The sequence below is a fragment of the Paraburkholderia fungorum genome (assembly GCF_046026025.1).
GTDB classification, from domain to species: Bacteria; Pseudomonadota; Gammaproteobacteria; order Burkholderiales; family Burkholderiaceae; genus Paraburkholderia; species Paraburkholderia fungorum_E.
This window is the reverse complement of sequence record NZ_JAQQFL010000008.1, coordinates 1-115343: the sequence shown is the minus strand read 5'-3', so window position 1 is coordinate 115343 and position 115343 is coordinate 1. Positions and strand designations below refer to the sequence as shown.

The window sequence follows — 115343 nt, the reverse complement described above, 5'->3', positions numbered from 1 at the left end:
TTGGCGAGCAGCGCCGCGCCCACCTTGTCCGACTTCTCGCGCGCGGCGATCACCAGCAGCGGGAAGCCCTGATTGTCGACGCTGTTCGGGTCCATGCCCTTGGCGAGCAGCTTGTTGACCCCGTCGATGTCGTCGAATTTAACCGACTTGATGAGCGAGTCGATCGGCGCTGCCTGAACCGGCGCGGCGACCAGCGAAGTCAGTGCAGCGCAGGCGAACGTGGCGGCCAGCGCGAGGCGCGACGCGCTTCGGCGTGCGGAACCGAGGGCGGTTTGCAGCGCTGAAGTCTCTTGAAGCGCCACCGTCGAAGTCGAATAATTTGTCATGTTTTGCTTTAGGAAACGTCCCTATCCTATTGATATATATTAGCTTTACAAATCAGGCGTCTGCCGGCGCGGGAATCTTGAAAAGCCTGAAGAAGTTTTGTGTCGTCGCGGCGGCCAGCGCCGTGTCCGGCATGTCGCGCTGTTGCGCGATGAAGCGTCCGACATAACTTACGTACGCAGGTTCATTAGGCTTGCCGCGATACGGCACCGGAGCGAGGTACGGCGAGTCGGTTTCGATCAGCAAACGATCGAGCGGCACGCGGCGCGCGACATCCTGCACCTCGGTTGCGCTCTTGAACGTGACGATGCCCGACAGCGAAATGTAGAAATTCTGCGCCAGCGCCTGCTCCGCAACCGTCCACGGTTCGGTGAAGCAATGCATCACGCCGCCCGGCTCGCTCGCGCGCTCCTCGGCCATGATGCGCAACGTGTCTTCCGACGACGAACGCGTGTGGATGATCAGCGGCTTCTTCGTGGCGTGTGCCGCACGGATATGGGTGCGGAAACGCTCGCGCTGCCATTCCATATCGGCGATGGTACGGCCTTCGAGGCGGTAGTAGTCGAGGCCGGTCTCGCCGATCGCGACCACCTTCGGATGCCCGGCCAGCTCCACGAGTTCGGCGAGACTCGGCTCGCGCATGTCCTCGTGATCCGGGTGCACCCCGACCGAGGCAAACACGTTCTCGTACTCGCTGGCGATCGCCAGCACGGACGGCAGCGTCTCCAGGTCGACCGATACGCATAGCGCATGCGTGACCGAATGGCTGCGCATGTTCTCGAGCACCTGCGGCAGGCGATCAGCGAGTCCTTCGAAGTTGATATGGCAATGCGAGTCGACAAACATGATGATGTCCTGCTGATAAATAGCGTGAGGTGAATCTGGCCGTGAATCTGGCCGTCAATCTGGCTGCAAATCAGACCGCAGCGGCCGTGCCGAGCCGCTTGCCGAGAATCACCAGATCGCGCTCCACGCCGTCCAGCACCGCGACGCGCGGCAGCGATCCCCACGTGTCGAAGCCGAAGCTGCGGAACAGGCGCAGGCTCGCGTCATTGTGGCCGAAGATAAACCCCAGCACGGTATCGATGCCGAGCGCCGGCGCCGCCGTCAGCGAAGCCGCCAGCAGTTGCTTGCCGAGCCCCTTGCCGCGCGCGCTTTCGTCCAGATAGATGCTGACTTCGGCGGTGCGCAGATAGGCCGGGCGGCCATAGAAGTCAGAGAAGCTCAGCCAGGCGATCACGCGGCCGGGCTGCTGCGCATCCTCCACCACCCACAGCGGGCGTTTTTGCGGACCATGCGCATGAAACCACGTCAACCGGCTTTCGACGCTCACCGGCTCGAGATCGGCGGTGACTTGCCGCGACGGCACGGTCGAGTTGTAGATGGCGACGATCGCAGGCAGATCGTCGAGCGTGGCATCGCGGTAAGAAAGGCTCATGGTGCTTTGAACGTGAGAGGGAAGACGAATCAGCGGACGGGCACACGGGTGAACACGACGCGGCAAATTGCGCCCGCTCCCGGCAAACCGTCCGGCATCAAAAGAGTTACGCGAACAGCTCGCGATAGCCAATAAACAGTTCTTCAAACACTAACCGCGCGTTCAGCGGGTGATTCTCGACGGCGCGCTGGCGTGTCACGGTGCGCATGAAGCGCGCAAACGCGCTGGCGTCGGCTTGCGCCGAACAGCGCAACAACGCCGCCGACGCCTGCGGAAAGTAACGCGGCGCGCCGGCTGTGCGCTGCGCCAGCAAATCGTACATCCAGCGTTGCAGCCAGCCGAGCACGAGCGGCACCGGCAGTTTCTGCAGTGCCTCACCGCAAGCAAAGGCGTCGCAATCGGCACCGGCAGCCAGTTGCTTCAGGGTCCAGTCGCGCAGCGTGCGGTTCTCGTCGCTCGCCAGTGCAAGAGCCGTGAGCGGCGCACCGCCGGCCTCGGCGAGCAGCGCGGGCGCTTCGGCGACGCCTTGCGCGGCGAGCCACCTGGTGGCGAGCTCCGGCGCGGGCATCGTCATGGGCCACTGGCGGCAGCGGCTGATAATGGTGGGCAGCAGGCGGTCGATGCGCGCCGACACCATCAGGAACACCACACCCGCCGGCGGTTCTTCGAGCGTTTTCAGGAGTGCGTTGGCCGCGGCGATGTTCAACCCCTCTGCCGGATACAGCACGACCACGCGCGCGCCGCCACGGTGCGAACCGACGCTGACGAAATCGAGCAAGCCGCGAATCTGCTCGATCTTGATCTCCTTGCTAGGCGCGCGGGTCTTCTTGCTTTCTTCGCCTTCGGCCTTCTCGGGTTTTTCGTCCGCGGCGCTGGCGAGACCGGCTTCGGCGGCCAGCGCTTCAGGCACGACGATCCGGTAGTCCGGATGATTGCCTTGCGTGAACCAGTTGCATGCCACACACGCGCCGCACGGCTCACCGTTGGCCTGCTGGGCCTCACAGAGGAGCCCCTGCGCGAGGTGCTGCGCGAAGCGCAGCTTGCCGATCCCTGCCTGCCCATGCAGCAGCAAGGCGTGCGGCCAGTGTCCACGCAACTGCTGCAGGCGATTCCAGTCATCGGCTTGCCACGGATAAATCATCGTTTCTCTTTTAAATCAATCAGTTGACGTCACATTCCGAGACACCAGGCGAACTTTGTCAACGTTATAAATAGAAATTATATTCTTTTAAAATCAAAGAATTGCGATCAATTCCTCGAGTTGTTTCTGAATTCGAACGATGCTCTGCGAAGAATCAATGATAGCGAACCGGTACGGCGCTTCTTCCGCGCGACGCAGATATTCGGTACGGGTGCGGTTGAAAAATGCCTCCGACTCGCTTTCGAACCGATCCGGGTCGCGGGCGGCGCTGCGCCGTTCGTTGGCGATTTCGGGCGCGAGGTCGAACAGCACCGTCAGGTCCGGCTGAAAACCGCCCTGCACCCAGCGTTCGAGCGTTTCCAGCTTGTCGCGCGGCAGGCCACGGCCGCCGCCCTGGTAGGCGAAGGTCGCGTCGGTGAAACGGTCGGACAACACCCAGTCGCCGCGCGCCAGCGCCGGTTCGATCACTTCGGCCAGGTGCTGGCGGCGCAGCGCGAACATCAGCAACGCCTCGGTTTCGAGATCCATCTTCTGATGCAGCACGATCTCGCGAATCTGTTCGCCGAGCGCGGTGCCGCCCGGCTCGCGCGTCATCACGACTGAGCGGCCGGTGCTCGCGACTTTCTCTTCGAGGCGTTCGCGAAACCAGCTCAGATGCGTGGTCTTACCGGCACCGTCGATGCCTTCAAACGTTATGAATTTACCCCTCGCCATCATTGCCCTCGAATGTATTTGTCCACGGCCTTGTTGTGATCGCCGAGGGTGTCAGAAAAGATACTGCTGCCGTCGCCGCGCGATACGAAGTACAGCGCGGTGGATTGCGCCGGGTTCATCGCCGCCTGCAGCGATGCGACACCGGGCAGCGCGATGGGCGTTGGCGGGAGCCCCATCCGGGTGTAGGTATTGTAGGGAGTGTCGGTCTGCAAGTCCTTCTTGCGGATGCGGCCGGCGTAGCTCTCGCCCATGCCGTAGATCACGGTCGGGTCGGTCTGGAGCGGCATGCCCACGCGCAGACGGTTCGCGAACACGGCCGCCACCATCGGCCGGTCCGACGGCTTGCCGGTTTCCTTTTCGATGATCGACGCCATCGTCAACGCATCATACGGGGTCTTGTACGGCAGGTTCGGCGCACGCGCGGCCCACGCTTCGTCGAGCCGCAGCCGCATCAGCCGGTATGCGCGGCGATAAACGTCGAGATCGCTGGTGTTCTTGTCGAACAGATAGGTGTCCGGGAAAAACAGGCCTTCGCCATTGCCGATCGACGCTTCCGGCGCGTTGATCGCGTTCATCAGATCGGTGTCGCTCATGCCGGCGGTGTCGTGCTTGAGCGCCGGATTGGCGTCCAGCTCGGCACGCATGCGCTTGAAAGTCCACCCTTCGATGATGGTCGCCACGTATTCGTTGACGTCGCCGCGCGCAATTTTTTGCAGCACTTCGTAAGGCGTGATGCCCGTCTTGAACTCGTAGTTGCCGGATTTCAGATCGCTTTGCAGCCCGAGCAGCCGCGTCATGATCACGAACAGTTCAGGCTCGACCGGCACGCCGCCGCGAACGAGCTGCAGCGTGACGCTGCGCAAGCTGCTGTGCGGTTTGACAGTGACGTCGAGTTGCGCGGGGGTCAAATCGAGTGGACTGGTGGCCCAGTGATATCCGCCTGCGATTGCGGCTGCGGCCAGCACAATGACGATTGAGCCGGCGACGAAACATTTCTTCAAGAGGGTCATGCGGAACGGGGCTGGGTTGGACCTCATATAATACTTGTTTGCCTTAGCTAAAGTCAGAATTGACTGTTCCCGGAATCCATGAACACACCGCTCGCTACCGCTTCAGGCACGCCTTCAGTTGTTTCCGCAGTCGCGCCCGCCGGCACCCCTGCCACGGCGCAGGCCTTAGCGCCTGCCGGACTTCCCACACTGCCGCGCCCCGCCGCTGACGAATTCGACGCTGTCGTCCATCGAGGCGCCTACATGCCGCTCACGCAGTTCGGCGTGATCGACGCGACCGGCGACGACGCGGCGAGCTTCCTGCATGGCCAGCTCACCAACGACACCCAGCATCTCGACGCCGCCAATGCACGCCTCGCGGGCTATTGCTCGGCCAAGGGCCGGTTGCTGGCGTCGTTGCTGACGTGGCGCACGGGCGAGACGATCCGCCTGCTGGTGTCGAAAGACCTGCAGGCCGCCGTGCAGAAGCGGCTGTCCATGTTCGTCCTGCGCGCCAAGGCAAAGCTCACGGACGCGAGCGGCGAGCTGGCGGTGGTAGGCCTCGCGGGCGACGTACGCAAAGCGCTGTCGGGCGTGTTCGACGCGCTGCCCGACGGCGTGCATGTGCAGGTAGACAGCACGGCGGGTTCGCTGATTCGCGTTCCGGACGCGCTTCACCGGCTGCGCTATCTGTGGGTCGGTCCGAAGGCTGAGATCGAAGCGCACCTGCCCTCGCTCGACGAAAAGCTCACACGCGTGTCGCCGGCAGTATGGGATTGGCTCGACATTCGTGCGGGCGAACCGCGCATCACACAAGCGGTGGTCGAGCAGTTCGTCCCGCAGATGGTCAATTTCGACGTGCTCGGCGCGGTCAATTTCCGCAAAGGCTGCTATCCGGGTCAGGAAGTGGTGGCGCGCAGCCAGTATCGCGGCACGATCAAGCGGCGCACCTCGCTCGCGAACGTGGCAGGCGAACTGGAAACCGTCAAAGCCGGTGCCGAACTGTTCCACTCGGACGATCCGGGCCAGCCCTGCGGAATGGTGGTGAATGTGGCGTCGGCGCCAGAGGGCGGCGTCGATATGCTGGTCGAGATCAAGCTGACGGCGCTGGAAGGCGGCACCGTGCACCTCGGCGCGGCGGACGGACCCGCGCTGAAGTTTCTGGCATTGCCGTATGGGTTGCCGACCGAGGTTTAAGCGCCCGAACCCTGGCGGCGCAATCCGGCGCCGCTTCTTCATCGCGACTGTTCCTCCACCGCCCTCACCGGGAGACGCCCCCCGATGTGCCTGATCGTTTTCGACTGGCGACCCGATGCGCTCGACGGGCCGCTCTTCACGCTCGCGGCGAATCGCGACGAATTCTTCCGCCGCACCGCCGAGCCGATCAGTTGGTGGCACGACGCGCCGACCGTGCTGGCCGGCCGTGATCTGGTGGGCGGCGGCACGTGGCTCGGCATGTCGCGCGATGGCCGCTTTGCCGCGCTGACCAACTACCGCGCGCCGCACGAAATGCGCGCCGATGCGCCGACCCGCGGCACGCTTGTCAGCGACTGGCTCACCGGCTCCGCGCAAGGTGCCGACAAGGGCCGGCATGAAACGCCGCTCGACTATCTGCAACACGTCGCGCGAACCGGCGAGATCTACAACGGCTTCAATCTGCTCGTCGGCGACTGGACGCGCCGCGAGCTCGGCTGGTACTGCAACCGGTCGAACACGGCGCCCACGCTGCTGGCTCCCGGCACGCACGGCATCTCGAACGCGGTGCTCGATACCGCGTGGCCGAAGCTGGTGAAGAAACGCGCCGAGTTGGCCGCCATGCTCACCCGCGATGCGATGCCGCCGCTCGAACGCATGATCGATCTGATGCTCGATCCACGCCTCGCGCGCGATGACGAATTGCCGTCCACCGGCATTCCGCTCGAACGGGAACGGGCGTTGTCGGCAGCGTTTATTGAAACGCCGGAGTACGGCACGCGCGGCACGACCGCGGTGCGCGTGGTCGTGCATGGCGAGGTCATCGGCGTAGCGGCCGCTGAGCGCAGTGACGACAACGGCTCGCACCGGATCGTGCGCCCCGGCAGCTTCGAGCGAAGCTTTGCGTTCAACGTTGAACGCGAGCCTGGCTGAGGCGCTCCTACTGTGACAGCGGCGACTACTCGACGCCGTCGACGCCGAACGCCGCCCGCAATGCCGCGGCGGCATCCGCATGCGCCTGCGCAACGTCGGGGACGTAGCCGCCCATCTTAAAGAACTCGTGAATCATGCCTGGATAGCGTTTCAGGGCGACCTGATTGCCCGCTGCGCGCAGTTTTTCCGCATACGCATCGCCCTCGTCGCTTAACGGATCGTATTCGGCGGTTGCGATCCACGCCGGCGCGAGGCCACTGAAATCGGGCGCGCCGCGCGTGCCGTCGAGCGGCGCGAAACGCCAGTCGTCGCGGTCGCTCTTATCGCGCACGTATTGATCGAAGAACCACTGAATCGTCTCGCCCGACAGCAGGAAGCCGTCGGCGAGGCGCACGTGCGAATCGGTTTGCTGATAGCCGGTCGCGCCCGGATAAATCAACAATTGCAGCGCGAGTTCGATGCCCGCATCGCGTGCCAGCACCGCACACACCGTGGCCAGCGTGCCGCCCGCGCTATCGCCGCCCACGGCCAGCCGTTCTGCGTCGATGCCGTATTCCGCCGCATGCGCGTGCAGCCAGCTCAATGCATCGAATGCGTCTTCAACGGCGGTGGGAAATTTGTACTCCGGCGCGAGCCGGTAATCGACCGACAGCACCGTACAACGGCCATCGCGCGCCAACATCCGGCACATCGCATCGTGCGTGTCGACACTGCCGACCGTGAAGCCGCCGCCGTGGAAATACACCAGCGCCGGCGCAGGCTCGGCCCAACTCGGCTCGACAGGCTGATAAAGACGCGCGCGAATCGTCGCACCGTCGCGCGTCGGCACGCGCAAATCTTCGACCGCGAACATGGGCGCACTTGCGATCTCCAGAATCGGTGCGCTTTTCTCGTAGGACGCGCGCGCCTGTTGCGGGCTCAACGCGTGAAGCTGCGGGCGTTTCGCGCGCGCGATCATGTCGAGCACCTGCTCGATCTTCGGATTCAACGGCATCGGGTTTCGGGTGGCGCGTGGGCGCCGGGCATCAAGAAGGCGTTAAAGGATAAGACCGGGAAAGGACCTGGGGACGCGGGACACGGGACACGGGACGCGGGACAAACAACAAAAACGCGGCAAGCGCGCCGCGTAATCCCTGCCGCCGCTAGCTCGCGTTCTTCACTTCGGGCTTCAACGACATCGGATCAGTGGGGTTGCGCAACTGCTCGATATCCTCGTGACGCAGCTTCACCGTCGCCAGGATGCCCGGATGCGTGATGATGTAAAAACGCCGCGCGGCGATCGCCTCGAAGGTGATCTCGGCGACGTCGGCCGCGCTCAGCTTGCCCGATTGCACCGCGCGTTGCAGTTGCTTGCCGGCGGCGATCTGCGAGCGGGTCGGCCCACCTCCGTTGCGCAGTTCCGCGGGCCGCGCGCGTTCCGCGTCGGCGATGCCGGTCGGCACGAAGGCCGGACACAACAACGAACAACCGACCAAGCCGCCACCCGCCGCCTGTTCCGGCTTGCCGGCCTGGGCGAGTTGCAGGTCGTGATAGAGCGTCTCGGTGAGCGACACGACGGCGTGCTTCGAGGCGTTGTAGACGCCCATCGCGGGCGGCGAGAGCAAGCCCGCCACCGACGCCGTGTTGACGATATGTCCGGGTTCGTTCTGCCGCAGCATGATCGGCGTGAAAGCACGCACGCCGTGCGCGACCCCCATCACGTTGACGTTGAACACCCATGCCCAGTCGTTCGCCGAGCTCTCCCAAAGGAAGCCGCCCGAGCCCACGCCCGCGTTGTTGAACAGAAGATGCACCTTGCCGAAGGCCTCGAGTGCCGCTTGTGCGAGTGCTTCGACCTGAGCGGCGTCGGAGACATCGGTCGGCACCCCAATGGCCTCGGCACCGCCGGCGCGCAATGCGTCGACGGTTTGCGCAAGGGCTGCAGGATTCACGTCGGCGAGCACGAGCTTCATACCGAGCGACGCCCCCTTCTCCGCGAACGCCCGGCCGAAACCGCTTGCCGCACCCGTGATCACCGCCGCCTTGCCGGCGAATTCAAACATCTTTTCTCTCCTGCGTTTATCGGCCCGGGATTATCCGCCGGGAAGCGTCAGCCGACACATTTATCGGCTGAGCCTCATCGGCATCTAGCGTCTGCCCATGCGCGGTTCGACAGCCGCCACGCTCAGATCAGTTTGACGAGTTGCTTGCCGAAGTTCTTGCCCTTCAGGAGACCAATGAACGCCTCGGGCGCCGCATCGAGCCCTTGCGCAATGGTCTCGCGATATTGCAGCTTTTTCTGCGCGACCAGCGTGCCGAGTTGCTTGAGCGCTTCGGGCCATACTTCCATGTGCTCGCTGACGATGAAGCCCTGCACCAGCAGCCGCTGCGTGAGCATCAGCGACGGGTGCTTGAGCGGCAACGGCTGGCCGTCGTAACCCGCGATAAAACCACACAACGCGATGCGGCCGAACGCGTTCATGCGCGCCAGCGTCACGTCGAGCACTTCGCCGCCGACGTTCTCAAAGTAGCCATCGACGCCGTCCGGCGTCACGGCTTTGAGTTCCTGATACAGGTTGCCGGCCTTGTAGTCGACGCAGGCGTCGAAGCCGAGCGTCTCGACCACGTAGCGGCATTTATCCGCCCCGCCGGCGATGCCCACCGCCCGCGCGCCGGCCAGCTTCGCCAGTTGCCCGACCACGCTGCCCACCGCGCCGCTTGCCGCGCTGACCACCACGGTGTCGCCCGCTTTCGGCGCGATGATCCTGTTCAGGCCGTACCAGGCCGTGACGCCCGGCATGCCGACCGGACCGAGATACGCCGACAGCGGCACGTGCGTATCGTCGACTTTCTGCACACCCGCGCCGTTCGAGGTGCCGTACTCCTGCCAGCCGAACATCGCGACGACCTTATCGCCGATTGCGAATTTCGGATTCTTCGACTCCACCACTTCGCCCACCGTGCCGCCGATCATCACTTCGTTCAGCGGTTGCGGGGCCGCATACGACTTGCTGTCGTTCATGCGGCCCCGCATGTACGGATCGAGCGACAAAAAATGATTGCGCACGCGGAATTCGCCGTCGGCCAGCGGCGCAAGCGGGGTTTCGACGAGCTTGAAATTATCGGGCGTAACAGCGCCTTGTGGACGCGAAGCCAGCACGAGTTGACGGTTGATCTGGGGCATGACGATCGTCTCCATGGGTTACCGATGTGATCGGCGAGTGATTCGAACCAACGGCGTGCATAACAGCGAGAAACAGCGCGCGCGGCACTCGACGCGCGCGCGGTCCTTCCGGCGATTAGCCGTCGCTTGGACCGGGTTTCGCCGAGGGATCGCTGCGCAGACGCTGTTGCGTCACGTCGCGACCCACGGCGAGACGCCGCATGTATTTGAAAGTACCGAGTGCTTTGGCGACGAAGTGGCCTTCGCTGTCGCGGATTTCGCCTTCGCAATAGGCCATGGTGGTCGAGCGGTGCAGCACACGGCCCGTGGCGCGCAATTCGCCGCGGCCCGGTTGCATGAAGTTGACCTTCATCTCGACCGTGACCACGCCGATGCCGTCGCCGGCCAGGCTGCGCGCGGCCATCGCGAGCGCGACGTCGGCGAGCGTCATGGTCACGCCGCCATGCGCGACATCCCACGTATTCATGTGATCGTGCCGCAGCGGCAACACGATTTCGCTGACGCCGTCGGCAACCGATACGAGTTGCGCGCCGAGCCGGTCGACAAACGGGCTTTCGGGCAGCGACGCGGCGCCCGATTTAGATGAAGGTGATTCGGTCATTGCTGATTTCAGATTCCGTGGTCGGCATTTCCACGCGATGCGCGCACCGCGCCGCGCGTGAAAGTCCGCAGGCTTCGGGCTGCCCGGACGTGCGCTCGACGGCGCACGCGCGCAGCAGGAAATGATACCCGCTATGGTGTTCGCGCATGCGCCGCCATCCGTGCCGCCAGACGCCCCAAGCTGCGCACCGCCTCGTCGGCCTGATCGAGATCCGTGCTCGGACAACTGAGGCGAATGAAATGATCGAAGCGCCCTGCGTTCGAAAACACCGTGCCCGGCATCACGCGGATGCCTTCGTCCAGCGCCGCATCGAAAAAAGCGGAGGACGATACGGCGCGCGGCAACTCGATCCAGAAAAACATGCCGCCGCCCGGTGGCGTGAAACGTGTCCCCTCAGGAAACGATGCGGCGACCGCCGCGGCCATTCGCTCACGCTGAATCCGCAGACGGTCGCGCAAACGCCGCAGATGCCGCTCATACGCACTCGTTTCCAGAAATTCGGCAAGCACGACTTGCGATAGCTGCTCGTTATGGCGCGACTGCGCGAACTTGAGCATGCCGACGCGCCGATGCCAGCGGCCGCCGTTGATCCAGCCGACCCGCATGCCGGGCGCGAGCGTCTTGTTGAACGACGTGCAATGAATCACCGTGCCGTCCGTGTCCCAGGTCTTCAACGATCTGGGCGGCTGGGCGGCGTCGACCAGCTCGCGATAGGGATCGTCCTCGATCAACGGAATGCCGGCTCGCGCGCACAGTTCGACAAGCCGCGCCTTGTGCGTATCGGGCATGACGCTGCCGAGCGGATTCTGCAGATTCGGCACGACCACCACCGCCTTGACGTCGGGATGCGTTTGCAGCGCGAACGCGAGCGCGTCGATGGCCACGCCGGTGGTTGGGCTGGCCGGAATTTCGAGTGCTCGCAGGCCGAGGCTTTCGAGCATCTGCAGCAAGCCGAAGAAGCACGGCGATTCCACCGCGACCGTGTCGCCCGGTTGCGTGACGGCGCGCAACGCCAGGCTCACCGACTCGATGCCGCCGTGAGTCATGATCACATCGTCCGCGCCAATCTGGATACCGACGTCGAGCGCACGGCGCGCAATGATCGCGCGCAACTCGGGATCGCCCTGATCGTGGCCGGCCGAGGTCAATAAAGTCGGCCGGCGGCGCAACGCGCGCAGCGCGGCCTTTTGCAAGGCGTCGGTGGGGTAAAGATCGGACGAGGCAGTCGAGCCGCCGAGGTTCAACGCGTCGGGATAGCGCTGGAATTTCGACACGATCGCCGAAATCGCCGTATGGATGCCGACGAACTGCGCGGCACCTGGGGCAGCCGCGAGGTCGGGTTCGGTTGCGCCCGGCAACGCCGCCGTTTGCCGGGCGCGCACGAAGTAACCCGCACGTGGCCGGGCGTCGATCAGCGCGTCGCGCTCCAGCGTCCGATAGCTCTCGGTGGCCGTCGCGAGGCTCACGCCGTGCCGCTGCATGAATGCGCGCATCGATGGCATGCGGTCGCCGGGACGCAGCACGCCGTTGTCGATTGCGCGACGGTATTGGTCGGCCAACTGGCGGTACAAGGGCCGGCCGTCCGGCGGTTGTGGCTCTAACGGTGATGAAATCACCGTTGAAACGTCGGGCGTGGAGATAGCAGAGTTCATGAACCGATGGTGCGGACAGTTCGTGCATGGCGACAGATACACATCGGCCCGATTCCAACCGATACAGCGCACTGAAACCCCATCTTGTACCGGTTCACATAGTCCATTGTTGCGCCTGTTTTCACGTGGACGAACTCAATAAGCTGTGTGGCATGGAAACGGTTTAAAGGAATCGGTCATGCCCATCGCACCACCTCGCACCGGTTTGCCCCGCAACGCCGCCACCGCCTCGCGGGTGGCGGCCGGTCAGATGGCCGTGCACGATCTGCGCGCACAAACCTCGATCGTGGCCGTCGAAGGCGATCTTCAACTCGACTACCGCGATCACTCCCTGGCGTGGCTCGGAGACACCGTCCCGGTCACGTCGGTGACGCTGCGCGAAGGCGAGCGCTACGTCACGCCACAGCGCGGCGTCGTATCGATCAGCGCCACGCATACGCGATCTGCCGTCTTTGTCGTACAGCCATGCCAGGCCGAAAACGCGTGGCTCAGTCGCATCATTCGAACCGTGCACGATCTGACACGCCTCGTCAAAACACGGCTGAGGCGGGCAATCTGACGCGCCTCAGCCGGCACAGACCGGTAGCCGGGAAAGATTCCGTGCGGCGTGCGTGGCAAGCTGGCCGGTGGCCTCACCGGCACGACACGCTTCGTCGATCAGGGCACTTCAAACCTGCCGGCGCCCCGGCATGGCTTTGCCCTGATGCGGCTCGCTCGCCCCGCTCTCGCGTCCGGTCAAACTACTTCGAACAAGCCCGCCGCACCCTGGCCGCCGCCGATACACATCGTCACGACGACCAGCTTCGCGCCGCGCCGCTTGCCTTCGATCAGCGCATGGCCGGTCAAACGCGCGCCCGAGACGCCATACGGATGACCCACCGCGATCGCGCCGCCGTTCACGTTGAGGCGGTCTTGCGGAATGCCGAGCTTGTCGGCGCAATACAGCACCTGTACCGCGAACGCTTCGTTCAGCTCCCACAGGTCGATGTCCTCAACCTTCAGACCGGCCTGCCTGAGCAGCTTCGGCACGGCGAACACCGGCCCGATGCCCATCTCGTCCGGCTCGCAACCGGCCACCGCGAAGCCGCGGAAAATGCCGAGCGGTTGCAGACCTTCGCGCTCCGCAACCTTCGCGTTCATCACGACGCACGCCGACGCGCCGTCCGAGAACTGGCTCGCATTGCCCGCGGTGATCACGCCGCCGGGCATCGCGGTACGAATCTTCGACACGCCTTCGAGCGTCGTGTCGGCACGAATGCCTTCGTCGGCGCTGACCGTGACTTCTTTCGTGTAAAGGCGACCCGTCGCTTTATCGGCGACGCCGGCCAGCACCGTCATCGGCACGATCTCGTCCTTGAACTTGCCGGCTTCGAGCGCGGCCGCGGCACGCTGTTGCGAGCGTACGCCATATTCGTCCTGACGTTCCTTCGAGATCGAGTAGCGCTTCGCGACGTTCTCGGCGGTCTGCAACATCGACCAGTAGATTTCCGGCTTGTTCTTGCTGAGCCAGCCTTCGGCCATCATGTGGCGGTTCATCTCGTTCTGCACGCACGAGATCGACTCCACGCCACCCGCGACGAACACCTCGCCCTCACCGGCAATCACGCGTTGCGCGGCCAGTGCGATTGTCTGCAAACCGGACGAGCAGAACCGGTTCACCGTCATGCCCGGCACGCTGACCGGCAAACCGGCGCGCAATGCGATCTGACGCGCGATGTTGCCGCCGGTCGCGCCTTCCGGATTCGCGCAGCCCATGATCACGTCTTCGATACGCGCCGGGTCCAGCTTTGCGCGCTCGACAGCGGCTTGCGTCGCATGTCCACCGAGCGTCGCGCCGTGCGTCATGTTGAAACCACCGCGCCATGATTTGGCGAGGCCCGTACGGGCGGTCGATACGATTACGGCATCAGTCATGTATATCTCCTATGTCGACCCGAGTTAGCGCTTTAGCGCTTACTCGGGTCCCATGCAAGGCGGTCGACCCGAGTTGGCGCTTTAGCGCTTACTTGGGTCCCATGCAAGGCGGTCGGCCAGAGTTGGCGCTTTAGCTGTCGGCCAAAGTTAGCGCTTTAGCGCTCACTTTGATCCCATGCAAAGCGCTTACTCGGGTCCCATGCGATTTATCGCCTTCCAGATGTTGATAGTGGGCGCGCCGGCGGATCGCTCAGCCGCCCCACTTCACGCATTTCACTCATTACCCCGAGCAGCGGCGCTTCAGCCGTTGAATCCACGACCCTTCGCCGCGAGCTCCGCGATGCTCGGCGCCAGTTGCCAGGCGTCGCCATTCGGCCGCGACGCATAGCGGCGAATCGCGCGCTCGACGTTGTAGAGGCCGACGGTATCCGCGTACAGCATCGGACCGCCGCGATAGAGCGGGAAGCCGTAGCCGGTCAGATAAACCATGTCGATATCCGACGCCTTCGACGCAATGCCTTCCTCGAGAATCTTCGCGCCTTCGTTGACGAGCGCGAACACGAGACGCTCGACGATCTCTTCGTCGCTGATCTTGCGGCGCTCGGCGTTGGCTTCCTTCGAGAAGGTTGTGATCATCTCGTCGACCACTTTCGACGGATACGCAGTGCGGTCACCCGCCTTGTAGTCGTACCAGCCGCCACCGGTCTTCTGCCCGAAGCGCCCGGTCTCACAGAGACGATCGGCGATCTTCGAGTAGTGCATATCAGGATGTTCCTGATAGCGGCGCTTGCGGATCGCCCAGCCGATGTCATTACCGGCCAGGTCGCTCATGCGGAACGGGCCCATCGCGAAGCCGAACTTCTCGATGGCCTTGTCCACCTGAGCAGGCAACGCACCTTCTTCGAGCATGAAGAGCGCCTGGCGGATGTACTGCTCGATCATCCGGTTGCCGATGAAGCCGTCGCATACGCCCGAGACCACAGCGGTTTTCCTGATCTTCTTCGCGAGTTTCATGACGGTGGCAAGCACGTCTTTCGCCGTATCCTTGCCGCGCACCACTTCGAGCAGCTTCATCACGTTAGCCGGGCTGAAGAAGTGCATGCCGACCACGTCTTGCGGGCGCTTCGTGAACGCCGCAATCTTGTCGACGTCCAACGTCGACGTGTTCGACGCGAGGATCGCGCCGGGCTTCGCCACCTCGTCCAGACGCTTGAACACCTGCTCCTTGACGCCGAGTTCTTCGAACACCGCTTCGACGATCAGGTCGGCGTTTTTCAGGTCGTCATAGGAGAGCGTCGGCGTGATCAACGCCATGCGCTGTTCCAGTGCTTCGGGCTTGAGCTTGCCTTTCTTGACGGTAGCTTCGTAGTTCTTGCGGATCGTGGCGAGGCCGCGATCGAGCGCTTCCTGCTTCGTTTCCAGCAGCGTGACCGGAATGCCCGCGTTGATGAAGTTCATGGCGATGCCGCCGCCCATCGTGCCGGCGCCGATCACGGCTACCTGCCTGATGTCACGAGCAACTGTGTCCGACGGCACATCGGGAATCTTGCTCGCGGCGCGTTCGCCGAAGAACGCATGACGCAGCGCGTGGCTTTCCGGCGTCTGCACGAGCGCGATAAAGCATTCGCGTTCGAACGCGAGGCCCTTATCGAAGCCGTTCTGCACGCCCGCTTCCACAGCGTCGATACATTTCAGCGGAGCCGGGAAGTTCCTGGCCATCGCCGCGACCGTATTGCGCGTGAACTGGATGAAACCGGCGGCGTTCGGATGCTCGATCTTGCGGTCGCGCACCTTCGGATGCGGACCCGTTTTAGCGCCGACCTTGCGGGCAAATGCAAGCGCCGCTTCGACCAGATCGCCTTCCACGACCTCGTCGAACAGACCCGAATCTGCCAGCTTCTCCGACATCACTGGCGCGCCGGAGACGATCATGTTGAGCGCGGCTTCGAGGCCGATTGCGCGTGGCAGACGCTGCGTGCCGCCCGCGCCCGGCAGGATGCCGAGCTTCACTTCCGGCAGCGCGATCTGCGCGCCAGGTGCGGCGATGCGGTAATGCGCGCCGAGCGCCAACTCGAGCCCGCCGCCCATGGCGACGCTATGAATCGCGGCGATCACCGGCTTGGCGCTCCCCTCGACGACCTTGATGACGGTGTGGAGGGTCGGTTCCTGGGTCGCTTTCGGCGTGTTGAATTCGGTAATGTCGGCACCGCCCGAGAAGGCTTTGCCGGCGCCCGTCAGCACGATTGCCTTGATGGCCGGATCGTTCTGCGCGCGTTCGATCCCTTCGACGATGCCCGCTCGCGTCGAGAGGCCGAGGCCGTTTACGGGGGGATTGTTCAGCGTGATGACGGCCACGCCGTCATGAGTTGTGTAGTCCACTGCCATCTGCCTGCCTCCATGCGATGAGGCGGCGCATGACGCGCCGCCCGTCCGGTTTTTCGAGTCGGCTCACAGTCCGACGCGATGTCCGACTTTAGCTCCGATTTCCCCGGGGTCAGCAGGCAGAATACACAAAAAAGCACGCTCGTTCAATTCTCGTTTGTTTTATTTCTAGGCGGGGTTTCCCCTGGCATCCGGAGTCAGGGGCAATCCTTTTCGTCTTCGAGCGCGGATGGCAGGACGTGGTCGCGGAAAATGTCGCGCAGCTTGAGTTTTTGCAGCTTGCCGGTAGCCGTGTGGGGCAACTCGTCGACGAAAACCACGTCGTCGGGAATCCACCATTTGGCCACCTTGCCGTCGTAGAACGCGAGCAGTTCATCGCGCGTCACGTCGAAACCCGGTCGCTTGACGACGACCAGCAGCGGCCGCTCCGTCCATTTCGGATGCGCGCAGGCGATGCACGCCGCTTCGGCCACCGCCGGATGCGCGATCGCGACGTTCTCGATGTCGATCGAACTGATCCACTCGCCGCCCGACTTGATCACGTCTTTCGAGCGATCCGTGATGTGCAGGAAACTGTCGCGGTCGATGGTGGCGACGTCGCCGGTTGGGAACCAGCCGTCCACCAGCGGCGATTCGTCCTTGCGGAAATACCGGTCGATCACCCACGGACCGCGCACGTGCAGATCGCCGAACGCCACGCCGTCCCACGGCAGATCGCGCCCGTCTTCGCCGACGATCTTCATGTCGACGCCATACAGCACGTGCCCCTGCTTTTCGAGCAGTTTGCGTTGCTCCGCCAACGGACGCTGACTCTGTTCCCACGTCAGTTTCGACAAGGTGCCGAGCGGCGACATTTCCGTCATGCCCCATGCATGAATCACCTGCACGCCGTACTCGTCCTCGAAGGCTCGCAGCATGGCAGGCGGGCACGCGGAACCGCCGATCACCGTGCGATCGAGCGATGAGAAGCGCACTTTCGCCTCGCGCAGGTGGTTAAGCAAGCCGAGCCACACGGTCGGCACGCCGGCCGAATACGTGACACGTTCACTTTCCATTAATTCGTACAGCGACTTGCCGTCGAGATCCTTGCCGGGAAAGACCAGCTTCGCGCCGGTCAGCGGCGCGGAGTGCGGAATGCCCCACGCATTCACATGAAACATGGGTACGACCGGCAGCACGGAGTCGCGTGCGGAGAGGCTCATTGCATCGGGCAGCGCGGCGCCGAATGCGTGCAGCACCGTCGAGCGATGCGAATACAGCGCGCCTTTCGGATTGCCGGTGGTGCCCGACGTATAGCAGAGGTAAGACGCCTGACGCTCGTCGATGGCCGGCCAGTCGTAACGGCCGTCCTGCGCTTCCAACAGGGTTTCGTAGCTCAGCACCGGCGTTTGCATTTTTGGCAGATGCGCTTCGTCCGCCAGGGCGATCCAGCCGCGCACTTTGGGGCACTGCGGCGCAAGCGCATCGACGAGCGGAGCGAACGTAGTGTCGAACAGGACGTAGGCGTCGTCGGCGTGGTTGACGATGTAGGCGATCTGATCCGGAAAGAGCCGTGGATTGATCGTGTGGCACACGGCGCCGAAGCCCGTCGTGCCGTAATACGCTTCCAGATGCCGGTAGCCGTTCCAGGCCAGCGTGGCCACCCGCTCGCCGGGCTCGACGCCTAGCGCGATCAGCGCCTGCGCCAGCTGCTTCGCGCGCTTTTCGCAGTCGCGGTAGGTATAGCGATGCACGTCGCCTTCGATGCGTCGCGACACGATCTCGGTGTCGCCGAAATGCCGCGCGGCATGCGCGAGCAACGAGGACACGGTGAGCGGCACGTCCATCATCTGGCCAAGCAGCGGCGTCGTCATAAAGAGAAGTCTCCTCGCCTTGTTTGCATCATTGGGTTGCTGTTGGGTTGCCGTTCCGGGCCGCGCGGCGCGCGCCGGCTGGAGACGCCCGGCACGCAGGCGCATGTCTGACCAGACCGCCGGCTAATGGCCGGCCAGCAGCTCCGCGGGCGCGGACTTACAATATCGGCTAATCCAGAGGCGCTCAACATGTCGTTTTCCCCAAGCATTGCAGGGTTATTCGGGCCGTTATCGGCTCTTTCCGACGCACTTACCGCCTCGCCCGAAAGCGCGTTTGCGCGGCTGGGCAGCGCGTTTCTGACCCGGCTGCCCGCGGCGCCGCTCAGTGCGCCGTACGTGGTTGGGTTCTCCGAAGAAACCGCCGGGTTGCTCGGTTTAGAGCCGGAACTCCAGAATGATCCTGGCTTCGTTGAACTGTTCTCGGGCAACGCCACGCGCGAATGGCCCTCAGAAGCGCTGCCGTATGCGTCGGTGTATTCGGGGCATCAGTTCGGCGTGTGGGCCGGCCAGCTCGGCGACGGCCGCGCGCTCGGTCTCGGCGAAGTCGAACACAACGGCCAACGCTTCGAGCTGCAACTCAAAGGCGCGGGCCGCACGCCCTATTCGCGCATGGGCGACGGGCGCACCGTGCTGCGCTCGTCGATCCGCGAGTATCTGTGCTCGGAAGCCATGCACCACCTCGGCATTCCGACCACCCGCGCGCTGTGCGTGATCGGCTCCGACCAGCCGGTGCGCCGCGAGGAAGTCGAAACCGCCGCGGTCGTCACGCGCGTGGCGCCGAGTTTCGTGCGCTTTGGGCACTTCGAGCATTTCTATTCGAACGATCGCGTCGACGCACTGCGTGCGCTCGCCGACCATGTGATCGATCGCTTCTATCCGCATTGCCGCGAAGCCGACGATCCCTACCTCGCGCTGCTGAATGAAGCGGTGCTGTCGACGGCCGACCTGATGGTCGAATGGCAAGCCGTCGGCTTCTGCCACGGCGTGATGAATACCGACAACATGTCGATCCTCGGTCTCACGATCGACTACGGCCCGTTCGGTTTCATGGACGGCTTCGACGCCGGCTACATCTGCAATCACTCGGATTCGCAAGGCCGTTACGCGTACAAAATGCAACCGCAAATCGCGTACTGGAACCTCTTTTGCCTCGCGCAAGGTCTGCTGCCGCTGCTGGGCGAAAAACACGAGGAAAGCGTGCGCGGCGACAAGGCGATCGAAGACGCGCAACGCGTGCTCGGCGGTTTCAAGGAGCGTTTCGCGCCGGCGCTGGAAAAACGCATGCGCGCCAAGCTCGGCCTTGAAACCGAGCGCGACGGCGACGACACGTCGGGCGACGCCTCGCCGGGCGACGCCTCGCTGGTCAACCGTCTGTTCGAAATCATGCACGCCAACCGGGCGGATTTCACGCTGACGTTCCGCAATCTGGCGCGTATTTCGAAGCACGATGCGAGCGGCGACGCGCCCGTGCGCGACCTGTTCCTCGACCGCGCCGCATTCGACGCGTGGGTGAACGACTACCGCGCGCGCCTGTCCCAGGAAACACGCGACGACGCCGCGCGCGCCATTGCAATGAACCGTGTGAACCCCAAATTCGTACTTCGTAATCATCTGGCGGAAACGGCGATCCGCCGGGCGAAAGAGAAGGACTTCTCCGAAGTGGAACGTCTGGCCGCCGTGCTTCGGCGTCCATTCGACGAGCAACCGGAAAACGAAGCCTATGCGGGGCTGCCGCCGGATTGGGCCAGTTCGCTGGAAGTGAGCTGCTCTTCGTGACAGGCCCCCACAACAATCTCGAGACAGGAATCCGACCATGAACAAGCCCGACGACCTCAACACCGGCGCCCCCGCCGTGCAGAAAGACGACGCCGAATGGCGCAAACAGCTCTCCGACGTCGAATACCAGGTGACGCGTCACGCCGCCACCGAACGCCCCTTCACCGGCCGCTATCACGATCACTGGGACCGCGGCATCTATGACTGCGTCTGTTGCGGCACGCCGCTATTCGAATCGGACACCAAGTTCGACGCCGGTTGCGGCTGGCCGAGCTACTTCAAGCCGCTCAACGGCGAAGTGATCGCCGAGAAAACCGACCGCACGCACGGCATGCTGCGCATCGAGGTGCAGTGCAAGAACTGCGGCGCGCACCTGGGCCATGTGTTCGAAGACGGACCGGCGCCCACCGGTCTGCGTTACTGCATCAATTCGGCTGCGTTACAATTCGAGCCCAAGTAACGCAGCGTGGAGTTCGGCGCGTTGCCGGCCGGCGTCTGTCATGAGGCGCCAACCGGTGGCGGCACCCTTCATCCGGCTTGCGAACCGGTCAATGCGGCGGTCAACCCGGCGCGGCAATCCTGCTACGAACGGCGCAACGCGCCGCTCCCGGCTGCCGCGGCGGATTTCCGCCACCCTGCCACCGGGCGCCCCGCGCCGCGTCCCTGTTTTTCCGGCCCTCTCTTCGACCCACTCTCCGAATTCCCGACCAGATAATGAAATTCCTGTTCGATCTGTTCCCGATCATCCTGTTTTTCGTCACCTTCAAGATATGGGGCATTTTCACGGCGACGGCAGTGGCGATCGTTGCCACGCTGGTGCAGATCGCGTGGGTGGCCTTCCGCCACCGCAAGGTCGATCCGATGCTGTGGGTGAGCCTCGGCGTGGTCACCGTATTCGGCGGCGCTACGCTCGTGCTGCACAACGACACCTTCATCAAATGGAAGCCGACCGTGCTGTACTGGGCGTTTTCAGTCGCGCTGATCGTCTCGCAACTGGCCTTCAACAAGAACCTGATCGAAGCGATGATGGGCAAGCAGATCACGCTGCCGCACGCGATCTGGGGCAAGCTGAATATCGTCTGGGCGATTTTCTTCGTGCTGCTGGGGCTGGTGAACCTGTTCGTCGCGTACAACTACACGACCGACCAGTGGGTCAATTTCAAGCTGTTCGGCGCGACCGGGTGCCTGGTGGTGTTCATCGTCGGACAGAGTTTGTGGCTGTCGAAGTATATGAAGGAAGAATGACATGACCAGCGACGTGTTTATGCACGCCACCACCGCCGAGCGCGCCGCGCTGATCGAGGCGCGCCTTACCGCCGCGCTCGCGCCGGTCGCCTCGATCCGGATCACGGACGACAGCGCGCAGCATGCGGGCCACGCCGGCGCCTCCGCCGGCGGTCATTTCTCTGTCACGATCGTGGCTGCCGCATTCGCCGGGAAAGCCCGCGTGGCGCGGCATCGCATGGTGTATGATGCGCTGGCCGATGCCATGCAGCGCGGCATTCACGCCCTTGCAATCACGGCGTATACGCCCGAAGAATTCGCTTTGTTGCCCCGCTAGGAAAATTTCTGATGACCTTGAAGAAAACCCATCTTTGGGTACTGCTGGCTGCCTTTGCGGCCGCACCTGCATTTGCACAGAACATCGCTGTTGTGAACGGCACGCCGATTCCGAAATCGCGCGCCGACGCGCTGGTCGATCAACTGGTTCATCAAGGCCAGCAAAACACGCCGCAACTGCAAATGGCCGTGCGTGAAGAACTGGTGAACCGCGAAATCCTGATGCAGGAAGCGCTGCGCCGCGGCCTGCCGAATCGGCCGGACATCAAGGCGCAAATCGCCGTTGCACAACAAACCGTGGTGCTGCGCGCGTTGATCGAAGACTTCGTGAAGAACAACGCCCCGAGCGACGCCGAAGTCACTGCGCGCTACAACGCGCTGGTCAAGGACGCGGGCGGTAAGGAATATCACCTGCACCACATCCTGGTGGACAACGAACAGCAAGCCAAGGATCTGATCGCCAAGATCAAGGCCGGCGCGAGCTTCGAAGACCTCGCCAAGCAATTCTCGAAGGACCCGGGATCGGGCAAGAACGGCGGCGACCTGGACTGGTCGGACCCGAAGGCCTACGTGCCTGAGTTCGCGGACGCGGCCACGCACCTGCAGAAGGGCCAGATGACCGACGCGCCGGTACATACGCAATTCGGCTGGCACATCATCCGTGTCGACGACATCCGCGACGTCACGCCGCCGCCGCTCGAACAAGTGCGCCCGCAGATCGTGCAGCAGATCCAGCAGGAAAAGCTGCAGGCGTTCGAAGAAGGCCTGCGTAAAAACGCGAAGATCCAGTAAGCCTTTTTCTTGGCTTCAGAAAAAAACCGCCTTCGTGGCGGTTTTTTTTTGCGGGGTTCATGTGGAATTGGCTGCCTTGCGAGGGCGCCCATATCACTTGCGCAGCGCCCTGCTCACCTCCGCTAGCGGCAGTCCACGGAAACTTGCGCGCGCAGCGTTATGTAAGGACCCAGATTCGTACCCGGTCAGGTACGAATCCCTGGATCGAAAAGGCCGCAGAGTCATTTCGTACCCGAGCGGATACGAATAACACCATCAACCCAGCCAGCGGCGTGCGTTCTGGAACACGCGCAGCCACGGGCTCGCGTCCGTGCCACCCTCGCCCCAGCCTTCTGGATGCCAGCTCATCTGCACCGCACGATGCACGCGCTCGGTGTGTGGCATCAGCACGCTGAAGCGGCCATCGGGCGTCGTAACCGACGTGATGCCGTCCGGCGAACCGTTCGGGTTGAACGGATACTGCTCCGTTGCCTGACCACGGTGATCGACGAAACGCATCGACACGGCCACCTTCGACGCATCGCCCTGCTGCGAGAAGTCGGCGTAACCCTCGCCGTGCGCGATCGCCACCGGAATGCGCGAGCCTTCCATGCCCGCGAAGAAGATCGACGGCGAAGCCTGCACTTCGACCAGCGAGAAGCGCGCTTCGAATTTCTCCGACTTGTTGCGCGTGAACTTCGGCCAGGCTTCGGCGCCCGGAATCATCGACGCAAGGCTGCTCATCATCTGGCAGCCGTTGCAGATACCGAGCGCAAACGTGTCTTCGCGGCCGAAGAACGTGGCGAACATGTCGGCCAATTGCGAGTTGAAGCGAATCGCCTTTGCCCAGCCCTCACCGGCACCCAGCGTATCGCCGTACGAGAAGCCACCGCACGCTACCGCACCGGCGAAATCCGCCAGATTGGCACGCCCGGCCAGCAGGTCGCTCATGTGCACGTCGTGCGCATCGAAGCCGGCGCGGTCGAATGCATAGGCCGTTTCGAGGTGCGAGTTCACGCCCTGCTCGCGCAGGATCGCAACGCGCGGGCGTGCGCCCTTGCCAATGAACGGTGCGGCGACATCTTGCGAAGGATCGAACGTGAGGATCGGCGAAATGCCCGGATCGGCGGCGTCGGAAAGTGCGTCGTATTCGGCATCGGCGCAAGCCGGGTTGTCGCGCAGGCGCGAAATGCGCCAGCTCACTTCACTCCATGCGCGATGCAATTCGGTACGCGGTGCGTCGTAGATCTTCTTCGCGTCGCGATAGATTTCGATCGCGTCGCGCTCGTTGATCTTGCCGATCACGTGCGAGCACGCCGACAAACCGTGTTCGCGCAGCGCGCCCAGCACCGCGTCGCGGTCCGTCGCGCGCACCTGAATCACGGCGCCGAGTTCCTCGCTGAAGAGCGCGCGGATCGTGCGGTCTTCACGACGGCCGCTGGTCTGCTTCGCCCAGTCTTTCGCGTCGCCGTAATCGGACTCATGGTTCGGATCGAGCACCAGCATGTCGACATTCAGCGACACACCGACGTGACCCGCGAATGCCATTTCGCACACCGTCGCCCACAAACCGCCATCAGAACGGTCGTGGTACGCGAGCAGCTTGCCGTCGCTATTGAGCGACTGGATCGCGGTGAAGAAACGCTTGAGATCTTCCGGATCGTCGACGTCCGGCACGGTGTCGCCAACCTGCTGCGTGACTTGCGCGAGAATACTGCCGCCCAGACGATGCTTCGCGCGGCCGAGGTCGATCGCGATCAGCACGGAATCGCCCACCTCGTTCGCACGGCGCAATTGCGGCGTGAGGTGGCGGCGCACGTCTTCGACCGGTGCGAACGCCGAGATGATCAACGAGACCGGCGCGACCACTTCCTTCGCCACACCACGGTCTTCCCACTTGGTGCGCATGGACAGCGAATCCTTGCCGACCGGAATGCTGATGCCGAGCGCCGGGCACAGTTCCATGCCGATCGCCTTGACCGTGTCGTACAGCGCGGCGTCTTCGCCCGCTGCGCCGCATGCGGCCATCCAGTTTGCCGACAGCTTGAGCTTATCGAGCGACGCGATCGGCGCCGCCGCGATATTGGTGACCGCCTCGCCGACCGCCATGCGGCCCGACGCGGGCGCATTGATCACGGCGAGCGGCGTACGCTCGGCCATGGTCATCGCTTCGCCGCGGAAACCCGCGTAGTCCATTGTCGTGATGGCGACGTCCGCCACCGGTACTTGCCACGGGCCGACCATCTGGTCGCGCGCGGTCGTGCCGCCCACCGAGCGATCGCCGATCGTGATCAGGAACGACTTGCTGGCAACCGTGGGGTGGCGCAGCACGCTCACCGCGACTTCCGACAACACGATGCCGGTGACATCCACCGGTTCGAGCTTCTGCTCGACGCGCTTCACGTCGCGATGCATGCGCGGCGCCTTGCCGAGCAGTACTTCCATCGGCATATCGACCGGTTCGTGCGCGGCGTCGCCATCCGCTTGCGAATCGATCACCTTCAACTGACGCGCGGCCGTGGCCGTGCCGACCACCGCGAACGGGCAACGCTCGCGCTCGCACATGGCCTCGAACGCCGGCAGATCGGCCGGCGCAATCGCCAGCACGTACCGCTCCTGCGCCTCGTTCGACCAGATTTCGCGCGGCGACAAACCGCTCTCTTCCAGCTGGATCTTGCGCAAATCGAAGATCGCGCCCTTGCTGGCGCCGTCCACCACTTCCGGGAACGCGTTCGACAGACCGCCCGCGCCCACGTCGTGAATACTCAGAATCGGGTTGTTCTCGCCGAGCTGCCAGCACGCGTTGATCACTTCCTGCGCGCGGCGCTCGATTTCCGGATTGCCGCGCTGGACCGAGTCGAAGTCGAGTTCGGCGGTGTTGGTGCCGGTCGCCATCGAGCTGGCGGCGCCGCCGCCCATGCCGATACGCATACCCGGGCCGCCAATCTGGATCAGCAGCGAGCCTTCCGGCAGATCGTGCTTGTGCGTGTGCTGATCGGAGATATTGCCGATGCCGCCGGCGATCATGATCGGCTTGTGATAACCGCGCACCAGGCCCGCCACGTTCTGCTCGTAAGCGCGGAAGTAGCCGCCCAGGTTCGGCCGGCCAAATTCGTTGTTGAACGCGGCGCCGCCAAGCGGGCCGTCGATCATGATTTGCAGCGGCGACGCAATGCGGTCAGGACGGCCGTACGCTTCGTGCTTGTCGTCCGGGTTCCGGTGTGCCAGCGGCTGGGCGGCGTCGCGCGCGTTTTCCCATGCTTCGACGCCGTCCGGCAATGCCAGATTCGACACCGTGAAACCCGCCAGCCCCGCCTTCGGACGCGCGCCGCGGCCGGTCGCGCCTTCGTCGCGGATTTCGCCGCCCGCGCCGGTCGAGGCGCCCGGGAACGGCGAGATCGCGGTGGGGTGGTTATGCGTTTCCACCTTCATCAAGGTGTGGGTCAGTTCGACATTGCGGCGGTAGTGTTCAGGCAACTCGTTTGCGCCGAGCTCAGCCGGCGTACGCGGAAACCAGCGCTCGACGATACCGCCGGCCATGATCGACGAATTGTCCGAATACGCGACGATCGTGCCCTGCGGGTTCAGCTTCTCCGTGTTGCGGATCATGTTGAACAGCGAGATGTCCTGCTTCTCGCCGTCGATCGTCCAGTCTGCGTTGAAGATCTTGTGACGGCAGTGTTCGCTGTTGGCTTGCGCGAACATCATCAGTTCGACGTCGGTCGGGTTGCGGCCGAGTTTCGTGAAAGCGTCGACCAGATAGTCGATTTCGTCGTCGGCGAGCGCGAGGCCCAGTTCCGTGTTCGCCGTTTCCAGTGCGCCGCGGCCATTGCCCAGCACGTCGACGGTTTGCAACGGCTTGGCCGGCAGTTCGTCGAACAGATGCAGCGCGTGCTCACGTGAAGGCGACACACTCTCGGTCATGCGGTCGTGCAAGGCTGCCACGACGGCCGCGCGAGCTTCTTCAGAGAGCGCCTTCTTGCCGCCCAGCAGGCCGCTTTTCAGCGTGACCGTGTATTCGACGCCGCGCTCGATGCGGCGCACCTGCGTCAGGCCGCAGAGGTGGGCAATATCGGTTGCCTTGCTGGCCCACGGCGACACCGTGCCGAAGCGCGGCACCACAAGGAAGGTTTCAGCCGTGCCGCGCTCTTTGGTTTCTTCGAGCGGATCGCCGTAGTGCATCAGCGCTTCGATCTTCGCGTTGTCTTCCACGGAAAGCGGGGTTTGCGCGTTGACGAAGTGCAGATACTGCCCGCGCACACCGGTGATGTTGGCGTCGATACGCGTAAGCGTGTCGAGCAGGCGGGTTTGACGGAAATCGGAAAGGGCCGAAGCGCCGGGGAAACACGAGAAGTGGGCCATGGACTTGACGTTGCGTCGCAAATGATGCCGATGAGTCGCGCGTGAAGGCGACGTGAGGCGGAAAGGAAGTCCGGGATTATACCCCGGGAACGGGCTTCCAACGGGCTTCGCGGCAGGGTTTTGGCGCACTCCGTATGGCGGCTGGGGCGCATCGTTGCGGCGCTTCGGCGTCGCGCTCGCGTGGCAGAGCCATCCGTTTGACTGCTATCATTCGGCCTTTCACCAGATCGGCGCGAGCGGCCTGAGCAATGCCGGGCAACGCGCCGCATGCCACGCTTACCGGGAACGCGGCGTTTCGGCGTCCCGCCGGCAAATCGAATCAGATCATGGATGTCATCGTCATTGGCGGCGGGATTGCAGGCGTCGCTACCGCTTATCAACTGCGCGCGGCCGGCCACCGGGTATGCGTCGTCGAGCGACACGCAACGGTCGCGCAAGGCGCGACCTATGGGCATGGCGGCACCGTACTGCCGACCCCGCTCGACGTCTGGTTCGGCCCGACGTTCATGGCGAGCCGCCAGGGCGCCAAAAACGGCGTGATCAGCAAGGCCGGCTTTAACGGGCCGGCACGCCAGTTCGTCAAGCAGTTGGCCGATTTGCAGCAGCCCGAGGCGTTCAGCCGTCAGTACGCCTGCCTGCGTCCGTTGATCGAAGCGTCACGTGAGGCGATGGCCGATATCGAAGCGCGCTTCGGCCTGGAGTTCGAACAGGCCAGCGGCCTGCTCTATCTGGTGCGCGCCGAGCAGGAATGGCAGCAGACCCAGCCCGCGCTCGATCTGCTGCGCCAATACGAAGTCCCGCACCACGTGCTGACGCCGGCCGAATGCGCCGCGTTCGAGCATTCCGTGCGGACCGAGCCGAAATTCGCCGGCGGCGTGCTGTTCGACCACGAGCGCACGGCCAACTGCCCGCTTTTCGCGAAACTGATCAAGCAGACCCTCGACACGCAGGGTGGCGTGCAATTCATGCTGGGCTGCGAAGTCTCGGCGATCCGCCTCGAAGGTCAGCGCGCCGCGGTGGAGCTGGCGCCACGGCCGGGCGCTGGTTCCGTCGAAGCGCGTTCACGCGAAGTCGACGTGATCAACGCCGACGCGATCGTCGTTGCGGCGGGTTACGGCAGCCTGCCGCTGCTCGAACGCCTGGGGCTGCGGCTGCCGCTGCATCCGTTGCGCCTGCATAACCTGGTGGCGCCGATCGCCCACGAGGAATGCGCACCGCACGTCGCGATTGTGGATGCGGTCAAGCGGATTACGGTGACCCGCATGAATCATCGCCTGCGGGTGGCGGGCGGCGCGGTTTTGCAAAGCGCCGGGCAGATCGACAAGCCGCTCGGCGAAGCGTTGACCAAGGAAGCGCTGGCGCTGCTGGGCCAGGCAACGCACGACTGGATCCCAGGCGCCGCCCGGATCTCCGCGGCCTTGCCGTGGGAAGGCGTAAAACTGCTGTCGCCGGACGGCTTGCCGGTGATCGGCAACGCGCTTCATCCGCGCCTGTTCGTCAATGCAGGCCACGGGCCTGCCGGCTGGGGTCTGGCTTGCGGCGCGGGCAAACTGATCGCCGACCTGATCTCGGGCAAGACCCCAGACGTTCCCGCGGACACGCTGGCAGCGCTGCGCGCGGACCGATTCCAGTAAAGAGCGGACCCGCGCCGAAGCGGGTCCAGTCCAGCACAACGCGCGCCCGACGCCTATCGGCACTACCATAGTGGCTCCTCAAGCTTCCTCGCCTTGCCCAAGGTGAACGCCAAGCCTCGCCATGACCGTACCCGAATCCACACTCCCGACCTTAATCAGCCCGCGCAACCGGGCCTTGCCTCTACTCGCGCTAGCCGATTTGCGAATCCTTGAAACCCAGGCCGCGGCAGCGCTGCCTCAGCACACGCTGATGTCCCGCGCCGGCAAAGCCGCCGCGAGCTACCTGCAAGAACAGATCACCCGCGATACCTCGATCGAAAAATCGAAACACAAGGTATGGATCGTTGCCGGCCCGGGCAACAACGGCGGCGACGCCTTGATCATGGCCGCGGAACTGCACCAGGCAGGCATTGCCGTGGACTTGTGCATGCCGCTTGAAGTCAGGCCTGACGACGCTCGCTGGGCACTCGACGCAGCCCGCGCGGCGGGCGTCGCCATCGCCGCGACGCCGCCGGTGTCGCTGGAAAGCTATACGTGGCTGGTGGACGGTATGTTTGGCATCGGTCTGAGCCGCCCGCTCGATGGCATCTTTGCCACGATCGCCCGGCAACTGTCGCAACGTACGAAAGCCAGGCCGGCACGAGGCGGTGTCCTCGCGCTCGATACGCCAAGCGGCCTCGATAGCGACACCGGCACGGTGATCGGCGAGCGCGGAGGCGAAAACCAGAGCGACGCTCTCGCCGTCCACGCCACCCACACGATCACCTTTATCGGCGCCAAACCTGGCCTCTTCACCGCACAGGGGCGCGATCTCGCCGGCAGGGTGACCGTGGCGCCGATCGGCGTGGACAGCACCTCCCGCGCAGCCGTGCAACTCAACGCGCCCGCGCTGTTCGCCGCCTTCCTGCCGCCGCGCGATTTCGCCACCAACAAGGGCACGTTCGGCAGCCTCGCCGTGGTCGGCGGCGACACCGGCATGTGCGGCGCAGCGATCCTCGCCTCGCGCGCGGCGCTCTACAGCGGCGCGGGTAAAGTGCATGTCGCCTTGCTCGGCGAAGGCGCCCCGCCCTACGATCCGCCGCATCCCGAACTGATGCTGCATGCGATCGACACACTGCCGCTCGACAAGATGGACGCGCTCGCCGTCGGTTGCGGCATGGGTCTGCGCGATCGCGCCGTACGCGTGATGCACGACGTGCTGCCACTGGACGCGCCCAAACTGTTCGACGCCGACGCGCTCAATCTGATTTCGACCGACCCGTCGCTCGCCGCTGAAGTCACCGCGCGCGGCGTGCAAGGCGACCCGTGCGTGCTGACGCCGCATCCGCTCGAAGCCGCGCGCCTGCTCGGCACCGACGTGCGAGACGTGCAGCGCGACCGCCTCGCCGCGGCGCGCGCACTGGCCGCGCGTTTTGCCAGCGTGATCGTGCTGAAGGGCACGGGCACCGTGATCGCCGCGCCGGACGGCCGTGTCGCGATCAACCCGACCGGCAATGCCGCTCTCGCGACCGGCGGCACGGGCGACGTGCTCGGTGGCATCATCGGTGCGTTGCTCGCCCAACATCTGCCGCGCTACGAGGCCGCGCTCGCGGGCGTCTACCTGCACGGCCTCGCCGCCGACACGCTGAGCGCCCAGGGCCACGGCCCAGCGGGGTTGACGGCAGGCGAACTCGCCCCGATGGTGCGGACTTTGCTAAACCGCATGTTCTATCCGCCAGCGGCCGATTAAACCGACCCATCCCACAGTGTCTCCGGGACGCCCAAACCGCTGCCGCTCTGCTGTCACCCTTCACACAAGGCCGCTATACTGATTAACTGCGCCGCGTCTCGGGTCATCGCGGGTTGCAGCGAAACTTCGGCGAGCCCGTTCGAACACGAGGCAGGCTCGCAAAGCTTCACGACAACCCGCCGCGAACCCGGCCGCGCGGCATCGCTCTAACCGCATCGTTGCTTCATCCTCGGCAGCGCTTCACGCGCGCGCCATTCTTCGTGCCCCTTCGCTAGACGGACGCTATGACGCAGAACTCGCTCCCCTCCTGGTCCTCGCTGCAAACGCATTACGAGAAGATTCGCGATGCGCACATGCGCGACTGGTTCGCCCCCGAGAACGATCCCGCCCCTACCCGTGCTGAGCGCTTTGCGTTCGCGGGCGGCGGTCTCGCGGCCGATTTCTCGAAGAACCGCATCACCGACGAAACCCTCAAAGCGCTGGTGCAACTCGCGCGCGAAGCCGGCGTCGAAAAGCGCCGCGACGCGATGTTCGCGGGCGAAGTCGTCAACCCGACCGAAGGCCGCGCCGCCTTGCACACCGCGCTACGCGCCAGCGATCCGAAAGCACCGTTCCATGCGCAAATCCTGGCTGAACGCGCCAAAATGGCCGCGTTCGCCGACCAGGTGCGCAGCGGTGCATGGACGGGCTATACGGGCAAGCGGATTCGCTATGTCGTGAACATCGGCATCGGCGGCTCGGACCTCGGACCGAAGATGGTCGTCCACGCGCTGCATCATCTGGCCACGCCCGAGATCACCACGCACTTCGTGTCGAACGTCGATGGTGCGGATCTGTACAACGTGATGCAGCAGATCGATCCCGAAGAGACGCTCGCGATCGTCGTCTCCAAGACTTTCACCACGCTCGAAACCATGACCAATGCGCGCTCGCTGCGCGACTGGTTCATCGAGAAAGGCTGCCCGGAAAGCGCGCTGGCGAAGCACTTCGTCGGCGTGTCGGCCAATCCTTCCGAGGTGGTCAAGTTCGGCATCGCGAAAGAAAATGTGTTCGAGATGTGGGATTGGGTTGGCGGGCGTTATTCGCTGTGGTCGGCCGTCGGTCTCTCGATCATGATCGCGATCGGCCCGCACCAGTTCGACGAACTGCTGGCCGGCGCCAACGAGATGGACCAGCATTTCCGCGACGCACCGCTCGACAAGAACTTGCCGGTGCTGCTCGGCATGATCGGGATCTGGTATCGCAACTTCTTTGGCTCGCAAAGCTATCTGGTCGCGCCGTATTCGGAAGCCCTGCATTTCCTGCCGTCGTATCTGCAACAGCTCGAGATGGAGAGTAACGGCAAATCGGCGCGCCTGGATGGCGTGATGGTCGACTACCCGACCGCCGCCGTCACCTGGGGCGAGCCGGGCACGAACGGGCAACACGCGTTCTTCCAGATGCTGCACCAGGGCCCAACCATCGTGCCGATCGACTTCATCGCGGTGTTGACGCCGGAGCATCCGCTCGTCAGTCATCATCCGTTGCTGCTCGCGAACTGCTTCGCGCAAAGTGAAGCGCTGATGCTCGGCCGCACGCTCGAAGAGGCGAAGAAGGTGGCTGGCGCGGACAAGCCCGAACTGGCGCCGCATCTCGTGTTTCCAGGCAACCGTCCAACCACGACACTGCTAGTCGATGCGCTCACCGCGCGTTCGCTCGGCGCATTGATCGCGCTGTACGAGCATAAGGTGCTGGTACAGGCATCGGTATGGGATATCAATCCGTTCGATCAATGGGGCGTCGAGTTGGGCAAGATCCTCGGCAAGGTGGTCGAGGCGGATCTGACCTCAGCGAGCGTCGATGAGAAGAAGCATGATTCATCGACGTCGGCATTGATCGCGCGAGCGCGTGCCGCGTTGAAGCGATGAAACGTTGAAGCGTTGGATGAACTGAAATGAAAAGCGGGCCTTTGCGGCCCGCTTTTTTTGCCAGTGTGATGGCTATCGGTTTCTGTCGGTTTCTGTCGGTGCTCGTCAAAGACATGCACCCCGGCTTGTCAGGCCAACCGCCCCGCCTCGATCGTCACAGTCGTATCGCAGCGGCGCGCCAGCTCGACGTCATGCGTGACGAGAATCAACGTGGCACCGTTCGCGCGGTTCATCTCGAACATCAGATCGATCACCGCGTGACCGGTGGCTGCATCGAGACTGCCAGTCGGTTCGTCAGCGAACAGGATCGCCGGATGCGTGACAAATGCGCGCGCGAGCGCGACCCGTTGCTGTTCACCACCCGACAGCAGCTTCGGGTAGTGCCCCGTACGCTTCGCGAGCCCCACCTGCTCCAGCAAGCCGCGTGCACGCGCCGCGGCCTCGCGCGTGCCGATGCCGCCCTGCAGTTCAAGCGGCAGGGTGACGTTTTCGAGCGCCGTCAAATGCGGCATCAGTTGAAACGACTGGAACACGAAACCGACCGAACCGCTGCGCAACGCCGCGCGCTCGTCTTCGTTCAGCTCGGTGAGTTCGCGGCCGAGCAGTCGAACCGAGCCCGAACTCGCACTGTCCAATCCTGCGAGCAAGCCGAGCAGCGTAGACTTGCCCGACCCGGATGCACCGACGATCGCCACACTGCTGCCGGCTTCGATAGCAAGATCGATGTCTTCGAGAATCGTCAGTTCGCCCGTTGCATCCTTAACTTTCTTGCACAAACCCCGCACGTCAATGACTGGATCAGTTTTGTTTAGCATGGTGAAGCGTAGGTTGAAAGTGCGCGCCGTAGCGCCTCGCGCGCTCGCGCTAACTACGGTATTCGGCTCGGCCGTGCTGGCCGCAACCCTGTTTTCGCTGCCCTTACCGGCCCATGCAGCCAACGCGCCTGAACAGGCCAGGCCGGTGATCGTCGTGCTCGGCGACAGCATCTCCGCCGAATACGGCTTACCCCGTGACACTGGCTGGGTTGCCTTGATGCGCCAGCGTCTCACCGACGAGCGAATCGATTATAGCGTTGCCAACGCGAGCATCAGCGGCGATACCACGAGCGGCGGCCGGGCTCGCTTACCGGCGCTCCTGCAGCGTCTCAAGCCGAGCATCGTGATCGTCGAGCTAGGCGCCAACGATGCATTGCGCGGCGTACCGCTTGCCACCACCGAAGACAACCTGCGTACGATCATCGAGCAGGCTCAACAAAGCCACGCGAAGGTCGTGCTGGTCGGCATGTATGTGCCACCCAATTACGGCCCCGACTACACGCAAAAGTTCCACGGCCTGTACGGCGAGCTCTCGAAGCAATTGCGCGTGCCCCTGGTGCCCTTCCTGCTGGCCGGCATCGCCGACAAGCCGGACATGTTTCAGGCGGATCAGATCCATCCCACGCAGCAGGCACAGCCAATGCTACTGAACAACGTGTGGCCGGCTGTCAAGCCACTCCTTCGCACAAGTTCGCCGCACTGAAAAGCTCGCGAACAACTTGTTTCCGGTAATTGGGGAGCGCGGATCGGCAAGGTCGTTCGGACACTTTCGTAATCCCGCGTAACCCGGCTCGATTCTGAGCGACTTCTGAGGAGATAACGTGAAATATTTACCGTTAATCGCTTTGACCGTGGCAATTTCTGCATGCGCCGCTCAACCACCTGCCGGCGTCCAATCCGTGGGTCAAAGCCAGCAACCACCGAAGGCCGTCGCTACATGCATCGCGCAAAAGTGGGCCGATAGCTCGCAACAGCAAGTCGTGTCGCAAGACATACTGGCGAACGATCAGGCCGTGGATGTTTATGTGCCAGGCCAGCAGCCGCCTGATGGCGCTGCCGCCGTTGTCCGTCCGTCCTATACCGGGCCGGGTTCGTGGGTCGGGTTCCGCGCCCATGGCGCTGCAAGTAGCGACGCCACCAGCTCGATCAGCGCTTGCCTCTAGATTCCAGGCGGCTGACGGCATAACAAGCCGTGTTCGTTCTCACGCCAACCCGTTGACGAGTTGCATACGTCAAATAAAAAAGCCCCGCGGATTGCGGGGCTTTTTTGTGCGCTGCGTTTCACCTGCTTGCGCGCAGCGGGCGGAACTGAGCTTTAGTCACCGCTCGCCTGAGCATTGCTGCTGTCGAGCGAGCCATAGAACTTCACCTTCGAACGGGCGCGCAGCGCTTCGACGTACGCCTGCGCTTCGGACTGAGCGTCCACTTGCGCAATCTGCTGCTGCGCCGCAGCCAAACGCTGCGGATCGATCGTGGCGCCTGCAACAACCGCGTTCACGCGATAGATCGCATAGCCGTCATCACCCAGATCCACACCCACATAGGCAGGTAATTTTTGCGCGTCTGCCTTGTAGATTGCACTCAATGCAGCCGGCGGCACGCCTTGCGCGTCGTTGCGCGAAACCTTCAGCGGCGACGAGAAACCTGCCGTGGACTTCGACTTGTCGAAGTCCGCCAACTTCGCGATGCCATCCTTGTGAGCGGCCTCGTTTGACTGAACCGCAATCACTTTCTGGCGGACTGCGTCCTTGATGGCGTCGAGCGCCGGCACCGCCGCCGCCTTGTAGTCGGTCACGCGCGCCGCGATCAGCGTGTTACCGCCGACGTCGATCGCCTGCGTGTTGTTGCGCGCGGTGACTGCGTCGTTTGCGAAAACAGCAGCCAGGAATTTCGCATTGTTCAGCGGGCTGTCAGGCGGCAACTTCGGATCCGGCTGCGGCGTCACGGTGGCCGTTTGCAACTGCAGCTTGTACTTGTCGGCGGCAGGCTGCAGGCTCTTCGCCTTCTCGTAGACGATCGACGTGAAGCCTTCCGAGTCGTCGCTGAATGTCTTGCTCGCCAGTTGCGTCTTCAGGTCTTTTGCGATCTGATCCTTCACCTCGTCGAACGGCTTGGTGACGGCCGGCTTCACGTCCGTGACCTTGACGATGTGATAGCCGAAATCGGTCTGCACGATGCCGCTGATTTCGTCTTTCTTGAGACCGAACACGGCGTCGTCGAACGCCTGGCCGCCGGCGATCATGCCGCGGCCGAAGTAACCCAGGTCGCCGCCTTTCGACGCCGAACCCGGATCCTGTGAGTCCTGCTGTGCAATTTGCGCGAACTGATCAGGATGCGCCTTGACCTGCGCGAGGACCTCTTCGGCCTTCTGCTTCGCCTTGGCCTTGTCAGCCGCGCTGGCATCTTTCGGTGCGGAGATCAGGATGTGACTCGCTCGCACCTGACCGTCAACACGGTAATGCGCGATGTTGTCGTCGTAGTACTTTTTCAGGTCGGCGTCGCCCGGCTGCACGGAGGCAGACAAGGTTGCCGGCGACATCACCAGGTACTGAATCGTTGCCGTAGCCGGCGTGGCGAAATCGTTGCGATGCGCGTCGTAGTACGCCTGCAATTGCGCGTCCGTCGGTTGCACCTTCGCGGCGTAGTCACGCGGGTGGAACGCAAGACCCTGTACTTCGCGCTGCTGTTCGGCGAGTTCGGTCAAATGCTGCGCGAGGGTTTTCGACGTGAAGGCGCTGCCTTGAATGCTGCCAGGCAACTGCTGCGTGGCGAGGCTGTAGCGCACACGCTCGTCGTATTGATCGGGCGTCATGCCCTGCATCGCGAGCAACTGCTTGTAACGGTCGACGTCGATCGAGCCGTCAGGATTCTTCAACGACGAAATCACCGGATCGTTCAACAGCACGCGGCGCACGGCGTCATCAGAAGCTGTCAGATGCAGGCGTTGTGTTTCGTCGGCCAGCACGCGTTGCTCGATCAGGCCGTCGAGCATTTCGCGACGACGTTCAGGCGTATCGAACGACTTCATGTCGAACTGCGCGCCGAGCATCTGACGGGCACGGTCGAGCTGCTGACGCATCGCGTCGTCATACTCCGCGCGCGTGATCTTGTGACCGTTGATGCTGGCGACGTTTGCACTTTCGTCAAAGAAGCCGCGGAAGCCCTGAATGCCCACAAAACCCAACCCCGGCACAATGACGAGGATGAGCATGAACATCATCAGGCGTTTGTGATTGCGGAAAAAATCGAGCATGCGTAAAGGAGTGCCAAAAACAGAACGCCCGATCTTACAACAGCGGGCAATAAAAAAGGCGAACCGGAGTTCGCCTTTCGTGGATACTGGCGGAGTGGACGGGACTCGAACCCGCGACCCCCGGCGTGACAGGCCGGTATTCTAACCGACTGAACTACCACTCCTTATACTTCAACTGCGCTGAAACACACTTAGCCGAATCTGAAACTGGTGGGTGCTGAGAGGCTCGAACTCCCGACCTACGCCTTGTAAGGGCGCCGCTCTACCAACTGAGCTAAGCACCCGTTTCACGATTCAGTGTGCTTCTGCCTTGCTTCTACTTTTTCTGCCTGATTTATATTCCTCAAGCAGCAAGCCCATTAGTTTAGCGCATCCTTCAGAGCTTTGCCAGGCCTAAATTTAGGGACCTTCGCTGCCTTGATCTTGATCGCGGCGCCGGTGCGCGGATTGCGGCCCGTACGCGCGGTGCGCTTGCCCACGGCGAACGTACCGAAACCAACCAAGGTCACCGAACCACCTTTCTTCAACGTACCTTTGACCCCGCCGATCACCGCATCCAATGCACGGCCCGCCGCGGCCTTTGAAATATCGGCTTGCTGCGCAATGTGATCGATCAATTCCGTTTTATTCATTCCAACCCCCGAGAATGTTTATGGCAATCGTGACGGTGCTCTGTAGCACCTGGCATCACGCGGCTGGCGGTCAACGCCGAGCCGACTCATTAGAATTGGCCGAAACCCTTGTGTCAAGCGGGGTTGAGCCTGACTCGAGAGGTTCTGCAAGGCGCTTTTCATAACCCTATCTTGCCGCCAGGCGATGCTTGCCGAACCTGTCGATGCCGGTGGAGGCGCTTTGCTCAAAAGATGGGATTGCGTGCGTTCCAAACGCATCTTTCGATTTCTCACCGGCAATAAAAAACCCGCGACAACGTCGCGGGTTTTTTTACAGCAAACAGCTTTCGCCGCGGGCTGACTTAGTGCTTCACGACTTCCGTCGCGCCGGCGTCCTTGCCGGGCTCAGCCGCCGCAACAGGCGTCGCCGGCTTCGACTCTTCTTCCGGCAATGCCTGAGGCACACGTTCGAGCGCCAACTCGAGCACCTTGTCGATCCACCGGACCGGCACGATTTCGATCGCGTTCTTCACGTTGTCCGGAATCTCCGTCAAGTCCTTGACGTTTTCTTCCGGGATCAGCACCAGCTTGATACCGCCGCGATGCGCCGCCAGCAGCTTTTCCTTCAGGCCGCCGATCGGCAGGACTTCGCCACGCAAAGTGATTTCGCCCGTCATCGCGACATTGGCGCGCACCGGAATGCCGGTCAACACCGACACCAGCGCGGTCGTCATCGCAACACCGGCCGACGGACCGTCCTTCGGCGTTGCGCCTTCCGGCACGTGGATGTGAATGTCCTGCTTCTCGAACGCTTCGTCCTTGATGCCAAGACGGCGCGAACGCGAGCGGACCACCGTGCGCGCTGCTTCGACGGATTCCTTCATCACGTCGCCCAGCGAACCCGTGCGAGTCACATTGCCCTTACCCGGCATCACCGCGGCTTCGATCGTCAGCAGATCGCCGCCGACTTCCGTCCACGCAAGACCCGTGACCTGGCCAACCTGATTTTCCTTCGCCGCCAGACCGAAGTCGTACTTGCGCACGCCAAGGAACGTGTCGATATTGCTCGCGTCGACCTCGACCGCGCCTTCTGCCTTCTTCAGCAGAAGCATCTTCACGACCTTGCGGCAGATCTTCGAAATCTCGCGTTCGAGCGAACGCACGCCCGATTCGCGCGAGTAGTAACGAATGATGTCGCGGATCGCGGATTCCGTCACATCGACCTCGCCTTCCTTGAGGCCGTTGTTCTTCTTTTGCTTGGGCAAAAGATAACGTTGCGCGATGCTGACCTTCTCGTCTTCCGTGTAACCCGACAGACGAATCACTTCCATACGGTCGAGCAACGGCGGCGGAATATTCAGCGAGTTCGACGTCGCCACGAACATCACGTCCGACAGATCGAAGTCCACTTCGACGTAGTGATCGGCGAACGTATGGTTCTGTTCCGGATCGAGCACTTCCAGCAGAGCCGAGGACGGATCGCCGCGGAAATCCTGGCCCATCTTGTCGACTTCGTCGAGCAGGAAGAGCGGATTGCGCACGCCGACCTTGGTCAGGCTTTGCAGAATCTTGCCGGGCATCGAACCGATGTACGTACGACGGTGACCGCGAATCTCAGCTTCGTCGCGCACGCCACCAAGCGCCATGCGCACGAACTTGCGGTTCGTAGCACGAGCGATCGACTGACCCAGCGACGTCTTACCGACACCCGGAGGCCCAACGAGGCACAGAATCGGCGCTTTCACTTTGTCGACACGTTGCTGGACCGCGAGATACTCGAGAATGCGTTCCTTCACTTTCTCGAGACCGAAGTGGTCTTCGTCGAGCACGCGTTCCGCATTCGAGAGGTCGTTGTTGACCTTGCTCTTCTTGCGCCACGGCAAGCCGATCAGCGTATCGATGTAGTTGCGCACGACCGTCGCTTCAGCCGACATCGGCGACATCAGCTTGAGCTTCTTCAGCTCGGCGTCGGCCTTCTTCTTGGCTTCCTTCGGCATACGGGCAGCAGTGATGCGCTTCTCGAGTTCCTCGAGATCCGCACCTTCCTCGCCTTCGCCCAGTTCCTTCTGGATCGCCTTGACCTGTTCGTTCAGGTAGTACTCGCGCTGGCTCTTCTCCATCTGGCGCTTCACACGCCCGCGGATGCGCTTTTCAACCTGCAGGATGTCGATCTCGGCTTCGAGCTGCGCGAGCAGATGCTCGAGGCGCTCGATAACCGGGAACATTTCGAGGATGTGCTGCTTCTGGTCGAGCTTGAGCGGCAGATGCGCCGCGATCGTATCGGCCAGACGGCCAGCCTCGTCGATACCCGACAGCGACGTCAGGATCTCCGGCGGGATCTTCTTGTTCAGTTTCACATACTGGTCGAACTGCGACACGATCGCGCGGCGCAGCGCTTCAGTTTCGGCGCTGTCGGCGTGGTCGGGTTCGAGCGGCATGACTTCGCACGAAAACTGCGTTTCCTGTTCTTCGATGGAAAGCGTTTTCGCGCGCTGCAAGCCTTCGACGAGCACCTTGACGGTGCCATCGGGCAGCTTCAGCATTTGCAGGATGTTGGCGATACACCCTACTTCGTACATGTCCTTTTCGGTCGGCTCATCTTTCGCAGCCGTTTTCTGGGCGACGAGCATGATGTGCTTGCCGCCTTCCATCGCTGCTTCGAGAGCCTTGATCGACTTCGGGCGGCCTACGAAGAGCGGAATCACCATGTGCGGGAAGACGACTACGTCACGCAGCGGGAGCAGCGGGAGCGTAATGCGTTCCGGCGGAAGGAGTTGGGTTCCTGACATTTCATTTCCCCATGAGTGGAATCAGTTCGTTCGATAGGTGAGGCCAGCAGAAAAGATTGCAAGCCTCCGCGTGTGGGAAAAGTTCAGTGACTCCGAAGGTTCAGTGACTCCATAGTGAAAACAACCGTTCTAACCACACGATAAACGAAAAAAGCCGTTCACGTTGCCATGAACGGCTTTTTTTGCATAACCCGAAAGCCGATCAGTTCGAACCCGCCACTTTGGGCGCGTCTTCGTAGATCAGTAGCGGTTTGCCGTCGCCGTCAATCACGTTGTCGTCGATGATGACCTTGCTAACGCCTTTCATCTGCGGCAGGTCATACATTACGTCGAGCAAGGCCTGTTCGAGGATCGAACGCAGACCCCGGGCACCCGTCTTACGACGGATCGCCTTACGCGCAACAGCCTGCAACGCAGCCGGGCGAATTTCGAGCTCGACACGTTCCATGTTGAACAGCTTGTGGTATTGCTTCACCAAGGCATTCTTCGGTTCGACGAGGATCTTCATCAACGCCACTTCGTCGAGCTTGCCCAGCGTAGCGACCACCGGCAGACGGCCGATCAGTTCAGGAATCAGACCGAACTTGATCAGGTCTTCCGGCTCCACTTCGCGCAGCACTTCGCCGGCGTCGCGGTCCTGCTTGCTCTTCACGCTTGCGCCGAAGCCGATACCGGTCTTCTCGGTACGATCGACAATGACCTTCTCGAGGCCGTCGAATGCACCACCGCAAATGAACAGGATGTTGGTGGTGTCGACCTGGATGAAGTCCTGATTCGGATGCTTACGGCCACCCTGCGGCGGCACCGACGCCATCGTACCTTCAACCAGCTTCAGCAAGGCCTGTTGCACGCCCTCACCCGACACGTCGCGGGTGATCGACGGGTTGTCGGACTTGCGGCTGATCTTGTCGATTTCGTCGATGTAGACAATACCGCGCTGGGCCTTGTCGACTTCGTAATTGCAATTCTGCAGCAGCTTCTGAATGATGTTCTCGACGTCTTCGCCGACGTAACCGGCTTCCGTCAGCGTGGTTGCATCAGCAATCACGAACGGGACATTCAGAAGACGCGCGAGCGTCTGCGCGAGCAAGGTCTTGCCAGAACCGGTCGGGCCGATCAGCAGGATGTTGCTCTTGGACAGCTCGATCTCGTCCTTCTTGTCGAGGTGCTTGAGGCGCTTGTAGTGGTTGTACACCGCAACCGCGAGAATCTTCTTCGCGCGCTCCTGACCGATCACGTACTGGTCGAGGATTTCACGGATTTCCTGCGGGCTCGGCAGATCGGACTTGGACAGGCCCGCCTCGATACCCGCGCCCGCCGCTTCGTCGCGGATGATTTCGTTGCACAGGTCGATACATTCATCACAGATGAACACCGACGGGCCTGCAATCAGCTTTTTGACTTCATGCTGGCTCTTGCCGCAAAACGAGCAATACAACAGCTTTTCGCTGTTAGAACTTTTCTTGTCCGCCATAGATGTGTGAGCCTCCGGACACTCGATTACATGATACGCCGTTTGCCCCAGCCTCACAGTTTAGGCGCGGCGGGGCTTGAGCCAAGGTGACGGCGTTTGCCGCAGGCGCTCGGACGAGTCTTGATTATTTCACAACCGATCCGATGACGGCCTCACCCGGTTTTAGGGTAAGACCGCACCGACGATTCATGGACACTTCAAGGACGCTTGTGCGCCACCTGGTCAACCAGACCGTAAGCTTGCGCGTCATCGCCGGACATGAAATTGTCCCGGTCGGTGTCGCGGGCAATACGCTCGACAGGTTGGCCCGTGTGATGCGCGAGCAGATGGTTCAGCCGTTCCTTCAGGTACAGGATTTCACGTGCCTGAATTTCGATGTCCGACGCCTGGCCGCGTGCGCCGCCCAGCGGCTGGTGAATCATCACGCGCGAATTCGGCAGCGCAAAACGCTTGCCCTTTGCGCCGGCTGCCAGCAGGAATGCGCCCATGCTGGCCGCGAGGCCCATGCACAGCGTGGACACGTCCGGCTTGATGAACTGCATCGTATCGTAGATCGCCATCCCGGCCGAAACCGAACCGCCCGGGCTGTTGATGTAAAAGCTGATGTCCTTGTCCGGATTTTCGCTCTCAAGGAACAACATCTGCGCGACGACGAGGTTGGCCGTCTGGTCGTTCACTTCGCCGACCAGGAACACGATGCGCTCCTTCAGCAGACGCGAATAGATGTCATACGAGCGCTCACCGCGGCCGCTCGTTTCCACGACGATCGGCACCAGTCCGAGCGCCTGCGCTTCGAGATCCCGTGACGATTGGGAGGTCAGCGTGTCCAGCATTTGGGCGCGAAAGGTCATGCAATGGATCCTTGTCTGGAAATATTCTAAATATTAGGTGCTAGACAGGTGTGGCCGACGAGACCGTATTCAAGTGCCCGATCAGCGCGAACGCGGTGTGCGACGCCGTGTGAAACGCGCCATGCAAAACGCAACGTACTTTCACAGCACAAAAAAACGGCGTGCGAGCCGTCGCTCCGACAGCCGGCACGCCGTTGCAGCGACGCTTACGCTTGCGCCGTTGCGCTTGCCAGTTCTTCGAAGCTTACTTCCTTGTCCGTCACCTTGGCCTTGCCGAGCACGAAATCGACGACGTTGGCTTCAACGACGTACGCTTCCATTTCGGCCAGACGCTGCTGATTGGAATAATACCAGCGGACGACTTCCTTCGGGTCTTCGTAGCTTTTCGCGAATTCGTCGACTTCGGCACGAATCTGCTCCGGCTTGGCTTGCAGCTCATTGGCCTTGACCAGCTCAGCCAGCACGAGGCCCAGCTTCACGCGACGCTCAGCCTGTTCCTTGAACATTTCAGCCGGGATCGGTGCGTCAGCGGCGTTCGGCACGCCACGTTGCTCGAGGTCCTGACGCGCCATGCCGACTAGACGGTCCTGATCTTGTGCGATCAGCGCGTTCGGCACGTCGAGTTCCGAAATCTTCAGGAGCGCGTCCATGACCTGGTTCTTGACGATAGCCTGCGTGCGGCGTTTCGCTTCGCGTTCGAGATTGTCTTTGATCTCGGCGCGCATCTTGACCTGATCACCGTCTTCGATACCGAGCGATTTCGCGAATTCGGCGTCGATTTCCGGCAGGTGCGGCCACTCGATCTTCTTCATCGTGATCGTGAATTGCGCGGTCTTACCGGCGACGTCCTTGCCGTGGTAGTCAGCCGGGAAAGCCAGGTCGAACTCCTTCGCCTCGCCAACCTTCAGACCAAGCGCTGCCTTTTCGAATTCCGGCAGCATGCGGCCTTCGCCCAGCACGAATGCGAAATCGTCGGCGCTGCCGCCCTGGAACACTTCGCCGTCGATCTTGCCGACGAAGTCGACCGTCACACGGTCGCCGTCTTTAGCTGCCGTGTCCGCACCGCCGTCGCCGTGCTCGCCGGATTCGCCGCGAGCATGGAAATGCACGCGCTGCTTGCGCAGGATGTCCAGCGTGCGGTCGATTTCCGCTTCGCTGATGGTGGTCGTGGTGCGCTCGATTTCAGCCGTGGCGACGTCGCCCAGCTTCACTTCCGGATACACCTCGAAGGTCGCGTCAAACGCGTAGTCGGCTTCAGCAGCGTCGGCCTTCGGCGCGAAGCTCGGCTGACCGGCAACGCGCAGGTTTTCGGCGCGGCTGATGTCGAAAAACTCCTTGCCGACCTTGTCGCTCAGCACTTCAGCTTCAACCTGGCCCGAATACTGTTGCGTCACCATTTTGAGCGGCACCTTGCCCGGGCGGAAACCCGGCATGCGCACGTTCTTTGCGAGTTGACGGATACGCGAATCCACTTCCTTCTGCACGGCATCCTTCGGCAGGGAAATCGTTACGCGGCGTTCGAGCTTGCCGAGGTTTTCAACAACGTTAGCCATGGCTTCAATCGTCCTAAAATTATTCGAGCGAATCAGTTATCTTCTCCGTGCCGCTTTTCGATGTCGCTTGGCATCGCGCGTTACATCAATTCGACGCCTGCGCCGCGGGCTTGCAGGCCGCCGGCAGCACGGTTGGGTCCAAAGAGCCGAATATTTTAGCAAACTATTTGCGCGCTTAGCCGGGATTCGATGATTGGGCGCGTTTTTATCGGTGTTCAGGCCGTTTTCCGCACTGTTTTTCACCTCTTCGTCGCTCACCGGTAGCTGGTTCGTCCTTGCATGGCCTCCATTGCCTGCCAGCCTCCCGTGTTCTTGCGACGGGGCACGCCCTCTTTCAGCGGCGCCGCTTCCGCCAGAAAGCCCCGCAGGGTTGCAAGCCGCACAGGCCGCCCGCGCCCTCATTTACGACTGCCGCACGACGCTCCCTGGACGATCCCGGCTATGCCGTTCGACATATTCAGTCGGCGCGCCCATGCTGATAAGCTAACGGACGCGCTCGGGGTTGCGCACGCATCTGCTCACCGCCCGTCCTCGCAACGACTCCAACCACTCAGAGACACCATGCCGAATTTGCCGTCATCGCCTGTCGTCGTCATTGCTCCCGATTCCTTCAAAGGCTCGCTCAGCGCGGAACAGGTCGCGCAAGCGATCGCGTCCGGCATCCAGCGCGCCCGGCCGGATGCCACTGTGCGTATCTGCCCGATGGCCGACGGCGGCGAAGGCACGCTCGACGCGATGCTCACGAGCGGCGGCGAACGCCGCAAGCTGAGCGTGCGCGGCGCGGCCGGTCCGGTGCGCGAGGCACTGACAGGCCTGCTGGCGGATGGCAGCGCGATCATCGAAACAGCGGAAATCGTCGGCATTACCGATCCGGTCGGCATGGGCGTGCCGGTCGAGGCGCGTAGCACGCGCGGCATGGGCGAAGCGATTCGCGCCTTGCTCGACGCGGGCGTGCGGCGCTTTTTCGTCGCGCTCGGCGGCAGCAGCACCAACGACGGCGGCGCCGGCTTGCTGGCCGGCCTCGGCCTCAAGCTTTTCGACGCGCAAGACAAGGAACTCGACGCGACGCCCGAGCAACTCGCGCGCGTGGCGCGCCTCGATGTGACGCAACTGGACGCCCGCCTCGCGGACACGCAGTTCGTCGGTATGTCGGATGTGGACAATCCGCTAACCGGCGAGCACGGCGCGACCGCGGTGTTCGGCCCGCAAAAAGGTGTGAAGCCGGAACAGGTTGCCGCGATCGACGCCGCCCTCGCCCGCTTCGCAGATCTGCTCGAGGCGGCGCTGGGGCGCACTGCGCGCGACCAGCCCGGCGCGGGTGCGGCCGGCGGTCTCGGCTTCGCGCTGCACATGCTGGGCGCGCAGTTCGAACCGGGCGCGGAAACCGTCGCACGGCAGATCGGTCTGGACGCGGCGCTTGAAGGCGCGAACTGGCTGATCACCGGCGAAGGCCGCTCAGACGTGCAAACGCTGCACGGCAAGGCGCCGTTCATCGCTTGCCGTCATGCGCAGGCAGCGGCCGTGCCGGCCACGCTGCTCTCCGGCGCGGTCGACTCCTCGGCGCTGCCGCGTCTCGCCGAATACTTCAGCGGCTGCTTCTCGCCGGCACCCGGGCCGGTCACGCTCGAGGTCGCGATTCGCGACGCGGCGCGTTTGCTTGCCGACGCAGCCGAACAGTTGACGCGCCTGAAATACGGCACGCGTTGACCGGCGGGACGGTTGCGGCAACAATCACAGCGCCACAACCGCGCCACTCATCACAGGACGACCATGAAGGCTTCCGCCAAAACCGGACTCGAACAGTTTCTGACGTACCGTCTGCATGTCCTGAACAAACTCGCTGAGCGTGGTATCAGCGAGCGCTATCAGGACAAACTGGGCGTGACATTGCCTGAAGCGCGGGTGATCGCGTCGGTGGGCTCGTTCGGACCGTTTTCGATCATGGAACTGGCGCGGCACGCTAACCTCGACAAGAGCCAGGCGAGCCGTGCGGCCGAGGCGCTGATCAAACAAGGACTCGTGAAGCGCGAGCCGAGCGCTGAAGACGGCCGCGTCGTGCTGGTGTCGTTGACCCCCGAAGGCCGCGCGCTCTATCGCAAGGTGATGCCGATCGCGCGCAAGTGGAACGGGGATATGTTCGACTGCCTCGACGAACAGGAAAAGCTCGCGTTCAGCCAGGCGCTCGACAAGATCATCGACACGATGTCGGAGCGAGAGGGGTAAGCAAGGGCGTGTCGCACCTGGCGGCGATGCACCTCACAGTGCGGTGCGGCGCTTTGCGTGACGTCAATGTGTGACGCCGTTGTATGACGCCGTTGTATGACGCCGACGTATGACGCCGACGTATGACGCGTTAGCGCTGCGCGACTCCTCCACGCACTGCCGCACTGCGGTTCCTCGCCTCGCAATCCCGCGCTGCTACTGCGCACGCTCCCGGCGCGCTCCAACCTCACGGTTCTGTGCGATCCTCCACGCCAGAACACGCTCGCGCCGAAGTCAGTTCTTTCCGGGACCTTGACCGTCACCGTTGGCGGCGCCTCCATCGGTAGCGCTCGCCGAGCCTGATCCTTCAGACACACTCCCCGCCAATCCGCCAGCACCGCCCGCATCCCCGGTTCCGCCAGCACCACCTGCATCCCCAGCGCCATCAACTCCGCCTCCAGCCACACCCCCGGCCTGGGTCTGGGCACCACGCGCAAGCCGCCAGGCGATCGCGCCGAGCGAGCCGACGGCAAGCAACAAGGCCGCCCACAACAGGTAGCGCCGCATCGCATCGGGATCCTTGCCCGGCGACTGCGCACCGCCCCCAGACTCTTCGGCAAGCGCCGCACCCAACCGCGCCGTGACGGCGACCGACGACGCCCCCATCAACAGATCCGCGCGGCTCACCGCCGACGACACCGCGCCTGCGCTCCCCACCGCCAGCGTGAAAGGTGCAGCCCCACGCGCGACGAAAGTCAGCGTAGCCGGACGCCAGCCCGCGGCGACTGTCAACGTGCCGCTTCCCAAGCCGCCATTGCGCGTGTCGACCACCACACGCCATTGACGATCCGTGTCCGGCGCCATCTCAAGCGATGGATTGCTTTGCTCCACCGTGCCGTTGTGCAAGCGGAACAGCGTCGCGCTCGCTACCTCTCGCCAGGCCGCCTCCAGCCCCGCGCGCGAGTAGACGACAGCGGGCGCCACGGTATTCGGCTGCGGCAGATTCAAGCGCAACCGGTCGACGGGATAAGGGCCGCCGGTCTCAAAGAAATACTCGCCGTCTTTCGGACCCGCCCGGGCAACGATGCCTTCGCGCCAATCCCGTTGAGCATCGGCGCGCTGCGCATTGTCGGCGCCGGCCGCCTGCACCTGGGCGTCGATCGATTCGATGTATGGCGCGCCGTCGAGCCAGTGCAAACGCAGGTAACGCGCACGCATGCCGGTAAGCTCGATACGATCCTGGCTCAGTGTGCTGCCGTTGTAGTTCACCTTGAGCAGTTGCGCCTCGCCGGCGGGCTGCCAGTTGCGCAGATCGTCGCTCGATTCGACGCTGACACGCCCCTGGTAATTGTCGTCACGCACATGGACGACCAATGCGTCGATCCGGGCGCCTCCCCGTGTCTCGCGCGCGACGTCGATCAGCTCGGCATCCTGTTGCTCGCGGGACGGTGCCGCCGACGTTGCATGCAGCGACCCGTCGGCGGCAATCGTCACGCCGAGTGGTGCACCGGTGCCGCCACGAGCGGCCAACGGCAACGGAAACCAGCGTACCGGAAGCAACTTGGCCGGCGCACGGGAAGGCTCACGCGGTGTGTCGAGCGAATACGGCACGGGCTCGCCCGCGCCATTGAATACGCGCACATCGCCGAGATCGGCGCGCTGGCTGGCGGCGTACACGGCAGCCGGAAGCGGCACGCTGTAATAGGCGGCGCCGCTTTCGAGTTCGAGCGCGAAGCGCTGCACAAACCGATCGGCCGCTGCCGCCCCTGTCGACACCCACACGGACGAGATCGCAAGGCACCAGCCAGCCACTATCGAGACACGCTTCATTGCTCAGTTTCCAGAACTGCGGCTTTCGGCGGCAAGGGCGAGAAGTAGCCGATCAGCAGCAACATCAGGCCGATACCGATGAACGACACGATCCGCTCGATACCGGTCACATGCGACAGGTCGAACAGGAACAGCTTGACGACGGTCGCCGCCAGCAGGCCGCCGCCTATAAACCAGAACATCCGGCTGGCCCGGCGCGTCGCCCAGATCATCATAGCCAACGCGCAGACCGTCCAGAACACCGAGACCGAGGCCTGCACAAGCATCGAGTGCGACATCTCGTCGAGCTGATAGGGCACGCCGATCCAATGATGCAGCGTGCGCAGCAGCATCGCATTAAGCCAGATGAATCCGGTCACGCCGACCGTCACCTGCAACGGCACGCGGTATTCGCCGACCGGCACGCCGAGGCGGTTGATGCGCACGAGCCACAACGCCGCCAATGCAAAAATCACCGCCTGCACCAGGTCGAGCGGATTGAGCAGCGGCAGACGCGCCCACGCGCCGCCGTCCTGTGTCAGGTTCGCATAGAACGTCCACACCCACATTATCAGCACGAGCGGCGTCGAGGCGATCGCGCAGACGCGCACGATGCTGTCGCGACGCGCAATCCACAGCCCGGCAAAGGCAAACGCGCTCCAGCCAACCAGAAACACCTGCTGGAAATCAAAGGACGCCAGCACCGCATCGACATCGTACGCTGCATGGAAATGATGATGCAGCGTGCGCAGCAGCAACGCGTTGAACCACAGGAACAGGGTCGCGAGGACCGCGTAGTCGAAGGCCCGCGGGTGCCAGTGCACGCCCAGCGCGCGCAGGCGCCGCAGCCACACGGCACAGGCAATCGCCGCGAGGATCTGCGCCACGTCCAGCGGATTGAGAATGGGCAGCCAGAAAAGCGGCGCGGCGCTGCCGTCGCTCGTCACGCTTGCGATGCTCCACATCCACAGCAAGGCGGCGAGCGGCGCGGCGCCCCAGACTTGATACGCCTGCAAGAAGCGCGCGACCGGCCAGCGCAAACGATGCCCGACGCCCGCCACCAGCAGCAATAGAATGCCGAAGCCATATGCCCATGCGCTCCAGCTCCACGCGCCTTCCGGCACGTAGCCACGCAAGCCCCAATAGCCTTCGAGCGCGATCAGCGCGGCGGCCGTCCAGAACATCAGCACATGCAGCAGAGCGAGCACACGATCGCCGACGTCGCGCTGCTGAGCCCACAGCAGCACATAGGTGGACACCGCGACAACCGCGCAAACCAGCCAGCCGTAACCGCTGACCGGCGCCATACTCAGCATGAAAAGAGTCAACGTCAGCAACGCGAGGACCGGCACAAGCCCCAGCGCCGGCAGTTCGGCAAGCGGCCAACGCAGCTTGCGATGCGCGCCGTGCGCGAGCCACGCCGTCAGAACGGCGAACAGCGCGATGACGGCGGCCTCGAACCGATCGCGATCATACGCAAGATGCGTATCCGCGTACGCGTGGATTTCATGAAGACCGCCACAGATCCACCACAACAGCCCCCACACACCGGCGACGAGGCCGATCTGCGGCATCCATGCGTGCCATGCGCCTGCTTCGCTGCGTCCATGCAAGCGCCATCCCGTGAAGACGCCGGCGATCGCAATCAGCACGGTCGCGATGTAGGCGCCGTTCAGGACCGGCCAGACATGTGCGCTGTCGATCTGCGCGTACGTGCCGACCACATAGGCACCCGCCGCGCCCAGTTGCATCAGCAGGCCGAAACCGAACGCGCTCAGGCGCCGCTGACGCACTGCAAGCCAGGTGATCGCGGCGCCTTCGATTGCCCAGGTCGCGCTGGTGGTGGGTCCCGTGAAAGCGAGCGGCACGGCGAGCGTGGCGAAGATTACCGCCAGCGCGAGCATGGCATCGAACATCATGCCGAGGCGCGCGCGCCGCGATGCCAGCCAGCCCGCGATCGCGAGGTAGAAAGCGGCCAGCGCCACCGCGCTCCAGGCCAGACCGAATTCCGTGCCCTTCATCAGGGCCGCTTGCAGGCCGATCGCGACGAGCGGCGTGCCGAACACCAGCGTGCCGTCGACGTAATACTTGAGCGCGATCTCACGGCGCACCGCATAGAGCAACGCGATGCCGACATACATCAGGAAGAACAGGATCAGGAACGGCTCGGTGCTGGCCAGCAATTCAGGGCGGTAAGCCGTCACGCCCCACGCGGCGCCGATCGAAAACGTGAAGACGAAACCAAGCAGATTCAGAGGGCGCCACGCCTTGAACCACGCGATCGCGAGAATGCCCGTGTTGAGTAGCGCGTAGTAGCTGAACAGCATCACGTGATTGCCGCCGCCCGTCGACAGGAGCACCGGCGCGAGGAAGCCGCCCGCGCTGCCCATGAAGGCCAGCGAAGACGCGTTCTGCCGCACCGCAAGAAATGCGCTCAAGCCGCAAATCGCGATCATCAGCGGCAAGGCGGCACCTGCCGGCAGCAGATGGTAGAGCCTGGTTGCGGCGAACACGGTCAGATAAAGCGCACCGACGCCGCCGCCCTGCAAGACCAGTCCGTACGCGCCACGGCGCTCGCCGATGCGCCAGCCAAGCCCGAGCAGGACGGTGGCGGCCAGCGCAACGCCGGCGAGGCGGAACTCGATCGGCAACAGACTGTTGTCGGCGGCGTATTTGAGCAGGAACGCAATGCCGAAGAACAGCACAACGATGCCGACCCGCACGACCGTGTTGCCGCCGAATAGCCAGTCGCGCGCGCGTTTGAAGAGGCGCTCGGCGAGACCGGGACCGCGCGGGGGAGCCGGTGGCGCAGGCGGGGTTTGCGCGGGTAGAACTGAATCAGCGGACTGCGACAACACCGTCGGATGGGGCGGCTGGGCATCGAGCGTGTTCGGTGCGGCTGGCGCGCTCGACGCCAGCGCTTCGGCCGTTGGCGGCACGACCGCGCTGGCCGTCGAGCGCACTGTTGCCGACTGCGCCAGCGTCACGGCAGGCTCGCGAGGCCCCGGCTGTTCCGCTGCGGGCGGTATCGCGTAGGGATGCGGCGGGACCTCGGCCGGATGCAGTTCGGACGTCGCCGATTCGCCTTCCACGCTCCCGGTCGCCAATGTACCGGCGACGCGGGCTCGCAATTCGCGGATCTCGCCGCGCAGAACGACGATCTCGTGCTCGAGTTGCTCGACGCGCGTGCCCAGTTCGCCGGATGGGCCGGCGGCCGGCTTGCTCAGGGTGTCGGACGCGGCCGGGTTGAGTGGCTTGGATGGGTTGAGCGCGGGGTTGTTCGCAGGTCGCGGGGACTTCTTTTGCAGCAGACGCGCGAGCGCAACGCCAGCAATCCCCCCCATCAACGCACCGAAAGCGATCGAAAAATCGTTCGACACAGCGACCATTATCCCGATCACCGCACCGATCACGGCAAGTATCGCGCTCATCGCATCCCTCTTTTATTGTCTTCGACTGCGAGATCCGTTTGTCGCACGGATTAATCCGAAACTATTCCGTCAGCAATACAGCGAAAATCGGCGCGCAGAATACCATGTAAGTCGAGCGTTGAACCACGCTTTTGAAGCATCGAGCGAACGAAGTCGAATAGCAAAACTTATTCATCGATGCCGGCTTGTTTTTTACCGGCTTGTTTTTTTACCGGCTTCACACGGCTTATTTTTGCAGGATTAATCCATCGGCTGCCGGCGATACGCACGAGCGCGTTCGCGGCCGCCCGCCAACCATGTCAAAATTCGGGATTGGCCAAGCGGCCTTCGATCACCCCATTTCATCCAGGGAAGCTTCAGTGGACATCAACAAACAGCTAGCGGCCCTCACCGCTTCAGAACTTCAAACCGCCGGCGCGAGCCAGGCAACGGCGATCGCCGTCAGCGTGCTGCTGCGCCATCTGCGCTCGCCCGAACTGGTAAAACTGTTGTCATCGGCATTCGAGAACCACCAGGCGGTCATGCTGCAAACGCCGTGGCCCGATCCGATGCTGCAGGCGTTCGAATCGACCCGCCGCTTTCTCGAAGGCGCGGCACACGCCGAGCTGCCGGGTATTCAAGCCGAACAAACATCGGCCGCACCGGACGCCTGAGCGCCACCGGACACGCGAAGCCCAATACACGTCGCACAAAAAACAAAAAACCCCGCCAGTCCAAAGACTAACGGGGTTGTTTGCTACATACCGATGGTGCGAGGGAGGGGACTCGAACCCCTACACCCTTGCGGGCGTCAGGACCTAAACCTGGTGCGTCTACCAATTTCGCCACCCTCGCAGCCGGGCAAAGCGCGGCGCGTTTTGCCCGATGTCCTGCATGCTCACGAGCGCAAAAAAATCCGCGCCCGAAAGCGTAAGCGCGAGATTCTAACCGATTGATTCGCGCTTGTCTGCATTTGCTCATGCATCTGCCCGACGGGCGTCGATGCTACAATTTTTGGCTAAACGCACGCACACCGTGCCCTCTACGCCTGCCCTTCCCCACATTCCAATCCCGTGAATTTCGACGAATATTGCCAGCAGAAAGCGGCGCCGCCCGGATCGAGTACTTACTATGCGCTTCGGCAGGCGCCCGCGGCAAGCCAACCGCTTCTCGCCGCGCTGTTCGCGCTGCGCCGCGAATTCGAGGAAACCGTAAAAGAAACCAGCGATCCGGCGATCGGCCGCACCAAGCTCGCATGGTGGCAAAACGAGATCGCCGCGTTGGCTTCGGGCTCGCCATCGCACCCAGTTTCAAAAGCATTGGCGGCTTACCTGCCCGACGTACAGGCCACATACCCGGCGTTGCAGGCGTTGCTCGCCGGCTTCGAAATGGACCTGGACCAGGCGCGCTATCTCGACTACCCGAATCTGCGGCGCTACGTGCAGGGCGTGGGCGGTACCTTCGCATCGCTGGTCGCACGAGTGACGGCGAAAGACGGCGCACAGGCGTCGAGTTGGGCCGCACCGCTCGGCGAGGCGCTACAGCTTGCGCAGTTCGTCGTCGAAACCGGTAACGATGCGCGCCACGGCCGCATCTATATTCCGATCGATGAAATGCAGCGCTTTAACGTCACCGCCGCGGACCTGATCAATCGGAAATACTCCGACGCGTTTACCGAGCTGATGCGCTTCGAGACCAAGCGGGCCCGTGATGCCTTGCATGCGGCGCTCGCCGCCATGCCCGCAAACGAACGCCGCTCGCAGCGCACGCTGGTGGCGCAGGCGGCACTGGCTCTGGCGCTGCTGGACGAAATCGAACGCGACGGCTATCACGTGCTGCATCAACGCATTGCGTTGACGCCGATCCGCAAGCTCTGGATCGCCTGGCGCGCCAGGTAAAACGGACGAGCGGACGGACAGCTGAGGCTCAGGTTAACGGCCGCCGCCTCATGCCGGGAAGGGCACACCGTTCACTGTCAGACGCGCAGCAACGGCAACGGCTCGAACCGCTGCTGCAGGATGGCGGAGGCGTCGAGCCCCCACCACGGTCCGAGCACGGTCGCGTAGAGTTGCTGGAAATCGACGCCGACCGGCAAGTTGCCGTTGCCGTCGAGCCGCGCGAGCACCGGCGGCACACCATACAAACCGCCGCGCACTCGCCCGCCCATCACGAAATGCGGCGCCACCGTGCCGTGGTCGGTGCCATTGCTCTGATTCTCACGCGGGCGCCGGCCAAATTCGGCGTAGGTCATCACCAGCGTCTCATCCCAGCGGCCGAGTTCCAGCAGCGCCGACTTCATCGACGCGAACCCTTCGGCCAGTTGTTTGAGCAGCGCCGCCTGCTGACCGGGTTGGTTCTGATGCGTATCGAACCCGTTCAGCGTCAAGCGGATCACCGCGACGCCTTGCCCCTTACGCGGCTGTCCTTGCGGCGTATCGCCTGCAGCCAGCACCTGCATTGCCGTCTTGATCGAACTGCCGAACGCGCCACCGGGAAACACGGTCTTCAACTGCGCCTGACCTTGCGTGGGACGCAGACGGTCGGCGGCCTTCACGATATCGTTCTCGACGTCGAGAATATGCGCCAGTTCCGGATTGCGCTCGTGCAGCGACACCGGTGTGGCGAGGCGCGAAGCCTTGACGAATTGCGCCGGATTGACCAGCGCGATCGCGCGCGCGCCGTTGGCGAGCGGCCCCATTTCGGCGCTGCCGATCACCACGCCGTCGGCGGCAAAACCCGCGGGCACCGGCGTCTGCGCGAAGGCACGTGTGAGCCAGCCTTCGCGCAGGTATTGGTCCGAACGCGACGCGGTGTCCCAGATTTCGATCGAGCGGAAATGCGACAGATTCGGTTGCGCGTAGCTGACGCCCTGCACGATCGCCAGTTGCCGGCTCTGCCAAAGCGGCATCAGCGGTTGCAACGACGGATGCAGCGCGGTGCGCTCGTCGATCTGAATCACCTGCTCGCGCTTGATGCCGATGTTTTTACGCAGTTGATAGTAAGCGGGATCGGCAAACGGAATCACGGTATTCAAACCGTCGTTACCGCCCTTCAACTCGACGAGGATCAGCAGGTTGCCGTAGCCGCGATCCATCGAGCCGCCGGGCGTTGGTCCCTGCGCGCCGAACGCGCGGGGCAACCAGAGCGTCGCGCCCGCGGCTGCGCCCATCGAGAGAAAGCTGCGTCGTTTCATCCTGCACCTCGTTCGATTGTCATGGCGCGTGTCGTGCCGCCGTCGACTGACCTTTTCTTTCGCGGCCGATCCGGGTTAAACGGTTGAGCGGCTCAATTCCGTCGCCTGTCGCAGTCGCCTGCGTCAGCGAATAACCTCATTGCTCACTTCAACTGATAAGCCGGGTCCATCAGCAACGCCTCCAGATAAGCGCTGGCGGTTGAATCGGTTGCGATCGCGTCGACCGGCGTGAGCGGCAGGACCGCGTGCTGCAGTTGCAGCTCCACCGAGAGCCCCGGCTTCGCCGTCGGCGCGGCGTTGTATTGCGCAAGCCACGTTTCGATGTCAAAGCGTACGCCACCTTGGCCCGTCTGGCCGACTCGCGCCATGGCCCGCTGCATTTGCGGATTCGCTTGCAGAGTGCCGGGTGCCCCGCTCGCCGCAATCTTCGCGTTCGTCGGATTGTTCGTACGCCGCGGACCGGCGGTTTCGGTTGCGCGAAACAGTTGCTCGACGAATTGCTTGCGCGCCAGCAGCGTCGAACTATTGATCCATATCGTGCCGCCCGGCCACCCTTTGACGTTCGGCGGGTAGAACAGGTTCTCGCCGAGCGTGCGGATCTCGGCCGCGAACGGCACCGTATTGTCATAGCCGATATCGAACGCACGCAGTGCGCCAACGACGAACTCCGCCGGCGATTTCACAAGGACGCCGCGATTGCCGTCGTCCCAGAACACGTCGCTCATGAAGAGGCCGTGCAGTGCGACCTTGATATCGTAGTGACTTGCGCGGAACCGCGCGGCGATCGGTGCGATGCGGGCGGGGTCTGGTGTGTCGGAAACGAACTCGCGCCATAGCTTGGTCGTGACGAAAGTCGCGGTTTCAGGCCGTGCAAGGAGAATGTCGAGCACCTGGTCACCGTCGAACGGACCGGTCTGGCCGAGTACGGTCTTGTTGCCGTCGTCGTACAGGTTGGCGCGCCACACGTACGCCTGCGTGTCGGGATCGAGGCTCCACCCCGTGTAGGCACGCGCGGCTTCCGATACGTCGCGCTGCGTGTAATGCCCTTCGCCGAGCGTGAACAACTCCATCACTTCACGCGCGAAGTTTTCATTGGGTTTGCCCTTGCGATTGCTCGCGCCATCCAGGTATTGGAGCATCGCCGGATCTTTCGCGACATCGTGCAACAGCTCGCCGAAGTTGCCGAGCGCGTCACGGCGCAACAGCATGTTCTGCTGCGCCATTTCCTGCGGATACTCGACCTTGTCCTGCCCTGACGTGAAGTGGTTATGCCAGAACAGCGTCATGCGTTCGGTCAGCGGGGACGGCGTGCTCAGCATCTCGCGCACCCACCATGCGCGTAATATTTCGTAACGCTGGCCGCGCTGGCGCTGCTCGTCGCGGCGTTGATCGTCCGTCCACGTCTTGCGGATCTCGCGTGTCGGGATCGGCTCGAGCACCCATTCCGGCAGCGGTGTCACGGCTTCGGTTCGGACTGTCGCCAGTACTTTGTCGACCGCCTGTTCGCGCGTGAGTCCAACGTATTGGGCGAGCTCGCCGCTATCGGGCGCGAAACCGACGCGCGTCAGGAAGAAGCGAGCATCATCGGCGTCGAGAACGTCCTGTTCGGCGGGGGCAACGACAGAAGCTGCCGACGCCGCCCGATGCTTGTTGTGGGGAACATGAGCGGTGCCTTGTTGCACGGCTGCCGCCGGCGCGCACCACATCACGGCTGCGAGCGCAGTAGCAGTGACTACTAGCCAGCTTCTACCCTTACCGCCTGTCAGCAGATTCATCATCGGTCATCCGGTTGATCCGGTTGCGGGGGCGTCACGAAAAGGCATTCACGCAGGCAAAAACGCGCTGTGCTTTGGCAACTCAACGGCAGATGGAACGGGAAAGTTGACGGGGGAAGTGCAACGAAATCTTTCACGTGGAGCGAAAGCGCGACCGACGCGCCCAGAGCGGGCACGGAAATAGCTACCGTTTGTATAGCTCGCGGACAGCGTCTTCGATATGCTGGCGTAACAGACGCCGTTCGTCGGGCGTCATATGGCCGTCACGACGGCGTTGATCGAGATCGGGGGGAACTGCGGTGCGCATCATGGCGTCTGACGCAGGGCGGTCGTTGTTGGGGTTGTGGCTGGGGTTGTAACGATTCGCCCTGGCGTTGGCCGGCTTGGGCACGCGTTCGCTCGTCGCTCTGTCGGCCGAAGGCTGGGCGTGGGCGAGCGTTGGTCCCAGTGTGCCTGCAAGCGTCCCGGCTACCGCCAGTGCAATTACGCTTAGGCGCACATTCGGCCAAACCCCTCCCTTCATGTTGTTCCCTTCGTGGCGCGGCAACCGGCTACCTCAAATGCGTATACAAACCCCGGTAGCGAGCCGGGTGCGAGAGTTTTAGTCGAGTGAAGTATCCACCGAACAGCCGCATTGAGTAAAGGAGTCTACCTGCCCATGCTTTACGTCGTGCCACAGTGCGGGTAAATTTTGTAACTGACTGTAACCCGGTAAACGATGCAACCGCGCACCACTTTCTAATCGCGCTAAGATGCCGACCATGGAAACCAAAAACCCTTCGAAAATCCTCGTCGTCGACGACGATCCACGCCTGCGCGATCTGCTGCGCCGCTACCTCGGTGAACAGGGCTTCAATGTCTACGTTGCCGAGAACGCGCCGTCCATGAACAAGCTCTGGGTGCGTGAGCGCTTCGACTTGCTGGTGCTCGATCTGATGCTGCCGGGCGAGGACGGCCTGTCGATCTGCCGCCGGCTGCGCGGCAGCAACGACCGCACGCCGATCATCATGTTGACGGCCAAGGGTGAAGACGTCGATCGTATCGTCGGGCTCGAAATGGGCGCCGACGACTATCTGCCCAAGCCGTTCAACCCGCGCGAACTGGTCGCGCGGATTCACGCGGTGCTGCGCCGCCAGTCGCCGTCGGAGTTGCCGGGCGCGCCGTCCGAGACCACCGAAGTGTTCGAGTTCGGGGAATTCGCGCTGAATCTCGCCACCCGCACGCTCACCAAGGCCGGCCAGGAAATTCCGCTGACCACGGGTGAGTTCTCGGTGCTGAAGGTGTTTGCGCGGCATCCGCGCCAGCCTCTGTCGCGCGAAAAGCTGATGGAACTGGCACGCGGCCGTGAATACGAGGTTTTCGACCGCAGTCTCGACGTGCAGATTTCGCGTCTGCGCAAGCTGATCGAACCGGATCCGGGCAGCCCGCGTTTCATTCAGACCGTCTGGGGTCTTGGCTACGTGTTCATTCCTGACGGTGCAGCCTGAGTTTGTTCTCACCTCTCGTTTTTGATTTCTAATAAGAAGGGCCCATGCGGATCGACCGGCGCCTCCTGACGCTCGCGTTCGGCGGCCTTTTCTGGCGGACCTTTCTGTTGATCGCGCTGTTGATCGCAGTCAGTCTCGCCGCGTGGTTCCAGAGCTTTCGGGTGATCGAACGCGAGCCGCGCGCACAGCGCGTGGCTTTGCAACTGGTTGCCATCGTCAAGCTCACGCGCACCGCACTCCTCTATTCCGATCCCGACCTGCGGCGCGCCCTGCTGCAGGATCTGGAGAGCAATGAAGGGGTGCGTGTGTATCCGCGCGAAACCACCGACAAGTACAAACTCCAGCCCGACGAGTCGCTTAACCGGCTGATCGAACACGACATTCGCGGCCGCCTCGGCGACGACACGGTCATTGCACAGAGCGTCAACGACATTCCTGGCGTCTGGATCAGCTTCAAGATCGACGACGACGACTACTGGGTGGCGCTCGACCGCGATCAACTGGACAACGCGACGGGCTTACAGTGGGCCGGCTGGGGGGTCTTCGCGCTGGCGCTGTCGCTGTTCGGCGCGGCCTTCATCACCAGCCTCGTGAACCGTCCGTTCGCCCGGCTCGCCATGGCCGCGCGCAAGGTCGGCTCAGGCCAGTCACCGGAGGCGCTGCCTGAGCGCGGCATGGGCGTAGCCGCCGAGACCAATCGCAGTTTCAACCAGATGGTCCAGGACCTCGAACAGCTTGAGGCCGACCGTGCGCTCATGCTCGCGGGTATCTCTCACGATCTGCGCACTCCGCTCGCGCGGCTGCGGCTCGAAACCGAAATGAGCCCCTCCGACCAGGCCACCAAGGACGCGATGGTCGACGACATCGAGCAGATGGACATGATCATCGGTCGGTTCCTCGATTACGCCCGTCCGGTGCAGCGGGTGCCGGAACCTGTCGATCTGTCGGTGATCGCGGGCGAGCTTGCGGCGCGGATGCAGAGCGAAGACAGCATGCGCCTGATCACACGTCTCGCACCATCGGCGGTAATCGAGGCGGACGAAACCGATATGCGTCGCGTGGTTGGCAATTTGCTGGAGAACGCGCGCAAGTACGGTTTAAGCGATGGCGACGGCATCCCGCACGTGATTCTGGAAACGCGGGTGTCGCATTCACGGGTTGAGTTGTCCGTGGTCGACGAAGGACCCGGCATTCCCGAGGACCAACTGGCGCTTGTCACACGGCCGTTCTATCGCGTGAATTCAGCGCGTACCCAGGCGAACGGCACGGGCCTCGGCATGGCCATTGTGCAGCGACTGGTGGGCCGTTATCGCGGCGCCTTGCGCCTGCGCAATCGCACGCCAGGTCCGGGTCTCGAGGTCACGATCGAGTTTCCGCTTGCAAAAGGCGTTTGAGCGCAAGGGGCAACGTGCGGCCATACGACTGTCGAGCGCGTTGTTGAATAGTGGCCAGCCGAATTATTATAAAAACTATCGAATAAATAAATTCATAGATTTATAGCAAAACGTGTAACGTACTCGTTGCGACGGGCTGATAGCGTCGAGCTTCAACAGGCTGTTTTTTCATCATACGAAGGAGCATTCGCATGAAAACCGTCGGCGATAAACTCGAAGCGTTCACCGTGACTGCGGCCAAGCCCGGTTTCAACCATCATGAAGAAAACGGCGTATCGGCGTTCGAAGAGATTACTGAACAGTCGTTTCCGGGCAAGTGGAAGGTTATCTATTTCTACCCGAAGGATTTCACGTTTGTGTGTCCGACGGAAATCATTGAATTCGGCAAGTTGGCCAAGGATTTCGAGGAGCGCGACGCAGTGCTGCTTGGCGGGAGTGTCGACAATGAATTCGTCAAACTGGCATGGCGCCGCGAGCACAAGGACCTGAACAGGCTGAACCACTATTCGTTCGGTGATGTGAAGGGCGAGTTGATCGACCAGCTTGGCGTGCGCGACAAGGAGGCTGGCGTGGCGCTGCGCGCGACGTACATTGTCGATCCGGACAATACGATTCAGCACGTTTCGGTAAACAACCTGAACGTCGGCCGCAACCCGGAAGAAGTATTGCGTCTTCTCGACGCCCTGCAAACGGGCGAAGAATGCCCTTGCAACCGCGCGGTAGGCGGCGCAACGCTATAAGCAGTGCCGTCGTGAAAACCGCGTCGGCGCGCGCAGCGCCGCCGGAAGTATGATGGCTGTGTCACTCACGCCGAATGTGCGAGAACACAGATTCCAGATGCACCACTACCGTGACTGCGCGGGGGCCCCGCTTAAGAGTTAGCGGTGTGAGCCGCTTTCTTTTGCCTACTTTTCTTTGCGGCAGGCAAAGAAAAGTAGGTGCCGCCCCGCACAGGGGCAACACTAATAAACCACTAACAGAACAAGGAAAGGCCAACCCGACAAAAACACAAACAAAAACCCGCCAAACAGGCAAAAAACCTCACGCATCAATTCCTGATTAACAAAACCACAGCCTGAGCCTCAATCCCTTCCCCACGCCCGAGATACCCCAACTTCTCATTAGTCTTAGCCTTAACATTAACCCGCTCAACCGGCAGGTTAAGATCAGCGGCAATATTAGCCCGCATCCCATCAATATGAGCCGCAAGCTTAGGCGCCTGAGCAACCACACTACTATCCACATTGGCAATAGAAAACCCCCCCGCCGCCACACGAGCAAAACACTCCCGCAATAAAACCCGACTATCCGCGCCAGCGAACTTAGCATCAGTATCGGAGAAATGCCGCCCAATATCCCCCATCGCGGCCGCGCCAAAAATAGCATCGGTAATCGCATGCAACAGCACATCCGCATCCGAATGCCCGAGCAGCCCGCGCTCATAGGGAATCGTCACACCGCCGATAATCAATGGACGTCCCGGCACCAGCGCATGCACGTCATAACCCTGCCCAATTCTAAAATCCATATGTGTCAAGTCCGCTAGTTAAAATTTGAAATGGTCGAATCAGGAAGCCGAAACCGGCCGGCACAAAATCGCCTCGGCCAGATCGAAGTCTTCCGGATACGTGACCTTGAAGTTGCGCAAACTCCCCTGCACCAATCTGGGCGCGTTCCCCAGCCATTCGATCGCGCTCGCTTCGTCGGTCAGATCGTGACCGTCCGCCTGCGCGCGCAAAATCGCCTCGCGCAGCATGCCGATGCGGAACATCTGCGGCGTCTGCGCCTGCCACAGGCCATCGCGCGCTTCGGTACGGGCAATCCGCCCGTCGGACGAACCGGCCTCGATCCGTTTCAAGGTGTCCGCAACGGGCAAGGCCATGATGCCGCCCACCGCATCGTCCTTCAGCGCGGCGATCAGCGTGCGGATCAAGCCCGGCGTAATGCCAGGCCGCGCGGCGTCATGCACCAGCACCCAGTCGTCGTCATGCGCGCCGAACTCGGCCAGCGCGTGCAACCCGTTCAGCACAGACGCCTGGCGCGAGGCCCCGCCGGAGCGGCGCACGGCGAAACGCAGGCCGCTGAAGCGGCGGGCGTCGAAGTGCTGATCGTCGGGGGCAATCACGACAAGGGTTTGCGCAAATTCGCTGCAGGCGTCGAAAGCCGCCAGCGAGTAGTGCAACATGTCGCGGCCGGCGACAGTGCGATATTGTTTGGGCATCGCGGCGCCGGAACGGCTGCCGGTGCCAGCGCACGGAATCAGGGCAAATAGACGGGAGGTCACGAGTGCGGATGCCGCGAAGTGAAAGTAAACGACGGATTTTATAATAGGTCCTTCGCATCTACGCCCCTACACGCGTAAACTTGCCGATCACGTGTGAGCCCGAGGCCGTCTTTTCCCTTCTATGCCAGACATCGCCGCATCATCGCAGTACTCCCCGCCCGTCGCGCTCGTCAAGACCGGCCAGCGTTTTGCCTTCGACGGCACGCACGGCTCGTCCGACGCGCTGCTGATCGCCCGCTACCATCTCGCCTACCGCGAGAAGGTGCCGCTTCTCGCGGTCGTCTGCGAAAGCGCGGTCGACGCGCAGCGGTTGTCGCAGGAAATCGGCTTTTTCGCGCCCGAGGCACGCGTGCGTTTGCTGCCCGACTGGGAAACGCTGCCTTACGATACCTTTTCGCCCCACCAGGATCTGGTCTCCGAGCGCCTCGCCACCCTGCACGATCTCGGCGAAGGCCGCTGCGACATCCTGCTGGTGCCGGCCACCACCGCGTTGTACCGGATGCCGCCTGCCTCGTTCATGGCGGGCTACACGTTCTCCTTCTCGCAAGGCGAGCGCCTCGACGAAGCCAGGCTCAAGGCGCAATTGACGCTGGCCGGCTACGAGCACGTAAGCCAGGTCGTGCGCCCCGGCGAATACTGCGTACGCGGCTCGCTCCTCGACCTCTTTCCGATGGGCTCGCCGCTGCCGTACCGGATCGACCTGTTCGACGACCAGGTCGACTCGATCCGTGCATTCGACCCGGACACGCAACGCAGCCTCTATCCGGTGAAGGACGTGCGCCTGCTGCCCGGCCGCGAATTCCCCTTCGACGAGGCCGCCCGCACCGCCTTCCGCAGCCGCTGGCGCGAAACCTTCGAGGGCGATCCGAGCCGTGCGTCGATTTATAAGGATATGGGCAACGGCGTGCCCTCAGCGGGCATCGAATATTATCTGCCGCTCTTCTTCGACGAAACCGCCACGCTCTTCCACTATCTGCCCGAAGGCGCGCAACTGGCGTTCGTCGGCGATCTGGACGCAGCGATCAAGCGCTTCACCAACGACACCAAACAGCGCTACAACTTCCTGTCGCACGATCGCGACCGGCCGATTCTCGAGCCGCAGCGTCTGTTCCTCTCCGACGAGGATTTCTACACGTTCGCCAAGCCGTTCGCGCGACTCGTCCTGCCTGTCAACGCGGGCGGCGGCTGGTCGACCTCGTTGCCGAATCTGGCGATCGACCGTCACGCGGAAGATCCGGTCTCGGCCCTGCGCGCCTATCTCGACACCACGCCGAACCGTGTGCTGTTCGCCACGGAATCGGCGGGCCGTCGTGAAACGCTATTGCAACTGCTGGCCGACAATCACCTCAGGCCGGTCTCGAGTGACAGCTTGCAGGACTGGCTGACGAGCAACGAACGTTTCTCGCTTGGCGTCGCGCCGTTGGCGAACGGCTTTGCGGTGCCCGGCGACGGTATCGCGATCATCACCGAGACGGAGCTGTATGGCCCACTCGCGCGCCGCGCGGGACGCCGCCGTCAGGAACAGGCGAGCAACGTCGACTCGATGGTGCGCGATCTGTCCGAGCTGAAGATCGGCGATCCGGTCGTGCATTCGCAGCACGGCATCGGCCGCTATATGGGTCTCGTCACGATGGATCTCGGCGAAGGCGATACCGAGTTCCTGCACCTCGAATATGCGGCCGACAGCAAGCTGTACGTGCCCGTCGCGCAGTTGCACGTGATCTCGCGCTACAGCGGCGCGGATCCGGAAAGCGCGCCCTTGCATTCGCTCGGCTCCGGCCAGTGGGAAAAGGCCAAACGCAAAGCCGCGCAGCAGATCCGCGACACTGCGGCAGAACTGCTGAACCTGTACGCTCGTCGCGCGCTGCGCGAAGGGCATGCGTTCCCGCTCGAACCGAAAGACTACGTGAAGTTCGCGGAAAGCTTCGGTTTCGAGGAAACACCGGACCAGGCTGCGGCGATCGCCGCCGTGATCGGCGATATGACGAGCGGCAAACCGATGGACCGCCTCGTGTGCGGCGATGTCGGCTTCGGCAAGACCGAAGTGGCCTTGCGCGCGGCATTTATCGCGGTGATGGGCGGCAAGCAGGTCGCGCTGCTCTCGCCTACCACGCTGCTCGCCGAGCAGCACACGCAAACCTTCAGCGATCGATTCTCCGATTGGCCGGTGCGCATCGCCGAATTGTCGCGCTTCAAGTCGACCAAGGAAGTCAACACGGCGATCCAGCAGATCAACGAAGGCACGGTCGATATCGTGATCGGCACGCACAAGCTGCTGTCCTCGGATGTGCAGTTCAAGCGGCTGGGGCTCGTGATCATCGACGAGGAGCACCGGTTCGGCGTGCGTCAGAAAGAGGCGCTGAAAGCATTGCGCGCGGAAGTCGATGTGCTCACGCTCACCGCTACGCCAATCCCGCGCACGCTCGGCATGGCGCTCGAAGGCCTGCGCGATTTCTCCGTGATCGCCACCGCGCCCCAAAAGCGCCTCGCGATCAAGACCTTCGTGCGCCGCGAAGAAGACAGCGTGATTCGCGAAGCCATGTTGCGCGAGCTGAAACGTGGCGGTCAGGTGTACTTTCTGCATAACGAAGTCGAGACGATCGAGAATCGCCGGCAGATGCTCGAAGCGCTCGTGCCCGAAGCGCGCATCGCCGTCGCGCATGGACAGATGCATGAGCGCGAACTCGAACGCGTGATGCGCGACTTCGTTGCCCAGCGCGCGAACGTTCTGCTGTGCACGACGATTATCGAAACCGGTATCGACGTGCCGAGCGCCAACACCATCCTGATTCACCGCTCCGACAAGTTCGGCCTCGCGCAATTGCATCAGTTGCGTGGCCGCGTCGGCCGCTCGCATCACCAGGCGTATTCGTATCTGCTGGTGCATGATCCGCAAGGTCTGACGAAGCAGGCGCAGCGCCGTCTCGAAGCGATCCAGCAGATGGAGGAGCTCGGTTCGGGCTTCTATCTCGCGATGCACGACCTCGAGATTCGCGGCACGGGTGAAGTGCTCGGCGACAAGCAATCGGGCGAGATTCAGGAGATCGGTTTCCAGCTCTATACCGACATGCTGAACGACGCCGTGAAGGCGCTCAAGGAAGGCCGCGAGCCGGACCTCACCGCGCCGCTCGCTGCGACCACCGAGATCAATCTTCACGCGCCCGCGATTCTGCCGGCGGACTATTGCGGCGACGTGCAGGAACGTCTGTCGCTCTATAAGCGCCTCGCCAATTGCGAACACAACGATTCGATCGACAGCATTCAGGAAGAGTTAATCGATCGTTTCGGCAAGTTGCCGCCGCAAGCGCATGCGCTCGTCGAAACACACCGTCTGCGCCTGGCGGCCAAGCCTTTGGGCATTTCGAAAATCGATGCGGGCGAAGCCGTGATCGGCTTGCAGTTCATCCCCAATCCGCCAATCGACGCGATGCGGATCATCGAGATGGTGCAGAAACACAAGCACATCAAGCTGGCGGGCCAGGACAAACTGCGCATTGAAACGCGCAGCCCGGATCTGGCCGTGCGTGTGGCGACGGTGAAGGAAACCTTGCGCGCGCTCGGCTCGCCCAGCCGCGGCACCGCGGCTACGGCGGCGGCGCGCTGAAGCGTCGTTGGAGGCTCGCCAGAAAAGCGGCCACGTCTAGCCGTTTCCCGCTTATGCTGCGGTGCGCAAACGCGTCCCGCAGCATACGGGTGAAGTTTTTTTGGGTATGATCGAAAGACTCAAATGCTGGAGTCTTGTCATGTCTCACGTCGCTGAATCAGCACAGTCCTCGCAAACACCCGCCTCTGCATCGAATTCTTCCTCGCCTGCCTCGCTTCCCTGGGTCACCCGTCTCGTATCGATGGATACGGTGAGCCGCAATCCGAATCTCGGCCTGATCGAAACCGTGCGCGACGAGTTGCGCGCGGTCGGCGTCGAAGCCACGCTCACCCACGACGAAAGCGGCAAATGGGCCAATCTGTTCGCAACGATTCCCGCGCACAACGGCGAGACGAACGGCGGCGTGGTGCTGTCTGGCCACACCGACGTCGTGCCGGTGGACGGTCAACAGTGGGATAGCGATCCGTTCAAGCCGGAAATTCGCGGCGACAAGCTGTACGGCCGCGGCACGTGCGACATGAAAGGCTTCATCGGCGCGGCGCTCACCCTCCTGCCCGAGATGCAGCGCACGAAGCTCGCCAAGCCGATTCACTTCGCCTTGTCGTTCGACGAGGAAGTGGGTTGCGTAGGCGCGCCGCTCCTGATTGCCGATCTGATGAAGCGCGGCGTGAAGCCGGACGGCTGCATCGTCGGCGAGCCGACCAGCATGCGGCCGATCGTGGCGCACAAAGGCATCAACGCCTACCAGTGCTGCGTGCGCGGACAGGCCGCGCATTCGTCGCTGACGCCGAAGGGCCTGAATGCCATTGAATACGCCGCGCGTTTGATCTGCTACATCCGCGACATGGCCGATCAATTCCGCGAGCAAGGCCCGTTCGACGAACTGTATGACGTGCCCTTCACCACGGCGCAAACCAGCACGATCGTCGGCGGCAATGCGATCAATACCGTGCCCGCCGAATGCAAATTCCAGTTCGAATTCCGCAATCTGCCCACGCTCGATCCCGAGCCGATCTTCGCGCGCATCGATCAATATGCACGTGAAACGCTGTTGCCGAAAATGTTGCGCGAGCATCCATCTGGCGCCATCGAGATCACAAAGATCGCCGCGGCGCCCGGCCTCGATTCGTCTGAACAAGCCGCGATCACGCAACTCGTGCGCGCGCTGACCGCCGACCAGGACAAGCGCAAGGTCGCGTACGGCACGGAAGCCGGGCTGTTTTCGCTGGCGGGTATTCCGAGCATCGTGTGCGGCCCCGGCGACATCCAGCAGGCGCACAAGGCCAACGAATTCGTGGCGCTGGATCAGCTTGTGGCGTGCGAGCGCTTCCTGCAAAAATTCATCCACAGCATGTCGGTCGAGGCGCACGCGCACTGAAACTGAGCGCGGCAAAAATAGTCTTAACCCTATCGAGGAAACACACGCCCACACCATGTCAACCGCCACGCCTCAGCACACCGACCATACGATCGACGGTGAACCGATCCCCACACTCGACGACATCGCCACGCAGCACTTTGCATTGACGCCGTGGGTGACGCGAACGCCGGTGTTCGACCGGCTCGACTTTCCGTCGCTGGAAGGTACGGTGGTGAACTTCAAGTTCGAGTTGTTGCAGGCGGGCGGCAGTTTCAAGGCGCGTGGCGCGTTCACCAACCTGCTCGCGCTCGACGAAGCGCAACGCAGCGCGGGCGTCACCTGTGTGTCGGGAGGCAACCATGCGGTCGCGGTCGCTTACGCCGCAATGCGTCTTGGCATCAGCGCGAAAGTCGTGCTGTTTCGCGCCGCCAATCCGGCCCGCGTCGCCTTGTGCCGGCAGTATCGCGCCGACATCGTGTTCGCGGAAAACCTGGCCGAAGCTTTCGAACTGGTGCGTCGTATCGAGGCGGAGGAAGGCCGGTACTTCGTCCACCCGTTCAATGGTTATCGCACCGTGCTGGGCTCGGCCACCCTCGGTTATGAATGGGCCACGCAAACGCCCGACCTCGAAGCGGTGATCGTGCCGATCGGCGGCGGCGGCCTCGCCGCCGGTGTCGCCACCGCCATGCGGCTAGCCAATCCCAGGGTGCACGTGTACGGCGTCGAGCCAGAAGGATCGGATGCGATGGGCAAAAGCTTTGCCGCCAATCACACGATCAAGATGGGGCACATGCACACAATCGCCGATTCATTGGCGTCGCCGCACACCGAGGAGTACAGCTACGAGTTGTGCCGCCGCCATATCGACCAGCTCGTCACCGTCTCCGACGAGCAGTTGCGCGCGGCCATGCTGACCTTGTTCGGACAGCTTAAGCTTGCCGTGGAACCCGCATGCGCCGCGGCGACAGCGGGGCTGCTCGGACCGCTGCGCGAAACGCTGCAAGGCAAGCGCGTGGGTGTGCTGCTGTGCGGCACCAATACCGACCCGGTCAGTTTTGCCGCGCATATCGAACGGGCGCGCCATAGCCAGTCACAGTTTCCAGAATAGAGGCAATCCGCTCTTTCCGCGCCAGGGGACTAGCCTATCCCTCTCAGATTGGTATGATTCGACCATCGACTTCTGGGAGAAACGTCTATGAGCATGATTAAGGAATTCAAGGAATTTGCCCTCAAAGGCAACGTAATGGATCTGGCCGTCGGGGTGATTATCGGCGGCGCATTTTCCACCATCGTCAATTCAATTGTTAAAGACCTGATCATGCCGGTTGTCGGCGTTGCCACCGGCGGCCTCGATTTCTCCAACAAGTTTGTTCGCCTCGGCGATATTCCCGCGAGCTTCAAAGGCAGTCCCGAGTCGTATAAAGACTTGCAGACGGCAGGCGTGGCGGTGTTCGGTTATGGCTCGTTCATCACGGTGGCCATCAACTTCGTGATCCTCGCGTTCATCATTTTCCTGATGGTCAAGTTCATCAACAATCTGCGCAAGCCGGATGAAACCGCGCCGGCAGAGCCGCCGCCGACCCCGGAAGACGTCGTACTGCTGCGCGAAATCCGCGATTCGCTGAAGAACGCGCCGCCGCGTTAAGGCGCCCGAGTCAAACATTCGCCCCGGCGCATTAGCCGGCGAGTATAAAAAAAGGCCTGTTGCGAGAAAATCGCCACAGGCCTTTTTCATGCCGCGAGCAATCATGTCACGCGCAAATCACGCGGCCCCGGTCGACGCGCTGAACACACTAGGCGCCCTTTTCGTCCGCCTCGTTTCTTTCCGCCTTCAGGTTCAGCGCGCTTTCAATCATCGTTTCAAGCTGTCCGAAATTAACAGGCTTGGTCAGATGCGAAGTAAAGCCTGCGCTCAGGCAGCGGCGCACATCCTCGTCGGTACCGAAGCCGGTCAACGCGACCGCCGGCGCATCCGAATGCTCGCGAAACGCCTTGACGAAGTCGAGACCGGTGCCATCCGGCAAGCCGACGTCGCTGATCACCAGATCGAAGATTTGCGACTGGGTGGCGGCCAGTGCATCGTCCACTCGCCCCACCGTGGTCACGTCGTGCCCGAGGCTGCGAATCAGTTGCGCCATCACCTCGGCGGTATCCACGTGGTCTTCGATCAGCAGGATAGTCAGCAGACCGGGAGGACGCACCTCATCAGGCGCTACAACGGGCGCCAGTTCCGCGGGCGCGGCGGCAGTCGGCAGCGTGATCGTGAAAGTCGCGCCGCAGTGGGCCCCCGGGCTCTGTGCGATCACCGTGCCGCCGTGCACGTCGGTCAGCGCCTTGGTGATCGCGAGACCCAGGCCCAGGCCGCCGAATTGCCGCGTCATGTTCTGGTTGCCTTGCTCGAAGGCGTTGAAAAGTTTGCCGATCTGCTCGGGCTCGATACCGATGCCCGTATCCTCGACCGAGATCTGCACATGCATGCGTTCATCGTGCGTGCGGACGTAGATATGACCGCCGTCCGGCGTGAACTTGGCGGCGTTGCGAATCAGGTTCCACAGCATCTGCTGCAGCCGTGCCCGGTCAGCGAGCACGTAGTGGTGCTGTGCGTTCTTGTGGACATGCACGTCCTGCTGCTTGACCTGGATCTCGCTGCGAAAGAGTTCGAGCACGCTGTCCATCACCTCGTGCACATCGACGGTTTCGAGCGACAGACGCAGCTTGCCGTTCGCCACGCGGGTGAGATCGAGCAGGTCATCGATCAGGCGCGCTTCGAGCTCGATGTTGCGACGAATCATGCGCACGCTCGCGCGTGCCTGGTCGGGCAGACCCGGGATCATCTCCAGCACGCTCGCGCCCGCGAGTACAGGGGTGAGCGGCGTGCGCAATTCGTGTGACAGCATGGCGAGGAAGCGGTCTTTCGCACGATTGGCTTCTTCCGCGATCTGGCGGGCGGCCTGCTCCGAGGCAAGCAGCCGTTCGCGCTCCTCGATCGCCTCGCGCTGTGGGTGAATATCCGTGCAGCTGCCGAACCATTTGCTGATGTTGCCCTCGGGGTCGCGCATAGCAACCGCACGGACGTCGAACCAGCGATATTCGCCGTCATGGCGACGAATCCGCAGTTCGTGCCGATAATCGCCGGCGCCGCCCGTCACGGCCTTGAGCCAGGTACGGCGAATTTCTTCACGATCGTCGGCGTGCACCGCTTCGAGCCAGGCAAGGCCGTATGAACTGCTTTCCGACAAGCCCGTGTAGTCAAACCACTGCTTCGAAAGGAAGTCGCAATCGCCTGCGGCGTTGCAGGTCAGCACGAGGTGCGGCAACGCCTCCGACAAGGTCCGGTAATGCTGTTCGCGATCGCGCAGCAGCAAGGCTTCGGCCGAGGCCTTCTGCAAGCGCACCTGGGACAGCACGCGCTCCACGGCTTCAGGCAGGTAATCGAGGTAGTCGCCGGATTTCGGCACGACGTCGGACACGCCCGCGCGTAACGCTTCGATCACGCGGGATTCGTCGGTGAAACCGGTCACGAGGATGGCAGGAATCCGCACACCTTCGGCCCGCAGGCGGCGAAAGAAGTCGAGGCCGGTTTCAGGCCCGCTCAGCTGGTAATCGAGTACCAGCAGGTCGGGCGTGCCGGCGGCAAGGCGCTCGCGGGCCGTTTCGACAGAGGAGCAGATTGCAACCCGGCAGCCGGCGCGTTCGAGCGATTTGCGCGCGAGTCGCAAGATGCCTTCGTCGTCATCGACGACAAGCACATACGCGGCGGGTTGCGTGGTCACTTCTTCGGTCATGCTGAATCTTCTTTGGCGTGGTCTGGTGTCGCTATGTTGTCATGGGCCGCTTTCGGCGCGCCTTCACATGAGCCTTCCGTCAAGGCGCCGCCAGCCGGTGACCCACCGGCAGCTTGACCACTTGCAGGAAAAAGCCGAGACGGCGCACGGCTTCGATGAACGCGTCGTATTCGACTGGCTTCGTGATGTAGACATTGCAGCCGAGTTCATAGCATCGCTCGATTTCGCGCGGGTCGTCGGTGGTGGTCAGCACGATCACGGGCACCGCGGCTGTCTGTGGTGAATCCTTCAGGCGCCGCAATACTTCGAAGCCATCCACACGTGGCATTTTCAGATCGAGCAGCACGACGAAATTCGTCAAATCCTCGCGCGGCGGGTAAGGGCTGGCCGCAGGGTCCACCGGTGCCGGGCCGAAGAAGTAATCGAGTGCCTGCTGGCCATCGCGAAAGCGCACGAAGCCGTTTGAAATCCCGGCACGGCGCAGATTGCGCTCGACCAGCGTAGCGTGGCCGTCGTCATCCTCGATCAGCACGATACTGACCGTTTCCCCGTGATTCATATGCCCTCCGTGCTGACAATCCGTTTTTGCATCATGTTTTTAGCTATCCCCACAGTTTCTCCTGGCGACTGTCCCACCTCAATTGCGCGCGGGCTGTTCCGGCAACACGACGAAAAAGGTCGATCCCGCGCCTTCCGCGGACTCGACCCAAATGCGGCCGCCATGCCGCTCCACCATGCGCCGCACCATCGCGAGGCCCACCCCGTCTCCGTGCGCGACGTCGCCGTGCAAACGCTGAAACGCCCGGAACACCTTCGACATGTAAGCTGCCGGAATCCCGAGGCCGTTGTCACGCACATAATAAGTGCGCGTGCGTACCGCGCGCGGTTCCGTCTCGTCGACGGGTTCCGGCTCCAGCGCGCCGATCTCGATGCGCCCATTGCGCGCCGGGTCGAGATAATTGAGTGCATTGCCGACCAGGTTGCTGAAAATCTGCTCGATCGCGCCAGGATCGCCCCATGCGGGCGGTAATTCGCGCACGGTGACCACCGTCGCCCGCTGGCTAATCACGCTCTGCATCGCGTCGACCACCCGCCCCACCACCCGTCCGACGCTCACCCGCTGCCACTGGTATTCGAGCCGGCCGGCACGCGAAATCCGCAAGAGCGCGTCGATGATCGCCGCCGCCTGCGTCACCGCGGTGCGCAGATACTGCAGCGACTCGCGCACGTCGCCGTCAAGGATGTGCACCATGCGCCGGTGCTCGGGCTCCGGCAGTTTCGCCGCCTCGACGAGGTTGTCCAGTTCGTCACACGACACCTGCAACTCCTTCGAAAAACCTTGCAGATTCACCAGCGGCGAGCGCAGATCGTGCGACACGCTGTAGATGAACATTTCATTGTCTTGCGTCTCCTGGCGCAACTCTTCGTTCACGCCCGCCAGTTCCCGCGCACGTGCCTCGAGCCGCGCTTTCAGCAGGGTCTGCTCGCCGTCGGCCTCGCGCAGGCGCGCGCCGGTCTGGTGCAGCACCGCGTCGAGCGCGGCAATTTCGTCGCTACCGGACAGCGGCGCCGCCAACTCCCAGCCGCGACCCAGACGTTCGGCGTTGCCCGTCAACACTTCCAGACGCCGGCCGATGCTGCGCGCAAATACCACCGCGGTGACGGCCCAGATCAGCATCGACCCCAGCACCGCGGCGATCAGCGCGTATTGCTGGCGTTCGTAGCGTCGTGCCAGCGCCGCGGAGCGCTCGGCGTCGAGCCGCGCTGCCTCGTTGCCAAACTCGGCGAGCTGGTCGCGAAACAGTGCGATCTGCGAGGGGAGCGCGCCGGTGTCCAGTGCGGCAAACGAATTCACGCTGTGTCCCACGCGCAGCGCCTGCGCAATCGCGGCAGCCTGCACGCGATACGCTTCGATCGCCTGTTGCATCTTGCGTACGCGTTCGGCCTGTTGCGGCGTGCCGGTCACCAGTGTTTCGAGGTTCGAAAGCCGGTCGCCGAGATCGACCCACACGGTATGACGGTCGATAAACGACGGATCGCCGACGACCATGCCCGTGCGGACCCGCGCGGCCTGACGCAGCAGCGGATCGACAATGGCCGACGACTGATACAGGATCTGCTTGCTGTTACTGACCCACTGCGCGGCCTGCGCCGTTTGCTCCTGGGTATCGAAGACGACGCCCAGAAGCGCCAGCTCGACCACGCTCGGCACTGCAATCAGCAGCAGACCCTTGGTGAATAGTTTCATGTTCGCCCGAAGGGTCGTTCAAGCCGCGGCGTGCTTGCCAGTCCGGCACGGACCACTCGCCTCGCCGCATCGCACGGACAGCCCGTTGCGGCGCGGGATTGGCGAGGCCGCCCCGGTGCAGCCGGACGGGCCATTATCGACGTGAATGTGAGATATTTCAACGTAGTGGCAGGATGCGCTTGCCCACACAAAAATGACTTTTTTATTGATACGGGATGTTTTTTCGGTGGCGCCTGAGTCTATGATGGAGACAGATGTGCTGGGAAGGGAAAGCGCGCGGCGAGGCGGTTCGGCATGATTCGTGCGGGAGGCGGTGGGACGGCGGAGACGCCGAATCATCGTGAATCCGACCTTGTCGTATGCTATAAAAGATCGACGTGCGGCGCGCGAAGCCGGGAGTTGTCGCATGAGGACGCTGCGTTTCTTGCAATTCTTTTTCAGGCGAATTTTTATGTCCTTCCCGAAAAAGCGTAGACGCGCGAAGGTGGACGGCGATGAGTCGTTCCTCGCGGTACTACGGCATTTCAAGCCATTCGGTCAGCTCGACACCAAAATTGCGCGCGCTCGAGCGCAAGACGAGCCCGTACTCTATGCGCATGTGCTACCAGGGCTCGATGTTCTGCTGTGCAGCGTACGAGGCGCACAACCGCCCTATCCGGCGCCCGCCGAATTGCGGCGCCGCTGTATCGAATCCATTACCAATGCGTTGGAGCAGCCGCTCGATGGGCTCGAGAATGGCGGGTACTGGTATGAAGCCGATGGGTTCGGGTTCCTGGTGTTTGCCAGCCGGGCTCGAGGCAAGATTCTGACGGAGTTTGGCGCTACCCGCGTCGGCGGTGCCCGGCGGGGGGTTCGTCGGCAGGATGCGGCGGGAGACGCCGCTCCGCGCTCGCTCAGGTAGACCTTTCCCTTTCTTGATCGGCGCGGCGTTTTCAGGAACGCGGCGCCGATTTTCCGTGTTTGTCTCGCTTTTTGTCTCCTGCCTGCACGGCGGCCATTCCAATCGGCCGCAAGCCAGGCAAACAGCATCAGCTCCCCTTGTATTCGGCCGCCGTGGCCGGCGGCATGACTGCCGCAGGCTTCTTTTCGGCCGCCGCCGGCGAACGAGCGTCAGCGGAAGACTTGTTCACCGGCGTACCGTCGAGGGAAATAGCCGGTTTGGGGGCCTGCTTCACGCCCGGCGGCGGCGCGCCCGGCGCCTGACGAACCTGCGACAGCAACTGCCCGCAAGGCAGCGGTTTGTTATTGCTAGGCGCAAGCAGCGGAATCAGCGCCGCAAACGGATTGATCAACCCGAGCCCGACAACGGCGGCGCCTCGCAGCGCCAGCGCGGTGGCATTCACCCCAACGTGCGGATCCTTGAACGTCCCCTTCACATAGAGCGGCGAGCGCAGCGAAAACACCCGGAAACCCTTGGTATGCGGATGCACGCCAAGATCCAACGATTCGTCGCGCAGATTCACATTGCCGTCGATATTGATCACCGCGTCGTCCGTGTCGAGCGCGAAAATACGCGAATCCAGCACACCATTCGTCGCGACAAAGTCCGCCGCCGCGCAGTTGATCTTCACGTCGCGATTGCCAAACATTTTTTCGTAGACCACGTTCGCCACGTTCAGCCCCGCGGCTTCCATCAGCAGGCGGCTCACGGTCCCGTCGGTCACGAGCGCCTTGACCTCGCCGTTCGAGGTCGCCGCCAACGCCGCCGGCGAATTCCCGGTCGCGCTCAGTGCGGCGTCGCCGTTGATTTCGCCGAGCGCGTTCTGCATCGTCTTGAAGTTCGGGAACAACTGCTTGAGCTTCAGATGCCGTGCCGACGTCGCGAAACGCCCCTTCAGTGGCGTCGTGCTGCCGTCCAGATGAATATCCGATGACAGCGAGCCGCCCGCCACACCGAACTTCAGCGGCTCGAGCGACAGCATGCCGTCACTCATCACGACGTGCGTGTACAGGTCGGTGATCGGCAGGTTGGTGTCCTTGACGATGCGCTTCCCCGTGAACTTCACGTCGGCGTCGATCGCTTTCCAGCGGTCGGTGCGAAACGCTTCCACCGGCAGCACCTTGTTGGCCGGCTGCACCGTCGCGTCGCCGCGCTTCGCCTTGCTGGCTTTCGAGTCCGCGCCGATGACCGGCGCCAGGTCGGCGAATTGCAGCAGATGCGACACCAGTTCGCCCTGCAGCAGCGGACGCGGTTCACGTGCCGTGTATGTCAGCGAACCATTCAGATCGCTGCCGCCCACCCGGCCCGTAAAGTTCTCATACTTGAAAACGCTGCCGCTGGACTTGAACTGACCGACGAGGCGGCCCTCGGTCGCATACGGCGGCGTATCGGGCAAGGTCACCCCCGTCAGCGAATACAGCCGCGCGAGGCTGTTGCCTTGCAGCCAGAGGCGCAAATCGACGGCGGCAAGATGCGCCGGGTCGGTGATCGTGCCCACGAGGCCGACGCGCAGATCGCCGGCCTTCACATCGGCCTGCACCGGGAACGGGCGGTTCGCGTCCTGCAATGCCAGCACGCCGCCGACCTTGCCGCTGCCGGACACCGGCGTCTTGTTGTAGGTTCCCTTGACGGTCCAACCGATCGCGTAAGGCGGGATTGCCGGTTTGGCAGCGTTGGCCGGACTTGCGGCGCTGGCGCCCGATGCCGAGGCGACCGCCGCGCCGCTTGCACCCGCGCTTGCACCGGCACCTGCACCCTCGCTCACACCGTTCGCTCCACTTGCAGCGAGCGTACCCGAGGCGCCATTTGCCGCGCTCGCGCCGGACGCGGCGGCCTCCGCCGACGAAGCACCGGAAGCCGCCGCCGCTGACGCCGCAGCAGCTTCCGACGCAGCCTGCGCGTTAGCCTGCGCAGCGAGCTTGCCCGCGCCGGCCTTGCCGACCGCCTCCGCCGAGGCGCTGCGCGAGGCCGCCTCCTGCTGCTTCATCACCTCGCCGATCGGAATCGGCTGGCCTAGCGTATCGATGGCCACCTGCAACTCGACCTTCGTCTGCTGGTCGGACAGCGCGACGTTGCCTTTCGCGAACGCGATGTCGTGCAGTTCGAGCCGCCATTCGGAAGGCCCGCTGGAAGACGCCAGTTTGAAGGTCCAGTTATTGCGTCCGTCGAGCAGTCGTTCGACGTCGACCGACGGATTCACGAGATTGATCGCGGGAATCACGATATCGTGCGCGAGCAGCGGCAACACCTTGACCTCGAAGTCGATTTCGTCGAGCGTCGCGAAGTGCGGCTGTTTGGCCCAAGCGGGATTGCCTACCGTGATATCGGCCGCCGAGAACCGCGGCCAGGGCACCCAACTGCTCCAGCCGGTCTCGCCGACCGGACGCCGCCACCCGACTTTCAGGTCGCCGTTGATCGCGAACGGCCGGCCGATCGCCTGCGTGACCTTGTCGTCGATATAAGGCCGCGCCCGGTTCCAGTCAAAGGTCAGAATAAAAATAGTCAGCGCGACAATCAGAATGACGATGATCGCCACCAGCCATGCGATGATTTTTCCTATCCGTCTTCCAATCGTGCTCGATACCGCCATTGAGAAGCTCCGCCTTTATTCTTCGTTATGCATCGGGGCAGCACGTATCGTGCCTGGTAATACTGTCTTAAGGGTGTCGTTTTATCATGCCGCAGAGCCCCGGGCACGGGTTACCTGCGATGCGAAATGTCAATGAGCGTCAATCAATGTCATGGCGAGCGCCAAATCCACGCAAAAATTCACCCATGATCCAACCATGACCGATGTTCCCTTCGTCCTCGCCGACGGCATCGTCCGGCGCGATGCATTGCGCGGGCAGACGCTGCTGCAACCCACCACCTTCGCCCTCAACGCAGGTGACCGCGTCGCGGTCACCGGGCCGTCGGGTTCGGGCAAGAGCGTGTTTCTGCGCGCCCTCGCCCTGCTCGATCCGCTCGATGCCGGACGCATCATGTGGCACGGCGCGCCGGTCGAGCGCGCCGCCATTCCCCGTTACCGGCGCAACATCGCCTATATCCGGCAGCGGCCGGCGTTGCTGGACGGCAGCGTCGAGGACAATCTGCGTTACCCCTACGCATTGCGCACCTATCGCGACGTGCGCTTCGACCGCGCACGCGCCGCGAGCCTCGCCACTCAGGCCGGCCGCAGCGACGATTTTCTCGACAAACGCGCGAGCGAATTGTCAGGCGGGGAAGCGCAGATCACCGCGCTGATCCGCGTGCTGCAACTTGCCCCCGAAGTGCTGTTGCTGGATGAACCCACCGCTTCGCTCGACCCGGAGTCGTCCCACGCGATCGAAGCACTGGTGCACGCGTGGTTCGCCGCCGATCCCGGCCGGCATGCGTCGATGTGGGTGTCGCACGACCCGGCGCAAGCCGCGCGTATGAGCGCACGGCATCTCACGATGCGCGCCGGCGTGCTCGACGAAACCGTGGCGGTGCCCGCGCGTCAGGAGCTCGACCAATGACCTTGCAAAACCTGAGCCTCTGGGACGTCGCGATCGCCGCGCTGCTGATCGTGGTGAACGGCGCGGTGTCGGTAGCGCTCAAGCTGGACCTCGAACGCAAGCTCGCGTGGGCCGCGGTACGCACCGTCGTGCAGTTGCTGGCGATCGGTTATGTGCTCGGCTGGGTGTTCCGTTACGACCACTGGTTCGTGGTGCTGCCCTTGATGGTCGTGATGACGCTGATCGCCGGCTTCGCGGGCGCGCAGCGCGGCAGTCGCACGTATGCGGGTCAGCGGGCGGACAGCGTGCTGTCGATCTGGGTCAGCTCGTGGCTGGTGGCCGCGGTTGGCCTTTTCGTCGTGATCCGCATTCACCCGTGGTACGAGCCGCAGTACGCGATTCCAATTCTCGGCATGATCCTCGGCAATACACTGACCGGCGTATCGCTCGGCATCGAGCGGATGACCGAGGAACTCACCGCGCGGCGCGACCGTGTGGATATGGCGCTCGCGCTCGGCGCCACCCGCTGGGAAGCGGCGCAGGCGCCGGCACGCCAGGCGGTCCGCGCGGGCATGATGCCCACGCTGAATCAGATGGCCGTGGTCGGCGTGGTGAGTTTGCCCGGCATGATGACCGGGCAGGTGCTGGCCGGGCAGTCGCCATTGCAGGCGGTGCGCTATCAGATCGTGATCATGTTCCTGATCGCGGCGGCGTCGGCCCTGGGCACGGTGGGCGCCGTGCTGCTCACGTATCGGCGGCTTTTCTCCGCGGAGCACCGGTTTCTGTCCGCAAGGCTGGTGGAGCGGGCTGTGACGCAGCGTTGAGAAGGCAAACAGGTGTGCCGCGCAAGCCGTGGCCTGCCTGTCTGCCTATCGACAACGCCCCATTCACCGCGCACGTGTCAACGTTTCGCGGTGACCGCCACTTCGGTGCCGTCGCTGAGCGTCAGTGTTTTGGTGCTGCCGTTGGTCGGCATCGTAAAACGCAGAATCTGGCTGACGGTCACGTCGTTCGGACACTTGAGCGTTTTGCTACCGCTCTTCACCGTCTTCACGCCGTGCGGCGTCTGCGCCTGGAAGCTCAATTGCACGGACGCGGTGCCGTCGCCGGCGACAACCGGCGCGAAACGGATCTGCGTCTGACGAATCATCGCGCCGTTGGAATCGGTCGGGAGCGACGAATAGTTCGGGCAGCTATCCGTCGCGGGCACGGGGCCGCCAGGCGGCACGGTTTTCCACGTGAAGTCGTCCGATTCGCCGGAGCGGATCGTGCGCGTTTCCTGTGAATTGCCGAACTGTTTCGATGTGACGCGGACCGTGTAGCGGATCGGCCCGTCGAGGGCGGATTGAGACGTCACCGTAATCGGCGTAGCGGCGTGCGCCGCCGTCACAAGCATGCCGGGCGCAAGCGCGCATGCGAGAGAAGCGACAACTGAAACGGCGGAGAGTTTGAAGCTTGAGCTCATACTGTCACCTCGTTGTTGTGCCGCTGCGCGCTCGCTCAACCGTTACTGCCAATGCACCGCCTGACCGAAGCCTGATTGATGCGTGGTTCAAACCGGGTCGAGGCCTCGTTGAGACCTGGTGGAGACCCGGCGGAGACCGGATTGAGGCCTGCTCAGACGACTCGCGAGACACGCAACTGTTTTAGCATGATGCCCCACCAGTCTACCGCCAAGCGGCGCTGCGCGCGCTTCATACGAATCGGGTGTTACCCCGCTTGCAATGAGACGTTTTCTGCGCGCGCAATCTGACAGAACCACACAAGCCGCACAAGCCGTGCAAGTCCGCGCGGTTTAGAAACCCGTCAGAACCAGCTTGCCAATCGCGCGCCCTTCTTCCAGCATTCGATGCGCGCGGCGCAGATTCTCCGCATTGATCTTGCCGAGTGCCTGGCCGACCGTGGTGCGCAACGTGCCCGCATCGACGAGACGCGCCACTTCGGTCAGCAGCTTATGCTGCTCGATCATGTCCGGCGTGCCGAACATGGAACGCGTGAACATGAACTCCCAGTGGAACGCGGCGCTTTTCGCCTTCAATAATTCGACCGGCAGCGGCTGGCTGTTTTCGACGATGGTGCAAATCCCGCCCTGCGGCTTGAGCACTTCAGCGGCCGCCGGGAAATTCCTGTCGGTATCGTTGAAAATCAGCACGTAATCGACCTGATCGATGCCGAGCTTTTTCAACTGCGCGGGCATATCGCCGAAGTGATCGACGATATGATCCGCGCCCAACTCCGTCGCCCACTTCGCGGACTCAGGACGCGAGGCGGTCGCGACCACCGTCAGCTTCGCCAGTTGTTTGGCCAACTGGATACCGATCGACCCGACCCCGCCCGCTCCACCGATGATGAGCACGGTGCGGCCCTCGTGCGCGCCTTGCGGCGACACGCCGAGGCGGTCGAACAGCGCCTCCCAGGCCGTGATCGCTGTGAGCGGCAAGGCGGCTGCGTGCGTGAAGTCGAGCGACGCCGGCTTGCGCCCCACAATGCGCTCGTCGACCAGATGGAATTCACTATTCGCTCCCGGCCGCGTGATGCTGCCCGCATAAAAAACCGGGTCGCCGACCTTGAACAGCGTCACCTCCGGGCCGACTGCCGCCACCGTGCCGGCGGCGTCCCAGCCCAGCACGCGCGGCGTTTTCTCGACGGTGTCTTTCGGGGCCCGCACCTTGAAGTCAACCGGATTGACGGAGATGGCTTCGACCTTCACCAGCAGGTCGCGGCCGGTGGCTTCGGGTTGGGCAATGTCGACATCGACCAGAGACTCGGCTTGATCGATCGGCAAATAGCGATAGAGACCTACGGCTTTCATCACAGCTCCTGTTGTTTCAGACGAGGTTGAGAGACCGGCGATCGTTGGATACGGCGCCTCGCGCCGTGCGGACCAATCGATAGCATTGCCGTTATCCTAAGGTGGTTCTTATTCTCATAAAAGCGTCATAATGACTGAAACATCTTTTTGAATTTCAGAATAATGGACCATCCTGATGATCCGGCAAAATCCTCGGCAAAACCCGGCGTAAGGCCCCCGTCCAGCGAACGGGAACGACTCGATCTGCTCGACGTCGCCTTGTTCGTGCGGGCCGCCCTGCTCGCCAACGTGTCGGCAGCCGGCCGCGAATTCGGCCTGTCGGCGGCGGTGGCCAGTGCGCGTATCGCCCAGTTGGAAAAACGCCTCGGCGCACGTCTCTTGCATCGGACCACCCGCCGTATCAGTCTCACGCAGGACGGCGAAGTGTTCATGACCCGCGCCCAGACATTGCTTGACGCGGCCGACGCGGCCCGCGCCTCGGTCGGTCACGCGCAGACCGAGCCGCAGGGGCGCTTGCGGGTGTCGATGCCGTCGTCGTTCGGTCGGCAACACGTTTCGCCAGTCGTCAGCGAGTTTCTGCGCTGTTATCCCGGCGTGAGCGTCGATCTGCGGCTGACGGACCAGTTGGTCGATCTGGTCGATGCGGGTATCGACGTGGCGATCCGCATCGGCGTGCTCAAGGATTCGTCGCTGGTGGCGCGGCGTCTCGCCGTGAACCGCCGTGTGCTGTGCGCCGCGCCCGCGTACTTCGCCGGGCGTGGCATGCCGCACCATCCTTCGGACCTGGCCCAGCATGAATGCATCATCCTCTCCGACCAGCGCGACTGGGCATTCGTGACGCCCGCCGGTCCGCTGGAGGTACGCGTGAGCGGACGCCTCGTCGTCGACAACGGGGAGGTGATTCGCGACGCCCTGCTGGCCGGTTTCGGCATCGCGCTCAAATCGAGCTGGGACGTGGCGCCGTATCTGCGCAGCGGCGAACTGGTGAGCGTGCTCGACACCTATCCGCTCGCGGAAAATGTGGCGATCTGGGCGGTCTATCCGAGCCGCGCGTTCGTGCCGCCGAGAACACTCGCGTTCATCGAATTCCTCGCCGCGCATTTCGGCGATCCGCCGTATTGGGACGCCGAGCCGCAATGAGCCGAACCGGTCAACGCGCTCAGCGCACCGTCGTCAGCGCTTGCCGCGCCCGCCACCGCCGGCCTTGCCATCGGAGTTGACGTCAGCGTGCGCGTCGTTCTGCGTTTTCTGCTGATACTCGTCACCGCCGCGGCGGTCCGTGTCCTTCAGCCCGCGCTCGATGTCGCTATGCGCCTGCTTGCCGACGCGGCGCGGCGAACTCTCGTGTTGCGACTCCGGATTCTGATCGGTTTCATGCGGCAACGGCGCCGGCGCCTCCTGAAGAGAACGCTTCTTTGCGTGCGGGTCGGCATGCTTGTCGCCGTCGGATGATTGCGGTGAGGTCTTCATGGCTTGCTCCTGTTTCAGGTTGGATGAGGCCGACTGGGTCGCGCTCACGCCGCCTCATCCAGACGTTTTTTCATCGCGGCGGTAATGCGCTGACGCGTCTTCGCGTACTCCGCCCACGGGTCGCGCCTGAGATCTTCGAGACGCTCGTGCACGTTTTCGATGGTCCATTGATCGCCGCTCGTGGTGGCGGCGACTTCGTCCCACGAGAGCGGCACAGAAACGCCCAGCCCCGGCCGGGCGCGTGCCGAAAAGGCCGCTACCGTGCTCGAGCCGCGGTTGTTGCGCAGGTAATCGACGAAGATCTTCTGCTTGCGGTTCTGCGCCCCCATCTTCGCGCTGAAGTACTTGGGCAGCGTCGTCGCCATATGCTGCGCGAGCGCTTGTGAAAACGCTTTCACCTCGTCCCAGCCGGCGTGCTTCGTGAGCGGCACCACCACGTGAAAGCCTTTGCCGCCGCTCGTCTTGCAGAACGAGGTCAGACCGAGTTCTTCGAGTAGTGAGTGCGTCAGGTGCGCCGCCTCGATCATCCGCTCCCAACCAAGCGACGCACCGGGGTCGAGATCGAACACCATGCGATCCGGCTTGTCGATGTTCGACACCACGGCGTTCCACGTATGAAATTCAACGGTACCCATTTGCGCCGCGCCGACCAGCGCTCCCAGCGTGTCGACGGTGATTAGCGGCGGGTGGCCCGGGTCGAGTCCGGAATGCTGCGTGACGTTGGGAATCGACAGTTTCTGGCTGTGCCTCTGGAAGAACAGCTCGCCGCCGATATCTTCGGGCGCGCGCACCAGCGACACCGGCCTGTCCTGCAAATACGGCAGCATCCAGTCCGCGACCGATTCGTAGTAGCGCACGAGATCGATTTTTCGAATGCCGGCGCGCTTGTCGATGATGCGCTCAGGATGCGATACACGGACGCCCGCGACTTCGGCTGGCGTCGCGGCAGTTTCCGATTTCGCCACGGTGACTTTTTTTGTCGGCGCTCTGGCGGCCGCCCGCGTTGCTGACGCCCTCTTCGCGCTTTGACCGGCGGACCCGGCTGAGGAGATCTCGACGGCTTTTCGCCTCGTACGCTTCTTCGGCACCGTGTCGGATGCGGTATCGGTTTGCTTTTGCATGTCGGCTCCTTTACGGGGGGCTTCCCTGATAATCTGCCGCGCCGGTTTGTCGTTGCGCAGGCTCACGAACGACGCCTGCCGCACGATGCCATCGCTCGTCCATTCAGCGAAATTACATTCGCAAACGAGTACCGGCTCGACCCAATGCACCGGCGTGCGGCTACGTTCGCGCGGCGCGCTCGCGAACGGCATCCGCTTGATCTCGTGCGCGTCGAGTTCCTTCTTGACCGAGTCCAGCAAGCCAGCGTCGAAGCCCGTGCCGACACGTCCGGCGTAGCGCAGTTTGCCTGCGCCGTCGTAGACGCCGAGCAACAGCGCACCGAACGCCGCACGGCGCCCGGATGGCTCCGAATAACCGCCGATCACGAACTCCTGACGCCGCCGGCACTTCAACTTGATCCACGCGGACGAACGCCCCGATGTGTAGCCGCTATCGCGCCGTTTGCCGATGATTCCCTCGAGCGCCATGTCGCACGCGCTCCTCAATAGTTCGCCGGCACTGAACGCGAAGTCGCGGGAAAAGCGCAGCACGCTGCCGTCAGGCCCGTCACCGGTGTGCTCATCAATTACCGCGCGCAAAATCGTGCGGCGCTGCTCGAGCGGCACGCCGCGCAAGTCATAGCCGTTCAGAAACGGCACGTCGAACAAAAAGATGACGATGTCCTGCGGGCGGTTCGCGTCGAATGCGTTTTGCAGCGCCTGAAAATCCGGCAGACCGTTTTCATCGAGCACCACCGCTTCGCCATCGAGCCACGCACTGTCAATGTCGAGTTGTTCGAGCGCCTTCACCTGCTTGCCGAACTTCGCGGTCCAATCGTTGCCCCCGCGCGTGAATAGCTTGACCGCACGGGTCTTCGCCTTTCGATCGATGCGGGCCAGCACGCGGTAGCCGTCGAACTTGACCTCGTAGGCCCATTCATCGCCGGGTGGCGCGGCGTCGACGAGCGTCGCCAGTTGTGGCTTGAACCTGGCGGGCAATGGGGCTTTGAGCGCGCCTGCTATCGAGGGGTTTGCAGTAATCGCCAGCGTTGTGCTCGCGGCGCCGTTTACGCTTGAGCTTGAGCTTGAGCTTGAGCCTGCGCCTACGCCCCCGCGTGTGGACTCGCTCGCATTCGTCTTCGGCTTCGCGCGCCTTGTGGACCGGGGGGTACTGCCGGTTCGCGCACTGCCGTTCAACACGCTGCCCGGACGCGCGGTTACGACGTCGTATTCGCTCTCGCTCTGAGCCTGGTCGTCACGCTCCTTGATCAGCAGCCACTGCTCCTTGTCGCCGCTGCCGCGCATATGACTGCGCACCAGCGTCCAGCCGCCGTGCAGTTTTTCGCCGTGGAGCCGAAATTTGAGCTTGCCCGCCTGATACGAGTTGATGGCCTCAGCCGCGCCGCCGGCCGGCTCCCACGTCCCGCGGTCCCAGACGATCACCGTTCCCGCGCCGTAGTGCCCCGGCGGAATCTCGCCTTCGAACGAACCATATTCGACCGGATGATCTTCGACGTGCACCGCCAGCCGTTTCACCGACGGATCGAGGCTCGGTCCCTTTGGTATCGCCCACGACAGCAAGGTGCCGTTCAGTTCGAGCCGGAAGTCGTAATGCAACCGTCGCGCGTGGTGCTCCTGAATCACGTACGACAGTGCTGCGTTCGATGCGCGCGCCGCCCTCCCGCGACCGCTCTTACGCGCAGCCGCAGCCGGTGGCGGCTCCGGCGTTTCGTCGAAGCGCCGCTTACGGTTGTAGAGATCGAGCCTGTCTTTCATGGCGATGAGCGCCTCCGCGGGCGAGCTGGCGCGGGGTTGGTGACCCGGAGACCGATCAGGCCGCCGCGCGGCGTTTGTGGGCCGCCGGCGGCGCCTTGGCGCTCGCGCCGCCCCGCTTGTCGTCCCGCTTGTCGTCCCGCTTACCGTCCCGCTTGTCGTCCCGCTTGCCGTCCTGCTTGTCGTCCTGCTTACCGCCGCTGCGGCCCGTACTCGCCGAACGCGCCGCGCGCGGCTTCTTGCGGGCGGGCCCGGTTGGCGCGGCGTCGGTCTCGGCGGCCTCTTCGTGTCTCGCCGCCTGCTTGCGCGCGCCCGCCGCCGGCCTGCCTTTGCCGCGACCGAGGCTGCGTTTGAGCAGGTCGGACAAGTCGAGAATGTCAGCGGATTGACGCGACTCGCGCGGCGCCTCGACTTCGGCGATTTCCTCAGTCTTCCCCGCGCGGATCTTTCGATCGACCAGCGCCATGATGTCGTCGTGGAACGTGTCGTGGTATTGCGCTGGATCCCACTTGTTGCTCATGTCGTTGATCAGCTTTTTCGCCATGTCGAGTTCGCGCGCGCTAATGCCGGCTGCTTTCATCCCTTCGGGCGGCAGTTTGAATTCGTCGAAATCGCGAACCTCGGCGGCCCAGCGCAGCGTATTCAACGCCAGCATCGGCCCGACCGGAATCAGCGCCGCGAGATGCTGCTTGTTGTGCAGCACAACGCTCGCCACGCCAATCTTGCCCGACGCCTTCATCGCTTCGCGCAGCAGCGCGTACACCTTTTCGCCCTTGCGATCCGGGCTCAGGAAATACGGCGTGTCGAGATAGAGGAATGAGATGTCAGGTGCCTCGACGAAGGCGAGGATATCGACCGTTTGCGTCGACTCGGGATTGGCCGATTGAATCTCCTCGTCCGAGAGGACAACGTATTTGTCCTTTTCGTACTCGAAGCCGCGCACGATATTCTCGCGCGCCACCTCCTTGCCGGTACGCTTGTTAATCTGCTTGTAGCCGATCGGATCGATCGTGCGCTTGTCCAGCAGATTGAAGCCGACTTTCTCCGACTGCGTGGCCGGATACAGCTGGACTGGTACGTGGACAAGGCCGAAGCTGATTGCGCCCTTCCAGATCATATGTGCCATCGTGCGCTCCCCAAGGCCTAGGACCTTCGGGGAAGCAGCAAGCGTGCCACGGTTTCGCGCGCTATCCCTGGCTCGGCACGACGGCGGCTGTCACGGCTCTCGACGCTATTGCCGCCGTGGCGCTGCGCCGGTCGTCACGGGCATCGGCTGTAAGTCTTGCGCCATCCCGGCAAAAGATACGGCGCTTGCGGGCGCGTCGATCAGCGCCAGGCACACGCCGATCTTCAACCGCCGCTTGCCGGTTCGAGTTCGATCGGCACGGCGGCAAAGCCGCGAAACCGTACGCGTCCGCCCCGCGTCGGATCACCGTCGAGCCGATACGCCGGAAAGCGCTGCACGAAGCGTCCAATCGCGATGCGCGCCTCGAGTCGCGCGAGCGACAAACCCGCGCACTGATGAATGCCGAAGCCGAACGCCAGATGCCGGTTCGGATCGCGGCGGAGATCGAAACGGTCTGGTTCCGGGAATTGCTCCGGGTCACGATTGGCCGCGCCGATGCACAGTGTGACGGGCGTACCGTGCGCCACCGCGACGCCGCCGATCTCCGTGTCGACCGTCGTCATCCGGTTGCCCAACTGATTCGAGCTCTCGAACCGCAAACACTCTTCGACTGCCGACTCGATAAGCGACGGGTCACGCAGTAACGCGGCACGCTGCGCCGGCCACTCGGTGAAGGTGACAAGGCCGTTGCCGATCAGATTCGTGGTGGTCTCATGACCAGCGTTCAGAATGAAAATGCAGTTTTGCAGCAGTTCCATTTCCGACAACTGTTCGCCGCCCTGCTCGCCCTGGATCAGACGTGTCAGCACGTCGTGCTGCGGATCGCCGGGTGCGCGCCGGCGCCGCGCCACCAGATCGCGTAAATACGCGACGAATTCGCTGACTGCGCGGTTTCCCCGTTCGAGTTGCGCCTCGCTCAGCGACGGCTCAAGCGCACCGAGTATCGCCAGCGACCAGTCGCGCAACGGCTCGCGTTCAGCGTGCGGCACATCCAGCAGATTGCCGATGATCTCGACCGGAATCGCCGACGCGAACTCGCCAATCAGATCGATCCGGCCGCGCGCCGCGGCAGCGTCGAGCAAGCCGTCGACGAGGCGGATCAGCCCCGGCTCCATCGCCGCGATCGCCCGCGCCGTCAGCGCGCCGGCGATCAGTTTGCGCACCCGCGTATGACGCGGCGGATCGTTGAAGACGAGACTGGTGGTGTGATGGGTGTAAAGGAGCGAGTCGCCGTACTTCGGTTTGAATTCGACGGTCTTGTCGGAACTGAACGTTTTCGGGTCGCGGTAGACCGCTTGCACGTCGCGAAAACGCGTCAGAAACAGCGAGCCGTCGGGCATGCGTTTGACCGGCTCATGGGCACGCAGCGCATGGTAGACCGGGTACGGATCGGCATGGAACGCTGGGCTCAGATGGCGCAGGTCGAAGTCGCGCGCAAGGGTGGACGCGTCGCTGGCGGTCGCGGGGGTCATGGTTGTCTCCGTGGCAATGCGCCTCATCGCAAGCGCCAATGCGCGCCGTGTGCGGTGCGGTGCGCACGTCATAGGCGCGGCGGATCCTGCGGGCACGATGGGCTGCGGGGTGTTGTTCGAAGCGCCAGTATGACGCGGGCGCCTGATCATTGCACGGCGGAATGCCGGCCGGCGCACCCGGTGAGTTGCACGACGGGTTTCCAGCCGGGTGGGTTGGGCCTGACAGGTTGGATGCCGCCGAACCGTTACAATGGCGGGATTTTCCGCGCGAGCCGCGCGCCCGTCCTTTTCTGCGTCAATGCGCCGTCCATGAACCTCGTCATTCAAAGCATCGCGCCCCTTTCCGCCGACCACCACAAAACGCTCGTCGCGCTTGCGCGTGGCTCGCAGGCCGCCGTCATCGACGCGAACGCGATTCGTATCGCCAACGCGAACATTGCGCAGCGCGCCGACCTCGATGTCTATTGCGGCACGCATCAACTGGACTACGCGTTCGTCGAACCCGGCCGCCAGTTGCGCGACTTCGGCCTTGTGGCGATGGATATGGACTCGACGCTGATCACGATCGAATGCATCGATGAAATCGCCGACTTCTGCGGCCTGAAAGCAGAAGTCGCCGCGATCACCGAAGCGTCGATGCGCGGTGAAATCAAGGACTTCAACGAGAGCTTGACGCGTCGCGTGGCACTGCTCAAGGGACTCGATGCCGGCGCGCTAGAGCATGTTTATGAAGAACGGCTGCAACTCTCACCGGGTGCCGAACAGATGCTGGCCGGCGCGAAAGCAGCGGGATTGAAGACGTTGCTGGTGTCCGGCGGATTTACGTTCTTCACCGAGAAACTGAAGACCCGGCTCGGCCTCGATTTCACACGCGCGAATACGCTCGAAATCGTTGATGGAAAACTGACCGGCAACGTAATTGGCGAGATCGTCAACGCCGACGTGAAGGCACGTACGTTGCGCGAGACGTGCACCCAACTGGGTATCGAGCCGACCCGCGCAATTGCAATGGGCGACGGTTCGAACGATCTGAAAATGATGGCGGCTGCCGGACTTTCCGTAGCATTTCGCGCGAAGCCCGTGGTGCGCGAGGCAGCCAGCGTGGCGTTCAACCACGTTGGACTGGATGGGTTGCTGCGCTTGTTCTGAGGTCTTGAATTTGCGCTGGCCGGCGCAACGGCGGCCAGCGCAGAGAGGCGCGTTGTTTGTTCAGAAGCCTATTGTGAACACGCCCAACATGTACACCGCAATGGCGCATACGACGACGGTCGCCCACTTCAGAACGCGGGCGTAATTTTCGTCTGATTCCAGAAACGTGAAAATTTTGTGCATGAGTACCTCCCGTAAGTCGATCAGTATAAAACCTACGTTATCTAAGAAATCTAAATCAGACGCACGTGTAGGATTGCGAAGGAGATGGCAGCGATGGATATTGTGAGGATCGAGACGCCGATTGCCACTCGCGACAATGACCCTGCGACAAATCGTTTCTTCCTGTCACGAATGCATGTAGCCGTCCGCTCGTGATGTGCGTTCACGAGGGATGACATCACGATCATCGAGCAGGCGAACGCCAGCACGCAGAATCCGGCAATGGCGAACGCGAGGGTAGCCACCACGCCACTCCCGTTCTCCAACGCGGTTACTGCCTCATAAACCGCAGCTGCACACAGCCCGATTGCGCACCAGAACAGTTGGCCGTCTTTCACCGATGCGGCGATCAACGTCTTCGCGACGCGCCAGCCGTGCGTGGGTGCGACGAGCGTTAACGTGAAGATCGGGCCGACAATCGGCACGCCAAGATTCAGTAACATCCAGAAGAATAGATTCATCAAAGCTCACCATCGTGCGGTAGTCGTTAGTCATAACGTGCACGATCGTAGCGTTGGAATCCGGCGTCGACCACTCTGCCAAATGGTTAGGCTTGCTGGCTATCTTGACAAAATAAAAAGCCCATCGGGACATATCCTCGATGGGCTTTTCACGTTTCAGCAATCAACAATGCAGCTCAGGCGTTCAACCCAGCGCCTGCAGACACTGTTCGATATCGGCGCGCAAATCGGCTTCTTCTTCCAGACCGATATAGAACCGCACCAAGGTACCGCGATTTGGCCATTGACCTTCCGTGCGCATCGAGGCGATGTCATACGGCATCGCGAGACTGTGCGCGCCGCCCCAGCTCCAGCCGAGCGAAAACAACTCGAGCGACTCGCAGAACGTGTCGATTTGCGCCGCGCTGTAACGTGCGTCGAACACGACGGAGAACAGGCCGCCCGCCCCCGTGAAGTCGCGCTCGAAAAACTCATGCCCCGGACAATCGGGCAACGCCGGGTGCAAGACCGCGGCAATCTCCGGACGCGTCTTCAGCCATTTGGCCAGTTCAAGCGCCGCGCGGTCATGCTGCTCGAAGCGCAATCGCATGGTCGGCAGACTGCGCAAAATGAGCGAGCAGTCATCCGACGACACACCGATGCCCGTGCGCATGCGCGCTGCCTTCAGCTTCAGATGCAACTCGCGATCGACGGTAATCGTCGCGCCCATCAATACGTCGCCGCCACCTGACTGGTATTTGGTCAAGGCCTGCACCGAGATATCGACGCCGTAGTCGAACGGACGGAAACCCAGCCCCGCGGACCAGGTATTGTCGATCGCCGTAACGACGTTGCGCGCGCGCGCCACCGCCGTGATGGCGGGTATGTCGGGCACTTCCATCGTGACCGAACCGGGTGCTTCCAGCCAGATCAGACGCGTATTCGGCTGGATCAGATCCGCGATCCCCGCGCCGATCATCGGATCGTAGTAGCGCGCGGTGATGCCGAAGTCACGCGCCAGCCAGTCCCCGTGGTCGCGGTTCGGCGAGTAGACGTTATCAGGAATCAGCACGTCGTCGCCGGTCTTCAAAAGACCGAAGTACACGTTCGAAATCGACGACAACCCCGAGGGCTGCAACAGCGCGTGATTACCCCCTTCGATCGTGGCAAGCCGCTGCGCCAGCACGAGTGAAGTTGGCGTGGCATGCAGCCCATAGCGCCATTGCGCGTCGTTTTTCCAGTCGAGCGCGCGCATTGTCGCAAGATCGGGAAACACGACTGTCGAGGCGCGCGTCACCGGCATCGAGAAAGACTCGAAGCCCGGAGTGAGCTGGTCTTCGGCACGCACGACGCGGGTCTGCAAGCCGCGTTTGAGTTTGGATTGGGTCATGGTTTAAGTGGGCCTCATTCGCCGGTTTGCAGGTTGCTAACCCCACCGACGGCGCGACCGCTGCTTGCCGCCGAAGCGGGCGCTGCACTGCCGGCCGACGGCTGCGGCGTAAGCGCCGCCTTGCTGGCTGCCGTATTGGCCGCCGGCGAAGCAGCCGGCACGGCCTGCCCCGCGGCCAGTGGTTTCAGATCGAACGGCTGCGGGTCGGAATCGTCGACGTTCATCCGGTCGCCCGACACCGAACCGTCGGCGGCAAACTTGCCCACCCAGTTTCCGGTGATATGGGTACCGTCGTTCGATTCCTCGACTTCGAGCGTATCGCCGTCACGGTCGCCCGCGATCAGGATCACCTCGCCGGTATCGGTGTACTGATACTCACCATGCACGCCAGCGGGGTCGTCGGTTTTCGCGCCGAGCCGCAACACGATCTGCCGCGTGCCCAGCATGCCGGCGTAGCGTGGAAACTTCGCGAATTCGGGGCTCGGCTTGAGCGGCAACTGAATCGGCGGGGGCGCTGCCAGTTCCTTCACCGCGTCGCTTTGCGCCCATGCCTGCGCGGGCAGCACAGCCCCGGCGCCGGCACACAGCAATGCGGCCACGCCCACTACGCCCCGCAGGAAGTTCCCCTGAGGAACTGCCCAACCGCGTCGGCGCAACGCACCCTTCATCGCTTTCGATTCCTGCATCCTTTCTTTCCTTGTTGCCTGATACCGCTCGGTACTGGTTTGCTACCCGTTTGCTACCGGGCTTCGTTCGGCGGGAAAAGACGACGCGCCGCATTGCCTTGCGCCGCCCCGCCGCCGGCTTCAGATCCGTTCGAAGATCGCCGCGATACCCTGGCCGCCGCCGATACACATCGTCACCAGCGCATAGCGTCCGCCGACCCGCTGCAATTCATACAGTGCCTTGACGGTAATCAGTGCGCCAGTCGCGCCGATCGGGTGACCGAGCGAAATGCCCGAGCCGTTCGGATTGACCTTGGCCGGATCGAAGCCGAGTTCCTTGCTGGCCGCGCATGCCTGAGCGGCAAACGCTTCGTTCGCTTCGATCACATCCAGATCGGCGACCGTCAGGCCGGCGCGCTCGAGTGCCTTGCGCGTGGCCGGCACCGGGCCGATGCCCATGTACGCCGGATCGACGCCGGCATGCGCGTACGAAACCAGCCGTGCCAGCGGTTTGATGCCGCGTTTTTCAGCGACGCTGCGTTCCATCAGCACGACCGCCGCGGCGGCGTCGTTGATACCCGACGCGTTGCCGGCCGTCACCGTGCCATTCTCTTTAGCGAACACCGGCTTCAGCTTGGAGAAGTCTTCTGCCGTCGCGTTCATGCGCGCGTGCTCATCCGTATCGAACACGACGTCGCCCTTCTTCGACGGAATCGTGATCGGCAGGATCTGGTCCTTGAAGTAGCCAGCGGAAATCGCGTTGGCCGCGCGGCGGTGCGATTCGAGCGCGAGCGCGTCCTGCGTTTCGCGCGAAATCTCGTATTTGCGCGCGACGTTCTCGGCAGTCACGCCCATATGGATCGACTGGAATGGGTCGTTCAGCGCGCCGACCATCATGTCGACGAGGCGCGCGTCGCCCATGCGCTGACCAAAGCGCGCAGCCGGCATGGAGTACGGCGCGCGGCTCATGTTCTCCGCACCGCCGCCGATCGCGATGTCGGCATCGCCAAGCAGCACGCTTTGCGCGGCCGAGATGATGGCCTGCAAGCCCGAGCCGCACAGGCGGTTGACCGTCAACGCGGGCGCGTGTTGCGCGACGCCACCATTGATGGCCGCCACGCGGGCCAGATACATGTCTTTCGGTTCGGTATGCACGACGTTGCCGAACACCACGTGGCCGACTTCGTCGCCCGACACGTTCGCACGCGCCAGCGCTTCACGTACGACGCGTGCGCCGAGATCCGTTGGCGGAAAATCCTTCAGACTGCCGCCAAAACCGCCGATTGCCGTACGCACACCGCTTACCACCACTACGTCCCGTTGCATCGCTCGCTCCTCTCTTTAGTCTCTCAAGATGATCTTGCCTTGCCGGGCTGCGGGGCGCAGGGCGCGCCTCCCAGCGCGTTACAGTCAGCCGGCCAGGATGTGTTCGACCGTCGCCCGCGACGGGATCGGCGCGACCGCGCCGTACCCTTGCGTGGACAATGCCGCGGCGACGTTCGCATAACGCGCCGCCTCAAATGGATCGTCACCCGCGACGATGCGCGCGATGAAGGCACCGCCGAAGCAGTCCCCCGCGCCGGTCGCATCGACAGCATTGACGACATGGCCCGGCACGACGCGCCGCTCGTTGGGCGTGGCGATGTACGAGCCTTCCTTGCCGAGCTTGAGCGCCACGATGCGCGGACCGTGCGACAGCAGAAAGTCGACGATCTCGTCGCGACCGGTCAGGCCGGTGAGTTCGGTCACGTCGTCCCAGCTCGGCAGACAAATGTCGGTTTGACGAATTGCTTCGAGCATCACCGCGCGCGCTCTCGCGAGCGGCCAAAGCTTCAGACGCAGATTGGTGTCGAAGCTCACGCGCACGCCGTTCGCTCGCGCATGCTCGATCGCCGCGAACGCTGCGTCGCACGCGCCGAGGCTAATCGCGAGACTGATACCGGACAAATGGATGACTTTCGCTGCTGCGATCGCGTCCAGCGGCAAATCGTGCGGTGCATAGCGGCTCGCGGCCGACCCCGCGCGCAGATAGTCGAACGCGTGACCGGCTGGACCGTGCGAAACGAAATAGACCCCGGTGGACGCGTGCGGATCGACGCGCACGAGCGCCGTCTCAACCTGTTCGCGTTCCCACAGATCGATCAGCAGACGCCCGAAATGGTCGCTGCCGACCGCCGATACGAAACCGGTCTTTGCGCCCTGTCGTGCCGCCGCGATGCAGAAGTTCGACGTATCGCCGCCGAAACCTTGCAGATAGTTCGGCTGATCTTTAGCCGACTGGTTGAATTCGATCATCGCCTCGCCCAGCGCGAGGATTTCGGTGGGCGCCTGCGTGTGGCTATCCGGGCTGCGGCCGTCCGGCGCGCCGGTCATACTCGCCGTCATCGCTTAGACCTCGCCCCACAGATCGTGGCCATCGGCACCGGTGATCTTGACCGAGACGAAATCGCCCACCTTGTAGCGCCTGGACGCCTTGGTAGCCGGGGCGATATACACGACGCCGTCGATCTCGGGCGCATCCGCCGCCGTACGGCCGATGCCGCCGTCGGCGTTAATTTCGTCGACCAGCACTTTCAGTGTCTTGCCGACCTTCTTCGCGATCCGTTTGGCCGACACTTCCTCGGCGACTTCCATGAAACGCGCGCGGCGTTCTTCACGCACTTCGTCGGGCAAGGCGCCGTCGAGTTCGTTGGCGCTCGCGCCTTCGACCGGAGAATAAGCAAAGCAGCCCACCCGATCCAGTTCCGCCTCGCGGATGAAATCGAGCAGCGTCTGGAATTGCTCTTCGGTCTCGCCCGGAAATCCGGCGATGAACGTGCTGCGAATCGTCAGATCGGGGCACATCTCGCGCCATGCCTTCACGCGCTCCATCACCTTCTCGGCGTTGGCCGGACGCTTCATGCGCTTCAGCACTTCCGGATGGGCGTGCTGGAACGGCACATCCAGATACGGCAGCACATGGCCCTTGAACGGACCTTCGGCCATCAGCGGAATGACTTCGTCGACGCTCGGATACGGATACACATAATGCAAACGGACCCACGCGCCGTATTGCGCCGCGAGTTCGCCGAGCGCGGCCACCAGATCGGTCATGCGCGTCTTGATCGGCTTGCCGTTCCAGAAACCGGTGCGGTACTTGACGTCGACACCGTACGCGCTCGTATCCTGCGAAATCACCAGCAGTTCCTTCACGCCGGATTTGAACAGGTTTTCCGCTTCGAGCATCACTTCGGCGACCGGGCGCGACACGAGGTCACCGCGCATCGACGGGATGATGCAGAACGTGCAGCGGTGGTTGCAGCCTTCGGAAATTTTCAGGTACGCGTAGTGACGCGGCGTGAGCTTCACGCCGGCAGCCGGCACCAGATCGACGAACGGATCGTGCGGCTTCGGCAGATGGTTGTGCACCGCCTGCATCACTTCGCCGAGCGCATGGGGGCCGGTCACGGCCAGCACCTTCGGATGCACTTCTTCGATCAGGTTCGAACCACTCGCGCTCTGCTTGGCGCCAAGACAGCCGGTGACGATCACCTTGCCGTTTTCGCTGAGCGCTTCGCCGATCGCATCGAGGCTTTCCTGCACCGCTTCGTCGATGAAACCGCACGTGTTGACGACAACGAGATCCGCGCCGTCGTACGTGCCGGAGATCTCGTAACCCTCGGCGCGCAACTGCGTGATGATCTGTTCGGAATCGACTAGCGCTTTAGGGCAGCCGAGGCTGACGAATCCGACCTTCGGAGTCGAAGGGGTCGGCACGGCGGGGGAAATGGTCTGCGACATAGGTGGGTCCGGCGTATAGCGGTGACGATGGCGACAAATGGGGACGGTGCGGCAAGGCTGAAGGTCCGATTGCCATACAGACCCCAGCGAGGACAGCGTCCCGCGCACGCAACCCTTTATTGTACCGCGCCGGCGCCCGCGCAGCGGGCCAAGTGGCGAGGCGTTGCCGGGCCGGGCAGACCGAGGGGCGCATACCGGTGTGCCGGTATCGAATCGCTGAATCCTTGCGCGCGCTCGATCACCTCAAGAATTTCGCGCGAATCATGCAGGCGCCGAATGGCCGCGTGGAGCTCGGCAGCCTGCGGCCAGGTCCGCTTCAGATAGCTGAGCCACATTTTGACGCGTCCGTGCTCGTGGCGAGCCGCGACCCGGGCCTCCAGTTTTCTCAGGTAGTCGGCGAGCTGACCCAGCACGGCCGGCCATTCCTCGCTGGAAGGTGTCCGGTCCATCAGCCCGCGTATGCGCAAGGCCAGGAAAGGATCAGAGACGGCGCCCCGCCCGATCATGACGTCCGCGCAACCGCTGACCGCGCGGCACCGCTCCCAGTCGGCCACCGTCCAGACTTCTCCGTTGGCCGTTACCGGCAGGTCCACGGCGTCGTCGATTCGCGCGATCCACTCCCAATGGGCCGGCGGCCGGTAGCCATGGTCACGCGTTCTGGCATGCACGACAAGGGAAGCCGCACCGCCTTCCGCGAGCGCCATGGCGCAGTCGATCGCGAGCGACGTATCGGACACACCGAGCCGCATTTTTGCTGTGACGGGGATGCCGGCAGGCACGGCGGCGCGAACGGATGAAACGATCCGGTTCAACTGGTCGGGGTGAGCCAGCAGCATCGCGCCGCCACCGTGCCGGTTGACGACTTTGGCGGGACAACCGAAGTTCAGATCGAGTCCGTGCGGCGATAAACTGGCCGCCTGAGCCGCATTCAGCGCCATCCATTCAGGATCGCTGCCGAGCAGTTGGATCACCATCGGCGTGCCGCCGGGTGTATGCCCTCCGTGCAGGACTTCGGGGGTGTCCCGCTCGTAGACGCGCGCGGGAAGCACCGAACCCGTCACCCGGACGAATTCAGACACGCATCCGTCGAATCCGCCCGTGCTGGTCAGCACGTCGCGCAATACGTAGTCGGCAAGCCCTTCCATGGGCGCAAGGAACAGCCGGCTCATGCGAGAGCCGCGCCCACGCTGCGCTGGCGAATCTTACGATCAGCCAAGACTGACAAATCCGGCCATCGGAATAGAAGGCGTGGCGGCGGTAAGGAAATGGGTCGGCGACATAGAGCGGGCGGGAATACAGCGGTGACAACGGCCACAAATGGGAGCGTGCGGGGAATGTGCGATGCGGACTCAAGGGTGAGACGGAATCACAAGAACCACGAGGATCACACCCCGACACCTGCACAAACGACCGGGGATTGTACCGCGGCCGTGCCCGTCAGCTTGCGCCCGGCGCCCGAACCACGGCGCGCCGCCGCGGTCGCACCCCGCCCCCTTCCACTTGGGCGACGTGCCTACCCCACCACCGCGCCCGTCAAGCGCATAAGCAGAGACGCGCCAGTCGCGTCGGCGCCGCGCTGCGTGCTTACTTCTTCTCCGGCTCCGGATTGCTTTGTGGATTGGCCGGCCCGACCGGCACTCCAGCCGCGTTCACCGGCCCACCGGGCGTGAACGGGAAAGTCGCGAACATCGATTTCGCCTGGTTCTGCATCTGCTCCTGCATCTGCACGAACATGTTCTTCGATTGCTCGATATAGCTGGTCATCATGCCCTGCATCATCGGCGCCTGCATGTTCATGAACTGTGACCAGACTTCGGGGTTCATCGCCTTGCCTTCGTACAGATTCTTCGACTGGTCGGCGAGTTTCGCCTGAATGTCGATGAAGGCCTGGATGTTCTTCTCCAGATACGTGCCCATCATGCCCTGCATCGCATGGCCGTAGAATCGGATGATCTGCGATAGCATGGACGACGAGAACATCGGCAAGCCGCCGCTCTCCTCTTCGAGAATGATCTGCAACAGGATGGCGCGCGTCAGATCCTCGTTGCTCTTCGCATCGATGACCTTGAAATCCTCCTGATCCAGCACGAGCTGCTTAACGTCCGTCAGCGTGATGTACGTGCTTGTCTCGGTGTCGTAGAGCCGGCGATTCGGATATTTCTTGATCAGTCGTTCGGCTGTTTTCTTTGTAGTAGTCATGTAACGCCTTTGAGCGCGAGTTGAGCGCGGAAACGGCGTCATACCGACTGCGCAATCGGGTTATCGCACAGTCGAGACGCCGCCGGAACCATCTGAGCCAGAACACGCTGCCTTGTGAGCAGCGCGCCAACGACTCAGCCCATATGCAAACCACCGTTCAGCGAAAAATCCGCACCCGTGGAGAAACCCGATTCGTCCGACGCGAGCCATGCCACGATCGAGCCGATTTCGTCCGGCTGGCCGAGACGGCGCACCGGAATCGTCGCAACGATTTTCTCGAGCACGTCCGGACGGATCGACTTGACCATGTCCGTGCCGATGTAGCCCGGCGACACGGTGTTCACCGTCACGCCTTTAGTGGCCACTTCCTGCGCCAGCGACATCGTGAAGCCGTGAATGCCCGCCTTCGCGGTCGAATAGTTGGTCTGGCCGAACTGCCCCTTCTGGCCGTTCACCGACGAAATGTTGATGACTCGCCCGAAGCCGCGCTCCACCATGCCGTCGATCACCTGCTTGGTGACGTTGAACAGGCTGGTCAGGTTGGTGTCGATCACCGCCGTCCAGTCTTCGTGCGTCATCTTGCGGAACACGACGTCGCGCGTGATACCGGCATTGTTCACCAGCACGTCGACCTCGCCGACTTCGGCCTTGACCTTGTCGAACGCCAGCTTGGTCGATTCCCAATCGCCGACGTTACCTTCGGACGCAATGAAATCGTAGCCGAGCGCCTTCTGCTCTTCGAGCCATTTCACGCGGCGCGGTGAATTCGGGCCACAACCTGCAACGACCTTGAAGCCCTCTTTGTGCAGCCGTTGGCAAATGCTCGTGCCGATGCCGCCCATCCCGCCCGTTACGTACGCAATTCGCTGTGTCATACACTACACTCCGTTTTTCGTTTTCGAGGCGCCGACCGGCTGCCTCTTCCCTCGCCTGGTACTGCATCTCCACTGCCGCCGGGCGACCGGCCGACGAGGCCATTACTCACCACGCGCCACCTGCTGTCAGACAACGCGCGGCAACCCTGCTTACCGCCTGCTAAACCCACCTGAGCCTGCTCGAGCCTGCTTGATGCTTAAGCCTGCGAGCCGGCCACCCCTGCCTTTGAGGCCGGGGCTCGAAACCCGGTTAAGCGCGTTCGAGCGCCAGCGCCACGCCCATGCCGCCGCCGATACATAGCGAAGCCAGCCCCTTCTTCGCATCGCGCTTCTGCATTTCGTGCAGCAGCGTAACGAGAACCCGGCAACCGGACGCGCCGATCGGATGGCCGATCGCAATCGCACCGCCGTTCACGTTGATCTTCGACGCGTCCCAGCCCATTTGCTGATTCACAGCTAGCGCTTGAGCGGCAAACGCTTCGTTGATTTCCATCAGATCGAGATCGGCCGGCGTCCAGCCCGCGCGCTCGAGACAGCGACGCGACGCGGGCACCGGGCCCATGCCCATGATCTTCGGATCCAGACCCGAGGTGGCGTAAGCCTTGATACGCGCGAGCGGCTTGAGGCCGAGCGCTTCGGCCTTCTTCGCCGACATCACCAGCACCGCCGCCGCGCCGTCGTTCAGGCCCGACGCATTGGCCGCCGTGACCGTGCCTTCCTTCGAGAAAGCCGGCTTCAGACCCGCCAGCGCTTCAGCCGTCACGCCGTGACGCACGAACTCGTCCGTTGCGAAACGCAGGGGTTCGCCCTTGCGTTGCGGAATCTCCACCGGCACGATTTCGTCGTTGAAACGGCCCGACTTCTGTGCTGCTTCCGCCTTGTTCTGCGACAGCGCCGCGAACGCGTCCTGCTGCTCACGCGTGATGCCGTATTCCTTGGCGACGTTTTCCGCCGTCACGCCCATGTGGTACTGGTTGTAGACATCCCACAGACCGTCGACGATCATCGAGTCGATCAGCTTCGCGTCGCCCATGCGAAAACCGTCGCGCGAGCCCGGCAGCACATGCGGCGCGGCGCTCATGTTTTCCTGACCGCCGGCGATCACGATGTCCGCATCGCCCGCGATGATCGCATTGGCCGCCAGCATCACGGCCTTCAGACCCGAGCCACACACCACGTTGATCGTCATGGCGGGCACCGCCGTAGGCAAGCCCGCCTTGATCAGCGACTGACGCGCCGGGTTCTGACCCGAACCGGCCGTCAGCACCTGCCCCAGAATCACTTCGCTGACCTGCTCCGGCTTCAGACCAGACCGTTCGAGCACGGCGCGAATCACGGTGGCGCCGAGTTCCGGCGCGGCGATCTTTGCCAGCGACCCACCGAATTTGCCCACTGCCGTACGAGCGGCCGATACGATCACAACATCAGTCATTTCCATATCCTCCGGGCACATCGGCCAAATAGGCCGTAGCCCGTCAAGTTAAAAATCTTGTTGCTCATGCGCCCTCGCCCAGCCGGACGCGCATTCCTACCGCCAGACAACCGCGCCCTCAGGCGCTAACCCTACTCCCGTTGCCGCACGTAACGCCCAGGCGCCGGTTCGATCACCGGGAATTCGGCGGAGCCGGCCGCGGCGCGCGGCTTCACTTTCTTGCCGCCAAACTGGTCGAGCCACGTGGTCCATTCAGGCCACCAGCTGCCAGGCACTTCGGCCGCCTGATCGAGCCATTCGTCCGGGCTTTCCGGCAACGTTTTGACATCGCCTTCCAGCGTCCAGTAGTTGCGCTTTTTCTTCGCCGGCGGATTGATCACGCCCGCGATATGACCCGACGCGCCAAGCACGAACTTCAGCGGCCCGGCGAGCAGCGGGGCCGACGCGTAGGCGGTTTGCCACGGCACGATATGGTCTTCGCGTGAACCGTAGATGAAGGTAGGCACGTCGATCTTCGAGAGATCGACCGGCTCGCCGCAGGTGGTCAACGCACCCGGCTCGCGCAGACGATTCTCGAGGTACGTGTTGCGCAGATACCAGACATACATCGGGCCCGGCAGACTGGTCGAGTCGCTGTTCCAATACAGCAGATCGAACGGCACCGGCGTGCGCCCTTTGAGGTAATTGTCGACGACGTAGTTCCACACCAGATCGTTCGGCCGGAGGAACGAAAAGGTGTTGGCGAATTCGATGCCGCGCATCAATCCCGGGGTGCCGCCGTTCTTGCCGCCGATGGTCTGCTCGCGCATCTGCACATGCGCCTCGTCGACGAATACGTCGAGCACACCGGTGTCCGAGAAGTCGAGCATTGCGGTGAGCAAGGTCATCGACGCCGCCGGATGCTGGCCGCGCGCTGCCGCCACCGCCAGCGCCGTGGCCAGCATGGTGCCGCCCACGCAAAAGCCCAGCGTGTTGATCTGCTCGCGACCGCTGATCTTGCTGACGGTTTCGATCGCCTTGAGGACACCCTCGCCGATATAGTCGTCCCACGTCTTGCTCGCGATCGACGCATCCGCGTTGCGCCACGAAATCAGGAACACCTGATGCCCCGAATCGAGCCCGTGCGCGACCAGCGAGTTCTCCGGTTGCAAATCGAGAATGTAGAACTTGTTGATGCAGGGCGGCACGATCAGCAGCGGCCGCTCGCGCACGGTGGCGGTGCGCGGCTTGTACTGGATCAACTGCATCAGGTCGTTCTCGAACACGACCGAGCCTTCGGTGTTCGCGAGATTCTCACCGACCACGAAACGCGATTCGTCTGTCTGCGAAATCTTGCCGCGCTGCATGTCACCCAGCAGATTCATCACGCCCTGCCGCAAGCTCTCGCCCTTGCTATCGAGCAAGGTCTTTTGCGCTTCCGGATTCAACGCGAAGAAGTTGCTCGGCGATGCGGCCGCGGTCCATTGCTGAACCGCGAACCGAACGCGCTCGCGCATCTTCGGTTCGGTTTCGAGCGCGTCGACCATTTCCTGCAGATAGCGCGCGTTCAACAGATACCACGCAGCGGTAAATGCATAGGCCGGTGTCGCGCTCCACGCCTCGGAACTGAAGCGGCGGTCCTTGAGTTCGGGGGCTTTCGTCGTGGAACTCGCCGCCTGCTGGATCAGCTCCATTGCCTCGCGCGAATAATCGGCTTGCAGCTTTTGCAGACGCTCCGATGGAATCGCGGCGCTCGGAACATTGAGTCCGGCGAATGAAGGCATGGACGGCAGAGATCCCGCAGCCAGTTTGCTGAAGTCAGGCATGCCCGGGAGCGACGGCATGTGCGGCAGGCCCATTTGCGGTACCTGAGGCATTTGCGGCATCGGGAAAGGCGCGCCGTTGCCACCGGGCGGAGTGCCGAGCGAACGCCATGCGTTCGCCCAGGCGTCGAATAGCTGCTGCATGCCTGCGGCCGGTGTTGCGCCGCTCGTACCGGCCTGCTGCGTGTGCTCCGTTGAGGAGTCCGTGCTGGGGGAAGCTGAGGAATGTGATGCTGCCATACCTGCTTTTGACCGGTAAGTCCTTGCGGACGGGTTGAGAGGCAGGTTCGTGCGCACGCGGGCGATTACTCGCGACCTCGTCACGCCCTGTCCCATATACGAGGAGCTCGTGAGGAACATTCTTGCTCCCCATCGCAAGGCATGTCAATGCTTGTTCCCGATTTTGCCGCAGTGCGATAGTTTTTTAATTATCGTTTTCCCTGTGTGGCAGATCGCGCTTTTGGGGCATGGGTTTATCGGTACCGATGAAAACGGAAAAACCTCTCATACTGCCCGGTCTTATTTCAATTTATCCGTTCGCACTCAAACACTTTCGGCGACAGATTTACGCATGCGCGACGAATTCCGGCAGCGCAGCAAAATAACGTGCCGCGCCTCCGAATAAACCCTCATACGTATGTTGGCAGCCAGGCGTCGCGCCCACCGCAGCCGGCGCCATGGCAACTGACTAACGGACTTATTCCGCGATCGTCTGCGCCTGATTGTCCAGCCAGATCAGGGCGGCCATGCGACCGGTCTCGCGATCGCGGCGATACGAATAGAAGCGTTCGCGCTGCGTGACCGTACACAGATCGCCGCCGGCGATGCGCGTCACGCCGAGCCGCTGCAAGCGCAAGCGCGCCAGTGCCGCGAGATCGGCGAGATATTTGCCGGGGTTGTGCGGATGCGTAACGAATGCATTCGCGGTGGCCTCCCGTTGTACACCGCCCACGCCATTCATGAAGGCGTCACGCACATCTGCCCCCACCTCGAATGCGTCCGGCCCGATCGCCGGGCCGAGATAGGCGCATAACGACGAGCTCTCCACGCCGGCGAGGTCGGCCACGCGCTGTGCAGTCTGTTCGACAATGCCTGCGGCGAGACCCCGCCAGCCGGCATGGGCCGCACCGACCGCGCGGCCCGCTTCGTCGCACAACAGCACCGGCATGCAATCGGCGACCATCACGACACACATCGTGCCGGGCCGATCGGTGACGCTGGCGTCCGCTCGTGTCGGCCCGCCGCTTGCCTGAGTCTGCGCGAGCACATCCTCCGCACGCACGATGCCCGCGCCATGAATCTGTTCGAGCCACGCGGCCTCGCCTACGCCTGCCAGATTCAGCAGCCGCGTGCGATTGATCGCGACCGCGGCCGGATCGTCACCCGCTTTCATCCCCAGATTCAGGCCGCCGGGCTGATCCACGCCGTTCTGCCAGCGGCCGAACGGCGGCTCGCTCACGCCACCGTCACGGGTGGTGACGAGCGCCCGCACCCGCGGCGACACGTTCCACGCGGGTTGCACGACATCGGCAAAGCTCAGCTCGGGCAAACTCATGCGTGATCGTCCTCGTCGTGCTGGTCATGTTCATCGTCTTCGGCAGAATCGCCGTCGCCGGGTGTTTCGTCTTCGTCGGCATAGTCGTCCAGCGAGGCGTCGTAGTCGTCTTCCTCGTAGTACGTCTCGTCGAACTCGCCGGCGTCATCCCGCCCAAGACCGAGCGCCGCAGACAGCACCTGCATGTCTTCCGGCGCATCGGCGCGCCATTGCATGGTGCGGCCGGTTTGCGGATGAATCAGGCCGAGGCGCCATGCATGCAGCGCCTGACGCGCGAAACCGTCCGGCAACGGCGTCACTGATCGCTTGCCGCGCGCGCGCCCATACACCGGATCGCCGAGCAGCGGATGGCCGATGTGCGCGCAATGCACGCGAATCTGATGGGTACGGCCGGTTTCCAGATCGCAATGAATCGCGGTGACCGGCTGCCGCTGCCAGATCGCCGTATCCACACGCCGGAAATGCGTGCGCGCCGCTTTGCCCGACGCGCTCGTGACCACCGCCATGCGTGTGCGTTCGCGCGGATCGCGGCCGATCGGCGCGTCGATCGTGCCCTCTTCGGGCATGTTGCCCCACACTAACGCGAGATAACGGCGCTTCACCGTGCGCGCCTGAAGCTGGCGCACCAGATCGGTCTGCGCTTCGAGCGTGCGCGCCACCACCATCAGACCGGAGGTTTCCTTGTCGAGCCGATGGACGATGCCGGCCCGCGGCAGGCCCGCCGCGGCGTCGCCGTAGCGGTACAGCAGCCCGTTCAGGACCGTGCCGCTCCAGTTGCCGGCCGCCGGATGCACGACCATGCCGGCCGGCTTGTTGATGACCACCAGCGTATCGTCCTCGTAGACGATGTCGAGCGGTACCGGCTCGGGCGTGAACGCGAGTTGCTCCGGCAGCAGATCGGGCACGAGCTCGATGGTCGCGCCAAGCGGCACCGGCTGGCGGATTTTGGCCGGCTTGCCGTCGATGCGCACCCGCTCCGACTCGATCCAGCTTTGCAGCCGGTTACGTGAAAACTCCGGAAAGACCCGGGCGAGCACCTTGTCGAGGCGCTCGCCGGCCATTTCGTCAGGTACGACGACGCTGCGCGGCGACTCGTCCGCCACGCGGCTCGCCACCGTCGGCACCATGCTTTGCGGGCCGGCGGCGGCCAGTGCGTCGCTGGCGAGATCGTCGTCGAGGGAATCGACGCCCAACGCGTCGGAGGGGTCAGCGCTTACGCTATAATCTTTGTTGCTATTCCCGGCACCGGTTACGGTACCTGGAGTATTTGAGCGGGTCATTGAGTCTGGGTCACCTGGACGTAAAGCTAGACTGGAAAATGCGAGCCTTGAACACCATCACTAAAGCGGCGATCAATTTGGCGGCCATCAAGAAGGCGGCCCGGAAAGTGGCCGGATACATTGCGTGCGCCGCAGCCGTCGCCGTTGTTGCGGCTTGCCACGGCCTGCCGGAAAAAACCGACGAGACGGCTACGTGGAACAACAACAAATTATATACGGAGGCGAACGACGCGCTGACCGGTGGTGACTTCGGCAAGTGCGCCAAGTATTTCGAGATGCTCGAAGGCCGCGATCCGTTCGGCCACTTTGCCCAGCAAGCGCAGATCAACGTCGCGTATTGCAACTGGAAAGATAACGAAAACGCCGCGGCCGACCAGGCCATCGACCGCTTCATCCAGTTGCACCCGGATCACCCGGACATCGCCTACGCGTACTACCTGAAGGGCATGATCCACTTCAACGACGACCTCGGTCTGTTTGGCCGCTTCTCCGGTCAGGACATGAGCGAGCGCGATCCGAAGTCGCTGCGCGAGTCGTATGACGCGTTCAAGGTCGTGGTCGACAAGTACCCGAACAGCAAGTATGCCCCGGACGCCGCGCAACGCATGCGCTATATCGTGAACGCCCTGGCGTCGCACGAAGTCCACGCGGCCGATTATTACTACCGCCGTGGCGCTTACGTCGCCGCGATCAACCGCGCACAACTGGCGTTGCGAGAGTACAAGAACGCACCGTCGATCGAAGACGCACTGCACATCATGATGCTGTCTTACCAGAAGCTGAATCAGCCGCAACTGGCCGACGACACGAAACGCATTCTGGCTGGCACCTTCCCTGACAGCCCGTATATCACGGGCCATGCAAGGCCGGGTAAGGAAAAGTCGTGGTGGCAGTTCTAAGCCTCGACCACGCGCTTTAAGAAAGCGCCAAACAGAAAACGCCACGATTTCGGTCGTGGCGTTTTTGTTTGTGGCGTGCCGGCAGCTCATGCACACCAGGCGGGTTGACAGCGAGCGCCCTCAGTCCCGCTCGAACAACGCAATCGACTCCACATGCGACGTGTGCGGGAACATGTTCACCACCCCTGCGCCCACCAGCCGGTAGCCCGCATCATGCACCAGGATGCCCGAATCGCGAGCGAGCGTGGCCGGGGCGCACGACACGTAGACGATACGCTTGGGCAACGGCCCATTGCCGCTCTGCGCGATCTCCGCGAGCGCCCTGGCGACGGCCAGCGCGCCTTCGCGCGGCGGGTCGATGAGGAATTTGTCAAAATGACCGAGAGCGCGCATATCGTCGGCGGTGATATCGAACAGGTTGCGGCAAGCAAACGACGTATGGCCCGCCACACCGTTCAGCTCGGCATTGGCCAGCGCACGCGAAGTCAGCACCTCGCTGCCTTCGATACCCACCACTTCCTTCGAAATTCGCGCGAGCGGGAGCGTGAAGTTACCGATTCCGCAGAACAGATCGAGCACCCGGTCCGTGCTGGACGGGGCCAGCAGACGCAGCGCGCGGCTCACGAGCACGCGATTGATTGCGTGATTCACCTGAGTGAAATCGGTCGGCTTGAACGGCATCCGGATGTTGTATTCCGGCAGCGTGTAGTCGAGTTGCGCGTCGAGTGGATAGAACGGTGTGACCGTGTCAGCGCCGCCCGGCTGCAACCACCACTGGATCTTATGTTCGTCGGCGAACTCTCGCAGCACCTGTTCGTCCGCGGCAGTGATCGGCGCGAGATTGCGCAGCACCAGCGCGGTGACCGAGGAGCCGACCGCCAGCTCGATCTGCGGCATACGGTCGTATATCGACAGCTTGCGGACCATGAAGCGCAGCGGCATCAGCATCGCCGACACATGCGGCGGCAACACCTCACAGGTCTTCATATCGGCGATGTAGCCGCTCTTCTTCTCGTAGAAGCCGATGCGCATGCCGCCCTTTTCCGGCAGATAGCGCACAGCCAGACGCGAGCGGTAGCGATATCCCCACGCCGGCCCCTGAATCGGCCGGAACACCGTCTCCGGGCGCAGCTTCGCCAGGTGCTGGAAATCGTCTTCGAGCACGCGCTGCTTGGCGGCAATCTGGGCGCGGATGTCGAGATGCTGCATCGAACAACCGCCGCAGGTGTCGAAGTAGGTGCACTTCGGCTTGGTGCGCAGCACGCTTTCGCGAAACACCTGGACAACCTCGGCCTGCTCGAACTTCGCCTTGCTGCGATGCGTCGAGTAGCTGACGCGCTCGCCGGGCAACGCGCCTTCGACAAAAATCACCTTGCCGGGCGTACCGTCTTCGCTCTCGACGCGGCCGACGCCGCGCGCTTCCATGTCGAGCGAAACGATTTCGATGATCGGCTCATTGCCGGTAATGACGCGCGCCTTGACGGGAGCGGGCGCCTTCTGGCGCTTGGGCGAGCGACGTTGGGGGGCAGTTCGGGACACCTGCGACTTCCTGACAACTTGGGGAAAGGCGAGATTGTAGACGAAGCGCCGCCGTTACCAACGATTTGGCGCGGCTGCGGCGGCTAGCGCCTGCCTGCCCACGTTATGACCGGTTCGCTTGCTGCGAACCGCGTCGCCATCGGAATACTGCGGCTTATTGATCGAATGCGGCCAGATATTCGGCCCACTGCGGCGCCGTTTCCAGCGCTAATGCATTCTTGACCAGGTTGATCTCGTCAGCATACTCTTCAGCCGAAAACGCGCCGCGGATCAACTGGAAGCGGCAATACAGCAGGTACGTGTTGACGACGTCGGTCTCGCAATAATTGCGGATTTCTTCGATGCGCCCTGCCTGGTATGCGTGCCACACCTGGCTGCCGTCCATCCCCATCTTGCCGGGGAAGCCGCACATCTTCGCGAGCGCGTCGAGCGGCGCGTTGGCGCGCGCCTGGTACATCGCCAGCACGTCCATCAGATCAGTATGACGCGCGTGATAGCGGCTGATGTAGTTGTTCCACTTGAACTCGCGGTCGTCCTCGCCGAGGTCCCAGAAACGGGACGCCGGGATGCCGTTGATCAGCGCGCGATAGTTCAGCACCGGCAGGTCGAATCCGCCGCCGTTCCACGACACGAGTTGCGGCGTGTACTTTTCGATCACGCGATAAAACGACTGCACGAGCGCCGCCTCACCGTCTTCCAGCGTGCCGAGCGAGCGCACGCGAAAACCGTTGTTGTCGCGGAATACACAGGAAATCGCCGCGATCCGCTGCAGGTGGTGCGGCAGGAAATCGCCGCCGGTCTTTTCGCGGCGTGCCGCGAAAGCGTGCTCGGCGACTTCGGCGTCGCTCAGCGTGGCGGGCAAATCTTCGAGGCGGCGAATGCCGGCGACATCGGGAATCGTCTCGATGTCGAAAACAAGAATCGGTGTCATCAGCTTAGAGAACGGCGTCCTTCCGAACACCGTTGGAGGCGAAGAAGCGCTTCAACCGCACCAGCGCTTCCTGTTGGATCTGGCGTACACGCTCGCGCGTGAGGCCCATTTCGTCGGCCAGCTCTTCGAGCGTGGCGGGCTCGATGTGGTTCAGCCCGAAGCGGCGCTCGATCACATGACGATGCTTGTCCGACAGGCGCGCGAGCCACGCACGTGTAAGCGTTTCCAGCTCGCGATGCTGCACTTCGGCATCCGGCGACTGGCTTTGGTCGTCGGACAGCAGATCGAGCAGGCTGCTCGCCGGATCGAGATCGAGCGGCGCGTCGAGCGACGCGGTGTGCTCGTTCAACGCGAGAATGTCGGTAACTTCGTCGGTGGTCTTGCCGGTCAGATAGGCAATGTCGTCGATGCTGGCGTCGCGGCGCTCGGCTGCTTCGCCGGAATTCATCGAATTTTTTTCCAGATGACGCTTCGCGCGCAGCACCTGGTTGAGCTCACGGATCACGTGCACCGGCAAACGCACGGTGCGCGCCTGGTTCATGATCGCGCGCTCGATGCTCTGGCGAATCCACCAGGTGGCATAGGTCGAGAAACGGAAACCGCGTGTGGGATCGAATTTCTCGATGGCGTGCATCAAGCCGAGGTTGCCCTCCTCGATCAGATCGAGCAACGGCACCCCGCGGTTCAGGTAGCCCTTCGCGATGCTGACGACGAGCCGCAAATTGCGCTCGATCATCACTTGCCGCGCCTCGAACTCGCCGGCCTTCGCCAGACGCGAATACTTCTGCTCTTCCTCGACTGTCAGAAGCGGCTTGACGCTAATGCGGTTCAGGTAATGCTGGATCGTGTCGGCCGTCAGCTCGGCTTGCAGCAGCGCGCGAAAATCGTCCACGTCGGGCGCGGCGTCGCGCGTGCTTTCGCGGGCCTCGCCGGCTTCTTCCGCGCCGCCCTGGTGTTCATCGAGATCGCGTTCCTCGACGATCTCTTCTTCCGCCTCCGAAACGCCGCCGTCCTCCACCGAAGCGGACGTGACGCGGCTAATCGTCTCAGACTCGGCTTGCGGCAGGCGGCGTTTCGATTTCGGCATGGTTGTATCGCTTATTGCGGCGGCAAATACTTCAGTGGGTCGACAGGTTTACCCTGCCGGCGAACTTCGAAATGCAACATCACGCGGTCGGAATCGCTATTGCCCATCTCAGCGATCTTCTGCCCTTTGGTTACCGCATCCCCCTCTTTTACCATCAAAGCGCGGTTGTGTGCATACGCTGTGAGATAAGTTGCATCATGCTTGATGATAATGAGATTGCCGTAACCACGCAGCCCATTTCCGGCATAAACCACGCGTCCATCCGCCGAAGCCTTGACGGGATCGCCAGCCGCGCCGCCGATATTAATACCCTTGTTGGTCGAATCGTTGAACGTGCCGAGCATCGGCCCCCGCACCGGCCATGCAAACGCAATGTTGCCGGACGCGCCCGCACTCGAGTCGCTCGTGGCGCCCGGGTTGGCCGGCGGCGTTGCCGACGCGTTCGCACCCGAGCCATAGATCGGCGGCGTCGCGACACCTGCAGTGGCACCGGCTGACGGCGTGCTGCCAAGCGGCGCGCTCTGCACCGCACCACCGCCGATCGGCGCCGTCGCTACACCCGGCGTGAGCGCCGCGGTGTTCGCACCCGGCGGCACGACGCGCAGCAACTGATCGACTTCGATCTGATTCGGGTTAGTGAGATTGTTCCACGCCGAAATATCGCGATAGTTCTGGCCGTTCTCCAACGCGATCCGGTACAGCGTATCGCCCGGCTTCACGCGGTAGTAGCCCGGCGGCGGCGGTCCGAGCGGCACGGCCGGCTGTTGCGCGGCTTGCGTGCCGAGCGCGCCGCTGCCGGAGCGATCGACGACGGGCGCCTGATCGAGGCGGGTCGCACAGGCCGACATCAACAGGGACAAGGCGAGCACGCACACGCTACGCTGGGTTACGGTCATAGGGATAGTCAGTCTGGTTCTTTGCATCGCGCGCAACATACTCATCGGTGTCAAATCACTCCGGATTTTAAGGGTACAAAGAAAACGCGATCAAGCCGCGACTCGCGCCACTGCGCGGGTCCAAGGCGCTCGACCAGGGTCAGCACCTGGTTCTGCCCTTCCTGCGAGCCGACCGGCGCGACCAGACGGCCGCCGATCGCGAGTTGTTCAAGTAATGCTTGCGGTACGTCGAGCCCCGCCGCGGCGATCACGATCGCATCGAACGGCGCCGCCGACGGCAGCCCCAGGCGACCGTCGCCGTAATGCAACCGGATGTTCGGAATGCGCAGCGGACGCAAGTTTGTCTTCGCGCGTTCGGACAGCGGCTTGATGCGTTCAATCGAATAAACATCGCGCGCGACCTGGCTCAGTACCGCTGCCTGATAGCCGCAACCTGTGCCGATCTCGAGCACGTTGTTCAACGCGCGCCCGGCGGCGGCCAGTTCGATCATCCGCGCGACCACGGAGGGCTTGGAAATCGTCTGGTGATGGCCAATCGGCAGCGCGGCATCTTCATAGGCCTGGGCCGCGAGACCCGGGTCGACAAACATGTGGCGCGGCACAACCGACATCGCGTTCAACACGCGCTGATCGGTCACACCGTTCGCACGCAGGCGTTCGACCATCCGTTCGCGAACCCGTTCCGAAGTTAGCGCCAAGGCGCCGTTCAACGCGACATTCGGTGTGGCGCCGCGGTCGCTGGGTTTGGCAGTGGGCTTGCCTACCGGCACCAGTTTTGGCGCGGCGCGCCCAGCCGAACCTTGCGCAACGGTTGCTGCGTGAGGCTTGGCTTGCGACCTGTTCGAGGCATTGCCTCCCGCGCTCACCGGCGCTTTCAGGGGGCCTTTGACTTGCGGCTTCGTTTGCGACGTCGGCGGCGTTTGGGTCAGCGCCCTCGCCGGCGGCTTCGCCGGGGCCTTCCCCGCGGAGCCCGATGGCGAATTTTTCGCCGGTTGCTGGCGTGCATTCAGTGCCGCGCTCGCGGCGAGTGCCGCCGCGCGTACTTCGCCCGGACGACCTTCGGCCCTGCGCGGTTCGCGCACCAGGTCCTCGAGGCCGAGCGGGAAGCGCTTTGCGCGCTCGCTGGTCATGAAGCGCCGCTGCCGGCGCGTGCCCAGTCGCGCGCTGCAGGCAGCATTTGCGTGTGGGTCAGGTCGAGTTGCAGCGGCGTGATCGATACCTGGCCGTTCGCGACAGCATGGAAATCGGTGCCTTCGCTCGCATCGCGCGCACTGCCCGACGGACCGATCCAATAGATCGGTTCGCCGCGCGGGTTGGTCTGGCGGATCACCGGCTGCGACGGATGCCGCTTGCCGAGACGCGTGATGTGCCAGCCGCCGAGTTGCTCATACGGCAGGTTCGGAATATTGACGTTCAGGAGCGGATGCCCCGGCAACGGTTGTTTGAGGTAGTGCGCGACGATCTCGGCGGCAACACGTGCTGCGTCTTCGAGATGCACCCAGTCTTTGTCGACCAGTGAGAAGGCGATGGCCGGCACACCGAACATGATGCCTTCGGTGGCGGCGGCGACGGTGCCCGAATAGAGCGTGTCCTCGCCCATGTTCTGGCCGTTGTTGATGCCCGAGACGACGAGGTCCGGCGTGTGGTCCAGCATACCGGTCAGCGCGATGTGCACCGAATCGGTTGGCGTGCCGTTGACGTAGTAAAACCCGTTCGCCGAGCGCAGTACTGAAAGCGGGCGCGACAGCGTCAAGGAATTGGACGCGGCGCTGCAGTTCTGCTCCGGGGCCATCACGGTGACGTCCGCCATCGGCTTGAGCGCTTCGTAAAGCGCGGCAAGGCCGGGCGCCAGATAGCCGTCGTCATTGCTGAGTAGGATTCGCATCCGGCGATTGTAACCGAGGAAAGAAGGCACGCGAACGACACGGCAGGCAGCGCGCGCGTGTCATGCAAAGCGCACGCGTCAGACCTCGCGCCGACGGGTATCGCCCCCGTGGACACACGGCTTCGAGTGATAAAAACGCACGATCGTGCGGATTGTTTTACACTCAGAATAGTTGTGACGCCCCAAAGGAAATCTTTTCGGGGGACCTTGATCGATATGGAGACACGATGCGCGCGATTCGCTGCAACCAATACGGGCCGCCGGAGAGCCTGGTCGTCGAAAACCTGCCGGATCTCGAGCCGCCGCCCGGCCACGTCGTGATCGACGTCAAAGCGGCTGCCGTCAACTTTCCCGATGTGCTCATCATCGAGAACAAATACCAGTTCAAGCCACCCCTGCCCTTTACGCCCGGCTCGGAAGTCGCGGGCGTCGTGCGCGCGGTCGGCGCCGGTGTGACGCAGTTCAGGCCAGGCTCGCGGGTGGTCGCGTTCACCGGTTCGGGCGGATTTGCGGAGCAAGCGCTGGCGCCCGTCACAGCGTGCGTGCCGCTGGCGGACGGCGTCGAATTCGAACTGGCCGCCGCGTTCACGCTCGCCTACGGCACATCGCATCACGCGGTGGTCGATCGCGCTCAGTTGAAGGCCGGTGAGACGATGCTGGTGCTGGGTGCCGCGGGCGGCGTCGGGCTCGCCGCGGTCGAGATCGGCAAGGCGCTCGGCGCGCGCGTGATCGCGGCGGCGTCGAGCGACGAAAAACTCGCCACCTGCGTGAAGCACGGCGCGGACGCCACCATCAATTACAGCACCGAAGACCTGCGCGAGCGCATCAAGGCGCTGACCGACGGCAAAGGCCCGGACGTCATCTACGATCCGGTCGGCGGCGTGTATGCGGAACCGGCGTTTCGCAGCATCGGCTGGCGCGGGCGTTATCTGGTGGTGGGGTTTGCGAACGGCGAGATTCCCAAGTTGCCGCTCAACCTGACGCTGCTCAAAGGCGCGAGCCTCGTCGGCGTGTTTTGGGGTGACTTTGCAAAACGCGAGCCGCAACACAATCACGCCGCGTTCGAGCAGATGACCGGCTGGATACGTGAAGGCAAGCTCAAACCCTATGTGTCGGCGCGTTATTCGCTCGATGACACCGGCCGCGCGTTGCGTGATATGGCGGAGCGCCGGGTGATCGGGAAGGTGGTGATTACGCCTTGAGCGTCGGCTGCCACACTTTCAATCTACGCTTCATCGAGCAACCCGTTAAAGCGGCGCGCGGTTTTGGAACCGCGCGCGGATGACTACAGCTTCTCCGTATCACCCGATTTCGGCTGCCACTTACTCACACGATCTGTTGCGCGTGCAACCTTGCAATATCGTCAGAATCATAACCTAGCGATTGCAGGACTTCATCGGTATGTTCACCCAGTTCCGGGCCTAACCAGCGCGTTTCACCGGGCGTTTCCGAGAGCTTCGGCGTCACTGCCGGCAGCGTGATTTCCTGGCCGTCCTGCCACTTGAAGCGCTGGATCATCTGGCGCGCCATGAATTGCGGATCGGTGAACATGTCCGCGACGCTGTAAATACGGCCGACCGGCACGTCGGCGGCGTTCAGAACCGCGAGCGCTTCGTCGATGGTACGCGTGGCGAGCCACGCGGCGATTGCGCCGTCGATCTCCTGAGTACGCGGCACGCGGCCGTCGTTGTGCGCCAAGGCCGGATCGTTCGCCAGGTCTTCGCGTTCGATTGCGATCATCAGGCGCTTGAAGATCGGATCGCTATTGCCGCCAATGACGATGCTGCCGTCGCGGCAAGGATACGTGTTCGAGGGCACGATGCCCGGCAGCGACGCGCCGGTGCGCTCGCGCACCATGCCGTACACGCCATACTCCGGCACCACGCTTTCCATCATGTTGAAGACCGCCTCGTAGAGCGCGACGTCGACGACCTGCCCTTTGCCGCCGTTCACCTGCTTGTGGTGCAGCGCCATCAATGCACCGATCACACCGTGCAACGCGGCAATCGAATCGCCGATCGAAATGCCGATGCGCGGCGGCGGCAAATCCGGATAGCCGGTGATGTGACGCAAGCCGCCCATCGATTCCGCGATCGCGCCGAATCCCGGCCGGTCGCGATACGGCCCGGTCTGGCCGTAGCCGGACAGACGCACCATCACGAGCCCCGGGTTCTCCGCCGACAGGACGTCATAACCGAGGCCGAGCTTCTCCAGCAAACCCGGCCGGAAATTCTCGACGACGATATCGGCCTCTTTCGCCAGACGCCGCACGATCTCCTTGCCCTCTTCGGCTTTCAGATTGATCGTCACGGATTTCTTGTTGCGCGCCTGAACGGCCCACCATAGCGACGTGCCACCGACTTCCGGATAGAGCTTGCGCCATTTGCGCAGCGGATCGCCGCCTTTGGGGTCTTCGATCTTGATGACGTCGGCGCCGAATTCGCCGAGAAAACGCGCGGCGAACGGGCCGGCGATCAGCGTGCCGAGTTCGAGCACCTTGACACCGGCAAGCGGACCTTTGGGCGTGGCAGTGGCGCTGGGATCGGGATTGACGCTCATATGTCTCCTCTGTGTTCTGTTCCTGGCACAAGCGCGGCGCGAGTCTTGCGGATCGATCTCACGCGGCTCGCCCAGACATTGCAGCGCGCCGCGACGTGGCGCTTTCTGTGACTCGCGCTACATCGAGCGCCGGTCGAGCATTGCGCGGGCGATGGTCCCGGCGTCGACATATTCGAGTTCGCCGCCCACCGGCACACCGCGCGCGAGCCGCGTCACGGCAAGACCGCGCGCCTTGAGCGTCTGCCCGAGGTAGTGCGCGGTGGCCTCGCCTTCATTGGTGAAATTGGTTGCGAGCACGACTTCCTTGACGATGCCATCCGACGCGCGCCTGACCAGCCGGTCGAAATGGATCTCCTTCGGGCCGATGCCGTCGAGCGGACTGAGCCGCCCCATCAGCACGAAATAAAGGCCACGATAGGTCATGGTCTGTTCGAGCATGATCTGGTCGGCGGGCGTCTCGACGACACACAACAACGTCGGATCGCGCTCTTCATCGAGGCAGACCTCGCAGATCTGCGCTTCGGTAAAGGTGTTGCACTTCTCGCAGTGCTGCAGATGTTCAGTCGCGAACAGCAACGAGCGGCCGAGTTTTTCGGCGCCGTCGCGGTCGTGCTGCATCAGGTGGTACGCCATGCGTTGCGCGGATTTAGGCCCGACTCCGGGCAGCGCGCGCAGCGCTTCGACGAGCGCCGACAAGGCGGAAGGTTGTTTCATGCGAATCGGCGGTGTCGAAGTGGATGTTGCCGGGTATTCAACTCACACCGCCGCCAAAGCAGCGGCGTGAGTCCATTCTTGCAGCGACGCCGCTCAGAACGGCAGCTTGAAGCCCGGCGGCAGCGGCAGACCGGAGGTCATCCCGCCCATCTTTTCCTGAGCGGTGGCTTCTGCCTTGCGCACGGCGTCGTTGAACGCAGCGGCGACCAGGTCTTCCAGCATGTCCTTGTCGTCGGCTAGCAGGCTCGGATCGATCGATACGCGGCGCACGTCGTTCTTGCACGTCATCGTCACCTTGACGAGACCGGCGCCCGACTGCCCTTCGACTTCGATCAATGCAAGCTGCTCCTGCATCTTCTTCATGTTTTCCTGCATCTGCTGGGCCTGCTTCATCAGCCCGGCGAGTTGGCCTTTCATCATGGACATGCTCCTTCTTGATAGCGTGAAATCCGGAAATCGGGTGCGCCACGCGGGCGCGGCGAATCAGTGGACGGACGGCGCGCCGTTCGGGCCGGCGTCCTGTGTGATCGGGCGAATCGAGCCGGGAACGATGCTCGCGCCGAACTCGCGGATCAGCGACTGCACGAACGGATCGGCGCCGATTTCGCGCTCGGCTTCCTGCTGGCGCTGGGCCCGCATGGCGGCGTCGTGCGCGGCTGCCGTGCGGCGCGCCGGGCCGACTTCGACAAGTACTTCGACGTTCTGGCCGAGCTTGTCGGCGAGCGCGGTTTTCAGTTTGGCGACCTGCGAGGCTTCCGCGTACTGCGGTACCGGCACGTTCAGTTTGAGCGTGTTGCCTTCGAGCGCCATCAGTTCGCTGTTGAAGGCGAGTTGATACGAAATGCCCTTGAGTGGCAGATCGACGGCGAGCGCGGGCCAATCACCCTGAAAACCCAGCGGATCGAGCGGCACGGCGGCGGGAAGCGGCCGCTTGTCGACCACCGGCGCGGGTGTTGGCGCAGGCGCGGCGTTCACGCGGACGTCGTCGGGTCCGCTGTCGAACACCGGCATGTAGTTGTCGTCCGGCAGGCCGTAATAGCCCTCGTCCGCTGCTGTGAGCGGCATATATTCATCGGGCGGCATGTCGTCCCACGGCGCGCTCGACGAGCCGCGTGGTTCCTGGGCATGGGCCTGGGCCTGGGGCGACGGCGCACGCGCTGCCGGTGCGGCGTCCTGTTGCGGCGCCCGGCGTGGGGCGCCCGGCGTCGGCACGTTCACGACAACGCGTGGTGCGGCAGGCTTCGGCGTGGCCGCAGCAGGATTGGTCGCGGCCGCTGCCGTGGCACGGCCACGGTCCGACGACACTTTCAGCCCGGCACTACGCAATACATTGAGCGCATCGCTCGCGCCACCTGCACGACGCGGCGCAATGTCGGCCACCGCTGGCGATTCTTGCGATGCCGCAGCGGGCGCGGCTTGTTCCGCCCGTGTGAACGCGGTGGCGGCCGTAGCGCCAGGCGAAGACGCAGGAGCCGATTCCTGCGGAGCGGCCGCAGCGGGTGGTTCGCCTTGGGCCGGCTCAGTGGGCGCATCGTCCCACGGTGCCAAGGCAGGCGTAGCCGCTACTTTGCTTGCTTCGACCGTTTCAGTTGTTCGGATTGCCGGCGCCGGGGGCGTCGCTTCGTGCATCGGCGCCGTTCGAGACGCATCCGTCTCCGCAGGTACAGGCGGCACCGGATCGCTCAGCTTCGATTCGACGGGCGTCTCGTCCTGCCACGGCGCTAAAGCCGGGGCGGCAGCGACGGCCGCGACCACAGGCGCCGCGTTCGCTTCACCAGCAGCGGGTGCCGGCAGGGAAATGCTGGCCGCTTCTGCAAGCGCGGATTTCGGCGCATCAGCGTTTTCAGCCGCCCTCGCAGACGCTGAGTGCTGCGGCGAATCCGGCGTGGCGGGACGCGCGTCTGCCACGGGATGTGCGGTGCGCACCGGCACAGCGGCGGC

General features: G+C 63.1%; 93 protein-coding genes, 3 tRNA genes and 1 pseudogene (1 of these 97 running past the window's edge). 32 read left to right on the top strand and 65 right to left on the bottom strand.

All coding sequences use genetic code 11. The annotated features are described in order from the left end of the window. The 6 genes from PQR67_RS11625 to mltG form a co-directional block, all read right to left on the bottom strand. Positions 1–326: the beginning of an ankyrin repeat domain-containing protein gene (locus tag PQR67_RS11625; protein WP_408458521.1), read on the bottom strand. Its footprint begins 415 nt before the window's first position; only the first 326 of its 741 coding nucleotides appear in the window; its start codon is at positions 324–326; its stop codon lies off the left edge, out of view. Positions 327–378: 52 nt separating this feature from the next. Further along, complete coding sequence (locus PQR67_RS11620; RefSeq protein ID WP_408458518.1) at positions 379–1170, bottom strand: TatD family hydrolase; 792 nt, start codon at positions 1168–1170, stop codon at positions 379–381. Positions 1171–1240: 70 nt separating this feature from the next. After that, positions 1241–1762 carry a GNAT family N-acetyltransferase gene (locus tag PQR67_RS11615; RefSeq protein WP_408458515.1) on the bottom strand — a complete coding sequence of 174 codons (522 nt, stop codon included), beginning with the start codon at positions 1760–1762 and terminating at the stop codon, positions 1241–1243. Positions 1763–1868: 106 nt separating this feature from the next. Continuing rightward, positions 1869–2903: a DNA polymerase III subunit delta' gene (locus tag PQR67_RS11610; RefSeq protein WP_408458512.1), complete on the bottom strand. Its 1035-nt coding sequence runs from the start codon at positions 2901–2903 to the stop codon at positions 1869–1871. Between the two features lie 93 nt (positions 2904–2996). Continuing rightward, entirely contained in the window at positions 2997–3617 is a 621-nt protein-coding gene (tmk, locus tag PQR67_RS11605) for a dTMP kinase (protein WP_408458780.1), read from the bottom strand. Further along, the gene (gene mltG / locus PQR67_RS11600) at positions 3617–4627 is read right to left on the bottom strand and encodes an endolytic transglycosylase MltG (protein ID WP_408458509.1); all 1011 of its coding nucleotides are present in this window, start codon (positions 4625–4627) and stop codon (positions 3617–3619) included. The genes tmk and mltG overlap by 1 nt, the downstream gene beginning before the upstream one ends. A gap of 78 nt (positions 4628–4705) precedes the next feature. Here mltG and ygfZ point away from each other — a divergent pair, with 78 nt between their 5' ends. Both ygfZ and PQR67_RS11590 read left to right on the top strand, forming a co-directional pair. Beyond that, positions 4706–5803 (top strand): CAF17-like 4Fe-4S cluster assembly/insertion protein YgfZ, encoded by a 1098-nt coding sequence (gene ygfZ, locus PQR67_RS11595; RefSeq protein ID WP_408458506.1) that lies wholly within the window; start codon positions 4706–4708, stop codon positions 5801–5803. 84 nt (positions 5804–5887) lie between these two features. Further along, on the top strand, positions 5888–6733 hold the full coding sequence (locus PQR67_RS11590; protein ID WP_408458504.1) for an NRDE family protein: 846 nt from the start codon (positions 5888–5890) through the stop codon (positions 6731–6733). Between the two features lie 25 nt (positions 6734–6758). Here PQR67_RS11590 and PQR67_RS11585 read toward each other — a convergent pair whose 3' ends face one another. The 5 genes from PQR67_RS11585 to PQR67_RS11565 form a co-directional block, all read right to left on the bottom strand. Continuing rightward, positions 6759–7727, bottom strand: coding sequence for an alpha/beta hydrolase (locus tag PQR67_RS11585; protein WP_408458501.1), 969 nt, complete (start codon positions 7725–7727; stop codon positions 6759–6761). Positions 7728–7875: 148 nt separating this feature from the next. Further along, positions 7876–8775 (bottom strand): SDR family oxidoreductase, encoded by a 900-nt coding sequence (locus tag PQR67_RS11580; RefSeq protein WP_408458498.1) that lies wholly within the window; start codon positions 8773–8775, stop codon positions 7876–7878. A gap of 122 nt (positions 8776–8897) precedes the next feature. Continuing rightward, positions 8898–9896 (bottom strand): NADP-dependent oxidoreductase, encoded by a 999-nt coding sequence (locus PQR67_RS11575; protein ID WP_408458495.1) that lies wholly within the window; start codon positions 9894–9896, stop codon positions 8898–8900. Between the two features lie 115 nt (positions 9897–10011). Continuing rightward, positions 10012–10497: a PaaI family thioesterase gene (locus PQR67_RS11570; RefSeq protein ID WP_408458492.1), complete on the bottom strand. Its 486-nt coding sequence runs from the start codon at positions 10495–10497 to the stop codon at positions 10012–10014. 131 nt (positions 10498–10628) lie between these two features. Beyond that, positions 10629–12149 carry an aminotransferase-like domain-containing protein gene (locus PQR67_RS11565; protein WP_408458489.1) on the bottom strand — a complete coding sequence of 507 codons (1521 nt, stop codon included), beginning with the start codon at positions 12147–12149 and terminating at the stop codon, positions 10629–10631. Between the two features lie 178 nt (positions 12150–12327). On the opposite strand from PQR67_RS11565, the gene PQR67_RS11560 reads away from it, so the two are divergent. After that, complete coding sequence (locus PQR67_RS11560) at positions 12328–12708, top strand: hypothetical protein (RefSeq protein ID WP_408458486.1); 381 nt, start codon at positions 12328–12330, stop codon at positions 12706–12708. A gap of 176 nt (positions 12709–12884) precedes the next feature. Here the strand turns inward: PQR67_RS11560 and PQR67_RS11555 are convergent, their stop codons facing one another. The 3 genes and pseudogenes from PQR67_RS11555 to PQR67_RS11545 all read right to left on the bottom strand — a co-directional run bounded on the left by PQR67_RS11555 (position 12885) and on the right by PQR67_RS11545 (position 18298). Next, positions 12885–14063 (bottom strand): acetyl-CoA C-acyltransferase, encoded by a 1179-nt coding sequence (locus tag PQR67_RS11555; RefSeq protein ID WP_408458484.1) that lies wholly within the window; start codon positions 14061–14063, stop codon positions 12885–12887. 300 nt (positions 14064–14363) lie between these two features. Further along, positions 14364–16448, bottom strand: coding sequence for a 3-hydroxyacyl-CoA dehydrogenase NAD-binding domain-containing protein (locus PQR67_RS11550; RefSeq protein WP_408458482.1), 2085 nt, complete (start codon positions 16446–16448; stop codon positions 14364–14366). A gap of 165 nt (positions 16449–16613) precedes the next feature. Continuing rightward, positions 16614–18298: pseudogene (locus PQR67_RS11545) on the bottom strand (3-(methylthio)propionyl-CoA ligase). Positions 18299–18487: 189 nt separating this feature from the next. Here PQR67_RS11545 and PQR67_RS11540 point away from each other — a divergent pair. The 5 genes from PQR67_RS11540 to PQR67_RS11520 all read left to right on the top strand — a co-directional run bounded on the left by PQR67_RS11540 (position 18488) and on the right by PQR67_RS11520 (position 22426). Then, entirely contained in the window at positions 18488–20074 is a 1587-nt protein-coding gene (locus PQR67_RS11540) for a protein adenylyltransferase SelO (RefSeq protein WP_408458479.1), read from the top strand. A 37-nt stretch (positions 20075–20111) separates the two neighbouring features. Next, entirely contained in the window at positions 20112–20534 is a 423-nt protein-coding gene (gene msrB, locus PQR67_RS11535; RefSeq protein ID WP_408458476.1) for a peptide-methionine (R)-S-oxide reductase MsrB, read from the top strand. Between the two features lie 254 nt (positions 20535–20788). Then, positions 20789–21319 (top strand): septation protein A, encoded by a 531-nt coding sequence (locus PQR67_RS11530; protein WP_120348631.1) that lies wholly within the window; start codon positions 20789–20791, stop codon positions 21317–21319. Between the two features lies 1 nt (position 21320). Further along, positions 21321–21635: a BolA family protein gene (locus PQR67_RS11525; RefSeq protein ID WP_054042675.1), complete on the top strand. Its 315-nt coding sequence runs from the start codon at positions 21321–21323 to the stop codon at positions 21633–21635. A gap of 11 nt (positions 21636–21646) precedes the next feature. Beyond that, on the top strand, positions 21647–22426 hold the full coding sequence (locus PQR67_RS11520; protein WP_408458473.1) for a peptidylprolyl isomerase: 780 nt from the start codon (positions 21647–21649) through the stop codon (positions 22424–22426). Positions 22427–22681: 255 nt separating this feature from the next. On the opposite strand, the gene purL is transcribed toward PQR67_RS11520, so the two are convergent. Beyond that, entirely contained in the window at positions 22682–26767 is a 4086-nt protein-coding gene (gene purL / locus PQR67_RS11515; RefSeq protein ID WP_408458471.1) for a phosphoribosylformylglycinamidine synthase, read from the bottom strand. A gap of 326 nt (positions 26768–27093) precedes the next feature. Between purL and PQR67_RS11510 the strand changes: the two genes are divergently transcribed. From PQR67_RS11510 to pgi, 3 genes are all read left to right on the top strand, one after another. Next, complete coding sequence (locus tag PQR67_RS11510) at positions 27094–28401, top strand: FAD-dependent oxidoreductase (protein WP_408458468.1); 1308 nt, start codon at positions 27094–27096, stop codon at positions 28399–28401. A gap of 121 nt (positions 28402–28522) precedes the next feature. Then, positions 28523–30130: an NAD(P)H-hydrate dehydratase gene (locus PQR67_RS11505; RefSeq protein WP_408458465.1), complete on the top strand. Its 1608-nt coding sequence runs from the start codon at positions 28523–28525 to the stop codon at positions 30128–30130. A gap of 284 nt (positions 30131–30414) precedes the next feature. Next, positions 30415–32037 carry a glucose-6-phosphate isomerase gene (gene pgi, locus PQR67_RS11500; RefSeq protein ID WP_408458462.1) on the top strand — a complete coding sequence of 541 codons (1623 nt, stop codon included), beginning with the start codon at positions 30415–30417 and terminating at the stop codon, positions 32035–32037. 128 nt (positions 32038–32165) lie between these two features. Here the strand turns inward: pgi and PQR67_RS11495 are convergent, their stop codons facing one another. After that, positions 32166–32852 (bottom strand): ABC transporter ATP-binding protein, encoded by a 687-nt coding sequence (locus PQR67_RS11495; protein WP_120348639.1) that lies wholly within the window; start codon positions 32850–32852, stop codon positions 32166–32168. On the opposite strand from PQR67_RS11495, the gene PQR67_RS11490 reads away from it, so the two are divergent. Together PQR67_RS11490 and PQR67_RS11485 are read left to right on the top strand one after the other, a co-directional pair. Next, positions 32851–33555 (top strand): arylesterase, encoded by a 705-nt coding sequence (locus tag PQR67_RS11490; protein ID WP_408458458.1) that lies wholly within the window; start codon positions 32851–32853, stop codon positions 33553–33555. The genes PQR67_RS11495 and PQR67_RS11490 overlap by 2 nt on opposite strands. Before the next feature lie 118 nt (positions 33556–33673). Continuing rightward, positions 33674–34015 carry a hypothetical protein gene (locus tag PQR67_RS11485; protein ID WP_408458455.1) on the top strand — a complete coding sequence of 114 codons (342 nt, stop codon included), beginning with the start codon at positions 33674–33676 and terminating at the stop codon, positions 34013–34015. A 152-nt stretch (positions 34016–34167) separates the two neighbouring features. On the opposite strand, the gene PQR67_RS11480 is transcribed toward PQR67_RS11485, so the two are convergent. From PQR67_RS11480 to tig, 8 genes are all read right to left on the bottom strand, one after another. Continuing rightward, positions 34168–36105 carry a SurA N-terminal domain-containing protein gene (locus PQR67_RS11480; RefSeq protein ID WP_408458452.1) on the bottom strand — a complete coding sequence of 646 codons (1938 nt, stop codon included), beginning with the start codon at positions 36103–36105 and terminating at the stop codon, positions 34168–34170. A gap of 87 nt (positions 36106–36192) precedes the next feature. Next, positions 36193–36269 (bottom strand) — tRNA-Asp (locus PQR67_RS11475). 44 nt (positions 36270–36313) lie between these two features. Then, positions 36314–36389 (bottom strand) — tRNA-Val (locus PQR67_RS11470). A 75-nt stretch (positions 36390–36464) separates the two neighbouring features. Then, the gene (locus PQR67_RS11465; protein ID WP_007585907.1) at positions 36465–36737 is read right to left on the bottom strand and encodes an HU family DNA-binding protein; all 273 of its coding nucleotides are present in this window, start codon (positions 36735–36737) and stop codon (positions 36465–36467) included. A gap of 341 nt (positions 36738–37078) precedes the next feature. Beyond that, positions 37079–39505, bottom strand: coding sequence for an endopeptidase La (gene lon, locus PQR67_RS11460; RefSeq protein WP_408458449.1), 2427 nt, complete (start codon positions 39503–39505; stop codon positions 37079–37081). A gap of 202 nt (positions 39506–39707) precedes the next feature. Then, the gene (gene clpX, locus PQR67_RS11455; protein ID WP_120291738.1) at positions 39708–40979 is read right to left on the bottom strand and encodes an ATP-dependent Clp protease ATP-binding subunit ClpX; all 1272 of its coding nucleotides are present in this window, start codon (positions 40977–40979) and stop codon (positions 39708–39710) included. A gap of 197 nt (positions 40980–41176) precedes the next feature. Continuing rightward, positions 41177–41830, bottom strand: a complete 654-nt coding sequence (gene clpP, locus PQR67_RS11450) for an ATP-dependent Clp endopeptidase proteolytic subunit ClpP (protein ID WP_007182010.1) — start codon at positions 41828–41830, stop codon at positions 41177–41179. 206 nt (positions 41831–42036) lie between these two features. Continuing rightward, on the bottom strand, positions 42037–43383 hold the full coding sequence (gene tig, locus PQR67_RS11445; RefSeq protein ID WP_408458447.1) for a trigger factor: 1347 nt from the start codon (positions 43381–43383) through the stop codon (positions 42037–42039). 561 nt (positions 43384–43944) lie between these two features. Between tig and PQR67_RS11440 the strand changes: the two genes are divergently transcribed. Together PQR67_RS11440 and PQR67_RS11435 are read left to right on the top strand one after the other, a co-directional pair. After that, positions 43945–45090: a glycerate kinase gene (locus PQR67_RS11440; protein WP_408458444.1), complete on the top strand. Its 1146-nt coding sequence runs from the start codon at positions 43945–43947 to the stop codon at positions 45088–45090. A 63-nt stretch (positions 45091–45153) separates the two neighbouring features. Then, positions 45154–45606: a MarR family winged helix-turn-helix transcriptional regulator gene (locus tag PQR67_RS11435; RefSeq protein WP_408458441.1), complete on the top strand. Its 453-nt coding sequence runs from the start codon at positions 45154–45156 to the stop codon at positions 45604–45606. Positions 45607–45879: 273 nt separating this feature from the next. Here the strand turns inward: PQR67_RS11435 and PQR67_RS11430 are convergent, their stop codons facing one another. Both PQR67_RS11430 and PQR67_RS11425 read right to left on the bottom strand, forming a co-directional pair. Continuing rightward, positions 45880–47415, bottom strand: coding sequence for a DUF3999 domain-containing protein (locus tag PQR67_RS11430; RefSeq protein ID WP_408458438.1), 1536 nt, complete (start codon positions 47413–47415; stop codon positions 45880–45882). Next, positions 47412–50825 carry a DUF2339 domain-containing protein gene (locus PQR67_RS11425; RefSeq protein ID WP_408458435.1) on the bottom strand — a complete coding sequence of 1138 codons (3414 nt, stop codon included), beginning with the start codon at positions 50823–50825 and terminating at the stop codon, positions 47412–47414. The genes PQR67_RS11430 and PQR67_RS11425 overlap by 4 nt, the downstream gene beginning before the upstream one ends. A gap of 359 nt (positions 50826–51184) precedes the next feature. Between PQR67_RS11425 and PQR67_RS11420 the strand changes: the two genes are divergently transcribed. Continuing rightward, positions 51185–51478 (top strand): hypothetical protein, encoded by a 294-nt coding sequence (locus PQR67_RS11420; protein WP_408458777.1) that lies wholly within the window; start codon positions 51185–51187, stop codon positions 51476–51478. 94 nt (positions 51479–51572) lie between these two features. On the opposite strand, the gene PQR67_RS11415 is transcribed toward PQR67_RS11420, so the two are convergent. Continuing rightward, positions 51573–51659 (bottom strand) — tRNA-Leu (locus tag PQR67_RS11415). 218 nt (positions 51660–51877) lie between these two features. On the opposite strand from PQR67_RS11415, the gene hpnD reads away from it, so the two are divergent. Next, the gene (gene hpnD, locus PQR67_RS11410) at positions 51878–52702 is read left to right on the top strand and encodes a presqualene diphosphate synthase HpnD (RefSeq protein ID WP_408458432.1); all 825 of its coding nucleotides are present in this window, start codon (positions 51878–51880) and stop codon (positions 52700–52702) included. A gap of 77 nt (positions 52703–52779) precedes the next feature. Here the strand turns inward: hpnD and PQR67_RS11405 are convergent, their stop codons facing one another. The 3 genes from PQR67_RS11405 to PQR67_RS11395 all read right to left on the bottom strand — a co-directional run bounded on the left by PQR67_RS11405 (position 52780) and on the right by PQR67_RS11395 (position 56295). Then, the gene (locus PQR67_RS11405; protein ID WP_408458430.1) at positions 52780–53997 is read right to left on the bottom strand and encodes a DUF1501 domain-containing protein; all 1218 of its coding nucleotides are present in this window, start codon (positions 53995–53997) and stop codon (positions 52780–52782) included. Positions 53998–54140: 143 nt separating this feature from the next. Continuing rightward, the gene (locus PQR67_RS11400) at positions 54141–55775 is read right to left on the bottom strand and encodes a DUF1800 domain-containing protein (protein WP_408458427.1); all 1635 of its coding nucleotides are present in this window, start codon (positions 55773–55775) and stop codon (positions 54141–54143) included. Positions 55776–55956: 181 nt separating this feature from the next. Then, a complete protein-coding gene (locus PQR67_RS11395; RefSeq protein WP_408458424.1) occupies positions 55957–56295 on the bottom strand; it encodes a hypothetical protein in 339 nt (112 codons plus the stop codon). 229 nt (positions 56296–56524) lie between these two features. On the opposite strand from PQR67_RS11395, the gene ompR reads away from it, so the two are divergent. The 3 genes from ompR to PQR67_RS11380 all read left to right on the top strand — a co-directional run bounded on the left by ompR (position 56525) and on the right by PQR67_RS11380 (position 59393). After that, entirely contained in the window at positions 56525–57259 is a 735-nt protein-coding gene (gene ompR / locus PQR67_RS11390; RefSeq protein WP_006048917.1) for an osmolarity response regulator transcription factor OmpR, read from the top strand. 44 nt (positions 57260–57303) lie between these two features. Next, on the top strand, positions 57304–58653 hold the full coding sequence (locus PQR67_RS11385) for an ATP-binding protein (protein ID WP_408458422.1): 1350 nt from the start codon (positions 57304–57306) through the stop codon (positions 58651–58653). A gap of 191 nt (positions 58654–58844) precedes the next feature. Continuing rightward, entirely contained in the window at positions 58845–59393 is a 549-nt protein-coding gene (locus PQR67_RS11380) for a peroxiredoxin (protein ID WP_408458419.1), read from the top strand. A gap of 308 nt (positions 59394–59701) precedes the next feature. On the opposite strand, the gene ispF is transcribed toward PQR67_RS11380, so the two are convergent. Together ispF and ispD are read right to left on the bottom strand one after the other, a co-directional pair. Then, positions 59702–60181, bottom strand: a complete 480-nt coding sequence (gene ispF / locus PQR67_RS11375; RefSeq protein WP_408458416.1) for a 2-C-methyl-D-erythritol 2,4-cyclodiphosphate synthase — start codon at positions 60179–60181, stop codon at positions 59702–59704. A 39-nt stretch (positions 60182–60220) separates the two neighbouring features. Beyond that, complete coding sequence (ispD, locus tag PQR67_RS11370; protein WP_408458413.1) at positions 60221–60937, bottom strand: 2-C-methyl-D-erythritol 4-phosphate cytidylyltransferase; 717 nt, start codon at positions 60935–60937, stop codon at positions 60221–60223. Positions 60938–61058: 121 nt separating this feature from the next. Here ispD and mfd point away from each other — a divergent pair, with 121 nt between their 5' ends. The 4 genes from mfd (at position 61059) to mscL (ending at position 67546) form a co-directional block, all read left to right on the top strand. Then, entirely contained in the window at positions 61059–64541 is a 3483-nt protein-coding gene (mfd, locus tag PQR67_RS11365) for a transcription-repair coupling factor (RefSeq protein WP_408458410.1), read from the top strand. Positions 64542–64680: 139 nt separating this feature from the next. Further along, entirely contained in the window at positions 64681–65919 is a 1239-nt protein-coding gene (gene argE, locus PQR67_RS11360; protein WP_408458407.1) for an acetylornithine deacetylase, read from the top strand. A gap of 55 nt (positions 65920–65974) precedes the next feature. Further along, entirely contained in the window at positions 65975–67009 is a 1035-nt protein-coding gene (locus PQR67_RS11355) for a threonine/serine dehydratase family protein (protein WP_408458404.1), read from the top strand. A gap of 87 nt (positions 67010–67096) precedes the next feature. Beyond that, complete coding sequence (gene mscL, locus PQR67_RS11350) at positions 67097–67546, top strand: large conductance mechanosensitive channel protein MscL (protein ID WP_408458401.1); 450 nt, start codon at positions 67097–67099, stop codon at positions 67544–67546. 148 nt (positions 67547–67694) lie between these two features. Here mscL and PQR67_RS11345 read toward each other — a convergent pair whose 3' ends face one another. The 3 genes from PQR67_RS11345 to PQR67_RS11335 form a co-directional block, all read right to left on the bottom strand. After that, positions 67695–69686, bottom strand: coding sequence for a hybrid sensor histidine kinase/response regulator (locus PQR67_RS11345; RefSeq protein ID WP_408458398.1), 1992 nt, complete (start codon positions 69684–69686; stop codon positions 67695–67697). A gap of 79 nt (positions 69687–69765) precedes the next feature. After that, positions 69766–70245, bottom strand: a complete 480-nt coding sequence (locus tag PQR67_RS11340; protein WP_408458396.1) for a response regulator — start codon at positions 70243–70245, stop codon at positions 69766–69768. Between the two features lie 78 nt (positions 70246–70323). After that, positions 70324–71934 (bottom strand): sensor histidine kinase, encoded by a 1611-nt coding sequence (locus PQR67_RS11335; protein WP_408458393.1) that lies wholly within the window; start codon positions 71932–71934, stop codon positions 70324–70326. Between the two features lie 406 nt (positions 71935–72340). Between PQR67_RS11335 and PQR67_RS11330 the strand changes: the two genes are divergently transcribed. Beyond that, positions 72341–72835 (top strand): hypothetical protein, encoded by a 495-nt coding sequence (locus tag PQR67_RS11330; RefSeq protein WP_028196609.1) that lies wholly within the window; start codon positions 72341–72343, stop codon positions 72833–72835. A gap of 127 nt (positions 72836–72962) precedes the next feature. On the opposite strand, the gene PQR67_RS11325 is transcribed toward PQR67_RS11330, so the two are convergent. After that, complete coding sequence (locus tag PQR67_RS11325) at positions 72963–75464, bottom strand: AsmA family protein (protein ID WP_408458390.1); 2502 nt, start codon at positions 75462–75464, stop codon at positions 72963–72965. A 196-nt stretch (positions 75465–75660) separates the two neighbouring features. Here PQR67_RS11325 and PQR67_RS11320 point away from each other — a divergent pair, with 196 nt between their 5' ends. Next, positions 75661–76371 carry an ABC transporter ATP-binding protein gene (locus PQR67_RS11320; RefSeq protein ID WP_408458388.1) on the top strand — a complete coding sequence of 237 codons (711 nt, stop codon included), beginning with the start codon at positions 75661–75663 and terminating at the stop codon, positions 76369–76371. Further along, positions 76368–77174, top strand: coding sequence for an ABC transporter permease (locus PQR67_RS11315; RefSeq protein ID WP_408458385.1), 807 nt, complete (start codon positions 76368–76370; stop codon positions 77172–77174). Before PQR67_RS11320 ends, PQR67_RS11315 begins: the two co-directional genes overlap by 4 nt. Before the next feature lie 77 nt (positions 77175–77251). Here PQR67_RS11315 and PQR67_RS11310 read toward each other — a convergent pair whose 3' ends face one another. Both PQR67_RS11310 and PQR67_RS11305 read right to left on the bottom strand, forming a co-directional pair. After that, the gene (locus PQR67_RS11310) at positions 77252–77815 is read right to left on the bottom strand and encodes a DUF6013 family protein (RefSeq protein WP_408458382.1); all 564 of its coding nucleotides are present in this window, start codon (positions 77813–77815) and stop codon (positions 77252–77254) included. 330 nt (positions 77816–78145) lie between these two features. Continuing rightward, complete coding sequence (locus PQR67_RS11305) at positions 78146–79162, bottom strand: zinc-binding alcohol dehydrogenase family protein (RefSeq protein WP_408458379.1); 1017 nt, start codon at positions 79160–79162, stop codon at positions 78146–78148. Between the two features lie 162 nt (positions 79163–79324). Between PQR67_RS11305 and PQR67_RS11300 the strand changes: the two genes are divergently transcribed. After that, on the top strand, positions 79325–80302 hold the full coding sequence (locus tag PQR67_RS11300) for a LysR family transcriptional regulator (RefSeq protein ID WP_408458376.1): 978 nt from the start codon (positions 79325–79327) through the stop codon (positions 80300–80302). A gap of 33 nt (positions 80303–80335) precedes the next feature. Here PQR67_RS11300 and PQR67_RS11295 read toward each other — a convergent pair whose 3' ends face one another. The 4 genes from PQR67_RS11295 to PQR67_RS11280 form a co-directional block, all read right to left on the bottom strand. Beyond that, positions 80336–80632 (bottom strand): hypothetical protein, encoded by a 297-nt coding sequence (locus tag PQR67_RS11295; protein WP_408458373.1) that lies wholly within the window; start codon positions 80630–80632, stop codon positions 80336–80338. A gap of 44 nt (positions 80633–80676) precedes the next feature. Then, on the bottom strand, positions 80677–83508 hold the full coding sequence (gene ligD, locus PQR67_RS11290; protein ID WP_408458371.1) for a DNA ligase D: 2832 nt from the start codon (positions 83506–83508) through the stop codon (positions 80677–80679). A 55-nt stretch (positions 83509–83563) separates the two neighbouring features. After that, positions 83564–84631, bottom strand: a complete 1068-nt coding sequence (gene ku / locus PQR67_RS11285) for a non-homologous end joining protein Ku (protein WP_408458368.1) — start codon at positions 84629–84631, stop codon at positions 83564–83566. Positions 84632–84855: 224 nt separating this feature from the next. Beyond that, the gene (locus tag PQR67_RS11280; RefSeq protein WP_408458366.1) at positions 84856–86103 is read right to left on the bottom strand and encodes a cytochrome P450; all 1248 of its coding nucleotides are present in this window, start codon (positions 86101–86103) and stop codon (positions 84856–84858) included. 309 nt (positions 86104–86412) lie between these two features. Here PQR67_RS11280 and serB point away from each other — a divergent pair, with 309 nt between their 5' ends. After that, positions 86413–87252: a phosphoserine phosphatase SerB gene (serB, locus tag PQR67_RS11275; protein WP_408458363.1), complete on the top strand. Its 840-nt coding sequence runs from the start codon at positions 86413–86415 to the stop codon at positions 87250–87252. Positions 87253–87485: 233 nt separating this feature from the next. Here the strand turns inward: serB and PQR67_RS11270 are convergent, their stop codons facing one another. The 11 genes from PQR67_RS11270 to phaC all read right to left on the bottom strand — a co-directional run bounded on the left by PQR67_RS11270 (position 87486) and on the right by phaC (position 100201). Further along, a complete protein-coding gene (locus tag PQR67_RS11270) occupies positions 87486–87935 on the bottom strand; it encodes a hypothetical protein (protein ID WP_408458360.1) in 450 nt (149 codons plus the stop codon). 184 nt (positions 87936–88119) lie between these two features. Further along, a complete protein-coding gene (locus PQR67_RS11265) occupies positions 88120–89304 on the bottom strand; it encodes a cystathionine beta-lyase (RefSeq protein WP_408458358.1) in 1185 nt (394 codons plus the stop codon). Between the two features lie 14 nt (positions 89305–89318). Beyond that, a complete protein-coding gene (locus PQR67_RS11260; protein WP_408458355.1) occupies positions 89319–89990 on the bottom strand; it encodes a hypothetical protein in 672 nt (223 codons plus the stop codon). Positions 89991–90110: 120 nt separating this feature from the next. Beyond that, positions 90111–91295, bottom strand: a complete 1185-nt coding sequence (bktB, locus tag PQR67_RS11255; RefSeq protein WP_408458352.1) for a beta-ketothiolase BktB — start codon at positions 91293–91295, stop codon at positions 90111–90113. An 84-nt stretch (positions 91296–91379) separates the two neighbouring features. Further along, on the bottom strand, positions 91380–92354 hold the full coding sequence (locus PQR67_RS11250; RefSeq protein ID WP_408458349.1) for a sugar kinase: 975 nt from the start codon (positions 92352–92354) through the stop codon (positions 91380–91382). Between the two features lie 3 nt (positions 92355–92357). Next, positions 92358–93749, bottom strand: coding sequence for a 30S ribosomal protein S12 methylthiotransferase RimO (rimO, locus tag PQR67_RS11245; protein WP_408458346.1), 1392 nt, complete (start codon positions 93747–93749; stop codon positions 92358–92360). A 116-nt stretch (positions 93750–93865) separates the two neighbouring features. After that, positions 93866–94918 carry a tRNA dihydrouridine synthase gene (locus PQR67_RS11240; protein WP_408458343.1) on the bottom strand — a complete coding sequence of 351 codons (1053 nt, stop codon included), beginning with the start codon at positions 94916–94918 and terminating at the stop codon, positions 93866–93868. Positions 94919–95333: 415 nt separating this feature from the next. Then, positions 95334–95948, bottom strand: a complete 615-nt coding sequence (phaR, locus tag PQR67_RS11235; RefSeq protein WP_408458340.1) for a polyhydroxyalkanoate synthesis repressor PhaR — start codon at positions 95946–95948, stop codon at positions 95334–95336. 134 nt (positions 95949–96082) lie between these two features. Further along, entirely contained in the window at positions 96083–96823 is a 741-nt protein-coding gene (locus PQR67_RS11230; protein WP_408458337.1) for a 3-ketoacyl-ACP reductase, read from the bottom strand. Between the two features lie 250 nt (positions 96824–97073). Continuing rightward, complete coding sequence (locus PQR67_RS11225; RefSeq protein ID WP_408458334.1) at positions 97074–98255, bottom strand: acetyl-CoA C-acetyltransferase; 1182 nt, start codon at positions 98253–98255, stop codon at positions 97074–97076. Between the two features lie 131 nt (positions 98256–98386). Then, a complete protein-coding gene (gene phaC / locus PQR67_RS11220; RefSeq protein WP_408458774.1) occupies positions 98387–100201 on the bottom strand; it encodes a class I poly(R)-hydroxyalkanoic acid synthase in 1815 nt (604 codons plus the stop codon). Between the two features lie 205 nt (positions 100202–100406). Here phaC and PQR67_RS11215 point away from each other — a divergent pair, with 205 nt between their 5' ends. Then, entirely contained in the window at positions 100407–100682 is a 276-nt protein-coding gene (locus tag PQR67_RS11215) for a hypothetical protein (protein ID WP_408458331.1), read from the top strand. Positions 100683–100754: 72 nt separating this feature from the next. Here PQR67_RS11215 and pgeF read toward each other — a convergent pair whose 3' ends face one another. Continuing rightward, positions 100755–101612 (bottom strand): peptidoglycan editing factor PgeF, encoded by an 858-nt coding sequence (gene pgeF, locus PQR67_RS11210; protein ID WP_408458329.1) that lies wholly within the window; start codon positions 101610–101612, stop codon positions 100755–100757. Further along, positions 101609–102892, bottom strand: coding sequence for an RluA family pseudouridine synthase (locus tag PQR67_RS11205; RefSeq protein ID WP_408458326.1), 1284 nt, complete (start codon positions 102890–102892; stop codon positions 101609–101611). Before PQR67_RS11205 ends, pgeF begins: the two co-directional genes overlap by 4 nt. Positions 102893–102930: 38 nt before the next feature. Here PQR67_RS11205 and PQR67_RS11200 point away from each other — a divergent pair, with 38 nt between their 5' ends. Further along, a complete protein-coding gene (locus PQR67_RS11200) occupies positions 102931–103791 on the top strand; it encodes an outer membrane protein assembly factor BamD (protein WP_408458323.1) in 861 nt (286 codons plus the stop codon). Between the two features lie 120 nt (positions 103792–103911). On the opposite strand, the gene rlmD is transcribed toward PQR67_RS11200, so the two are convergent. The 6 genes from rlmD to surE form a co-directional block, all read right to left on the bottom strand. Further along, entirely contained in the window at positions 103912–105330 is a 1419-nt protein-coding gene (gene rlmD, locus PQR67_RS11195; protein WP_408458320.1) for a 23S rRNA (uracil(1939)-C(5))-methyltransferase RlmD, read from the bottom strand. Positions 105331–105484: 154 nt separating this feature from the next. After that, the gene (locus PQR67_RS11190; protein ID WP_408458317.1) at positions 105485–106261 is read right to left on the bottom strand and encodes a 3'-5' exonuclease; all 777 of its coding nucleotides are present in this window, start codon (positions 106259–106261) and stop codon (positions 105485–105487) included. Positions 106262–106265: 4 nt separating this feature from the next. Continuing rightward, positions 106266–107348 (bottom strand): RNA polymerase sigma factor RpoS, encoded by a 1083-nt coding sequence (gene rpoS, locus PQR67_RS11185; protein WP_408458314.1) that lies wholly within the window; start codon positions 107346–107348, stop codon positions 106266–106268. Positions 107349–107359: 11 nt separating this feature from the next. After that, the gene (locus PQR67_RS11180) at positions 107360–108289 is read right to left on the bottom strand and encodes a peptidoglycan DD-metalloendopeptidase family protein (RefSeq protein ID WP_408458311.1); all 930 of its coding nucleotides are present in this window, start codon (positions 108287–108289) and stop codon (positions 107360–107362) included. A gap of 5 nt (positions 108290–108294) precedes the next feature. Next, entirely contained in the window at positions 108295–109374 is a 1080-nt protein-coding gene (locus PQR67_RS11175) for a protein-L-isoaspartate(D-aspartate) O-methyltransferase (RefSeq protein WP_408458308.1), read from the bottom strand. Then, the gene (gene surE / locus PQR67_RS11170; RefSeq protein WP_408458305.1) at positions 109371–110129 is read right to left on the bottom strand and encodes a 5'/3'-nucleotidase SurE; all 759 of its coding nucleotides are present in this window, start codon (positions 110127–110129) and stop codon (positions 109371–109373) included. Before surE ends, PQR67_RS11175 begins: the two co-directional genes overlap by 4 nt. A 227-nt stretch (positions 110130–110356) precedes the next feature. Between surE and PQR67_RS11165 the strand changes: the two genes are divergently transcribed. Further along, positions 110357–111331: an NADPH:quinone oxidoreductase family protein gene (locus tag PQR67_RS11165; protein ID WP_408458302.1), complete on the top strand. Its 975-nt coding sequence runs from the start codon at positions 110357–110359 to the stop codon at positions 111329–111331. 124 nt (positions 111332–111455) lie between these two features. Here PQR67_RS11165 and PQR67_RS11160 read toward each other — a convergent pair whose 3' ends face one another. From PQR67_RS11160 to PQR67_RS11145, 4 genes are all read right to left on the bottom strand, one after another. Then, the gene (locus tag PQR67_RS11160; RefSeq protein ID WP_408458299.1) at positions 111456–112688 is read right to left on the bottom strand and encodes a CaiB/BaiF CoA transferase family protein; all 1233 of its coding nucleotides are present in this window, start codon (positions 112686–112688) and stop codon (positions 111456–111458) included. 117 nt (positions 112689–112805) lie between these two features. Further along, positions 112806–113402, bottom strand: a complete 597-nt coding sequence (gene recR / locus PQR67_RS11155; protein WP_120348694.1) for a recombination mediator RecR — start codon at positions 113400–113402, stop codon at positions 112806–112808. Positions 113403–113495: 93 nt separating this feature from the next. Then, entirely contained in the window at positions 113496–113822 is a 327-nt protein-coding gene (locus tag PQR67_RS11150; RefSeq protein ID WP_007182071.1) for a YbaB/EbfC family nucleoid-associated protein, read from the bottom strand. A 63-nt stretch (positions 113823–113885) separates the two neighbouring features. Beyond that, positions 113886–115343 (bottom strand): DNA polymerase III subunit gamma/tau C-terminal domain-containing protein (locus PQR67_RS11145; RefSeq protein WP_408458295.1); only part of this gene is annotated, 1458 nt, incomplete at its 5' end.

Bases quoted from the DNA above. Each gene is read 5' to 3' on its own strand.
- PQR67_RS11425 (WP_408458435.1), bottom strand. From the start codon at position 50,825: ATGAGCGCGATACTTGCCGTGATCGGTGCGGTGATCGGGATAATGGTC.
- PQR67_RS11510 (WP_408458468.1), top strand. From the start codon at position 27,094: ATGGATGTCATCGTCATTGGCGGCGGGATTGCAGGCGTCGCTACCGCT.
- ligD (WP_408458371.1), bottom strand. From the start codon at position 83,508: ATGAAAGACAGGCTCGATCTCTACAACCGTAAGCGGCGCTTCGACGAA.
- PQR67_RS11325 (WP_408458390.1), bottom strand. From the start codon at position 75,464: ATGGCGGTATCGAGCACGATTGGAAGACGGATAGGAAAAATCATCGCA.
- PQR67_RS11540 (WP_408458479.1), top strand. From the start codon at position 18,488: ATGTCGTTTTCCCCAAGCATTGCAGGGTTATTCGGGCCGTTATCGGCT.
- PQR67_RS11205 (WP_408458326.1), bottom strand. From the start codon at position 102,892: ATGACCCGCTCAAATACTCCAGGTACCGTAACCGGTGCCGGGAATAGC.
- PQR67_RS11400 (WP_408458427.1), bottom strand. From the start codon at position 55,775: ATGATGAATCTGCTGACAGGCGGTAAGGGTAGAAGCTGGCTAGTAGTC.
- phaR (WP_408458340.1), bottom strand. From the start codon at position 95,948: ATGACTACTACAAAGAAAACAGCCGAACGACTGATCAAGAAATATCCG.
- pgi (WP_408458462.1), top strand. From the start codon at position 30,415: ATGACGCAGAACTCGCTCCCCTCCTGGTCCTCGCTGCAAACGCATTAC.
- PQR67_RS11565 (WP_408458489.1), bottom strand. From the start codon at position 12,149: ATGAACTCTGCTATCTCCACGCCCGACGTTTCAACGGTGATTTCATCA.
- PQR67_RS11585 (WP_408458501.1), bottom strand. From the start codon at position 7,727: ATGCCGTTGAATCCGAAGATCGAGCAGGTGCTCGACATGATCGCGCGC.
- PQR67_RS11610 (WP_408458512.1), bottom strand. From the start codon at position 2,903: ATGATTTATCCGTGGCAAGCCGATGACTGGAATCGCCTGCAGCAGTTG.
- PQR67_RS11385 (WP_408458422.1), top strand. From the start codon at position 57,304: ATGCGGATCGACCGGCGCCTCCTGACGCTCGCGTTCGGCGGCCTTTTC.
- PQR67_RS11525 (WP_054042675.1), top strand. From the start codon at position 21,321: ATGACCAGCGACGTGTTTATGCACGCCACCACCGCCGAGCGCGCCGCG.
- recR (WP_120348694.1), bottom strand. From the start codon at position 113,402: ATGAAACAACCTTCCGCCTTGTCGGCGCTCGTCGAAGCGCTGCGCGCG.
- mltG (WP_408458509.1), bottom strand. From the start codon at position 4,627: ATGACCCTCTTGAAGAAATGTTTCGTCGCCGGCTCAATCGTCATTGTG.
- PQR67_RS11260 (WP_408458355.1), bottom strand. From the start codon at position 89,990: ATGCAGGAATCGAAAGCGATGAAGGGTGCGTTGCGCCGACGCGGTTGG.
- PQR67_RS11270 (WP_408458360.1), bottom strand. From the start codon at position 87,935: ATGAATCTATTCTTCTGGATGTTACTGAATCTTGGCGTGCCGATTGTC.
- PQR67_RS11180 (WP_408458311.1), bottom strand. From the start codon at position 108,289: ATGAGTATGTTGCGCGCGATGCAAAGAACCAGACTGACTATCCCTATG.
- purL (WP_408458471.1), bottom strand. From the start codon at position 26,767: ATGGCCCACTTCTCGTGTTTCCCCGGCGCTTCGGCCCTTTCCGATTTC.
- clpP (WP_007182010.1), bottom strand. From the start codon at position 41,830: ATGACCTTTCGCGCCCAAATGCTGGACACGCTGACCTCCCAATCGTCA.
- PQR67_RS11480 (WP_408458452.1), bottom strand. From the start codon at position 36,105: ATGCTCGATTTTTTCCGCAATCACAAACGCCTGATGATGTTCATGCTC.
- PQR67_RS11575 (WP_408458495.1), bottom strand. From the start codon at position 9,896: ATGCCCCAGATCAACCGTCAACTCGTGCTGGCTTCGCGTCCACAAGGC.
- serB (WP_408458363.1), top strand. From the start codon at position 86,413: ATGAACCTCGTCATTCAAAGCATCGCGCCCCTTTCCGCCGACCACCAC.
- ispF (WP_408458416.1), bottom strand. From the start codon at position 60,181: ATGGATTTTAGAATTGGGCAGGGTTATGACGTGCATGCGCTGGTGCCG.
- PQR67_RS11435 (WP_408458441.1), top strand. From the start codon at position 45,154: ATGAAGGCTTCCGCCAAAACCGGACTCGAACAGTTTCTGACGTACCGT.
- lon (WP_408458449.1), bottom strand. From the start codon at position 39,505: ATGTCAGGAACCCAACTCCTTCCGCCGGAACGCATTACGCTCCCGCTG.
- PQR67_RS11335 (WP_408458393.1), bottom strand. From the start codon at position 71,934: ATGAAACTATTCACCAAGGGTCTGCTGCTGATTGCAGTGCCGAGCGTG.
- PQR67_RS11430 (WP_408458438.1), bottom strand. From the start codon at position 47,415: ATGAAGCGTGTCTCGATAGTGGCTGGCTGGTGCCTTGCGATCTCGTCC.
- PQR67_RS11590 (WP_408458504.1), top strand. From the start codon at position 5,888: ATGTGCCTGATCGTTTTCGACTGGCGACCCGATGCGCTCGACGGGCCG.
- PQR67_RS11570 (WP_408458492.1), bottom strand. From the start codon at position 10,497: ATGACCGAATCACCTTCATCTAAATCGGGCGCCGCGTCGCTGCCCGAA.
- PQR67_RS11555 (WP_408458484.1), bottom strand. From the start codon at position 14,063: ATGACTGATGCCGTAATCGTATCGACCGCCCGTACGGGCCTCGCCAAA.
- ompR (WP_006048917.1), top strand. From the start codon at position 56,525: ATGCCGACCATGGAAACCAAAAACCCTTCGAAAATCCTCGTCGTCGAC.
- pgeF (WP_408458329.1), bottom strand. From the start codon at position 101,612: ATGAGTTTGCCCGAGCTGAGCTTTGCCGATGTCGTGCAACCCGCGTGG.
- PQR67_RS11405 (WP_408458430.1), bottom strand. From the start codon at position 53,997: ATGAAACGACGCAGCTTTCTCTCGATGGGCGCAGCCGCGGGCGCGACG.
- surE (WP_408458305.1), bottom strand. From the start codon at position 110,129: ATGCGAATCCTACTCAGCAATGACGACGGCTATCTGGCGCCCGGCCTT.
- PQR67_RS11315 (WP_408458385.1), top strand. From the start codon at position 76,368: ATGACCTTGCAAAACCTGAGCCTCTGGGACGTCGCGATCGCCGCGCTG.
- tmk (WP_408458780.1), bottom strand. From the start codon at position 3,617: ATGGCGAGGGGTAAATTCATAACGTTTGAAGGCATCGACGGTGCCGGT.
- PQR67_RS11615 (WP_408458515.1), bottom strand. From the start codon at position 1,762: ATGAGCCTTTCTTACCGCGATGCCACGCTCGACGATCTGCCTGCGATC.
- rpoS (WP_408458314.1), bottom strand. From the start codon at position 107,348: ATGCCGAAATCGAAACGCCGCCTGCCGCAAGCCGAGTCTGAGACGATT.
- PQR67_RS11305 (WP_408458379.1), bottom strand. From the start codon at position 79,162: ATGAAAGCCGTAGGTCTCTATCGCTATTTGCCGATCGATCAAGCCGAG.
- PQR67_RS11580 (WP_408458498.1), bottom strand. From the start codon at position 8,775: ATGTTTGAATTCGCCGGCAAGGCGGCGGTGATCACGGGTGCGGCAAGC.
- PQR67_RS11340 (WP_408458396.1), bottom strand. From the start codon at position 70,245: ATGAATCACGGGGAAACGGTCAGTATCGTGCTGATCGAGGATGACGAC.
- PQR67_RS11165 (WP_408458302.1), top strand. From the start codon at position 110,357: ATGCGCGCGATTCGCTGCAACCAATACGGGCCGCCGGAGAGCCTGGTC.
- PQR67_RS11490 (WP_408458458.1), top strand. From the start codon at position 32,851: ATGGTGAAGCGTAGGTTGAAAGTGCGCGCCGTAGCGCCTCGCGCGCTC.
- PQR67_RS11520 (WP_408458473.1), top strand. From the start codon at position 21,647: ATGACCTTGAAGAAAACCCATCTTTGGGTACTGCTGGCTGCCTTTGCG.
- PQR67_RS11310 (WP_408458382.1), bottom strand. From the start codon at position 77,815: ATGAGCTCAAGCTTCAAACTCTCCGCCGTTTCAGTTGTCGCTTCTCTC.
- PQR67_RS11320 (WP_408458388.1), top strand. From the start codon at position 75,661: ATGACCGATGTTCCCTTCGTCCTCGCCGACGGCATCGTCCGGCGCGAT.
- msrB (WP_408458476.1), top strand. From the start codon at position 20,112: ATGAACAAGCCCGACGACCTCAACACCGGCGCCCCCGCCGTGCAGAAA.
- PQR67_RS11200 (WP_408458323.1), top strand. From the start codon at position 102,931: ATGCGAGCCTTGAACACCATCACTAAAGCGGCGATCAATTTGGCGGCC.
- PQR67_RS11175 (WP_408458308.1), bottom strand. From the start codon at position 109,374: ATGACCAGCGAGCGCGCAAAGCGCTTCCCGCTCGGCCTCGAGGACCTG.
- PQR67_RS11190 (WP_408458317.1), bottom strand. From the start codon at position 106,261: ATGACACCGATTCTTGTTTTCGACATCGAGACGATTCCCGATGTCGCC.
- PQR67_RS11225 (WP_408458334.1), bottom strand. From the start codon at position 98,255: ATGACTGATGTTGTGATCGTATCGGCCGCTCGTACGGCAGTGGGCAAA.
- PQR67_RS11465 (WP_007585907.1), bottom strand. From the start codon at position 36,737: ATGAATAAAACGGAATTGATCGATCACATTGCGCAGCAAGCCGATATT.
- PQR67_RS11550 (WP_408458482.1), bottom strand. From the start codon at position 16,448: ATGGCAGTGGACTACACAACTCATGACGGCGTGGCCGTCATCACGCTG.
- bktB (WP_408458352.1), bottom strand. From the start codon at position 91,295: ATGCAACGGGACGTAGTGGTGGTAAGCGGTGTGCGTACGGCAATCGGC.
- ygfZ (WP_408458506.1), top strand. From the start codon at position 4,706: ATGAACACACCGCTCGCTACCGCTTCAGGCACGCCTTCAGTTGTTTCC.
- PQR67_RS11620 (WP_408458518.1), bottom strand. From the start codon at position 1,170: ATGTTTGTCGACTCGCATTGCCATATCAACTTCGAAGGACTCGCTGAT.
- PQR67_RS11395 (WP_408458424.1), bottom strand. From the start codon at position 56,295: ATGAAGGGAGGGGTTTGGCCGAATGTGCGCCTAAGCGTAATTGCACTG.
- PQR67_RS11345 (WP_408458398.1), bottom strand. From the start codon at position 69,686: ATGACCGAAGAAGTGACCACGCAACCCGCCGCGTATGTGCTTGTCGTC.
- PQR67_RS11250 (WP_408458349.1), bottom strand. From the start codon at position 92,354: ATGACGGCGAGTATGACCGGCGCGCCGGACGGCCGCAGCCCGGATAGC.
- PQR67_RS11440 (WP_408458444.1), top strand. From the start codon at position 43,945: ATGCCGAATTTGCCGTCATCGCCTGTCGTCGTCATTGCTCCCGATTCC.
- PQR67_RS11530 (WP_120348631.1), top strand. From the start codon at position 20,789: ATGAAATTCCTGTTCGATCTGTTCCCGATCATCCTGTTTTTCGTCACC.
- PQR67_RS11380 (WP_408458419.1), top strand. From the start codon at position 58,845: ATGAAAACCGTCGGCGATAAACTCGAAGCGTTCACCGTGACTGCGGCC.
- PQR67_RS11505 (WP_408458465.1), top strand. From the start codon at position 28,523: ATGACCGTACCCGAATCCACACTCCCGACCTTAATCAGCCCGCGCAAC.
- PQR67_RS11265 (WP_408458358.1), bottom strand. From the start codon at position 89,304: ATGACCCAATCCAAACTCAAACGCGGCTTGCAGACCCGCGTCGTGCGT.
- PQR67_RS11280 (WP_408458366.1), bottom strand. From the start codon at position 86,103: ATGACCCCCGCGACCGCCAGCGACGCGTCCACCCTTGCGCGCGACTTC.
- PQR67_RS11150 (WP_007182071.1), bottom strand. From the start codon at position 113,822: ATGATGAAAGGCCAACTCGCCGGGCTGATGAAGCAGGCCCAGCAGATG.
- argE (WP_408458407.1), top strand. From the start codon at position 64,681: ATGTCTCACGTCGCTGAATCAGCACAGTCCTCGCAAACACCCGCCTCT.
- PQR67_RS11495 (WP_120348639.1), bottom strand. From the start codon at position 32,852: ATGCTAAACAAAACTGATCCAGTCATTGACGTGCGGGGTTTGTGCAAG.
- phaC (WP_408458774.1), bottom strand. From the start codon at position 100,201: ATGCAGCAGCTATTCGACGCCTGGGCGAACGCATGGCGTTCGCTCGGC.
- mfd (WP_408458410.1), top strand. From the start codon at position 61,059: ATGCCAGACATCGCCGCATCATCGCAGTACTCCCCGCCCGTCGCGCTC.
- PQR67_RS11560 (WP_408458486.1), top strand. From the start codon at position 12,328: ATGCCCATCGCACCACCTCGCACCGGTTTGCCCCGCAACGCCGCCACC.
- PQR67_RS11330 (WP_028196609.1), top strand. From the start codon at position 72,341: ATGAGGACGCTGCGTTTCTTGCAATTCTTTTTCAGGCGAATTTTTATG.
- PQR67_RS11240 (WP_408458343.1), bottom strand. From the start codon at position 94,918: ATGAGCCGGCTGTTCCTTGCGCCCATGGAAGGGCTTGCCGACTACGTA.
- mscL (WP_408458401.1), top strand. From the start codon at position 67,097: ATGAGCATGATTAAGGAATTCAAGGAATTTGCCCTCAAAGGCAACGTA.
- clpX (WP_120291738.1), bottom strand. From the start codon at position 40,979: ATGGCGGACAAGAAAAGTTCTAACAGCGAAAAGCTGTTGTATTGCTCG.
- rimO (WP_408458346.1), bottom strand. From the start codon at position 93,749: ATGTCGCAGACCATTTCCCCCGCCGTGCCGACCCCTTCGACTCCGAAG.
- PQR67_RS11355 (WP_408458404.1), top strand. From the start codon at position 65,975: ATGTCAACCGCCACGCCTCAGCACACCGACCATACGATCGACGGTGAA.
- tig (WP_408458447.1), bottom strand. From the start codon at position 43,383: ATGGCTAACGTTGTTGAAAACCTCGGCAAGCTCGAACGCCGCGTAACG.
- PQR67_RS11230 (WP_408458337.1), bottom strand. From the start codon at position 96,823: ATGACACAGCGAATTGCGTACGTAACGGGCGGGATGGGCGGCATCGGC.
- PQR67_RS11160 (WP_408458299.1), bottom strand. From the start codon at position 112,688: ATGAGCGTCAATCCCGATCCCAGCGCCACTGCCACGCCCAAAGGTCCG.
- PQR67_RS11295 (WP_408458373.1), bottom strand. From the start codon at position 80,632: ATGAAGACCTCACCGCAATCATCCGACGGCGACAAGCATGCCGACCCG.
- PQR67_RS11300 (WP_408458376.1), top strand. From the start codon at position 79,325: ATGGACCATCCTGATGATCCGGCAAAATCCTCGGCAAAACCCGGCGTA.
- ku (WP_408458368.1), bottom strand. From the start codon at position 84,631: ATGGCACATATGATCTGGAAGGGCGCAATCAGCTTCGGCCTTGTCCAC.